Below are 115,343 nucleotides of genomic sequence, written 5' to 3'. Positions count from 1 at the left end.
CTGGTTTATCCCACAACCATAGTAAGTGTCGCCATATTAAAAAGAGGTGCAACTAAATGAATTGCACCTCTTTTTTGTGTTCTTATATAATGCTTATTCAATATTAAGCATTCTTTCCTAAGCAGTTTCATTATGATAGAAGGAATAATTACATAGTGATGACTTTGCAGATTCATTATGGAAAGGGATTCGCACAGATCAATTCATATCTTTGTAAAATCTAATAAGAATAGATTTGAGGGAAGTTCCTCTTAATGCATTGCATTAACGGATCAAGCCTCTCAATTTAAGACGCAAGTAACAAGCTGAGGATAAGCGAGGAATCTATGGTTTGTAAAGGCTCGAATGGCTCAACCAACATCCAGTGGGGATGAAGAAACCCCCACTGGATGAAGTTTCACTTTCTCTAAATCTATGTTGCATTATTTTTCAATATCAATTAAGTAATGATTAATAATACTTAAAAAAGTAGCTCCAATATTAAGTAATGCTTTTTCATCAAAATCAAAATTAGGGTGGTGATGTGGAAATTGAGTAGCTGGATCGTCATTATGTGCGCCAACATGGAAATAAGCACCTGGACGCTTTTGTAAATAATAAGCAAAGTCTTCTGCACCGAGCACTGCTTGTTTATGGATAAAGGAATCTTGTCCAAATTGCTTTTTGATTAAGTTTTCGACAAGTCTCGTTTCTTTTTCAGGGTTGATCAGTACAGGGTAGCCGTGTAAATATTCTAAATCATAATCAACATGATTAGCTATTTTTAGTCCCTCTAAAATAGCGCGAATTTCCTCCTCGATTTGCACACGAACATCTTTATTCAACGCACGAACGGTACCCTCTAATTCTGCTGTATCTGCAATGACGTTAAATGCATTTCCTGCATGTATACTGCCAACAGTTACAACGGCCGCCTCTGTTGGGTTGATGCGACGACTGACAATTTGTTGTAGCTGTTGAACGAGTTGAGTAATAGCAACGATTGAATCTTTTGTTTCATGTGGTCTTGCACCATGTCCACCTTTGCCCAAAATCGTGACTTTAAATGCATCGACAGAAGCCATTGAGGCCCCAGCACGAGTTGCAAGTTTACCAATCGGAAATTCAGTCGCTAAATGTGCCCCAAAAACATAGTCAACGTCATTTAAAACGCCATCCTCAATCATAAATTTTGCTCCACCAGGTGGTTTCTCCTCAGCATGTTGGAAAATGACTTTGACCGTCCCATGTAAATATTCTTTATGTTTTTGTAGGACTTTACTGACTGCAAGTAGGGAAGCAGTATGCCCATCATGTCCACATGCATGCATAATACCAGATACTGTTGATTTATAAGGAACATCTTTTTGATCGTGGATAGGAAGTGCATCGAAATCAGCTCGTAATGCAATGGTTTTTCCGGGATGCTCACCATGGATAATACCAACTACTCCACGGCCTCCAATATTTTCTTGTACCTCAATATCATATTCTCGTAGATGCGTCGCGATAAACTGGGGTGTTTCCTTTTCTTCAAATGATAATTCAGGATGTTGATGTAGATAACGACGATTCTGAACGATTTCATCGAATTGGTTATGTAAATCATCAACTAAATCATTTAAATAAGTCATCAAAGTCACTTCTTTCTTAAAACATAGTAATTTTATAGGTTTTATTTAGATTCTACTTTATAATCCTGTTAAAATCAATGAAAATTTAAATAGATAAATTAGGGCGAAATTACTTAGATCTTTCCTAAATCATAGTGTAGTTTTTGTCAGAGCAAATAAAATTGAAAAAAGGAGTGAATAACGACGCCAAGAGAGCGAATAAAGTCTGCAAAATAGGCTGAGATATTTTTACTTGGAGGTGTCTAATAGTAGTTGGAATTTTCTGATTGTTAAATAATGTAAAATAATTATTATCAAGAAAAGGTCAATAATAAAAAATAATAAGGACAGGGTGTGCATGGAGTGGGAATTAGAAGAGCGAATATTGAGGATGCAGATGGTATTGCTAAAGCTCACGTTGATAGTTGGAAAACGACTTATAAGGGAATAATTCCAGATGATTTTTTAAATGGTTTATCTTATGAAGATAGAACAGAACTTTGGAAACAAAACATAATTAGAGAAGACAATTATGTAATTATAGTTGAAAATGTACAAGGAAAAATCGTTGGTTTTGCTGATGCGTGGAAAAGAGAAACAAACATTGAAGAAAACACATGTGATTTAACCTCAATCTATTTGTTAGAGGAATATCAAGGAATAGGTATTGGAAGAGCCTTAATGAAAGAATTATTCATTCATTTTAAAAAAATGGGTTATTCAAAGATTTTCGTCGACGTTTTAGAAGATAATAAAACAAAATATTCTTATGAATATTATGGTGCGAAATTTATAAAAAATGTTCAGATAAAAATTGGCGGAAAAGTATTAGATGAATCCAAATATGAATGGCATTCCGTCGATGATGTACTTGCGAAACTGTAAATATGACTGTAGATTGAGAAGAAGTTTAATAATTTGTAATTCAAATAAAGTGATATATTTGTGAAATATTACTATCGTTCAACTATTTAGCAATTCAATAGAAATGAAAGAAAATAAAAATGTACGCCACTAAATTGAATTTAGTCATGTACATTTTTATAATATCTGTAACATTATAAACAAGTTATCGTGTAATAAACGATCAAGTATTTTAGTAATCTATTTCATCCACTTGTAGAGACGGACCTCAACATTTTTAATGTGCTTCTCCAAGTGCTCGTTTTGCTAGCTTGGCAATCGTCATATCATCCATCGGTGGATTATGAAGACCAGCGCGAACATCTCGGTAATAACGACTTAATGGGTTGCTTGTTTGCAAGCTTTTAGCACCTACAATCCGCATAGCAAGGTCGACAATTTCAATGGCGCTGTTGACAACGATATATTTCGCTGCACCTAATTCATCTGTAATCGTTGCATGGGTAGCGGGATCCTCGAACTTACTTGCCACGCTATATAGAAAATGACGCGCATTCAGTAATTTTAATTCGATTAATCCAATTTTTTCTTGTACATGCGGTAGTTCAGCTATAGGGCCAGGCAAACTGTTTGGTGAATAAGTGTTTGCAAAATGCAGTGCGTAATCGCGAGCTGCCTGTGCAATACCTAAATAGACGGCAGGAATATGCAATACCCAGCCATTAACGTTGTTGCCTCGTGGACCATCATTTATTTCTACTAATGCATCTTTGGGCAAGACGATATGATCTAGCACTAGATCGTGGCTTGCCGTACCACGCATGGATAGTACATCCCAATTTTCTTCGATTGAAACTCCCTCTGTATGACTAGGAATTAAAAAGAAGCCAACTGTATTTTTTTCTTCGATCCAAGCAGCCGTTAAAAAGTGTGTTAGTGCATAAGAAAGTGTCGTAAAGCTTTTTCGCCCAGTAATATGCCATTTACCATCAATGAGTTCGGCATTTGTGCCGGGACGTCCACCTCGTGTAGGGCTTCCTGTAATCGCTTCACTAACGGCACGATTCACAAGTGCATGGTCATTGACAATTTCTTTTGCAAATTGCTTCAAATGTTCTTCAGACCATATTTTTTTTTCATAAATTTCTCCTACCACGCTAAGTTGCCAGCCGATAGCAAGAGCGGTCGCACCGTCAAAGCTTGCAAGAGTTTCCTGAAAAAGAATCATGTCGTAAATACCGAAGCCTTTACCGCCGTATTCTTTTGGTAGGGTTAATTGATTGTATTGGATGGATGATAAATCTTTGAAATTATCTAAAGGAAATGTGTTTTCACGATCGGCATATTCTCCACGTTGTTGGATGGCTTCTTTTAATGAATTTAATTGATCGATAACATGTTGCTGTTCACTGTTTTGAATAAAATTTTTTAGTACACTCATTCTACAGCCCCTCAATCCTTAGTTTTTATATAAGAATTATAATACAAGTAATTGTGTAAAAAATCTATAAATGTGACGAAAAAGGAAAACAAAACATACTTTACAGGTATGAATTGTTGCGTTAGATTATCGTTATATTTAAAAAAAATAAAACTTTTATATAAATGCTTTAGGGGGGTGGCTTGCATCATGATTAAACTGAATGGTATATATAAGAAATTTAAAGATCACGAAGTATTAAAGGGGATTGATTTAAAAGTTAAAAAGGGAGATGTTTTAACGATTATTGGTCCATCAGGTTCAGGAAAAACGACATTTTTACGTTGTATTAATTTTTTGGAGAAGCCTGATCATGGGACGATTCAAATTGGAGAAAAACTCGTTATTGATGCACATAAACCTTCAAAACGTGATATTCTCCAACTTCGCAGGCAAACAGCGATGGTTTTTCAAAATTACAATCTATTTCAAAATAAAACAGTGCTTGAAAATATAACGGAGGGTCTAATCGTTTCACAGAAGAAAAAGAAGAGTGAAGCGATTCAAATAGCGGAAAGCCTTCTAAAAAAGGTAGGTTTATCTGAAAAAAGAGATGAATTTCCATCTAGTTTATCTGGTGGACAACAGCAACGCGTTGGAATAGCGCGAGCCTTAGCATTAAATCCAGATGTCATTTTGTTTGATGAACCTACTTCCGCACTCGATCCGGAGATGGTTGGCGAGGTGCTAACTTTGATGAAGAAAATTGCACGCGAAGGGATTACGATGATTATCGTAACACATGAAATTGATTTTGCTCGTGAAGTGTCTAATCATGTGGTCTTCATGGAAGGTGGTCATATCGTAGAAGAGGGGACGCCGGAAGAAGTCATCCTTCATCCAACAAAAGAAAGAACGAAGCAGTTTTTGCGTCGATTAAATAAAGAACCGGAATTTGTAATATAACATTTAGTTAGGGAGATGAATAGCATGAAATTAAAAAAATTAGGTATATTGGTAGCGGCGTTTGGGTTGACAGCGAGTTTATTAGCAGCATGTGGCTCTTCAAGTTCTTCAGATGGCGCTGAGAAAGAGAAAAATGGTAAAGAGATTGTGAAAGTAGCATTGAGCGATGAAGTAAATCCTCCATTTTTATATACAGATGACAATAACAAAGCAGTTGGCTATGACATTGATTATTTAAACGAAATTGAGAAAAAATTAGGAGAAAAATATGAATTTAAATACCAATTTGGTGAAGAGGAAAGTAATTTAATAGGTGTTAGTACAAATAAATTCGACTTCGCGATCAACTGGTTCTTTAAAAATCCAGAACGTGAAGCAAAATTCTTATATGGTGATCCAGAGTATGGTTACTCACTTACAGCGCTTATTACACGTAAAGATACAAACGATATTAAAACCTTTGAAGATCTTAAAGGTAAAAAATTAGCACCAATGGCACCAAGCGGCGGTTTACGAACCATCTTAAATAATTATAATGAACAACATCCTGATAAAGCGGTAAAGATCGAAACAATCGAACAACCATCCAATGCGGATAATTTAAAAGGTCTTGCTGAAGGAAAATATGATGCCGTATTTCTAAACGTTTCAACATTTAATACAGTACAAAAAGAGTTGAATTTAGATATTAAAGTTGGTGGGATCATTTCAAAGGAACCTATTTATATCGTCTATAACAAAAAGAATGAAAAAATACAAAAAGATATCAACGAAGCAACAAAGGAACTTCAAGAAGACGGTACATTATCTAAATTAGCTACAAAATGGTTCGATGTCGACATCTTTAAAGATTTAGATTATATCAATCAAAAACAATATAAGTTTGGAAACTAGTTTCATCAATTATCAAGAAGGGAGCAGCATATGGATTCTTCTATACATGAGTGGGGAACGTTGTTTCAACAAGTGCTATCGCGACTACCATTAACATTATTAATGTTAGTCGCTTCACTAATGGTGGGATTATTCCTTGGTACCTTGATTGCCGTAATACGTATTCGCAAAATACCTGTATTGCATCAACTAATAGCGATCTTTATTTCATTTTCACGTTGTACACCTCTTCTCGTTCAGTTATTCCTAATCTATTTTGGTTTGCCACAATTATTATCAGCGTTTGGGATCTATATTAATGATGTTGCACCATTGATCTTTGCAATCGCTACATTTTCGCTACATATTTCCGCTTATTTAGCAGAGGTTATTCGTTCAGCATATATTGCGGTGGGAGAAGATCAGCTAGAGGCTTGCTATAGCGTTGGAATGACCTATTCGCAGGCTCTTCGTCGTGTGATTTTGCCGCAAGCGTTTGTTTTGGCTTTACCCAATATGGGCAATACGATCATTGAGTTGTTAAAAGATACAGTGCTTGCTTTTACTATTGGTGTGGTAGATATCATGGGGCAAGTCCGGATCATTATAGGGAATAACTATGGTTTAGGTATGTTCCAAGTGTATGTAGTCATTTCCATTGTGTATTGGGGAACATGCGCTTTCATTGAAGTGATTATTCATCAATTAGAGAAGCACTTTAAAAAAGGACGTATAAATGTAGCGAAATCTTAGGGGAGGAACGACATGACAGTTTTTAACATACAATTTGCGATCGAGCATTTTCCTGAGGTTTTGAAAGGCGTACCCATTACATTATCGATCGCGGCGGTATCCATCATCATTGGTTCTGTTATTGGGTTAGGACTAGCTTTAACGCGTGTTTATAAAGTCCCTTTTCTTCAGCAGCTAACAATTGTCTATGTATCTTTTATTCGGGGGACCCCGTTGCTCGTACAATTATATGTATTTTTCTATGGCGTACCAGAATTACTGGATTGGGTGAACAAAACATTCACAACAACGTGGAATGCGGACAATATTTCGCCCATGTGGTATGCGTTTATGGTTTATTCCATGAATGCAGCTGCTTATACAACGGAAATTTTTAGAGCAGCTATCAATTCAATTGCGGTTGGACAAATGGAAGCGTGCCATAGTGTAGGAATGACGACTTGGCAAGGTTTGAGAAGAGTCATCTTCCCACAAATGTTTGAAATGGCATTGCCGAATATGGGGAATATCTTTATCAACCTGATCAAATCAACTTCACTTGCTTTTGCGGTAAAAGTAGTTGAAATTATGGCAATTTCCAAAATGATTGCGAACCAAGGCTACAACTTCTTAGAAATGTATTCCGTTGCGGCGATTATCTATTGGATTATTTGTTTACTCCTAGAACTTCTATTCTACTATTTAGAAAAAAATGTAGGCAAACATAGAAGAAAAACAGCTGCTGTAGCCAATTAAAAATGTTGATGGTAGTTGAAGGATACTAACACTTAGTATTGAATCATCTAAATATATAAAAAGAAGAATGCATTTAATGGATTTCCATTTAACATGCATTCTTCTTTTCAAAGAGGTATAAAATTTATCCTATTCAATATCGTATGATATAACTAAATTTTCTTTAGAGATTATTAATTTTTTACAGGTGCATTGATTAGGAAGAAATTAGAGGATATATTTGACATAATCCTCAAAAAACATGTATTTTTAGCTCCACTATGTAGATTGGAGCGGAGGTTTGCTCGAGTCCTCGAAAATACATGCGCATTTCCTCCATGCGATGTCGATTCAATGAAGTCAATTCAATGTCCCACAGGAAAGCGAGCAATCCGTAGCGGAACTCAACGAATTCTTCCTGTTTTTTATGGACGAAATTGGATAATCAACACATTATTTTTCTATATATATTATACCATATTTGTAAATTGATTAATAGACTGTTCATTTCCCGCCACGGGCACTATGATGTAGAATACAAGCCAAAACTAAAGGGGTGCACATGGGATGGAATATATGAATAATCATTTCAGTGAAGAACATTATTTGGATCATTGTTTAGAAGTACTTCATCATGAGCTTGAACGATTGGAACGGAATTCTAGTCTCTACAGAACTCAAGTCATCGGTTTGAAAAAGAACTTTTGGGAAGATGTGAAAGTTAATGTAGATTCTGCAGAAGACGCCTTGGAAACATCTATCAGTATCAAGCAGCAGGCAGAGTTACTGTCTGAACGTGAAAGAAATGATGAACGCATAAAAAAACGAATCCATTTGTTAACACGCTTAACCGATTCCCCTTATTTTGCACGAATCGATTTTTTACAGCGTGGACAAAAAAACCCTTTGAAAGTCTATATAGGCATTTCTACATTAATGGATGAAAAAGAGGATCATATACTCATCTATGATTGGCGGGCTCCTATTTCAAGTATGTTTTATGATGCGCTACCTGGTGCTGCAAGCTACGATTCCATAGATGGAACGATTCATGGTGAAATGTTATTAAAACGGCAATTTATCATAAAGAACGGTAAATTGCACACTATGTTTGATACAGGAATAGCTATTGAAGATACGATTTTAAAAGAGATGCTTAGTCAAAATGCGAGTGAACATATGCGCACGATTGTTACAACGATTCAAAAGGAGCAAAATAAAATCGTTCGTCATATGAAAACCCCTTATGTAATCGTTGATGGTGTAGCGGGAAGCGGAAAAACTGCTGTTGCATTGCAGAGAGTCACTTATTTATTGTACCGATATCGAGATCAGCTAACAGCAGATCAAATTTTACTGATTTCTCCTAATCAATTGTTTAATCGTTATATCAATAATGTATTACCAGATTTAGGGGAAGAAAATATGCAACAGTTAACTTTCTGGGAATATATAGAAAAGAATATAGGGAGTCAATATGAATTAGAACACCCCTATCAGCAGTTAGAAACGATGTTATCTGAGCAAAATGAACAAATTTATAGAAATAGATTACAAATGATCACTTATAAAGCAAGTCTTCATTTTCAACATCTTTTAGATGCCTATGTCTCATTGCTTTCAGAACAAGGTATGCAATTTAAAAATATTATTTTTCGTGGTGAAAAACTAATCAGTGCGGAGCAGATCAAACATTATTTTTATTCACTTGATCGTACTATATCCATTCCAAATCGTTTACAGCTTGTGAAAGAATGGTTATTAAAGGAGATTGTGAAAAAAGAAAAAATAGAGAGAACAAAAGAATGGGTGGAAGAAAAAAGCGATTTATTAGACATAGAAGATTATACAAAGACGTACAGAGAATTGTTGCAGGAAGGGAAATTTACAGAAAACTCCTTTGATGATTTTGAACAAGAACGCGCAAAGTTAGCCATTCAAATTGTAAAAAAACATTTCAAACCCATAAAGCAAGCGATCCAACGTTTAAAATTTGTAAATGTCTTTCGATTGTACAGTCAATTATTTCAGCTCAATGAAAGCATGCAACAAAAGTTACCATGTGATTTTCCTGAAAATTGGGAGATGATTTGCAGGGAATCGAGCATTTCATTAAAAAAACGTAATATTTTGTATGAAGATGCTACACCATTTTTATATTTGCAGGATAAAATTGAAGGAAAACGTATAAATCCATATATCCGCCATGTTGTCATCGATGAAGCACAGGATTATTCACCTTTTCAATTATATGTTTTAAAACAGTTATTTCCCTATGCACGTATGACGATTTTAGGCGATCATCATCAAACGATTCATCCGCATACATTTCAAAACCCATCCCTATTGGCACCTGAATTATATGGCAGCGGTGTTGAAAAGATGACGCTAAATAAAAGTTATCGCTCAACAAAACAAATCACACATTTAACATCTAGTATTTTACGACATAAAAAGGAAATTCAGTCATTCAATCGAGACGGAAAACGCCCAACATTGAATATTGTGTCAGACGAACACCAACTGGTTCAGCAACTAGTGAAACGCATCCAAGATTTAAAGAAAAATTATGAAACAATCGCGGTGATTTGTAAAACAGCGGAGGAATGTAAAAAAGTATATCCAAAATTACAGTACTATATGGATATAAAATTAATCGACTATCAAACGACACAATATCAAAAAAGTATTGTGTTGCTACCCGTTTATATGGCGAAAGGAATTGAATTTGATGCGGTATTGATTTGGGATGCATCTGCCACAAATTATCAAAAAGAAATGGAGAGAAATTATTTCTATACAGCATGTTCAAGGGCCATGCATGAGCTTCATATTTATGCGTTAGGAGAAATGACGAAATTCCTTGAAAATGATATCGAATAGATCTCGTGATTTCAGATTTAGCATACAGCTCCAATCTTTACACGCTCTATTTTGTTTGAATCAAGAGGAATCAATGAACAGATCCCAAAAGATTAGAGCACCCTTTTCTTTGATGTGGAAAGGTATGAAAGATTTAAGTCTGCTTTCTGCTTTTTTAAGAAAAAATGATTAATGATCCCAGTATGTAAAATCTTGTATTGATAAGAATCGGCTGGAGCGTATAAAGATTTCAACGATTTATAGTAATGCTTTATACCAAAAAGCTTAATATTATATAGATAGAAAGAGTTTTTGTTAGAAAATATAACATAAAAGAATAGAAATACGATTTTTTATTCGTGTTTTTATATTAAATCTATAGATGTTATTATATATGTAAAATATATGTTAGAAAATATAACATAAAGTATTGCATTTTTTATTTATATTTTTTATACTTTAGATAAGCTTTAACAAAATACTTACTTCATAATGCTGTTATGCATGATAAGTAACAAGCTTTCTAGGGTTCCGTTTAAAGATTATTTTAAAGACTGGTCCAAGAGAGAGCGTACAGTATCTACTGTATACACGGAGGGATAAAAGCCCGGGAGAATCCGAAAAGATTCTCTCGGGCTTATTTTATTTTAATTAGGAGAAAGGATGATTATATGGAAGGGCAAACAAGCCTTATAAGGTCCCTTAAAACACCGCAAGTAGTCTTTTTGGGACTTGCATGGATGACACCGATGATTTATTTTACAGTTTATGGTGTGGCATTCAATGCCGCAGATGGACAAATGACTGCAGCCTATATGGCAGCTTTTATTGCTATTTTCTTTACAGCGTATAGCTATAGCCGAATGGTGAAAGCTTATCCTATTTCTGGATCTGCTTATATTTATACGGAGAAGGCGATTCATCCTAAAGTAGGATTTTTAGTAGGATGGGCATTGATTATCGATTATGTTTTTTCGCCTATTATTGCGATATTGACATTTGGTATTTTTATGAATACGGAATTTCCTTCTATCCCGATTTATATTTGGATTATTGTGATGAATATTATTTTAGCGATTGTAAACATACTGGGCATTAAGTCAGCGGCACGAGTTAGTAGTATTTCAGTTTTATGTCAAATCGCCTTTATAGCTCTTTTTTGCATACTGACGATGAAAGACATACTTGTGAATGATGGAGTGAGCTCACTCTTTTCACTGACACCCTTTTTTAATATTGAAAATGGTTCGATAAGTTCTATTTTTTCAGGTGCCTCATTAATATGTTTTTGCTTCTTAGGATTTGATGCTGTTACAACGATGGCAGAAGAAACAATTGATCCACAAAAAACAATTCCAAAAGCCATTTTCTATATTATTTTTATAGCGGCGCTTATGTATATGGCTATTTCGTATTTAACAGCAATTGCCTACCCAGATTTTACGTTCCAAAACCCGGACAATGCGGCTTATAGTCTAGTTCAATTAATTGGAGGTAACTTGCTCAGCTCGTTATTTATTTTAGTGCTGATCATTGCCACTTTTACGCAAGGATTATCCTCTATGACAAGTGTGAGCCGATTCTTCTATGCATTAGGGAAAGAATCGATTTTACCGAAAAAATTTTTTACGACATTGCATCCTAAGTTTAAGACTCCTGTTGCCAATATCATTTTTGTAGCAGTGATTTCCCTTTCAGCTGTTGCTATCAATTTAGATACGGCCGTTTTATTTGTTAGTTTTGGTGCTTTAACAGCATTCGTATTCGTGAATCTATGCGTTATTGCTCAGTTTTATATTAGAGAAAAAAGGCGTTCTGCAAAAGATACGCTATTGTATTTAATTTTTCCGTTGATCGGTGTTGCTTTTATCGGTTGGCTACTAACGCTACTTGACAAATACACATTAAAAGTTGGCATTACTTGGATCATTATAGGCTTTGTTTATCTATTTATAAGGAAGAAGTGGCTGCAAGCTAAAACACCGATTGCAGTATCTCAAAATATAGAAAAAAAGAAATATGTTAGATAAAGTAACATATGATAGTTGACTTTATTGGACAAGCATTGTATAGTATTAATATACTGAATATTGGGAATATTTTTTATATTTAGGTTGAATAAAGGTTTCTACAAATAAGTTAGAAACAAAAAGTTCTCTAGGGTTCCGTTTAAAGAAAGGAAATCTTTAAAGGCTGGTCCGAGAGAGAACGTACAACGATATGTTCAAAGTTGTATTCACGGAAGGATAAAAGCCTGGGAGATGATGTCTCCTGGGCTTTTACTATTTTTAAGGAGGAAAAAATATGCAAAAAACAACTTCAATTTTCAGCAAAACGATCCCGGCAGGTGGGAAATGGTCGAGCTACATTCAAAGAGGAAAGAATATTCGATTTACAGCATTAGCAGATGATGCCAATGTTTCTCTCCTCTTCTATAATGCAGATGATCTAGCAGAGCGTTACAATATGCCGGATTCCTTAAAGGCACAATATACGGCTTTTTTAACAAAGGGCAATGTATTAATGAGTGATAATGGCCGAGTATTAGCTAGCTTTGTGGAGGACTCTGTTGGTTGGCATGACACGATTTCGGGATATAGTACAAAACAGCATATCGAGGAAAAGTATGGTCGAACGACATACCAAGAAATGCGGAATGATTGGTATCGAAACGGTGAAGATAATTTGCTGATTGAATTAGTTCGTAATGGCTTGAAGGTAAATGATTTATCTCCCGTCGTCAATTTATTTTCCAAAGTATACTGCGACGATGAAGGAAACATGCATTTTGTTGAAGGGCATGCGAAGAAAGGAGATACTGTAACATTGCGAACAGAGATGGATGTTTTGCTTATATTGTCCAATACACCACATCCTTTTGATACCAAGAACACGTATCCATCCACTCCAATAGAAATAACGATAACAGATGCAGAGCCTATTCAATCAGATGATATTTGTTTGAATTATCGTGACGAGAATCGTCGTGCATTTGAAAATACATGGGAATATTTAATGCTTACTAAAGGGGGACATCAATAATGACTGTATTAAATTATGTAGAGAGCAATCGTAAAGCAGAAGATGCTATTTATAACCAAAAGCTATTAGCAGGAGAAGGTTGGTTGTATACAATCGAGCCTGGACAAGTTCTTCGAATTCTTGATTTAGAGGGAAATCAAGCAGTAGATACACTCTTTTTTGATGGCGATCATCCTTCTGATCATTATAGTGCTGTGAATACGATTCAACGTCAAAAGAATATTTACTTATCAACAGGTTCTGTGCTTGTTTCAGAATCAAGGAAAGAATTAGTCGAAATCATTGCTGATACATGTGGACGCCATGATACACTTGGTGGTTCTTGCTCGGCACAAAGTAATACAGTTCGTTATTCACATGATACATTGCCAATGCATAATTGTCGGGATACCTATATGTTGCAGTTAGCGAAATATGGAGAGAATCTTACAAAGAGAGATCTATCGCCCAATGTCAATTTTTTTATGAATGTTCCAGTGACACCAGATGGCGGCTTGAAATTTGATGACGGTGTTTCGTCACCGGGTAAATATGTGGAGATGAAGGCGATTCATCGTACAACTGTATTAATCAGTAATTGTCCCCAACTAAATAATCCATGTAATGCTTATAATCCAACTCCTATACAATTACTGATTTGGGACAGATAAAATGAAATTCCATCAGTGGGGGTTTTCTTCATCCTCCACTGAAGTAGAGGAACTCAGGCTAAAAGCGCCACGTCCTGTGGCAACACCTGAGGGACCAACATCTTGTTGGCCCGAACCAATCGGACTTTTACGGGCAGTTGATCTCCCATCTATCTTTTTCGTTTCTCTCTAAATCGGGGGTCTACTGCCCGTTAAAGCGGGATAAATTAAAGGGGTGTTTGATATGTTTAAAAAGGTTTTAATTGCAAATCGCGGAGCAATCGCCACAAGAATTGTAAGAACATTACGAAAAATGGATATTTACTCTATTGTCGTTTATACAAAAGCAGACCAAGATAGTCTATATGTTGATTTAGCTGATGAAGCAGTTTTGATTGGAGAAGGGACTGCAAAAGACAGTTATTTAAATGCGGATCTTATTTTGAAAACAGCGCTCGATACAGGTGCAGAAGCAATTCATCCAGGATATGGCTTTTTAAGCGAAAATGCCGATTTTGCTCGAGCTTGTCAAGAAAAGGGAATTGTTTTTATTGGCCCTACTCCAGAACAGATCGAGTTATTTGGTTTAAAACATTCGGCACGTAAGATCGCAACAAAGGCAAATGTCCCTCTTTTACCTGGTACGCCACTCATTCAAAATGTAGAGAGCGCGGTTACTGAGGCCAAACGAATTGGCTATCCTGTCATGCTAAAAAGTACAGCAGGCGGCGGTGGCATAGGGATGCGTATTTGTATGTATGAAACGGCCCTACGTGAAGCTTATGAATCGGTTTGTCATTTAGCAGAGAAGAATTTTAATAATGGTGGTGTTTTTCTCGAAAAATATATTGCCAATGCACGTCATATAGAAGTACAGATTTTCGGTACAGCAAATGGTGAGGTCGTGGCACTTGGAGAGCGAGATTGTTCTGTACAACGTCGCAATCAAAAAGTAGTGGAGGAGAGCCCTGCACCATTACTAAAACCATCTGTACGAGAAAATATGTTAGAGGCTGCTAAACGTTTAGCAAAAGAAGTGGGCTATCGTAGTGCTGGGACAATTGAATACTTATATGATCCAATGACTGAGCATTTCTATTTTCTGGAGGTCAACACACGTTTACAAGTAGAGCATGGAGTAACGGAGGAAGTGCTTGGTATCGATCTAGTAGAATGGATGCTAAAGGAAGCAGCTGATGAACTGCATGGATTAGAGACGTTATATTTCAAGCCAAAGGGTCATAGCATTCAAGCACGTGTTTATGCAGAGGATTGTTTGAATAATTTCCAACCAAGTGTAGGAATTATTGACCAAGTTCATTTACCAGAAAATGCACGAGTTGAAACGTGGGTTCGTGATGGCATTACAGTTACCTCTTTTTATGATCCAATGCTTGCGAAAATCATCGTTCACGCGGCAACAAGAGAAGAAGCGATTCAAAAACTAAGCAATGCTCTTAAAGATACTAGATTCTACGGTATTACGACAAACTTGCAGTATCTTGAGGCACTTTTGAAAGAAAAAAATTATAAATCAGGACATGTTTATACAAAAATGCTGAATGGTTTTGCGCCGGACGAAAGTGCAATAGAAGTAATAGATGGCGGTATTCAAACAACTGTACAAGACTTTCCCGGACGCATCGGACATTGGGACGTTGGGGTGCCACCGTGTGGACCTATGGATGCTTTTTCATTTCGTATGGGCAATCAGTTGCTAGGCAATAAAGAAAATGCAGCTGGCCTTGAGTTTACCCTTCGAGGAGGCGCCTATAAATTTCGAACGGATATGTCTATTTGCTTAACAGGTGCGGATATGGAAGCCAAAATAGATGAAGAGACTGCACCGATGTATCAGGTTATTCATGTTAAACGTGATCAAGTATTATCATTTGGAGAAGCAAAACAAGGAATGCGAACGTATTTGCTTGTTGCTGGTGGATTAGATGTACCACTGTATCTTGAAAGTGCCTCAACTTTTACGTTAGGCGGTTTTGGCGGACACGGTGGTCGAGCACTGCGAACAGGTGATATTTTACGCATCCATACAAATCATACAGCTGTATTTACAGAACTTCCTAAACCATATCAACCTGTTTTTACAAATGAATGGACGATTGGTGTTATGGCAGGGCCCCATTGTACGGAGGAATATTTACTACCTGAATATTTGAACCAGCTAACAGAAACGAGCTGGGAAGTTCACTTTAATAGCTCTCGAACAGGCGTCCGTTTGATCGGTCCTACGCCTCCTTGGACACGTGAGGATGGTGGGGAGGCAGGCTTGCATCCATCGAATATCCACGATAATGCCTATGCGATTGGAACGCTAGATTTAACAGGTGATATGCCTATTTTATTGGGGCCAGATGGTCCAAGTCTAGGAGGCTTTGTATGTCCAGTTACAACAGTTTCTGCTGAATTATGGAAAATTGGACAGCTGCATGCAGGAGATCATATTCAATTTCGTATTTTAACATTAGAAGAAGCTGATGATCTACGCCAATCGCAGGAAAAATTTTTAGAGGAGGTAGGTCAGCATAATGATGATTTCGTAAGGCTTCCTCAGTTTTCAAAGGAATCTAAACCTTTTTCAACGAATGCACCTATTCTTGTTCAATGTACGGCCGGCCGTTTTCCTATGTGTATTCGTGCAGATGGGGATGAGAATATTTTAATCGAATATGGTGATATGGAATTAGATTTGCTGCTACGATTCCAAGTGCATGCATTAATGGAAGCTATTCAATCACAGAAGGATCTTCCTATTATTGATATGACGCCAGGTATTCGTTCATTACAAATTCATATTGATGCAACAAAAATGTCTATTTCAGCATTATGTAAAATCATTCAGGAATTAAACAAACATTTACCTTCTCTTGAAGAGATGGAGGTGCCATCACGTATTGTTCGATTACCACTTTCATGGGATGATCCTGCAACACAATTAGCCATTGAACGTTATCAAAAAAATGTTCGACCAGATGCACCATGGTGTCCAAGTAATTTAGAGTTTATCCGCCGTGCTAATGGGTTGGATGGTATTGCAGATGTGAAAAAAATCGTTTTTGATGCAAATTATTTAGTCCTTGGACTTGGGGATGTTTATCTTGGAGCACCTGTTGCAACGCCTATCGATCCGCGTCACCGCCTTGTCACAACAAAGTATAATCCGGCACGTACATGGACGCCTGAAAACGCCGTCGGAATCGGCGGAGCATATATGTGTGTATATGGTATGGAGGGTCCTGGAGGCTATCAATTTGTTGGTCGAACGGTTCAAATGTGGAATCGTTTGCGTGAAACGATCAGTTTTCGATCAGGGAAACCGTGGCTTCTGCGATTCTTCGATCAAATTCAATTTTATCCAGTAGCAGCAGACGAGTTACTGGAACTGCGCGAAAAATTTTTACGAGGTCAATTTAATGTAGAAATTCAGGAAACGACTTTTAAAGTGAAAGATTATATCTTATTTTTAGAAACGATCAAAGAGAGTGCTACTGAATTTAAAACGACACAACAAAGTGCTTTTGAGGCTGAACGTGAAAGATGGCACACACTTGGTCTTGATGAATATGTTTCAGAACATGAAACGATAGAAATAGTGGAGGAACAATTGCCAGAGGGAGCGGAAGCAGTACGTAGCGCTTTGCCAGGGAGTGTATGGAAAGTATTAGTTTGTCCTGGGGATGAAGTGAAAAAAGGAGATCCACTTATTATTGAAGAAAGTATGAAAATGGAATTTCCGCAATATGCACCATTTGATGGTTGGGTAAATAGTGTATATGTATCCTCAGGTGAAGAAGTACAAGCAGGACAACTAATAGTTGCTTTATCAAAGGGAAAAAGGGGTGTGGACCATGCAAACGATGAATCTGCTGCAAAAATTGTCAATCACTGAATTGAAGGAAAAATATCGATCATTAGAAGTAACACCAGAATATATAATAGAGGAAATTCTTAAACGTACGGAACAGTATCAAGATTATCATATTTGGATTACGCCTCCTACAAAAGAAGCGATTCAGCCTTATTTGGAACATTTAAAGGATATGGATCCTCAACAAGCACCACTTTGGGGAATTCCATTTGCTATTAAAGACAATATTGATTTGCAAGGTGTTCCAACGACTGCCGGATGCCCGATGTTTGCGTACACACCCTCTGATCATGCAACTGTCGTGCAACGTTTAGTCGATGCTGGAGCCATTCCTATTGGTAAAACCAATTTAGACCAATTTGCAACGGGCCTTGTTGGAACGAGAAGTCCTTATGGCGAGACGAAAAATGCTCTAAATCCTGATTTAATTAGCGGAGGCTCTAGCTCGGGATCGGCTGTTGCGGTAGCATGCGGACTAGCTTCTTTTGCCCTCGGTACAGATACAGCGGGCTCTGGTCGTGTACCAGCGGCACTCAACCGTCTTGTGGGCTACAAGTCTAGTTTAGGCGCATGGCCAGTAAAAGGTGTCGTGCCAGCGTGTGCTAGTTTAGATTGCGTTTCTGTATTTACCCATGAGTTGTCAGATGCCATGCTTATAGATGAAGTCGTTCGGGGGTTTGAAGCATCCGATCCGTGGTCAAAACAAGTAACACGTCACAGAGATGCACTTCCTGAAAAAATCTATATCTTAGAGAAGCCACTGACTTTTTATGGTCCATTTGCTGATCAATATAAGGCAGCTTGGGCAGCTACCATTGAGCGAATCCAACAGTTCAATATTCCGATTGAATATATAGATGGCAGCTATTTATCAGAAGCGGCAGCTATTTTATACGATGGGCCATGGGTAGCAGAGCGTTGGGCTGATTTGGGTGAATTTGTTACAGCTAATAAGGCAGCGGTTTTTCCTGTCACGGAAACAGTACTAGAGTCAGCTACAAAGTCTGGGTACGATGCAGCTTCTGTGTTTAACGCTATACATCGACTGCAAGCATTGAAACAAAGAGCGCACCAGCAATTACAAAATGCAGTTTTAATCATGCCTACAGCTGGAGGAACATGGACTAGAGAAGAGGTGAGGAAAGACCCAATCGATACAAATAGTTTAATGGGTCTATACACAAACCACTGTAATCTTTTAGACTTATGTGCCATAGCACTCCCAGGAGAAGATATAGAACAAAATTTACCGTTTGGGATCACTTTATTTTCAAGTAGCATAAATGAGCATTTAATAAGTGGTTTAGCCAATGCCTTGGTGTATGGAAAATATCCCGAAAAACAAAGGAAAACCGTATTATTAGCAGTATGCGGTCTTCATATGCGAGGATTCGAACTTGAAAGTCAAATGCTTGAACATGGGGCAGTATTTGTACGTCAAACAAAAAGTGCACCTGTATACAGGATGATAAAATTGCCTTCAGACCCTCCGAAACCTGGATTAATACGATCTAACAATAAGCAGGGTACCGCTATTGAATTAGAACTTTGGAAAATGCCTATTGAAAAAGTAGGACATTTTATGACAAATATTCCTGCTCCATTAGGAATCGGAAAAGTGCTGTTGGAAGACGAATCGGAAGTATTAGGATTCATCTGTGAGGCCAATGCTTTAGAAATAGGAGAAGATATTTCCTATACTGGCGGCTGGCGTTATTTAAAATAATGAAATAGCTCGTGCTTAGTGAATGGAGTGTCATTCAGTATGGGAAGACTACTGAAAAAGTTAACTGTTGTGGTTATTAAAAATTAAAAAAGATGAACTTTCATTAATAAAAACGGAGTATAGTTTTTCAGTAGTCTTGCATTGTTCTAGAAGATGTTTTTATTAAAATACGTATGATTTTATGAGTAATATTATATTTTTGCTTATATCTATCCTCATATCTTGTCCATAATTCAGTAGATCACAGGTGAAATAAAAAAGATTCTAATATACTTTCTTTAATGTCAATTACGATTAGTTTCACTTAATTATGCTAAATGTGAATGGTTCTATTTTCGTTTGGCATTTTGAAATTAACCTCCGCTTTGATGTTCTCTCTAGCTTATATATAATTTAAGTAAATAAAAAATTTAATCATGTCTTATGATGCTCTAGCTTACTTTTGCATCTTACTTTATATTAAATCTAAGTCTAAATGACTATATATTTTTAAGAAACTTTTAATTAGACTTGCTGTGAAATTCTATAAAACTTAATGATTCCAAATAAGCTAAACGATTTGAGAAATTTGGTCCTTCTAATATTATTCATTTTGAAAAAATAAATATATAATAAGACTATTTAACTAATTTAATCCTTCTTAATTCATGTTTTTACATTTTTTATATTAATGTATATAAAATTAAGTATAATTAAATGTGAAATTAGGAAGGGAGTGAGATTATTTGAAATTAATTTATAAATATTTTATATGTATAATTTCTGTTTTGTGTTTAGGGCTTCTATTAGATGAGTTTATTCTAAAAAATGATAATAATAACAAAGAGGATAAAATAATTTCTTCCAAAACTATTTATACAAATTCAAGTAACAACACTAAAAAAGGAGATTTATTATCAATTGTAGAAGTTACTGAAACTAAAGTCGATAAAATAGATACTGTATTCAGCGATAATACAGTAAAAGCTAAAAGAAAGCCAGCGACATATAGATATTATACTTACGATGAAGGTATAGTAAAATCTTGGTCTTATTTATCAAAGCCATATTTTATAAAAAGTGTTGCACGAGGTGAAACAACTGAAGAAACTAAAAAAATTCATGCTAGTATTGGACAAAAATTTTCGGGCTTAAAAGGAAGTTTCCTGAAATCGGCTGAATCAACTTATGGAATTTCTCTTGAGATTACTACTAAGGTTTCCTTTACTGGGCCAGATAAAGGATATAAATCAAGGGATTTTTATTATAAAAAAGGAAGACATAAACATAAGATTCGTGTAGAGAAAGTATTAAAACGACCTTTTGGAAAAAAGAAATTAATTAAGAGAAAATATGGTTATGTTGAAAGAGGAGCTATAAAACATTATTCTATAGATAGGAAAAAATAAATATAAAGGAATAATAATAATGAAAAAAAATGAGTTTAATTTGATTAAATACACATTTTATATAATAGCTTTAGTCTCTTTTGTTTATGTGATTTATCATTTACTGTTTGCATCCTATCAAGCTGGATATATTTTATCAAGAGCATTGCCGGGGGCCATTGTGTTTCTTGCTTCTTCAATAGCAAGTTGTATCTTATTGGTTTATGAAAAGAAATCCTTAGAAAATAAATGATTGTAATGATAGTGAAAATGATCATGGAATCAGGTCGATTAATTTTACGAATAAAGCAGGACGTAGTATCGTAATATATTAATGGTAGTGTATAGCTCCGACTTGTACTTAAGAGAATTGGATGAATCCAGTTCTCTTTTGATTTTAGGAAAGTATTATAAATTAGCTAGTTTCTTGGTGGGCAAGGGTCATTTCTGTAATGATTGGCTTTCTCTAATTGGGTCTTTTTGTTCAGATAAAAATTTTTAATCATTAATATAACTATTTCTAGTTGACAACTTGGTATTATTTCATTTATTATTCACATTAACCTAATAATTACAATCTGCTATTGTAGATGAAGTCGTAGTGCTGTGAATCGTTACTTTTGAGGGGGAAATCAATGAGTCAGCTTGATTTAATCATTGAAGAACTTGCGCCATATGATAAAGAAAAAGCAGTAGACGTTTTAGTTTCGAGTTATGAACAATATCAAAATAGCTATAGTAATGTTCAAGATTACTATGATTATATGGAGTATATCCGAGCTTCACTTGACAATCCGTTAATTGCAAAGGTATTAATCGCTAAAATAGGACATGAAATCGTTGGTACGCTTCAAATCTTTTCAAATGGGACAGATGCTTACGAAGATTTAAATATGCCAATAAATGCCCCTGTCGTTCGCTTACTAGGCGTGCATCCGAAAATAAGAGGGAGAGGTATTGCAAGAAAGTTACTGGAGGCCAGCATCAATTATGCAAAAGTGCAAGGTGCGAATTCCTTATATTTGCATACATCAGAAAAAATGCCGGATGCCATTCGGCTGTATGAACGATTTGGCTTTGTGCGTAGTCTGGAATATGACTACGATATTCTCGATTTTACAGTTATGTGTTATAAATATGATCTTTAAAAAATATAGAATGTTTTGGGCCTTCCAATTGCTTAAATAAGCATATGTATGAATTTATTTGTGTTTAGAATGGTACGATCAACATATTTATCTTTTATATCAAGAAAAAATTTCGCTGTTGCCTCTGGTTTTTATTTTTAAATATCCGAATATTTCGTCTATTAAAATATAAGAAATGGGTGTAAATATGAACCAAGCGATTATTGAGAGAGACATTATTCATCAACCGAATGTACCTATTAAGATGCGAGATGGTACAAAATTATATGCAGATATTTATCGTCCAAATGATCAGACAGATTATCCGATTATAATATTGAGAACGCCTTATAACAAAGAAGATGCACAAACTATGAATTATGCACATCCAATTTGGTATGCCGAGCAAGGCTATGTTGTCATTGTCCAGGATACCCGTGGACGTTGGTCTTCTGAAGGCGAGTTTCATCCGTTAGTTCATGAGGGAGAGGATGGATACGATACGATCGAATGGGCAGTTACATTGCCTCATACCATTTCGAAAGTAGGGTTATATGGCTTTTCGTATATAGGTATTTCACAACTCTTAGCAGCAGCAGAACAACCTCCTCATCTTACATGTATAGCACCGTTTATGTGTGGTTCCAACTCATTACGAGTGTCAGAGAATGGCGCTTTTCCATTAGCTTTAAATTTATCTTGGGCAACTTTTATTAGCCAAAATGAAGCAGTACGAAAAAAGGATCTGCAGTGGCTCCAGCAACTGGCGACAACCAATATTCAAGAATGCTATCAATACTTACCTTTACAAAATGTACCGATCATCAAAAATGAGCTTGTTCCATTTTATCAAAAGTGGATTCGGCAAATGAATGAAAGACTTCCTGAATCTCCAGCATTATATGAAAATATTTCAGTTCCAGCTTTACATCTAGGGGGATGGTATGACATTTATGTTGATAAAACGATTGAAAATTTCCAGGGGATTAAAGAGAAAAGTAAAAATAAACTTGCCAGAGAAAATCAATATTTATTTTTAACACCTTGGTATCATATGCCATGGTCTCGATATGTAGGGCAGATAGACTTTGGCAAAAATGCAGAAAATCATGTTGATGAAATACTTATTAAATGGTTTGATAGATGGTTGAAGGATTATCCAACGAGATGGAAGGAAGAATCTGTTCGTTATTTCGTTACAGGAGAAAATGAGTGGCATGTGTCCAAACAATGGCCACTTTCAAAAAGTGAAGAGAAAGTACTGTATTTATCAAGTGAAGATCGGGCGAATTCTATTAATGGTACAGGAAAACTAACTGAGGAGATTTTACAACAAAGCAGTGAGAAAGATATTTATGTTTATCATCCATCCATATATGTACCAGCAATAGGTGGTCGATCTGGCGCAGATCCTATCTTAACACCCATGGGCGCCCAAAATCAACAGCCTATTGAGATTCGTAATGATGTGCTTGTCTATACATCTGAAGCGCTACCAGCAGATTTGGTTGTAGTAGGTGAGGTGAAGGCAACACTCTATGTATCAACCAATGTAGATGATACGGACTTTGTCATTAAGTTAATCGATGTTTATCCGGATGGTCGATCGATTAATATTGCAGAAGGATTACTTCGCGCAAGCGCACGAAATGGTATTCATCAGCGTGAACCATTGATTCCCAATGAAATTTATCCATTAGAAATTTTGGCTGGTTCAATTGCACATCGTTTTAAGAAAGGGCATGCGATTCGAGTGAATATAACAAGTACATTATTTCCGACATTTGATCGACATGGCAATCGGTTTTTACCATTAGCAGAAGTTACCGAACTGACATTTAAAACAGCAACGCAAACGGTTTACCACAGTAAGCTTTACCCATCAAGCATTCAATTGACCATAAAAAAATAGAAGGAGATCAAATATTGATAAACAAATACATTTGGTTTGATATCGGTTATACCCTATTATATCAGCAGCGAGAAAAAATATATGCTCAATATTTAAAAGAGCATCACGTTGAAATACCCATACAAAAAATCGAAGAAGCCTATCATTATGCTGATAAATTGTTCATGAGAGAGTATCCAGGTGTTCTTGGAAAAAAGGCAAATCTTTTTTATCCATGGTATTTAGGAGTTGTTAATCATTATTTACAACTTGCATTCGATTTAGAAAGGCAAAACCGTTTTATTCAGGAAAGGATTCAAGAAACTGTTCCATATTGGGCGCCCTTTTCATTTACAAAAGACGTACTGCATACCCTAAAGCAGGACGGGTATCGACTAGGTATTATTAGTAATTGGGATAAAAGCGCACGCCGATTATTAGATCACTATGAATTAAGCGATTATTTCGATCATATTATTATTTCGTCAGAAGTTGGTGCCGAAAAACCAAGTAAATATATATTTGAACTTGCATTTAAGCAAGGAGAAACTAAAAGTGAGGATAGTATTTATGTTGGGGACAATTACTATGATGATGTAGTGGGAAGCAAGAAAGTAGGACTTAAAACACTTTTGATCAATAGATTTGGCTATAAAGGTATTGAAGAGCTTCAGCATCCACACGTCGTAGAATCTATTAACAAACTACCATCATTATTAAAAACTATACATGTTTAAATTAAAAAATGGGAGGGGAAGCGAATGACGACTTTCAATGTAAAGAGAAAGCCATGGTTACTAGCAATTCTATTATTGACTGTCAGTTTACTATTATTATCGGCTTGTGGCAGCAGCAATAAGGCGGATGAAAGTGAGAAAGATCGTAAAGGTACTCAAACTGAAAAATCAAAGACAGGTGGAAGTGTTGTAGTCGCGATTCCTCAAGACTTAGATTACTTGGATCCAAATTTAGCGGAAGCTGCTGGGACAAGAGAAGTGATGTTCAATATTTTTGAAGGATTATTAAAAGCAAACACAGAGGGAGGGTTAGACCCAGCTATCGCCGAGTCTTATGATATTTCCGATGATGGCTTGACGTATACGTTCACGATTCGTGATGGTGTCAAATTTCATAATGGACAAACATTGACATCAAAAGATGTTGCCTATTCTTACGCTAAATTGGCCGGTTTAAAAACAGGCAAGCCTTTATCTTCTAGCTTTGCAAATGTCAAAAAAATAGAAACACCAGATGACAAAACAGTTGTCATTCAATTAAAAGAAAAGGAGGCAGCTTTTATTACGGCTGTTACAGCATCAATTATTCCAGCCAATTATAAAGATAGCAATAAAACGCCAATTGGGACTGGACCATTCAAATTTGTGGAATACAAGAAGGGTCAAAGTCTAATTGTTGAGAAAAATAAAGATTATTATGTGAAAGGCATTCCATATTTAGATAAAGTAGAATTTCGCATTTTACCCGATCAAGAAGCAGCATTTTTAGCATTACAATCTGGTGAAATCGATATTTATCCTCGTATAGCTACAGAAAAGGCAGAACAATTAGCAACTGGCTTTAAAACGATCAGTAACGAACAAAATTTAGTTCAATTATTAGCATTTAATAACAAAGTGAAGCCATTTAATCATATTAAAGTTCGGCAAGCGATCAATTATGCAGTCAACAAAGATGAAATTATTAAGGGTGTCGCACTAGGAAAAGGAACGAAAATCGGTTCTAACCTAAGTCCTGTATTAAGTAAATACTACAATAATGAACTAGAAGATTTATATCCAACGGACACAGAAAAAGCGAAAAAATTTCTTAAAGAGGCTGGCTATCCAAATGGCTTTGAATTTACGATTACAGTTCCTTCTGTATATCCATTCCATGTTGATACAGCACAAGTGATTGTCAACCAACTAGAAAAAATCGGTGTGAAAGCGAAAATTGAAAGTGTTGAATGGGGAGTTTGGTTAGAACGAGTTTACAATGGCCGGGATTATGAAACAACCATTATCGGTTTAGATGGAAAACTTGATCCATTTGAAATTCTAAGTCGGTATATATCAACAGCTGATAACAATTTCTTAAACTTTAAAGATCCTAAACTAGACAAAGTGTTATCGAATGTAAAAGTTGAAATTGATGAAAACAAACGTATTACAGATATTAAAGAAGCGCAAAAAATCATTGCTGAGGATGCGGCAGGAGTCTTTATTATGGACCCTCATACAAATGTCACTTTTAAAGATACGATTAAGGGTTATAAAACATATCCAATTTATGTTCAAGATCTGTCATCTGTTTATATCGATCAATAATATCAATGAGATATCGAATAGTTTCCATATAACAGAATTTTATCCCGCTTTAACGGGCAGTAAGACCCCCCATCTCAAGATATAGAGAGAAACGAAAAAGATAGATGGGGGATGAACTGCCCGTTAAAGTCCGATTGGTTCGGGCCAACAAGATGTTGGTCCCTCAGGTGTTGCCACAGGACGTGGCGCTTTTAGCCTGAGTCCCTCTACTTCAGTGGGGGATGAAGAAAACCCCCACTAATGGAGTTTCACTTTATCCTGCGTTAATGAACAGTAGTCCCCCACCCATGTTTCAAAAAGTAAAGGAATAACTGGGAGATAGGTGGGGGCAATTGTCTATAAAAGCCTCATTGATTCAATGAATACACAGTGAGGATGAAAAAATTTCACTAGGTGAAGTTTCACTTGATATGGAAAAAATAGATTGGAGGATATGGAATGGATTATGTACTAAAAAAAACAGTCAGCTCACTATTTACACTATTTGTGGTTATTGTTCTCGTTTTTTTAGCTTTTCGCATCATTCCAGGTAATCCAGCGAATATCATCTTAGGAGTAGAGGCAACGCCTGCACAAGTTGAGGAATTGGAACAAAAACTTGGACTAGATCAAACATTATTTGAACAATTCATCCATTGGTTTAAAGGCGTCCTTGTCCTAGATTTTGGCGAATCTTTGCGTTTTTCCGAACCTGTTCTTTCGCTTATTCATGAAAGGATGGGCGTTACCTTTTCATTGGCTTTTATGGCCATTGTTATCACCATTTTTGTATCGATTCCATTAGGGATTATTGCTGCCAATTATAAAGGAAAATTTTTAGATGTGCTTATTTCAATAGGTACACAAATCGGACTTGCGATTCCGTCTTTTTGGATGGGTATTATTTTAATCATGATTTTTGGTTTAATGTTACACCTTAATTCAGTAGGTGGTTATGTTCCGTGGTCTGAAAATCCTTTGCGGGCTTTTAAGGCATTGTTATTTCCAGCAACTGCTATAGCCATTCCTCAAATAGCTATCCTCGTTAGATATTTAAGAACAACTATGATCGAACAGTTGAATTTTGATTATGTACGGACGGCTAAAAGTAAGGGACTAAAGGATTCTACCATCCTGTTGAAACATGTCTTAAAAAACGCACTCATTCCTGTAATTACTATTGCAGGCTTAAATTTTGGTGCAATTCTAGCAGGCAGCCTTGTAATTGAACAAGTATACGCTTTACCAGGATTTGGCAGGATGCTTATCACTGCAATTGGAGATCGTGATTTTCCACTTGTTCAAGGCATGGTAGTGATGATCGCGATCATTGCCATCGCTGTAAATTTACTAGTGGATCTTTCTTATCGCTATTTAGATCCCAAAATCAAATTGAAGTAAGGAGGTGCGGTGTATGTTAAAAAAATTTAACCTCGTCACAGGTGGAGCAATTGTACTTTTTTTAATCCTTGTCTTTATAGTGAGTTTCTTTTATGTACCACACAATGTCAATCAAATGAATATTGAAAATCGGCTTATCGCTCCAAACCATAATTACTTATTAGGCACGGATAATTTTGGACGTGATGTACTAAGTCGAATTATGAAAGGAACTCAAACTGCATTTATTGTTGGTGGCGGATCAGTAATTATTGGATTATTGTTTGGTATTTTAATAGGTACGACAGCTGGTTATTTTGGAGGTTGGATGGATGAATTGCTTATGAGGATGATTGATGCGTTATTAGCTTTTCCAGGTATTTTATTGGCACTCATTTTAGTGACGATTTTCCAGCCTAATATAGAAGTCACAGTTATTGCCATTGGTATTATGACAATTCCAAGCTTTTCTCGTGTTATAAGAAGCGGATTTATAAAATGTAGACAGATGGACTTTGTTAGGGCAGCACGGAATTTTGGATCAAGTCATCTACGTATTATTTTTCATCACATTTTACCGAATACGGTTTCTTCTATTATTGTAACTGCTTCTCTTAGTTTTTCCACTGCTATATTAGTAGAGGCTGCATTGAGTTATTTAGGTTTAGGCATACAACCTCCCGATCCGAGCTGGGGAAGAATGTTAAATGAAGCTCAAGGATTTGCGAAGCTTGCTCCCTGGTATACTTTGGCGCCTGGCTTTATGTTAACATTAACAATTCTTGGCTTTAATTTATTGGGGGATGGAATAAGAGATTTACATGATTTTTCAGAGTAAAGTTGATTGTTAGCAAAGGGGGTTGGAAAAATGTCAGAAATCTTGTCCATTCATCATGTGACAGTTCATCTTGAACAAAATCGCCGTAAGCTGACGGTTCTTTCGGACATATCTATAACAGTTCAAAAGGGTGAAATTTTCGGTATTGTTGGTGAATCAGGATGTGGAAAAAGCGTATTATCCAATTCTATCCTAGATTTACAACCTAAAAAAATGCGTATATCAAGCGGAGATATCCTATTTGAAGGACAATCCATGTTAAAAAAATCAAAACATCAACTACAAAAGATGAGAGGAAAAGAAATTTCTATGATTTTCCAAAATCCTATGTCATCTTTAAATCCTTCATTGACAGTTGGCTATCAAATCGTGGAAATCATCCGTGCCCATCAAAACATTTCCAAAAAAGAAGCTAAAGGAATAGCTATTGATGTGATGAAGAAAGTTGGTCTACCACGTGCTGAACAGTTGTTTTATGACTATCCACATCAATTATCGGGAGGAATGCAGCAACGTGTTATGATTGCTATCGCTATCGCTTGTCAGCCAAAGTTTCTTATAGCGGATGAACCTACAACTGCGTTAGATGTAACGATACAAGCACAAATTTTACATTTGCTAAAAGAAATACGGCGTGAGCAAAACACGACCATATTACTTATTTCTCATGATTTAGGAGTAATGGGCGATATGTGTGATCGTATAGCCGTTATGTATGCGGGAGAAATCGTAGAGATTGGTACGACAGCACAAATATTTGAAAATCCTAGCCATCCGTATACAAAGGGCTTGATGGAATCAATCCCAACTCCGGATAAAAAGGGAAACCCCCTCTATTCAATTCCCGGAAATGTGCCATCTTTGCAAGAGCGAATGGGAGGATGTCCTTTCGCTAGTCGTTGTCATCTGGCTATTGATATGTGCTTTACATCAAAACCACAGCTGAAAAAGGTAGCAAAAGCTCATGATGTTAGTTGCTTCTTTAGTGAAATGGAGGAGGTAAGCTTTGAGTATGCAAAATCTTTTAGTTGAAGTGGAAAACCTCAAAAAGAATTATACACATCGTAAGTTATATAAAATCCAAGAGCTACCAGCAGTTTCAGATGTCAGTCTTCTATTAAGAAAAGGGGAAACATTAGGATTAGTGGGAGAGAGCGGAAGTGGTAAATCCACTTTAGGCCAATTGATTGGTCAATTATTAGACCCTACTGAAGGAATAGTATTATTTGAAGGACAAGCAATTGAAGATATGACAAGCCAACAGAGAAAACGATTGAAAAAGGATATTCAATATGTTTTTCAAGATGCCTATTCATCTTTAAATCCTAGACACAAAGTTTCAAAACTGATAGAAGAACCACTTATCATTCAAAAAATAGGAACACCAGCAGAAAGAAAAGAATGGGTAAACGACATGCTGAATGAGATTGGATTAGATAAAAGTTATCGTGATGCCTATATTCATGAGCTAAGTGGTGGACAGAGACAACGCATCGGCATTGCGAGAGCCCTTATCTTAAAACCAAAATTGCTTGTTTTGGATGAGCCAGTGTCAGCATTGGATGTTTCTGTTCAATCACAAATCTTAAATTTATTGAAATCCTTACAACAAAAATATCAACTAACATATATGTTTATTTCTCATGATTTAAATGTGGTGCATTATATGAGTGATCGAATAGCAGTCATGTATTTAGGGGAAATTATTGAACTGGCAAATGTAAATGATCTATATGAGCATCCTCTCCACCCTTACACGAAAGCCCTTATTTCTGCCATCCCAACATACAAAAGACAGGGAGAACCGGTGTTATTAAAAGGCGAAATCGCAAGTGCAACGGATATTCCAAATGGGTGCTCGCTCCATCCTCGCTGCCCTTTTGCAACGGAAATATGCCAATTCGAAAAGCCAGTTCTGGAAGAAGTGAACCAGGGACAATACGTTTCATGCCATTTATCCCGCATTAACGGGCAGTAAGACCCCCATCTCAAGATATAGAGAGAAACGACAAAGATAGATGGGGGATCAACTGCCGCATGCGTCCGATTGGTTCGGGTGGGCGGGATGTTGGTCACTCAGGTGTTGCCACAGGACGTGGCGCTTTTAACCTGAGTTCTTCTATTTCAGTAGGGATGAAGAAAACCCCCACTGATGGAGTTTCACTTTATTGGGAAGAAGGATTTTGGCAATGGCTATCGTGGCGACTTTCATCTTTTTGGTGACATTAGTTTTGGTCATATGGCAACCAAAAGGTTTAAATATAGGTTTAACGGCTTGTTGTGGAGCGATTCTCGCACTAATCATCAGTGTTGTTGACTTTCGAGATGTTCAGCAAGTAGTGGATATTACTTGGAACGCGACCTTAACATTTGTGGCTATTATTCTAATTTCGCTTATATTAGATGAAATTGGATTATTTGAGTGGATCGCATTGCAAATGGCAAGGGTATCTAGGGGCAATGGTATCCGAATGTTTGTGTATGTCAGTATTTTAGGTGCTGTTGTTGCAGCGTTTTTTTCTAACGATGGAGCAGCTTTGATTTTAACGCCCATTGTGTTAGCGATGGTACGTAATTTGAACTTTAAAGAAACTATGATTATCCCCTTTATCATGGCGAGTGGCTTTATTGCGGATACGACATCCCTTCCTTTTGTCATTAGTAATTTAGTAAATATCGTATCCGCAGATTTCTTTGATACCGGGTTTGTAGAGTATGCTGCAAGAATGGTCCTCCCTAACATTTTTTCCTTAATAGCAACGATCATCGTCTTATCTATCTATTTCAGGAGAAATATTCCGAGTAGATATGATTTATCAAAGTTAAAAAAACCGAAAGAAGCGATTCGAGATGTAAAGATGTTTCGCCTTTCATGGATCGTGCTATTGATATTGTTAGTTGGATATTTTACCAGTGAATGGATAGAGATGCCCGTATCGATTATAGCAGGGATTATTGCTATATTTTTATTGATCATGGCTAGACAAAGTAATGCTGTTGATACAAAAGCTGTCTTAAAAGGCGCACCATGAACGATTGTATTTTTCTCAATTGGCATGTATGTGGTTGTTTATGGTGTTGGAAATGCATGGCTGACAAAATCATTAGCAAGCGTGATAGAAAGATTGGCTGCGCAAGGCTTATATGGGTCAACAGTGTCAATGGGTTTCATCGCGGCATTTTTGTCATCCATCATGAATAATTTGCCAACTGTTATGATCGATGCGCTGGCAATTGCAAAGACCCATACGACAGGTGTTGTGAGAGAAGGACTTATTTATGCTAATGTGATCGGGTCGGATTTAGGTCCAAAGATCACACCAATCGGTTCGCTTGCTACATTAGTTTGGCTCCATCTATTATCTGGAAAGGGTATCAAAATTTCCTGGGGCACTTACTTTAAAATGGGTATTATGTTAACGATCCCTATCTTATTGATCACTTTAACAGGACTCTATTTAACATTACTTCTTTTTTAAAACTTCACAATTATTAAAAGTAGCCATCATTATACGTTCGTGCTTTATACATAATTTTGGCATTATGAAATTGATTTGCTTGCATCATTTTTCAAGTAAATTAAAAAATCCCTTTGAAAATGGATCATCTGAAGTGACCCCACCCCAATTGTTAGATAGTGTCTAACAATTGGGATGCAGCTCACATTTCCGTTTTGCAAGGGATTTTTATTTAGAATAGCTTATTTTTCAACGGATTGATTCAAGAAAATTTTAGTTTGTAAAGTAGTAAGCGCTTTTCTGATTTCTTCTAGTTCTTCATTTGAAGAATTTTCTATTAGTTTTTGGAAGCGGGTTTCGATGCAAGCAAAAGCCTCATCCATCATATGTTTTCCTTTTTCGGTAAGGCGAATATAATGTTTTCTTCGATCCTTTGTGTCGTTTATTTTTTCAATCCAATTTTTTTCTCGTAATTTTCTTAATTCCCGGCTTGTATTCGGCATGGACAAATGCAGACAATCACTGACTTCGGTAGGCGTAATGAGCCGATTTATGGTTATATATTCAAGGATTTTATATTGAATCGGCGTAATATCGTCGATTTTTATATTTTTTGTTAAATCATGTGTCACTTGATGCACAGTTGCTGTAAACGCTACAAACTGATGGAATAATTCTTTTTTGTTCAACTTTGTTCACCTCTTACTGACAATAACAAATAACTTATCCAAAAACAATTATCATTTGACAATTAAATTTAACGAGGCTATCATTTAGTTATCAAATGATAAGTACGGAGGTGCAATATGAACACATTAATTGTCTATACATATCCAAATCATAAAAGTCTGAATTATGCTTTTTTGCAGGAAATTATTAAGGGCTGTAACGAAAATCCTCATATAACGGAAATACAGGTTTTAGATTTATATGAGGAGCGATTTAACCCGCTATTAGAATTTAATGAGCAGAAGCGTCGTCGAGATATGTACCGTGATCCAAAGTTAGAAAAATATAGAGAGCAAATTACATGGGCTGATAAAATCGTTTTTGTGTATCCAATTTGGTGGGGGAGACCGCCTGCGATGCTGTTAGGATATATTGATCAATTGTTTGCTACCAATTTTGCTTATCGATATAAAAAGGGCGTATTGTCAGAGGGGCTTCTCAAAGGTAAGTCGGTTGTGTGCGTATCAACTATGAAAGGACCAACAAACTATCCACTTATATGGTTGAATAACGCACATAAAGTATTGATGAAAAGAGCACTATTTCATTTTGTTGGAATTAAAAAAGTAAAGTTTTTCGAATTTGGGAATATGGAAAGTAAGAAGGGAAAACAAACACAAAAATTAAATAAAGTTTATCAATATTTTAGAAAAATAGATGATTAGAACGGGCGTGTTCGTTAGATGGCATAATGTGAAAGATTTTAGTTTTTTCGGCTTCTCACCGAAAGTCTATTTTAAAATGTAGTATAAATGAACTGGAGCCAGTGTAACTCCTAGGGGAATAGCATCCAGATGAGACCTCGCAGCGTAGCGAGCAAGCCTTCGCTGCAATTAACGAATCTCCCTATTTTTGTGGATTAAATTGGATAATCAACACGCCTGTCCATATATATTAATTGGAGAAGGTGAAAATCAGTTGATGATTCAAATTTCAATAGATAAAATGGGTTCATCAACATGCCTGATGTGAACGATTACTTAATTGGAATATAAAAATCGTTATCCTTTAAATAAGTAGGTGAAAATGAAAATGCAAGTATTGATCGTTGATGACGAAGAAAAGATTACCCATGTTTTAGCGTCTTATTGTAGAATTGAAAACCCCTTGCTATGCGAGGGGTTCTAAAAAGCTTTTAGCTATGGACAGAAAAAAAACCCCGGTCGTACAATGGAGTTAGGTCTAGCCAACCGACTCTGTACGAAAGGGGATCCAAATGGATAATAAAAGTTTAGCACATACAACATGGAATTGTAAGTATCACATTGTTTTTGCACCAAAATATAGAAGACAAATTATATACGGAAAGATAAGAGCAGATGTAGGAAAAATATTACGCCAATTATGTGAAAGAAAAGGCGTTGAAATAATAGAAGCAGAGGCTTGCCCTGATCATATTCATATGCTGGTAAGTATTCCACCGAAATTAAGTGTTTCATCCTTTATGGGCTATTTAAAAGGAAAAAGTAGTTTAATGATTTTCGACCGACATGCAAACTTAAAATATAAATATGGAAATCGGAAGTTTTGGTGTCGTGGATTCTATGTAGATACAGTAGGCCGGAACAGAAAAGTGATACAAGAGTATATAAAAAATCAATTGCAGGAAGATATTTTGGAGGATCAAATGACGATGAAAGAATTCATTGATCCTTTCACAGGTGAGGAAGTAAAACCTAAAAAGAGGAAATAAATAGAACCACTTTAGTGGTAGTGTGAGAACGGAGTGCGGTTGGCGGACCTTTCAGTATGTCTTTAGACATGGGCCAGTACCCCAGCGTTTCACGCGCAGAGCAAACCACCAGTTATACTGGTGGCTCTGATTTTGACCAAAACGGTGATACGACGTATGTTGCGCATACAGGAGAATCGGCCATTCAATTCGTGGATCAAGTACCTATTGATATGATCATTTTAGATTTAATGCTACCGGATATGGCTGGGGAGGATATATGCCAATACGTGAAAAGCAATTATGATATCCCCGTAATTATGCTAACAGCGAAAATCTCTATTGATGAAAAGGTAAAAGGATTTGAGATCGGAGCAGATGATTATGTAGTGAAGCCATTTCATCCTAAGGAAATATTAGTAAGAGCCGAAAGATTGCTGCCCGAATCACATAGAAAGCAGATCATTACGTTTCGACAATTGGAAATACACAAAAACGAAAGACAAGTGTTGTTAAACCGTCAAAGTGTACAGCTTACCCAACATGAATTCAATATTTTGCTATTACTAGTGGAAAACCCTAAAAAAATATTTAGCCGAGATGATGTGATTCAAAAAATATTCGGACCTAGTGCGGACATTAATCCTCGTATTATTGATCAGCATATAAAAAATATTCGTAAAAAATTGCACAGGGATTATATTCAAACAGTGTTTGGAGTAGGGTACAAAATGAATGAGAAGGTACAAGAAGATGAAGTTTAACGTGAAAATCGCCTCGATACTAGCGGCCTTTACATTCAGCATGCTTCTTATTATTACAGCAATTTTGCTTTTTAAAGGGCATGAACATTTAATGATGTTGCATATTACAGATTCAGAAGAAGTCATCCATCATTTTGATATGGCATTAAGGGAAACTGCTATTTGGACAATTGCGTTGCTATTGGTCGTCATCTTGATCTCTAGCTTATTGATCGCAAGAGTATTGACAAGGCCGATTCAGGAAATGAATCATTTTGCGCTAAGACTTGTGCGTGGAGATCGTCATTTAAATATTAGCTATAAAATCGATGATCCGATTGGTCAATTAGGACAATCGTTATTAAAATTGGACAATACTTTAAGCACTTATGAGTTACGTCGAAAAGAAATGACACAAGACCTTGCTCATGAAATCCGTAACCCATTAGCCTCTATCAAAAGCTATTTGAGTGCGTTTGAGGATGGAGTTTGGACAGCCACTCCTGAACGTTTACAAGCTTGCGTGGAAGAAATAGATCGTCTGATCATCCTTGTGGGTGAATTAGATACACTCAATGACATTAACAATCCTACTTTTAAAGTTATGACTAAAAAAGAGACCATTGCTAATTTGATAGAGAAATCGGTCATTTCATTGGCAAGTGAATTACTTGCAAAGGAAATAGAGGTAGAACTAGATTTAGATCGAACCATTTATGCACAAGTAGATGCGCTAAGAATCAATCAAATTTTGCACAACGTTATAAAAAATGCCATGCACCATGTTCAAAAAGAGGGTGTTATCGTCATCAGATTATACAAACAAGGCGACAACTATATCATCCTTGTACACGATAATGGAATAGGCATGGATGAAGAAACCAGCAAAAAAGTTTTTGAAAGAAACTATCGAGGCGAAAGTCGATATACTGGTAATGGTATTGGGATGACAATCACTAAAAAGCTAGTAGAGGCACATGGTGGTACGATTTCTGTAAGTAGTGAAAAGAATGTGGGGACAACATTTTCTATAGAAATGCCTTTCTCTACATAATTTCTACACAACTATTCTGTATGCTTAGCGCGAAAGGAATGGTTGATAGATGAAGAAAATAACATTAGCAAGTATGATTGTAAGTCTAGGGTTACTGGGAGCTTGCAGCCAAGAAGATCACTCCTCCTCTAATCATGATATGAAAGGTATGGATCACTCTTCCATGAATATGGAGGGAATGGATCATTCATCTATGGATATGGAGGATGGCAGTTCTACAATGGATATGAGCCATGAAACCATCACAAAATTAAAAAGTAGTCTAGGTAATCACGAATTATCTTTTCCAAAGGTTTTGAAACCCGACGACAAGGATAGCAATTCTATTTCATATACAGTACGGGCTCAACAAGGCATTACTGAAATTTTCGATGGTATAAAAACGAACACATATGGTTATAACGGAAATTTTTTAGGCCCTGTGATACGGGTAGAAAAAGGAATAAAGGTCACTATTCATTTAGTCAATGATTTAAACGAAGATACTACTTTCCATTGGCATGGGCTCGAAATTCCTGGCAATGAAGATGGTGGGCCACATAAAGTTTTAAAACCAGGTCAATCCGAAACGATTCAGTTTACTGTTAAACAAGATGCAGCTACTCTATGGTTTCACCCACATCCTATGCATGAAACAGGAAAACAAGTATTTAAAGGTCTAGCGGGGTTACTCTATATTGATGATAAAAATAGTGAAACATTGAATATCCCTAAAACATACGGCATCGATGATTTACCAATGATTTTACAAGATCGAACATTTACAGACGATCAACAACTCGATTATGATTATACGATGAATGAAGATGGTACTACAGGGGATACGCTACTGATCAATGGAGTGGTTGACCCAAAACTAACAGTAGATCGCAAAAAAGTCCGTTTGCGTATTTTAAATGGTTCCAATATGAGAAGCTATACGCTACATTTTAATAATCATATGGCATTTCAACAAATAGCAGGCGATGGGGGTTTTCTAAACAAACCGGATACCACTCAATCGATTGAAGTCGCACCAGCAGAGCGAGCGGAAGTAATTGTAGATTTCACAAAAGTGAAAAGTAACGAAGTCAAATTAGTTACGGAAGATAATGTGACAGTCTTGCCTATTCATTTTAAAGAATCGAAAGCTGAACCCAATACAGCCAAAGCAACGGAGACTTTTAATCACCTTAAAGTCTTAGATGAAGTAAAAAATAAAAAAGTAACAAAAACCGTCAAGTTAGCTGGTATGGGCAAAAATGTGACGATCAATGATAAGAGGTTCGATAAAAACCGAATTGACTTTACGCAAAAGCAAAATGAAACCGAAGTATGGGAAATTGAAAATGTAAAAGATTCAATGGGCGGTATGAATCATCCTTTTCATATCCATGGAACACAATTCCAGGTCATTTCGATCGATGGAAAAGAACCACCGAAAAGTTTATCAGGGTTAAAAGATACAATATCTTTAAAACCTGGTCAAAAAGCAAAGATTGCTGTGAAATTCCAACATAAAGGAATATACATGTACCACTGCCATATCCTTGAACATGAAGATAATGGGATGATGGGACAAATTAAAGTGTATTAAAATGGACGATTCATCACCCGTTCATACCGATAAATAGAGAAGACAGGAATGTTGACTCAGTCATATTTCTGTCTTTTATTTTTTACTTTTTTAGCTGGTAGCTCTTTTGAAGCAATTTTTATATTTGGAGGTTAAACATTTATGTAGATCTTCACTGCGGCTTGTTCGAGTCCTCCGAAAGGGCAAATAAAGTCCATGAGAGAGCGAATAATCACTTCAAGAGAGCAAATAACCTTAAGAAAAGAGCGAATAAATCCACGGTAAAAGCAAGTAAATCGTAGCGGAAGTCAGTGAATACTCTATATTTTGATGGATATAGTTAGATAATCAACACGCTTTGTTTTTTTCAAAAATTCATTCCTAAAATTTCTTTCAAACAATCAAATAATCGTTTGAATATCTAATCATATTGTTCTATAATTTTATTAATCAAATAATCGTTTGAATATTAGAGTGTTTGGGGGAAATCAAATAAATGAGAGAAGTTTGTGAAGTAACTTGTATTCATGAAGATAAGGTAAATGATGTGCAAGAACGATTAAATAAACAAAACCCCTCTGATGTAGCCAAAGTTTTTAAAGCACTTTCTGATGATACACGTGTAAAAATTGCTTATGCGCTCACGTTAGAAGCTGAATTATGTGTTTGTGACATAGCAAAAATTATTGGGGCGACAACAGCAACAGCATCACATCATTTACGCTTGTTGAGGAACTTAGGATTAGCAGAATACCGTAAAGAAGGCAAGTTCGTATACTATTCGATCCAAAATGATTACTTTAAAAACTTAATCAGCGCGGCCTTCTCACAACATAAAGGAGTGGAAAGCATTGGTTGAATCACCACAACAGCAAAAAAGTTATCGTGTTGAAGGTTTTTCTTGTGCAAATTGTGCAGGGAAGTTTGAGATGAATGTGAAGAATCTACCTGGTGTTGAAGATGCCAAAGTGAATTTTGGCGCATCGAAGATCTCTGTTTCTGGGGAAGCAACAATCGATGAATTGGAAAAAGCCGGAGCATTTGAAAATCTGAAAATTATACCTGAAAGACCAGTTGTATCAACAACATCAGATGCCTTAACAAAAGAGAAAAAGATTCCCTTTTATAAAAAGCATAGCGTGTTGCTATATTCTGCCCTTTTAATCGTATTAGGATATGTATCAAATTTTGTAAATGGTGAAGAAAATCTTGTTACTTCACTACTATTCATTGCAGCAATCGTGATTGGTGGTTATTCCTTATTTAAAGTCGGCTTTCAAAACTTATATCATCTTGATTTCGATATGGAAACGTTAATGACAGTAGCTATCATTGGAGCGGCGATTATTGGTGAATGGGAAGAAGCATCGATTGTAGTAATCCTATTTGCTATTAGTGAAGCATTAGAGCGCTATTCCATGGATAAGGCTCGACAATCGATTCGTACATTAATGGATATTGCCCCTAAGGAAGCTCTTGTTCGACGTAACGGTCAAGAGATGATGGTCCGGGTTGATGATATTGCGGTCGGCGATGTTATGATTGTAAAACCCGGACAAAAAATAGCAATGGATGGTGTGATTATTAGTGGTCAATCCACTGTTAATCAGGCAGCCATTACAGGTGAATCTGTGCCCGTTTTGAAAGCAACTAATGATGAAATTTTTGCAGGTACATTGAACGGCGAAGGCTTATTGGAAGTCGAAATCACCAAGCTTGCTGAAGATACGACTATTGCAAAAATCATTCAGTTAGTAGAAGAGGCACAGGGTGAACGTGCACCAGCACAAGCCTTTGTCGATAAGTTTGCGAAATACTATACGCCGATCATAATGATTGTGGCAGTACTTGTCGCTATTGTGCCTCCGTTGTTTTTCGGAGCTAGTTGGGTAACTTGGATCTATCAAGGACTATCTGTTTTAGTAGTTGGATGTCCGTGCGCTCTAGTGATTTCAACACCGATTGCCATCGTCTCAGCGATTGGTCATGCGGCGAAAAAAGGTGTTCTAATCAAGGGTGGTATTTATCTAGAGGAAATAGGCCTATTAAAAGCTATCGCTTTTGATAAAACAGGTACTTTAACAAAAGGTATCCCATCTGTTACAAACTTTAGCGTAACCAATAGCCAGTACGATGAAAAAGAATTACTTGCTCTGACGGCGGCTTTAGAAAATCGATCTCAACACCCAATTGCAGCGGCTATTATCGCTGAGGCCGATAAACTAGATGCGGATTATAGATCTGTGGTCGTTAAAGATTTTACGTCCATTACTAGTAAAGGTATTAAAGGGACGATTAAAAACACAGAGTATTTTGTAGGGAGTCCAAGATTATTTAAAGAAATGTCTGCAACAACTTTTACTAAAAAGTTGGATGATATGGTGTACAGCCTTCAAGCTGAAGGGAAAACTGTGATGGTAATAGGTACGGCGAGTGAGATCTTGGGAATAATGGCTGTTGCTGATGCAGTACGTGCATCAAGTAAAGAAGTCGTTGAAAAGCTCCATAAGATGGGCATTACGAAAACCATTATGCTAACAGGAGATAATAAAGGAACAGCTAAGACAATTGGTGAATATGTTGGTGTATCCGAAATACGAGCAGAGTTAATGCCTGAAGATAAACTTACACTTATCAAGCAATTGCGTGCAGATTATGGAAAAGTCGCCATGGTTGGTGATGGGATCAATGATGCTCCAGCACTAGCAGCTGCTACAGTTGGTATTGCAATGGGAGGTGCTGGTACAGATATAGCACTTGAAACTGCTGATGTTGCCTTAATGGGTGATGATTTATCTAAACTTCCATTTACGGTTAAGCTAAGTCGTAAATCATTAAACATCATTAAAGCAAACATTGCCTTTGCCTTAATGATTAAATTGGCCGCCTTACTATTAGTCATTCCTGGATGGCTGACACTATGGATCGCCATTGCTTCAGATATGGGCGCAACATTAGTGGTTGCTTTAAATAGCTTGCGGTTAATGCATGTCAAAGAGTAAATGTTGGTTTTAAAAAATTTAGATAAAAGTTTCGAATGGTAGGTAGCTATTCGAAAGGAAAAAGCAGACGCTGGGACAAAAGTATTTCAACTAATAAAAAATCCGAACTATGAACCGAAGTTCTAATTAGAATTTCACATTAGTTCGGATTTTCTTTTTATTATAATTTTATAAAGTTCAATTATTCGGCTTTAGGAGAGGTTCATTTAGTTCTGTCCCAGTTTTTCGTGATTTCATTTTACTATAAAAACGTAATCGTTACGATTTATTGATTGATTTGATAAAAAATAGGTGGTAAATTGATTTTATCTATGAATGCAAAATGATTTGATAGCAATGTATTTTATCCTGCGTTAACGGGCAGTAAGACCCCCACCTCAAGGTTTAGAGAGAAAAGAGAAAGGGGTGGGTGGGGAACAACTGCCCGTAAAATCATGATTGGTTTAGCTAACCATCAGTGGGGGATGAAGAAAACCCCTACTGATGGAAGCTTCGCTTTATCTTACTAAACCTTTTAAACAATCAGGTAAGAGGGATATTTATAAAAAGCTTTAAAGGAGGGCTTCACACATGATTTTATCTTGTAAAACGATTGACAAGAAGATAAGAGAAAAAGAACTTATGATAGAACCTATAACGCCAGAGCAGTTGCAGCCTGCTTCGGTAGATTTGCGTTTGGGCGGTCATTTTCTACAGCTGGACGAATATGCGTCACCATTGATTTCACTTGAAAAGCCTGCGGTGTATAAAGATATTTATAAGGACAGAATCCTCATACCGCCAAGTGCATTTGTATTGGCGACAACAATGGAATCGATCAAGCTGCCGAATGATATTACTGCTTTTGTAGAAGGAAGAAGTTCCATTGGTCGATTAGGATTGTTCATTCAAAACGCGGGTTGGGTAGATCCCGGGTTTGAGGGGCATATAACATTAGAACTTTACAATGCGAACAGGGTGCCTATTGAGCTTGTTGCGGGAAGAAGAATTTGTCAATTAGTTTTAGCCTCTTTGGATCAAGAAGCTGTCCCTTACACAGGAAAGTACAATGGACAGCAGGAAGCGATGGGAAGCAGAATCTATCAAGATACAGAAATACAAAATTTGTACGGCAAAACTAAATCTGATCCACTTCATGAAACGTAAAGGATTCGTAAATAACGACAATAATGAGTTTACTCTCAAAAATTTAATGTCAATTAACTTGACCAGAAGATTAGCTAAACGTGTGAAGGAGAAGAGAGAGTCGATTTTCAGAACTAGAAAAATATTGACAAATTCGATTTATAGGTATAACATTCTAAAACGTAATCATTACTATTTTGAAGGAGGCTAAAATGATGCGTGTTCAAGTTACGTTAGCCTGTACGGAAACAGGAGATAGAAATTACATTACAACAAAAAATAAACGCAATACACCAGAACGTTTAGAATTAAAAAAGTATTCTCCACGCTTAAAAAGAGTGACATTACATCGAGAAACTAAATAACAATTCGAGACTGAAGATACTTAGGAAAGAATATTTTCATGGTAGTTTAATATGAACATTTTCAACTCTATATTTTTTTACGCTTTTTTAAATCGTAATAATTACTGTTAAGGAGGACGGATAATGACAAATAAGATCCCGGTTACTGTACTCAGTGGCTATCTTGGTGCTGGTAAAACCACGTTGTTAAACCATGTATTGCAAAACGAGCAAAATTTACGTGTAGCGGTTATTGTCAATGATATGAGCGAAATCAATATCGATGCCTCTCTTGTAGAGCAAGGAAGTGGTATTTCAAGAACGGAAGAGAAGTTTGTCGAACTATCCAATGGCTGTATTTGCTGTACACTACGGGAGGATTTGTTGATCGAAGTGCAAAAACTTGCCGAACGAGGAAATATCGACTACATCGTGATCGAATCAACAGGCATTAGCGAACCGATTCCTGTTGCACAAACATTTTCTTATATCGATGAAGAACTAGGGATCGACTTAACGACAAGTTGTACATTGGATACGATGGTAACGGTCGTAGATGCGAACCGATTCTGGACAGATTTTCAATCAGGTGATAGCTTGCTTGATCGAAAAGAAGCAGTGGGTGAATTAGATGAACGAGATGTTGCTGACTTGTTGATGGATCAAATCGAATTCTGTGACGTTCTTGTTTTGAATAAATGCGATTTGGTTACGGAAGAGCAACTGGAACGCCTTGAAAGAGTTTTACACACGCTACAACCAGAGGCAAAGTTCATTCGTACAACTCATGGTCAAATCGATCCAAAAGAAATTTTAAATACAAAACGATTTGATTTTGAACGTGTGTCAAATTCTGCAGGTTGGCTAAAAGAACTTCAAATCGGTCATGCAAACCATACGCCTGAAACAGAAGAATATGGTATCAGTTCTTTCGTCTATACACGCTCTATGCCATTCCATCCAAAACGTTTCAAAGATTGGGCTGAGGATATGCCTATCGAAATTGTTCGTTCAAAAGGAATCGTTTGGAGTGCCTGTCATTCTGATATTGCGATTCTTTTTTCACAAGCTGGCTCATCTGTCAATATTTCACCACTATCTTATTGGGTCGCAGCATTATCCAAAGCACAGCAGCAACAGATTTTCGCGCAAAATCCAGAAGTATTGAAAGAATGGGATCCTGAATTTGGAGATCGTAAGACACAGTTAGTCGTTATTGGTATGGATTTACCGAAGGACAAGATCACTAAACAATTGGATGCCTGCCTTTTAACAGATGAAGAATTTAATAGCGATTGGCATACATTAGAAAACCCATTTGATTGGAAGTTGAGATAACGTGCAACAGAAAATAGAAATTGTTATTTTGAGTGGGTTTTTAGGTAGCGGTAAGACGACTTTACTACAAAATCTATTAGTGCAAGAGCAAAAAAATGGTCGGCATGCAGCTGTTTTAATGAATGAGATTGGAGAAGTTTCGATCGATGGCAATTTACTCCCTCCTAATTTATCAATCGAAGAAATTACGAACGGGTGTATTTGCTGTACAGGAAAAGATCAGTTAGAAAGAGGACTATTAGCTCTTTATACAACCAAAAGGCCAGATGTCATCTATATTGAGAACTCTGGACTGGCCCATCCTCTCGATGTTGTTGATGCTTGTTTGTCTCCCATTATAGCAAAAGATATTGACATCAAAAGTGTCATAACAGTATTAGACAGTGTTAGATGGTGTCACCGAAATGAGTATAGCAAACCGGTCCAACGCTTAATGGAAGAGCAAGTGAAGTATGCGGATCAGTTGCTTATTAATAAGGTCGATTTGATTCAGCAGCAAACATTTGCTGAGATTATAGAAGATATTCAAAACATTCAGCCTCATATCGATTTTCAGATGACAACATTTGCAAGAATGGAATTGAATACGATTCAACCTTCTACGCATGAAAGTCCAGAAGAACATCAGCATTTACATGTCCATCATCACTTGCATACCAGTCATTTAGTCTATACATTCACTAAATCTATTGAAAAAAACGATTTCGAGGCATGGGTGCGGCAATTACCTTTGAGCGTTTTTAGAATAAAAGGATTTGTCCGGTTTAAAGATACACCAACAAAAACGACTTTGTTTCAATATGCTTATGGGGTCCCTATGCATATTGACCAAGAAATTGCTTTTCCTACAAATCTAGTGATTATTGGGGAACATTTAGATATTGAAAATTTAACAAAACAGTTAAGACAGTTGGAAAGTCAAAACTTTTAAAGGAGAGGAATAAAATGAAAAAGCACGTATTTGCAGCAGCTTTACTTGTAACATCTGTTCTATTTGCAGGTTGTCAGTCTACAAGTAAATCTGGCGATACATCAAAAGAAAGCAAAATCGACATTGTAACAAGTTTTTATCCTATGTATGAATTTACAAAAGAGGTCGCAGGGGATAAAGCGAATGTTTCTATGCTTATCCCTTCCTCCGTTGAACCACATGATTGGGAACCAGCAGCAAAAGATCTAGAACAAATCCAGAAATCAGATGCGCTCGTTTATAATAATGAAAATATGGAAACTTGGATTGACGATGTGAAAGATACAGTAGATTCGAAGGATTTATCGATCATTGATGCATCTAAAGGGATCGATCTTCTTCCTTTCACAGCCGAAGAGCATGAGGAAGAGGCTGAAGAACATGAAGAGCATGCACATGAAGAACATGAACATGAATTCGATCCGCATTTATGGTTAAGTCCTAAGATGGCTATAAAAGAAGTTGAAAACATTGCAGATGGGTTAATCAAACTAAACCCAAAAAACAAAGCGGTGTACGAAGAAAATAAAAACAATTACATTCAAAAATTAGAAAAAATAGACCAACAATATACAGAAACATTAAGCCATGTCAAAAATAAAGAAATCATCACACAGCATGCGGCTTTTGGCTATTTAGCAGATTCTTACGGATTAAAACAAGTGCCGATTGCGGGGTTATCACCTGACAATGAACCAAGTGCTAAAGAATTAAAAGAGCTAAAAGAATTTGCGAAAGAACATAACATCAATACGATTTTCTTTGAAGAAAACGCATCTTCTAAGGTAGCGGAAACATTAGCGAACGAATTACATGCAAAGACAGCTGTGTTAGATACACTAGAAGGTTTAAGTGAAAAGGATCAAAAGAATGGTGAAACCTATATCACTATTATGGAAAAGAACCTAAAAGTACTGCAAAAAGCTTTGAACTAAAGGATGAATAGAGAATGACAAAGTCGATAATTGGTTTAAAAAATGTTACATTTGGCTACTCGCAAAATGCTGTAATAGAGAATCTTTCTTTTTCAATTGAACAAGGTCAATTTGTAGCGATGACAGGTGAAAATGGTGCAGCCAAAACAACTGCTATGAAATTGTTAGTAGGACTGTTAAAACCATGGAAAGGACTACGACAATGGCCCAGCCATTTAAGAGTAAGTTATGTACCTCAACAAATTTCATCAATTGAACAAGATTTTCCTAGTACAGTTTTTGAATTCATCGTATCCGGTTTGTGGGAATCGAAAAAATGGTATCAACGGATATCAAAAGATGATAAAAAAAGAGCTAGAGAAATGATTGATAGATTTGAATTACAAAGTGTAGTAAATCAACCTATCGGAAAATTATCTGGTGGTCAAAAACAAAAGGCGTGTGTGGCAAGGGCATTCATGTCAAATCCAGATATTCTATTATTGGATGAGCCAACTACTGGGATGGATGAAAAAACGCGCCATATGTTTTATAAAATAGTAAAGAGCATGTGCCCTCAAGTGACAATTGTTATGATTACACACCATATTCATGAACTTAATCCATATATCGACCAAATCATTCATCTTGAAAGAAGGCATGAACCTTGTTTGAATTAGCTTTTATGCAACGAGCATTACTAGCAGGAATGCTTATAGCAGTGGTTGCACCGATTATCGGCGTATTTTTGATTATGCGGAAACAATCACTAATCGCCGATACATTAAGCCATATTGCTTTAGCAGGTGTGGCAGTAGGCTTAGTGCTAGGAAGATCTCCTGAATGGATGAGCGTGATGATCGTTGTTTTAGGTTCTTTGCTGATTGAATTTTTACGATTTCGTTTTAAAAGTTACTCCGATGTTTCGATTGCGATTATGATGGCGGCTGGCTTATCCATTGCCCTTTGTTTAATGTCTATTAGTCCAAGCGGTACAAAAACGATGAATCAATATTTGTTTGGCTCGATCGTAACAGTTACTCAACACCAGATTAATGTGTTTTTCCTAGTAACAATTGGTATTTTCATCTATTTTGCGGTGACAAAACGTTCACTGTATACGATGATTTTCAATGAAGATGTTGCAAGGGTGGCAGGTATCTCAACAAAGATTCTCTCTTTCTCATTTAGCGCAGTAATTGGGCTGTTGATTTCAATGATGATCCCAATGATCGGCATGCTTCTTGTTTCAGCCATTATTATCTTACCGGCTGCTATAGCCATCCAATTAACGTCAAGATTTCGTTTTGTATTTATAATTGCAACGCTTGTTTCTATCGTTTGTACGTTTTTAGGCCTAGTAAGCTCTTATAAAATAGGAACACCACCCGGGGCAAGTATTGCTCTTTGGATGGTCTTTGGTGTCTTACTAACATTACTCTATAAAAAAGCAAAAGAATTACTTTTTAAAAGAATGGGAGAATAGTATGGATAAAATACCTGTTACGGTACTTAGTGGTTATCTAGGAGCAGGAAAAACAACGATTTTGAATCACTTATTGGATAATCGTGAAGGAAAAAAACTAGCTGTTATTGTGAATGATATGAGTGAAGTCAATATCGATATGCAATTGGTGGAAAACCAAGGCTTTTCAAGAACAACAGAAAAACTAGTAGAACTATCAAATGGTTGTATTTGTTGTACATTACGGGAAGATTTAATGATTGAAGTTGAAAAATTAGTTCAGCAAGGGGACATTGATGGCATCGTTATTGAATCAACAGGAATTAGTGAGCCAATCCCCGTGGCGCAAACCTTTACGTATATCGACGAAGAAACAGGGATCGATTTAACACCACATTGTTATCTAGATACAATGATTACGGTCGTTGATGCCAACCGATTTTGGCACGATTATGAAAGCGGTGAAACGTTATTAGAACGTCGGCAAACCGATGATCCTGATGATCAACGGGATGTCTCGGATTTGTTGATTGACCAGCTCGAGTTTGCCAATATTTTATGTATTACAAAATCAGATTTAGTGACACCAGAATATTTGGAAAGATTTCAGGCCTTTTTAGCAAAAGTGAATCCTATAGCTGAGCAGCATATCGTTCGTAATGGATCCATTTCACCCAATCTATTATTAAATCGCCATTTATTTGATTTTGACCAAGTAAGTGAAGGTGCTGGCTGGATCAAAGAGCTAAATGAAGAGCATACGCCTGAAACAGAGGAATATGGTATATCGTCATTTGTCTATCGTAGAAAGCGGCCATTTCATCCGCAAAGATGGTTTGAATGGTTCGAAAATTTATCTTTTGAAATTGTACGAGCAAAAGGTTTCTTTTGGTTGGCAACGCGTGATATACCTGGAATGATTTCGCAGGCAGGTGCATCTATTCAGCTTCAGGGTGCTGGCGAATGGATAGCAAACTTATCTCCTGAAGAACAAGAAGCGGAATTTTATGAAGACCCTACCCTAAAAGAAAGATGGGATCCGGTTTATGGAGATCGTCAAACCGAGATTGTGTTGATAGGAATAGGGATAAATCAAGATCAAATTGAGCAACAATTAGATCGATGTTTATTAACCGATCTTGAAATGAACGAGGACTGGTCCAAATTAGATGATCCCCTCCCAAAGTTTAACGCACATTAACGGGCACAAGATCTTTGTATGAAGATTTGTTCGTTAACACGATTGAATAACGTAAATCTAAGTTTTTCAACTGAGTACAAAATGGAGCTGTACTCAGTTTTTTTATCCCGCTTTAACGGGAGTAAGACACCATCTCAAGATTTAGAGAGAAACGAAAAAGATAGATGGGGGATCAACTGCCCGTAAAAATCCGATTGGTTCAACTAACCATCAGTGGGGGATGGAGTTTCACTTTTTGCATGTCCATATTGACGGCAACAAGAAGCGAAAGTTTAATTGCAGATTGGATAGTAGAACTCAAAGTGAAGAGGATGATTACCATTGAAAAAAGTATAAGGTTTGAACAAAATTATTTAAAAGTAAAAAAGAGGATATTTTACAATTATATATAAAATTATGTGTATTATTTAATATAAATTTACAATATTTATGATATTATATATGCAGGAGGTGTTACTATTTTAGAAATAGACAATGTGAGCTTTTTTTATAAAAAGGACAATCCTGTATTAAAGAATATTAATCTGAAGATCAATAAAGGAGAATTTACCGCAATTGCTGGACCTAACGGTTGTGGCAAGACTACTTTGATCAAACTGATTTGTAATTTATTAAAGCTAAAAGAAGGGAAGATTCAATTTAATGGATTATCGATGCAGGATATAAGAGTTAAATGTGGAATATTTTACTTACCCAGTGATGATTATCTCCCTGAATTTTTAAATGGTATGGAATATATCCATTTACTGGGACGTCTTTATCATAAGAAGATCGCTCAGGAGGAAATTGATTTCTTCCTTCGTTATCTAAAATTAGATGATGCTTGTTATGAAATAATTGAAACCTATTCATTTGGGATGAAAAAAAAGTTACAAATCATTTGTGCTCTTTTAGTCAATCCTGAATTGTTAATCATCGATGAAACCCTAAATGGTATTGATGTGGAATCCAAAATGATCATAAAGTTACTCCTAAACAATTATGTAAAAGAAGGTGGTACGATACTCTTTTGTTCACACGACTTAGACTTAGTAGAGGAGTTATGTGAAAGGGTGGTTATTTTGTATGATGGTAAAATATACTTAGATCAGCTTACACAAGACATAAAAAATACGACGTTAGAAAAAATATTCATGGACTTAATAAATATGGATGTGATTAAAAGTGAGATCGAGTCAGGTCTTCAATCTTTTTCAAATTATTAAGTTATATTTTATAAGAAAAGTTTTAAATTTAGGACCTTTAAAAAATCCCTTGTTTCGATTTTCTATTATTTTTGTTTTTTTGCTGATACTAAGTGGTTTGACATTTATCATTTATACTTTTTTTGAAGGAATAGAAAATCAGACTGCTGGAATCAGATTAATCCTGACAGTATATACGGTTACTATATTATTATGGACCCTCATCATTTTTATTTTTGTTAAAATGTTGTTCATGAAATCAACTGATTTTTTAAAATTGACTTTTACATTTCCTGTGACGATGCAAGAACGTAATACCGCACTTTTAATTTTTGAAATGGCTATATCCATTTTGCTGATATCGATATTGTCATCGTCGGTCATTATTTCTTTAGTGATTAAATATCATTTTCAATTTCTTCCACAATTGATAACTTGTATTTTTTTTACAAGCATCACTGCATATCTATTATTACAGGTAGTTACAAAAATACTCTTATATATCATCAATATTTTTAAATTAGTAAAATTAAAAGATGTTTTCATTATTATATTCTTTTCTTTGATTTTTTTTGAACTATATGCTAATTCAAGATTCATAGTAGAGGATATAATCCTTTCCTATCTAGATCACAAAGATCCATCTTTTCATATCGCCATTATATGGCCATGGATTATGTGGAATTCTAATCTTTTCATTACATCTTTAATCTTTTTAACGGTTAGCATTTGTTTCGTTATTTTGGTGATTATAATACCTGACAACTCTTATATGTCCTCACAGAAATATGTATATGTATCCATACGAAAAACACAAATCAATTTGTTTACAAGTTATCTTTATAGCATTATGAGAAAAGAAGATACCTTGAATTATGTGGCGATTTCTTACTTAGTTTTTTTTATCCTCTTTGCTAATGGTTACCATGAATATTTATTATATTCGCTATTACCTATCGCTTTTAATGGTATCTATCATTTTGTGAATACAAATCCATTAAGAAAATTAACTCAGCAAATAGACTATAGCGTTTTAAGAGATTATATTTATTTGATAGGCAGCCAATTGATCAATATCGTATTTTATTCGATTCCGATGCTTATATGCATGGTGGTTTTAGGGTTATTCGATAGGCATAGTATAGAGGCGCTAGCAGTGATTGTCGTATCTGTATTGATGTTTTCATTAGTTGGAATATTGTTCCCTCCCTATGAGGATAATCCATTCTCGATTATGATCAGCTTTTTCATCATTTTCTCTTTAGGTATTTTTTTAGCTTTTATGATTTTTATCTTGCAGTTATCTGTTTTATACAACATCATCCTATTTATGATGCTAGTGTGTATGGTCGTTTATTTGAGCATGTTAGGACTTGTAAAATTGAAGGAGGAGAGTTTTTGAAGAATTTAATAGTGATTATTAATTCAATCATTGCCGCATTTGTGGCTACATTAATAACATTGACCGGAGCGTTTCTCTATATGTTATTCAATGGAGGGGGAGAGGTAGGAAAAAGAACGATATTCTTCAAGGCACTATTTTTTGATAATGTTGAAAAAAAGGATGGGACAGTAAAGTTAAATTTTGGTGTTGAGAATTTTACGCCTATTATTATCGTATTTGCTGTATATGTCGTCATTTTTATTGTGTTTTTCCAAATATATAACATGCTAAAAAATAAACAGGATCAATTAAGAAAAGAGATTAATCATCTATAATGCTAAAAAAGACAAGTATTGATAGGATCAACTTGCCAAATTTCCTTATGATTTTTTTAAAATTTTATAAATTTGAACTGTTGTTCCTGACGATTTTCTTTATAGGTATTTATATATTTTTAGCATATTTCGGGGTAGCTGAACTTGCTATTTACTATGCAGTGCTTAGTGTAGGATTAGTAATTTCTTATTTATTGCATGAATATAGTCATATTATCGTTTTTAAAATAATAAATAAGACTGGTGAAATGACAATAGAAAAAAATTGGCATAGGATTTCTATTGTTCCTTCCTATAAAATTAGCGGAAAAAATCTAATTTTCGTAGCAATCTCTGGTCCTTTGATATGTGGATTCATAGGGTTTCTTCTTTTGTTTAGTCCCTACTTGATCATTCAAATTGTAGGAGGGTTTTTTCTAATCCACTTGCTTTTTGTTCTTCCTCCGTTTGGAGATGGAATGATGATGATAAAAGGGATACTTGAAATGACATCGAAAGGAGGTGAGAAAAATGGTAGCGACAACCGTTAATAGCATTTTTGTTTACATTATGTCTTTTTTCAATACGCTAAAAGCAAGAGCCACTAACTCTTTTGAAAACAAATTAGTTAAATGTGATGCTTGGTATCTTGTATTATTGGCAGTACTAATGACACTAGCATTCACAATCTATGCAGGCTTAATGATTTGGTGTGTTGTTTACAAAGGCAAAAGTTTTACCGGCAATTGGCAGTGGAGCACATCAGGCGTATCAATAAGTGCTGAGTGTAAATAACCGAAAGACTAATTGTTACGTAGAAAGAGTGGTCTAGACTCTTTCTATGTAACATCCCTATGTAAACAACAGATGAACTTAAATTTAATGTATACTCTTCTATTTGTCAACTTATATGCACCTTTTATCCCGCATTAACAAACTAGTAAGACCTTCATTTTAAGATTCCAGTATCTTTCATAAGCGATGGCTCATCCCTTACATAAAAAGCAGAGAACCAAGTAGGAATCAACTGCTTGTAAAAATCTGATTGGTTTAACAGTAGGAAAAATTCCTGTGTTCGTTTCACTTTATGTCATCATGTGGTTTTGTATGTTCAATTGATGAAAAAAGCAGGAAACCGTTCGAATATCAGGCGTGTTGATTAGGAAAAATAGGTGATGAATTGGACAAAATTCTAAAAAAACATGTATTTTTAGCTCCATTTATGTAGATCTTCGCTGCGGCTTGCTCGACTCCTCGAAAATGCAGCTTGTTCGAACATTGTAAAAAATATTCCTTAACACCAAAGCCAGTAAAAGAACGTGAACATCCCTTAAAGCAAGATTTTTCAACCACTCGCATCCATGAAAAGTGGGTGCTGGTGTAATCGTAAACGATGAGGCATTGACCACCCGATGACTACGAAAAAATCTGTCGGTGATCTGCGTAAAACAGAGGGGTACTCATTGCCTCCATCCATATTTAAGTGGCAGTGCTGGTCTATATAAGCAATACATTAAAGACGATTATAAAATTGATATTACCAAAATTCATACTGGTTGGGCAGGACCATGGGCTGAGACCCAAAATATAAAACATGTTAATATCCATATCTATAAAAAAATACTAAAGGTAAGTATAAACAAAAGTCGAATTATCATATTTCAGCTAAAACCAAAGGAACTTCGGTTTGCTATTATATTTATGAATCCGAAAAAAAGAAAAAATGGACGAATTGTCAATCTGGATTAGGAAAAGCTAAAGCTCAGTCTGAAATGGAAAGTGTTTTATTAAAAGATATGAAGACAGTAACAGCAGGTGAAATGGCTTCCACAATTGCTATTGTTACCGGAATAGTAATCATCGTTTGGGTTTTTTGACCAGCGAGTGCTATAGGTTTAGCGGCTGTATAGAAGGAGAGGATAAAAATGCAAAAATTGTTCAACTATAGATTAGATACTAGCAATCTCGAAGAAGAGGAAGAAAAGTCCGAAACTCAACTGCAAAAGATAATTAGAATTTGGAATCAACTTACAGCATACTTTTTAAATAAAGGAACAAAAATAACGATTCTATATTATGAGAAGGATATTATATATCCAGTTGAAGGTTATCCTTCAACTGGATATGGAATAAAAAATATTATTTCATCCAAAGTTCAATGTAAAAAAGAAAAAAATGATGACAATATATTTGAATTAACTGCAAATTTAAATGAAAGTGTAAAAAATGTTTTTTTAAAAAGTATGGTGGAAGAAATTGAATTAGACTATGAAAAGATTACCCCATTCTTCCATTTTGATATTTTGAATGAAAATGGATTTTCAATATTTACCTCACAAGATTATGGCGACAACACACTAATGTATTTAACTGAGGCAGATTTTAAAGAATTAGCTTTCAATAAAAAGCAAAAAGATTTTTTAATAAGTCTTCCAGAAATAATAGAATAAATGATAGTAAAAGAATAGATAGGAGAATTTTTATAATGACATATTCTATGCAAGCGACTAATCAGAAGGAAAAGAAAATCATCGAACGAAAAATTCGATATGATTCAACGATTGTAGAAACAGACTGTGTTCTATTAGAAGTAAAAGATCAAAAAATCACGCTTTTTCACAAAATCGAAGAATCTTTTACGATGAAAGGGAATTCGTATGAATTGACCATTCCAAAAGGAAGTTACACGCTTGCTTATTATTGGAAGGATCGTCCTTATAATTTGTATATTTGGAGAGACAAAAATGGTGCTTATTTAGGCTCTTATTTTAATATTGTCAAGAATACTCATTTTACAGATGCGATGTTATCCTTTGAAGATTTGATCATTGATCTTTTAGTTTTTCCTAATGGAGACTATTTTATATTAGATGAGGATGAGCTACCTGTGCCTTTCCATCAATTTGAGAACGGATCTGTGCAGCAATCACTACAGGATTTGATCCATTCGCTTCCTATTTTTACAGCTCAGACTTTACCGCTAAACAGAGAAAAATATAGCCACGAAGAACTTCTCCATTTATACCAAGCCAACTAGTAGTAGATCTCCTCATAAGATATGAAAATAGTAAGCTAGTAAAGTCTGGTTGATTCAGAAATATGGGGATGTACAAGAGATAACAGTCCCATCTAAGTGAAAACAAAGCTATTAAAACTGGTGTGTTGATTAGGAAAAAATAGGTGATAATTTGGCATAACCCTAAAAAACATGTATTTTTAACTCCATTATGTAGATTGGAGAGGAGGCTTGCTTAAGTCCTCGAAAATGCATGCATTTCCTTCGTGCGGTGTGGATTCAGGAAGTCAATTCAATGTCCCACGGGAAAAGCGAACAGTTAAGACCTCGCAGCGAAGCGAGCAAGCCGTAGCGGAAATCAGCCCATATTCTATATTTTAATGGATGAAATTAGATAATCAGCGTCTGATCGATTATCTAATAATTGAGAGTCGGGTATTTCATAAAATCCTTTAGAAGCTTTTAGAGTGAATTATATTACACAAGCAGCTGTCTTATGCGGATAGTTGCTTTTTTTACTCTTGTACGCTTGTTGTTTCGTAAGAATATTGGTAATATACTAAAATTACTATATAAAATAAAAAATTTAAGTAATAAGGAGATTTCGTTATGCCATCAAAAATACCTTTCTCAACATATGCAGTCATCGGAACAATGCTTTTCGGCATGTTCTTTGGAGCAGGTAATTTAATATTTCCGATTCAGCTTGGACAGCTATCAGGTACACATTTCTGGCCTGCACTCATTGGATTTTTAGTAACCGCGATTGGTCTACCATTTATGGGTATTTTAGCAATTGGTTTATCCAATAGTAATGGTTTACGTGATTTAGGAAATCGTGTTCATCCAGTATTCGGACTTGTTTTTTCATTAGCTCTTTATTTGACGATAGGACCATTCTTCGCCATTCCACGTACAGCTACAGTACCGTTTGCAGTAGGATTTGAGCCTTATGTATCGTCCAATCATGTTGCACTAGCACTCGGGTTATTTAGCTTGGTGTTCTTTGCAATTGTCTATTACTTTTCACTAAATCCAGCGAAAATTATGGATTATATCGGTAAATATTTAACACCTGCATTTTTAGTGTTTTTATTTATTTTGATTATTACAAGTTTTATTTTTCCAATGGGGAGTTTTAAAAACCCGGTAGGAGATTATGTCAACCAAGCCTTCATGACAGGTTTCAAGGAAGGATACAATACGATGGATGCTCTTGCATCATTGGCTTTTGGTATTGTTGTGATCAATGCGATCAAGGGGCAAGGTATTACAAGTACAAAGGAAATTGCAAAGGCGACCTGGAAATCAGGGATTTTTGCTATGGCACTTATGATGCTTATTTATGGTTTTATCACATTTATGGGGGCAACAAGTGTTAAAGTGGTTGGATCACTTGAAAATGGTGGTCTTATTTTTGCGGCTGTTGCGAAACATTACTTTGGTTCATTCGGTGGTATCCTGCTAGCAATCATTATTGTTTTAGCATGTTTGAAAACAAGTATTGGCTTGATCACCTCATGTAGTGAATTTTTCCATGAGGTGTTCCCACAAATAAGTTATAAGTGGTTTGTGTTCATCTTATGTTTCGTGTCATTTGTTATTGCAAACTTTGGTTTAAATAATATTATTCGATTTGCCATTCCTGTATTAATGTTTTTATATCCATTAGCGATTGTACTTATTTTATTAACATTGATGGCACCTCTCTTTAAAGCACGTCGAAGTGTATATGCAACATCTATGTTTTTAACGTTTTTTGTAAGCTTGATTGACGGATATAAGTCGTTGGCTGCAAAGTTACCAGAAGCACAAGTAGGTTTTTTAGATTCAATTGAAAAGTTCTATGCCAATGTGTTGCCATTTTACGAAATGGGCTTAGGATGGGCAATCCCAGCGATTGCCGGAGCATTGATTGGCTATGTCTACGCATTCATCAAAAAGGCATGACTTCTATTCATGGTCTGTAAAAATATAAAATCTAATCAGATGTGTTTCTTATCCAGTTTTTTTCATTAAATAGGGTGTATTCGCTGATTTCCATTATGGCTTGCTCGCTTTTCTGGGGGAGTCGAGCAAGCCGTAGCGCCAATCTACATGAATGAAGCGAAAAATACATGTTTTTTTAGAATTACGCCAAATTTCCCCTAATGAATACACCTGAATCACGAATTTCTTTGCATAGCTGTCAACCATTCATATTAGGCATCATGATATCGATGATAGCTAAGTCGATTTTTATCTTATCTAATAGTGTCATTGCTTCTACATCATCGGAGGCTTCGTAAAGATCGAAACCTTCTTTTTTGAGAAAGAGTTGTAAAAGCTCTCGAATATGACAGTCATCATCAACAATCAATAGTTTTGTCATCTTTTTCATCCACTTCGATGGAACTATTCTATTTCGATTTTGTGTAACTGTTGATCTGCGAATTCACGGTATAAATCATGTGATTGATATAATTCCTGATGTGTTCCGCTACCTGTGATTCTTCCTTTTTCAAGGAAAATAATTTGGTCAGAATCGATAACCGTTGATAAACGATGGGCAATAACAATTGTTGTGCGACCTTTCATCAAGTCATTTAATGCCTGCTGAACGACTTTTTCAGATTTGCTATCAAGACTAGAAGTCGCTTCATCAAGCATTAGAATTTTGGGATTTCTCAAAAATGCTCGAGCGATCGCTATTCTTTGACGCTGTCCGCCAGATAGCTTCATCCCCCTTTCGCCCACTTCTGTGTCGTATCCATTTGGAAGGTCAGCGATAAATTGATCTGCATACGCCATTTTTGCAACGGTAGCGATCTCTTCATCCGTTACTTCGCGATTCATGCCGTAGCAGATATTATCGCGGATTGTTCCAGATACGATAGGGTTCTCTTGTGATACATAGCCAATTTGACTTCTCCAAGAGGAGAGAGAGAAATCGTTGATAGATTTACCACCGATTGAGATTCTTCCGCTATTTGGACTATAGAAGCGTTCAAATAGTGACAATAGAGTCGTTTTACCACTACCGCTTGGTCCAACAATAGCTGTGACATTACCCGCTTCTATGTTAAAGTTGATGTCTTTTAATATTTGATCTTTCATGTTATAGCTATAGTTTACATGTTCCACTTTGATGGATTCATGTATATTTTGTACTTCTTCAGCTGCATCAAGTTCTTTTTCAGATTCCAAAATAGCAATGATACGTTCAGTTGCACCTGTTGCTTTTTGGAATTGAGTGAAGAAATTAGCCATTTCTGCCATTGGCATAATGATTTGAAATAAATACATGATAAAAGCTACTAAAGAACCTGCAGTTAAAGCTCCAGATGATACGCGCATGCCACCGTAGCCTAATAATAAAACAAGAAGAATCATCATGACTAGAGTGATGATGGGGCTGATCAATGATTGCACTTTTGCTTCTTTTAAGCCAAAGTGCAATAGATTGGTAATGCCGCGTTTCCCATTGCCATATTCCTTTTCTTCGGCATTGGAAGATTTAACAAGGCGAATTTCCGATAATACCTGTTGAAGTATAGCGGTAAATTTTGCTGTTTCATCTTGGGTGTCTTTTGAGATTTTGTACATTGATTTTCCTAATGGCACTAGGATTAATGCCGCTAAAGGTATGGAGATGAACATCATTAATGTCATTTTCCAGTCAAGGATGAACAATACAATAATTGAACCTATTATTGAAATAATCCCTGCGACAAAATTGGCTAAATGATCGGATATTAATTCTTTTACGACAGATGTATCATTTGTCATGCGACTAACCGTTTCTCCTGAAGGATGTTCGTCAAAATAACTAACTGGTAGTACCAGTAGCTTTTTCCATAGTCTATCGCGAATACTTGCTACAACTGATTGACCGATTCGATTCAATAAATAAATAGAAAATCCGCTGGCTAATGCTTGTGCAAGAATAGCGATAACGAGAAACGAGACATTTTTAGCGTTTAACGCACTCATAGAAAAATCATTTACGAGATTTTTAGTGAAAAGCGGTACTAATAATCCGACACCTGTGGTAGTTAAGCTCAATATGAGAGCGATTCCTATCATTAATTTGGAAGGTTTCGTTTGCTGGACTAATTGCAAGAATTGGCGCCATCCCTTTTTTTCTTTGGTTTGTTTCATATAAATATGCTTCCTTTCTAGCTTTGTTATAAAGAGTATATAAAAAAGTTATGAACTGAATATGAATTACTAGATCGTTTAATCTTATTCTGCATGAACAGCGAGTAACCACTCATTTCAAAATTTAAGTACACTTTCATAATTGGTTTTTTCTGCCCCGTACATGAGTTTTTATATAGAAAATCTACATGACCGTCAATAGACGACATCATTAGCATGAAAAAGGTATGTGGGGGCGAGGCATATTCCTAAAAATCCCGATTGTCTTCACTTTCGCTGCGCCCATTGTTGTACTTCCTGTATTATTTAATGGGGAATAAAAAAACTTCACTAGTCGAAGTCCACTTTATCACGAAAATGATAGAAAGAGAAAGATTATGTATAATTGGTAAAGTAAATCAAATGAAATAGGAAATGGTGAATTATTAATGATCAAAAGATGTGCATGGGCAAAGGAAAAAAAACCTTTATCCCGCATTAACGGGCAGTAATACCCCCCTACCTCAAAATTCAGCGAAAGTAAAACAGTTAGGTGGGAGATCAACTGCCCGTAAAAGCCCGATTGGTTCAACTAATAATCAGTGGGGGATGAAGAAAACCCCCCACTGATTAAAGTTTCACTTTATATGTGGGGTATCATGATAAAGAATGGGGGGTTCCTGTTTATGATGATCGGCTATTGTTTGAAATGTTATGTCTAGAAGGGGCGCAAGCCGGACTTAGTTGGTGGACGATCTTGCAAAAAAGAGAAAATTATCGAGATGCTTTTGACCAATTTGAAGCTGAAAAAATTGTTATGTGTACCGATGAGAAATTACAATCACTGCTAGAAGATAAGGGGATCGTTCGCAATAGGATGAAAATCCAAAGTGTCGTAACAAATGCAAAGACATTTTTGAAAATTCAAAGGGAGTATGGTTCATTTTCTAGTTATATATGGAGCTTTGTCGATAACAAGCCCATTATAAACAATTGGGAGACAGAAAAAGAAGTCCCTACCTCCAATGAAATAAGTGATCGAATGAGCAAAAAGTTAAAAAAGGATGGATTTAAGTTTGTTGGCAGTACAATTTGTTACTCCTTTATGCAAGCTGTAGGAATGGTGAATGATCACACAATCGAATGTTTCTGCCATCCTGCTTTTCATAAAGATGTAAGATAGGTTAGTGATTCGGGAAAGTAAAGAGGTACAATTCAACAAGATGCTGAATTGTACCTCTTTAGCTTTTTTCTATATAAACAATATTAAATAAGTATTTAGATGGAATTTATAATGATAGTGCCTTTATCTTTATTGTATACAAATTGTGTTCCGTAACGCTGACTTATCCGATTTAGATCATGAGCGATCTCATATCCGACTTCAGGGGAAGCAATTTGAGGAAGTCCTCGATCGAGAGGATGTTCACGGTTAAGCCCCAAGTCAAGTGGTAATAATTCGAAAGAAAGATTGTCTTTATCTTTATGAAACACAACTAACACATTTTTGGAAAAACGACGATCTGCACTAAAACCAATGAAATTCCCATCTTTGTCTTGAGATCTAGCTCTGTGTAAATCTGAAGGATAGGATGTCTTATCTAACCCATAGACCTCGTACATTTCTGGTGGTATTTTAGACTCACCTGCTTCAAATTCCATTAACAAGCTTCCAATATTATAGAAAATAGGTTTTCCTTTATAAATTTCTACTCCACGTAATAAGTGAGCCCCATGTCCAATAACAGCTGTGGCCCCTGCATCAATTGCCTTTCTTGCGAATTCTTCAACAAAAGCAGGGGGATAAGGAGAATACCAATTTTCATTTATACCTTCATGTGTATGCAAACTTAAAATGGTTAGATCTGAACGTTTAGAAGCATCCTTTATACTATTTAAAGTAGCCTTAGCATCTTTTTCCTTTATAAAAGTACGAACGTGTGCATATTCACCTTTTTCGATTTGTAAGTTTCCTTCAAAAAGAGAACCAAATTTAAATTCGTCTGGTCCAGGTATAGGCCAAGTTTCTACTTTTAATCCTTCTAACCGGCTTTGTGCTGTCCCTAATAGCTGATCAATTTTTTTGAGTTCTTCAAATTCCTTTTCAGGTAATACATATGCTTGACCCCATCTAAGTGGATTTAATCCAGGCCTGGCAGCTATTCCTGCTCCGGCAGAACTTGCTGCGAAAACTTCTGAACGAGTCGTACTAGTAGCAATAATTCCAATACGACCAAGGGGTGTATCTAAAAATCGAGGTTGTCGAGCTTCTTCAATGCTACGCCCTATACCACAATGTATTAAATTCCTTTTTTCTGCTGCATCAATTGTATCTAATACGCCCTTCCAACCAAAGTCCCCAATGTGATTATTAGCAAATGAAAGCAATTTAATGTTTAAATCGACAAATTCATCTAAGGTTTGTGGGTTTACTGAGGTCATATAACCACGACCAGAGGCAGGTGGTGTAGTTTGTTGAGGTGTGCAAAACTCTGCATTAGCAAAAACTGCATCTGCATGTAATAAATAATCGATTAATTTTTGGTCTAATCGATTTACTAAATTTCGACTAGAAAATAAAGCGTCTCCGCAAGCTATAAACTTCATTATAAAACCTCCTTAAGCTCAACGTACCAATATATTAATGAACGTATACTCTTTCTAAGAATTTCTTTGTTCGTTCTTCTTTTGTATTTTCAAAAATCTCTTTAGGAGTGCCTTCTTCAATGATAGTGCCTTCACTCATAAAAATAATTCTATCTGAAACTTCTTTTACAAAATTCATTTCGTGAGAAACGATAATCATTGTTTGACCATCCTCCGCAAATTGACGAATGACATCTAAAACCATACCAACCATTTCAGGATCTAAGGCTGATGTTGGTTCATCAAACAATATAATCTGAGGATTAAGTGCTACAGCTCTAGCAATTGCCACACGCTGTTGTTGTCCACCAGATAGCTGTGAGGGATAATAATTTTTTCGATGCTCGAGTCCAACTTTTTTAAGTAAGTTCTCAGATATAGTTCTAGCTTCTTCTTTCGTTTTCTTGTGTACTTTTATTAGACCTAATTCAATATTCTCTCTTGCTGTCTTTTCTTTAAAAAGATTAAATTGTTGAAATACCATAGCTGTATTCTTACGCATATATGAAATATTTTCCTTTTTTACAGTTTCTGCGTCAAATGAAACATCTCCAATGGTGAAATGACCTTTATTGGGTTTTTCTAAATAATTTATGCATCTTAAGAAGGTTGATTTTCCAGAACCGGAAGGACCAATAAGCGATATCACTTCACCCTTGGATATGGTTAGATTCATATTTTTTAATATTTGTTGTTTACCAAAACATTTTTGCAGATCTCGGATTTCTAGCAATTTTTTCACCTCTTCATAGCTTTTTTAATCCTACTGAAAATCAATAGATTCCTTTTCATTTGTCTCAGCAATGCCACGTTCGCTTTTTTTTAGACGTTTTTCCATATAAATAAAAATTCTTGAGAAGATTATCGTTAATCCCCAATAAATAATAGATAGAGCTATATACATTTCAAAATGCCTTAAGTTTCTCGATGCAATCAGTTGACTGGCAGCTGTCATTTCCATTACTGCACATACAAATGCTAAAGAAGTACCTTTTAACAATCCAATAAATATATTTCCTAACGATGGAATAGCTACAATCAATGATTCTGGCAAAATAATATTAAAAAAGGTTTGAGGGTAGCTCATTCCTATAGAAAGGGCTGCTTCTACTTGTCCTTTATCGACAGATTGGATGGCTGCTCGAATTGTTTCTGAAGCATAAGCTGCTTCGTTGAATGAAAAAGCTACAATAACAAAAATAATACTTGGTATATGGTTAATAGAATAGTCTTTATCAAAATAGTAATTAGTATATTGTAGTAGTATAGGGATGCCATAATACGCGATATATAATTGAACTAACTGTGGTGTTCCTCTCATATAGGATATATATATATTGACAAGTGGTTTTAATATAGGAATGTTATTGATTTTGATCAAAGCCAAGATGAATCCTAAGATTAAAGCAAAGAAAGCAGAAATAATAACTATTTCGAGTGTAATAGGCAAATATTTAATGATTTCCGGTATCCCTTTTAAGACATAATGATAATCAAATAAATTTGGCATATTTTTTTCTCCTACTGTATTTTATAAAGTTACCCTTAAAGGAAAAGTATTGAAACCTCTAGAGGTAAGAGAATGTGTCACTTTATTTTGATTCGTAGTTTTCTTTGCTTGAATAATCTTTTCCTAAAAAATGAATAGATAATTTTGTCAATGTACCATTGTCTCTTAATTTTTTGATCACTTTATCAAAACTATCTGCTGTTTTTTGCCCTTCCGAAGTTTTAGGAAAGACAAACCAGTGGTCTGGACTACCGAGTTCCTCAATATCTTTTTGAGGCAAAGTAACATAATCGAATTTATAGTTATACTCGTCTTCATACATTTTTAGTCGAGACTCAACCCCTTTTAAAATATCGATTGTACCATTGTATACTTGTAAGTATGAAGTTCCCCAATCTTGATCTGAATATTTCACTTTAATGGGATTATTTTTATACTTTTTATTGTAGTTCTCTACAAATAGTTGCCAAGAGTCGCCTTTAGAATTACTAACAGTTTTTAAACCACCTAAGTCTTCAACAGAATTAATAGGATGTTCCTTCAAAAATCCCTTTCTTACAAAAAATCCAGCAGGTTCATAATAGTGAGTTTCTTTAGGGAAAATATATTTTTCTTCCCTTTCTGGCGTTTTCGAAATATTGTTAAACCCTAATTGATATCTACCACTATCTATTCCTGTGAAAATACTAGCAAACTCCGTTGTTTGAATGTCGATTTTATAATCTTTTAATTCGCTATCAATGGCCTTTAATACTTCTACTTCATAACCGGTCAATTTTCCTTTATCGTCCATATATTCCAAAGGACGTGTTGTACCTTCTGTGGCGGCAACAAGCGTTTTTACTCTTGAATTAGTGTCGCTATTGCTATTTTTATTTCCGCAACCTACTAGTGCTATAAGTAATGATGAGGTTATAATGCCAATTTTTAATAAATTTGATTTTTTCATGATTTTTCCTCCAAATTTGTCTGAATAATTTCTTCCAAAGCCTTAATAAATTGCTGATTTACTTCATTTGTTCCTATTGATATACGAATACATTGATTTAAACCAAATTCTTTACCACTTTTTACTAAAATGTGTTTTTGTTTTAATTTTTCTTCAATATTGTTTGTATCGACTTTCATATCGATCAAAATGAAATTTGTCTGCGTTTTAATATACTTAAGACCCAATCTGTCTAATTCTTTATATAAATAGGAGCGTTCCTCTATAATTGATTCTAGCGTTTGAATCTGAAATTGCTTATCCTCAATACTTGCTTTTGCTGCCACAGCTCCTAAACGATTATGGTTAGGAGGAATACGGAATGGATATAAGTCATGGATAATGTTAACATTGGATATTCCGTATCCAATTCTTAGAGAAGCTAGACCATAAAATTTAGAGAAAGTTCTAAGTAAAATAATATTGTCAAATTTTTTCATCAACGATATAGAATCCATTAGATCATATTGCTCGGCAAATTCAATATAAGCTTCATCAATGACAACTAGAATAGATGAAGGAACAAATTGTAAAAAAGAACAGATTTCATGGTATGATAATAATGTTCCTGTTGGATTATTAGGATTACATAGCCATATAATTTTTGTTTTTTCAGTTATTTTATCTAACATTTCTTCTAAGAAGATGGCATCCTTTTTTAAAGGAACTTCTATAACGTTTCCATTAGTTATTAGACTAAATTTTTTATACCAATTAAATGATATGGTTGGTACTATACATTCGTTTCCTTCATCGATGTATACTTTTGCGATTAGAGAGAGAAGTTCATATGAACCGTTTCCGATGATGATCTGATCGGGATGTATATTTAAATGGTTTGCAATACTCTGTCGTAAAATCATCGCAGAATTTTCAGGATAGCTAGCTAAGGATGATAATTCATTTGTAATGGCTTCAAACACTTTGTTGGACTGTCCAAACATACTTTCATTTCGATTCATTTTTACATACGTAGTATCGATTAAATCTAATGTTGATTGTTGATAATCTGTGCAATATTTTTCCAAATTAGATTTCACTTTTAGCATTTCATAAATTCGCCTCTTTTTTTGCTTTTTTATGAATAACAATATCATTTACTTTAAGAATTGCTTTCTGGATTTCTTTTGAAGTTTTTATGTGCTGTAAAAATCTAATTTTGTCTTTGTTTTTCCAAAGGTTATTAGCAAGGTGCTCCAATTGGTACACTTCGGTTATTCCCATATCTTCTAATGTATAATTGAAATTAAATTTTTCGAAGAAGTTCAACGCATCTTTAAACTCTTTAGAAGAGTTTTGTTCCAGCATGATCTGAGTTAAGATACCAAATCCAATAATTTCTCCGTGTAATAAATTTTTGGTAGATTGGATCTTTGTCACTTCGTTATAAAAAGGGTGTGCGAATCCTGGAAATTTCAATTCAGATGAATAGCATCCTGCAATTCCGGTTAAGGCAATCACATTAATTATCGTTTGAATGACTAAATTAGAGCTTTTTCCCTGTTTGAAATCTGTTGTAATGTTAGGAGTATTTGATTCCAAAAACTCAAATGCTTGTTTGGCAACATTCAAGGAGAAAAGCAAATTCAAATCATTAGTATACATTTCGCGATAGGGTCTACTTTCATACCATTTTGCTACTGCATCCATGATTCCTGCATAGATGTATCGAATTGGTGCCTGCACAATGATGGATGAGTCTGCAATAACGTATTCAGGACTAAATTGATTGACCACACTTCGATCATAGGAACCATTTTCTAAATAAAGTATAGAATTACACCTCCAAGCTGCACTTGTAGCCGCAATAGTAGGAACGGTTATGATTTTGATATTTGCTAAGGTAGCAGCGTATTTCATCACATCAATGACTCTACCGCCACCAATAGCAATGACTAAGTCTGCTTTTTCTTTCTTAATATCTTCAGAGTATTTTACAGCTTGTTCAATAGTAGGGTAGTTTTCGAATAATCTTGTTGAATATTTCATATTTTCTTTTTTTAAAGCGGAAATTATCTTATTTTTAACAGCTGCATAACTTTTTTTTGTACCAACAATGTATGCGTTTGTTCCAATTTTTTTGGAATAATAACTTATGTCGTTGAGAACACCTTCCCCGCATAAAAAATTTTGTGGATTTTTAATAACTTGAACGTTTTCCATTGTATTCATCCTTTTTTATCCCGTATGAACGAGCAGTAGTAAGATTCCCACTTCAAGATTCAAGTGAACTTTCGTAAGCGGCCACTTTCCTTTGTCCATGGAACCATGAAAAAATTTTTTTACTCAGAAAGAGCAGAATGATAAGTGGTCGGTTCAGTTCATACACAAGTAGGAAACAAGAAAATCCACACTGTGTGAAGATTCCTTTTTAGAAAGCTTAAAAAAATGGTACTAGTCTGCATAATATACAAGAAATAATTGTGATGTTTAAGATCACAAATCTTAATTGTATGTGAATATATTAATTACTATAATTCCTACTTGTAAACATTGATTTTAATAAAGGGCAATATCTTTATATTAAAACGCAATATTTTTATAAATATAAGTTCATATGCTAGTACTAGATTTTGAAATAAAGTATTTATAAGGAAAACGATATTCTATCAAATTTGTCAAAGGAATATAAGTATAAACGAAGTGAAAATTTCATGTCATAGTCATGTATATAGAAAAAGTTTAAAGTTGGATATGTGATTATTAAATCGATTAAAATGATATAATTGAGATGAGTCAGTATAAATTTTTTATTTTTAATCCTACATGCAGTAAGACACCTAATTTCAAAACTAGAGTAAAAAGCAGAGGATAAGCGGAGAGATCAAAAAGCTTCTACTGAGTAAAAGCTCAATTTACCAGCCTTGGGAAAAGTTTTGAAGATCTCATTTTGTTACTCTATATATTAATGGCCTTTCTTTTGTTGCAAATAACCATTACTATCGAGAAAAAGAAACTATTATGATTTTAAAATATGTTTGAATTTGATTATTAATGGAGGAAGACTGTACGTCTACACTTTAAAAATGGATAAACGAATTAAACCACGTCAACAACTTGTAGAAAATGTCTTTGAATTTAAGTTGAAAAATAAGACCAATAATGGTGATTGGAATCTTTATCATTCACATCCAGGGGTTGAATTTTTATATATACATCAAGGAGAGGGAAATGTAATTATTAATAATAAAATTCAAAAGGTAATACCTGGAACGTTAGTTATTTCACAACCTTATCAATTGCATCATATGATTGTCAAAAGTACACCACAGAAGCCTTATATTCGAACGCCACTTATTATTGATCCTTATTGGGCTAAAAAATATTTTGAACTTTTTTTTACGCTTAAACCCTTTTTTTATACGATATGGAAACAGCATCTTCCGCAATATGTTTTATACCTAGAGAAAAAACAACAAGAACAAATTCAATATTATTTTCAAAGTTTTGAAGAAAGAACTGAAGGGTTACCGATAGAAGAGAAACAAGAAGAGGTAATCATATTACTTATCTCGATTTTACGTATGTTAAAGAAAATATTTACGGAATATGAAGAAAGCGGGTTGCCTAATCCTTCTAGGTCAAACAAACGTTTAGTAGAATCCCTTATAGAATGGATTGATGAAAACTACAATAGGCAATTTTCTCTGCAAGAATTAGCTGATACGTTACATGTATCACCTTATTATGCATCTCATTTATTTACTCAAGAAACTGGTGGAACTATTAGTCAATATGTTGCTTCACGTAGAGTTTATGAAGCGAGTGTTCTTTTATCTACTACATCACAGTCTGTAACACAAATAGCAAAAAATATAGGATTTAATAGCAGCTCATATTTTTGTAAAATTTTTAAAAAGAAAACGGGTTTATCTCCTCAAGCATATAGACAAAAAAATAGCTGATTTATATAAATTATTGTCTTTTAAAAGTAACATTAGGGTACCGATAAATTATGATATCATTTATGAAAAACTTCTATTTATTTAATATGCTTTAGCTTAATCTCTACTAGTCCAAGTAAGATAAATCCAAGGATGCAGCAAATAATCATGATTCCAACAACACCATTCCATCCGCTTGTATCGTAAAAGTTCCCACCAATTGTTCCAATAACACTTGAGCCAATGTAGTAAAACAATAGGTAAAGAGAAGATGCATAAGCTTTTGCGGCTGGAATAGCGGAGCTACTTACCCAACCGCTTACTAGGTTGTGCCATGCGAAAAAGCCACATGATAAGATAAATAATCCCATTAATACAATAGGTAAGAAATGTACAGCTGTTAGACTAATACCGATTAGGGCACTAACTAAGCTTGCACAGAGCATTTGTGCACGAGAAAAGCGATCACTTAATTTACCGACTGTCATGGAACCTATAGAACCCATTAACTGGAAGATAAAGATAAAACCAACTAGTGTTTGACTTAAGCCGAAATCCTTTATTAAGGGGAAACCGATATAGTTGAACATAGCCACATATACACCGAGTGCTAGAAAACCAAGTCCGTAGAAATACCAAAGCTTTGTATCCTTACATGCAGCAATGATACCACCGATCCAGTTTTTTATCGAAAATTCCTGCGGTACAAAATGTTTGGATGGCTCCACTAAGAATATAAAAATAATAGATAAAATCATCGTCAAAGTACCAAGCACAAATACAGCTATATGCCAATTTGATAGATCAAGAACAGAGCTAGAAACGATTCGACCAAAGAAGCCCCCAAAACCACTACCTGTGATATAGACAGCGAGAGATTTAGGAAATTGGTTGCCAGATAGCTCTTCTGCTAAATATGTAACAGCAATTGCTGGGAACCCGGCTAACGCAAATCCTTCAAGAGCGCGAATGGTTAGTAGGATTTCGAAGTTTGGTGCAAATCCGACGAGTATATATAGAATGGACGAACCAATTAGTGAAAATACCATTATATTTTTTCGTCCCCATGTATTTGAAATAGCCGCCATCACTAGCATGCCAAATGCGAGCGTGAATGTTGAAATCGATAATACTAAACTAGATTCAGATGCACTCATATAAAAATCATGGGTGAAATGTTGGATAAATGTTTGAGGACCATAAAGGTTGGCAAACGTAACAAGACTTCCGATTAGCATCCCCCAAGTAATTTTATTTGTTTTTGCTTCGTCTGTAACATCCATAAAAAAATTCCCTCCTACAGCTATTAATGTACGCCGATCTATTCATAACGTCTAATATTGAGTTATTATTGATTTAATAACCATTGTTTATCGAAGGAGAGTGTTATGATTGGAAATGCACCAGCTTCGTTATTTTCAAGCGATTGCACAGACGAAAAATTATAATCATGCCGCTAATCTGCTGCATGTATCACAACCTGCGTTAACGAAAGCTATTCATAAATTAGAGGAAGAACTTGGCGTTCCATTATTTAATCGTATAGGACGTTCCATTGAGATTAGTCTTTATGGAGAAAAATTTTTAGAATTTGTCGAGGAAGGACTGCAATCATTGGATCGTGGTGTACAACAATTGCAAAGTATGAAAGATCCTTTGCAAGGAACGATCCGCTTGGCATTTTTGCAATCGATTGGTACGACGATTTTGCCAAAGATTCTTAGAAAATTTAAGGAACGCTATCCAGATGTGCAATTCGATTTACAACAATGTAATTCACAAAGAGCGTTGGAGCTTGTGGAAAACAATGAAGTCGATTTATGCCTGGCTACTAATTTTAGTCGTTCTTTTAATCAATCTAATTGGGTACGTATCAAAAATGAACAGCTATATGGCTATTGTTCCATTACCCATCCATTCCATAAGGTCAAATCACTATCGATTCAAGATTTGCGCGATGAACCTTTTATCGGATATAAGGATTATTTATTGATGCAAAAGCAAGTGATGAAATGGTGTCACGATGCAGGGTTTACGCCGAATATTGTTTTCCAAGGAACAGATGTACCAACAATGGCAGGGCTCATTTCTGCCAATTTAGGTATCGGTATTTTGCCTTATTATTCAGGCTTAGAGGCATTACATATTCATCGATTTGAAATTGCAGACATCCATTGTGAGCGAGAAGTTGGCCTTGCGTGGAAGGCGGATGCGATATTGAGTGCTTCTACACAATTGTTTATAGAGTTCACAAGTTCAAATTATGAATAATGGTGAAATACGTTATATCTATAAAAATTCTATGACCTAGTTTTGAAGGGCTAGCTTGTTGAAATATTTTGAATGAAATAATCACGATTTCTATTGTATTGAGGCTGAAGTTTTTTAGCATGTATGCTTGAGGAAGCGCGAATTTTAAAATAGGGTTCAATGTAAAATATGGAAAGAGGTGATCACATGATAAATGCTGTTGTATTATTTATTCTAGCTGGTATTGCAGAAATTGGTGGAGGATATTTAATATGGTTATGGCTAAGAGAGGGTAAGCCTTTATATTGGGGAATTGTAGGAGGAATCGTATTAGCGATCTATGGTGTAATTGCTACATTTCAGAATTTTCCTTCCTTTGGTAGAGTTTACGCAGCTTATGGAGGAGTATTTATTGTTCTTTCAATTTTATGGGGATGGGGAATCGATAAAAAAACACCAGATTTATATGATTGGGTCGGAGCAGCTATCTGTATAGTAGGCGCTTCCATTATCCTTTTTGCACCACGACACTAAAAACGAAACACAAAGGCTGGGTTGTTGTAAATGAATGAAAGTAAAACACAAAAAAAGAAAGAAACAAAGGAAGAAGCTAATAATATCAAAGATTTGTTTGGAGAGATTACTGGTTCAGTCATAGGTGATATCATTTTAAATATATTAATATTTATCCCGCGTTAACGGGCAGTAAGACTCCCATCTCAAGATATAGAGAGAAACGAGAAAGATAGATGGGGGATCAACTTCCGCATGCGTCCGATTGGTTCAACTAACCATCAGTGGGGATGAAGAGAACCCCCACTGATGGAGTTTCACTTTATTCCTCGAATGTTTTGGCGATTGTTAAAGATAATTTTTTCAAATTAATGTCTCATACATATTTAGATTTAGCCGCTCATATTCATGACTTTATTTATGTAATGTTCAAAGTTGTACAAGAAAGAAGGCATGAATTATTATAGTAGAGCACTTAGTCAGTTAGAAAGGTTCAATGCTCTTTTTTTCATGTGAGGATAACACGATGTTAGTAGATGGTGTACCGTATGGCATTGAGGCATCGATGAATTGTTCTAAGGTTTCCACAGAATTTGTTGCTAATTTAACGATATAACTGATTTCTCCTGCTACGCGGTAACATGTTAAGACATCTGGATGGTTATGGCAAAATGTTGCTAACGCTTTACAATCTTTAGATTCAAATAAAATAATGGCCTGAATGGGGCGGTCTATTTTTTTAAAATTTAGATGAGCATGATAGCCTTCGATCACTTGTTGTTCTTCTAGTTTTCGAACACGTTCAATAACTGCCGGAGAAGACAGGTGGATATTTTCGGCTAACTCTTTCATGGATATTTTTGCGTTTAACTGCAATTCTTTTATAATTTGTTGGTCAATTTGATCCAAATCGTTCATCTCCTTTTTTTATCCCGCTTTAACGGGCAGTAAGACCCCATCTCAAGATATATAGAGAGACGAGAAAGATGGATGGGGGATCAACTTCCGCATGCGTCCGATTGGTTCAACTAACCATCAGTGGGGATGAAGAGAACCCCCACTGATGGAGTTTCACTTTATAAGGATGCATACCATGAATCATTTTTAAATGTTATTAGACATTTTGATAAACAGCAAAAGCCGATAGCTAGTATTTGTGTGGCATCGCTTGCATTGGGGAAAAGTGGAATTCTAAAAGGAAGGAAAGGAACGACCTATCATCATCCAACGAGCATTAGAACGCAGCAATTAGAGAATTTTGGAGCAGATGTACAAAACAAGCGAATCGTTCAAGACCAGCACATTATCACATCATCCAATCCTAGTACAGCATTCGATGTAGCCTTTTTGTTGCTTGAAAAATTAACATCAAAAGAAAATACCGCACATGTAAAAGACTTGATGGGTTTTACTTAAACATTGGGTACTGGTTATATGATATTGTCTGCAACTTCAAAACTCGGATAGAAAATAGATTATATTCTATCCGAGTTTTTATTGTGAAAATTTTGGTGTCTTGTTTAGAATTTATGGCGATAAGCGTTTGCTTTTAATGGTTTTCTTTGTATTTTATCAAACCATATTTTATCTTTTTCTTCTTGCTTAAGGGTATGGGTAATTGATTGAGAGCATTCTCTACAGATTTTTGAATGATTCGTTAAATTCCAAATGTGCGAACCATTGATTTATGATAGGCATATCCGCAATGAGGGCAGACTGCAACTTCATATAACATTGGATTTAGCCCGTCGTATTTAGGCATAAAGTCTGTATCTTGATCAACTACTTTATAACGGTTTGGACGTACTTTATATGTAGTGAATTTCTTTTGACAGCATTGACATTCAATTTTGCTCTCATAATAATAGATATTAACACCCGTTTAATACCTCTCCTTTTTAGTACAGAAGTATAAATTTATTTTACAATATTTTATTTATTAATAGGTAAAAAGAACTTATAAATGAATATTTTTTAAGTTATCTTCCATAGAAGATTCATTATTGTTGTGAATAGAAAAATATGAAATAGCAGTACTCTTTACAAATTCTCATCCGTGTTATATATTCAAATAACAGTATATTCAAATAATCAGATATTCAATTATTGAAAGATACAGAAGGAAGGATGATTATGCTGAAAAGGTTAGAGTTCTCAGGGAGATATGCGGATTACTCCTTGCAGAAATTTCAAAAGGATTTATTATCAGGTGTAATCGTAGCTGTTATTGCTATTCCATTAGGGATGGGGTTCGCCATTGCTTCGGGAGTAAAACCTGAATATGGAATATATACAACCATTATTGCTGGAATTTTGATCTCACTATTAGGAGGCTCAAAATTTCAAATAGGGGGTCCTACAGGAGCATTTATACCAATCCTATTTGGTATTGTCCTATCATATGGTTATGAGGATCTATTAGTAGCTGGATTTTTAGCAGGAATTTTGCTTATTTTGATGGGTGTTTTTAAACTTGGATCGCTGATAAAATTTATTCCAAGACCTGTGACAATAGGATTTACAACAGGGATCGCCGTCACCATTTTTGTTGGGCAAATCGCTAATTTTTTAGGACTTCAAAATGTTGAAAGTAAGGAATTATTTATAGATAATTTGAAAGAAATTGCCGCTCACTTATATACAGTGAATATTTATAGCATTTTCACCGCCGCCATTTGTTTGTTATTGATTCTATTTATCCCAAAATGGATTCCCAAAATACCTGGACCTCTGATCGGTATTGTCGTTTCTACAATTATTGCGACCATTTTTTATCCAACAGAGGTTGCAACGATCGGTTCTAAGTATGGGGAAATTCCAAGCTCTTTACCCCAGTTCCAATTTCCTGATATAACATGGGAAAAAATTGTTCATCTATTAAGACCTGCTTTTGTCATTGCTATTCTTGGGGGAATTGAATCATTATTATCTGCGGTTGTAGCTGATGGCATGACCAATAGCAAACATCATAGTAATCGAGAACTGATTGGCCAGGGAGTAGCAAATGTGGTAACACCACTTTTTGGAGGTATACCTGCAACTGGTGCTATTGCGAGAACGGCTACGAATATTAAAACCGGCGCTGTATCACCAATCTCTGGTATTGTTCATGGCTTAGTTGTATTGCTCGTATTAATATTGTTTGCGCCATATGCAACGAATATTCCGCTTTCCAGTATGGCACCGGTTTTAATGATTGTCGCATGGAATATGAGTGAAAGAAAGGTATTTTATCAAGTACTAAAAACGAAAACGGGTGATTCTTTAGTTATAGCGGCTACATTTTTGTTAACGGTTTTTATTAATTTAACAGTAGCAGTAGAATTTGGTCTTCTCCTAGCCGTTATTTTGTTTATAAAGAATATGAGTTATCATATGGTTACGAAAAAAGCTTTACCAAATCACACTAGAAAAAATGCGAAAGTTGAAGTGCAAGCGACAACTTCTCAGTATGGCTGCCCACAAATTAGTATTTTCAATATTGAGGGGCCATTGTTTTTTGGAGCTGCACAATCATTTGCGGACAATATTATGAATTCGATTCACTACAAACCAAAAGTATTGCTCCTAAGGATGAATAAAGTACCTTTTATCGATACAACTGGAAATTATTATTTAACCAGTATTGTCAAGAATTTTTCAAAACATGGAATTGTTTTAATCTCTGGGTTAAAAGACCAACCGATAGCGTTTATAAAACAAACTGGATTATATCGTATAGTTGGGGAGGAGCATTTTTTTGATCATACAGGTGAAGCAATCGATTATGCTCTGTTACAATTAGACAAAAATAGATGTATTGGCTGTAAGAGATTTGTTTTTAATGAATGTACAGCATTATCTTGTGCTGGGGATCTTCAAAAAGTAAAAAAGAAAAATGATCAGGTTCGTAAAAAGTCATTGATGACTCATGAATAATATTTTTTGTCAGGATTCAGTAAGAGATAAAAAAGCTCTATGTATGAAAAGTTTGATTATGTTCGATGACGTCTAGAGAATACATTTTATATCTAGAAAGTGAGGAATTAAATTGAATGCAGGATTACAACAGTTTAAGGCAGATTTTTTTAAAGCGCTTGCTCATCCATTAAGAATTCAAATTCTCGAGGTTTTAGCAGAAGGTGATCGAAGTGTCAATGAAATCCAAAGTCAGTTAGGCAGTGAAGGTTCCGCTGTTTCCCAGCAATTAACAGTACTTAGAGCGAAAAATATTGTTTATGGCACGAAAGATGGAAATCGCGTGATTTACTCATTAAGAGACCCAATGATTATTGAATTATTAGAAGTGGCCAAGCAAATTTTCAACAATCATCTTGTAAATGCGATTACATTGCTCGACCAAATGAAAGAGGAATAGTAAATAAAGAAGATTCAAATCACAAGACTCGTTGAATTGGCGACATTTTTGTTATCTGAAAATTAGCGTCAAAAGAAAATGCCGGTTATGTATAAAAGCTAATGAAGTCTGTAGAAATGAAACAATAAAATAACCTAATTCCCTTTACGTTCGTCTTTACATTCGTATATAATAAATTTGTATATTTGGTAAATATTAATTGTAATACCACATTAGAATAACAGTAAATATGGAATGTCGTATAGAGATTAGGGGGGAGTTGATGAATATTAAATTAGATGATTTGTCTAGTGAAAAAGTGGTGCAATTAATAGGTGGACACCTTCAAAATATGACTTTGCATTCCCCTCCAGAGAGTATTCATGCTCTGGGTGTTGAACAGTTGAAGAAACCTGATATGACATTTTGGAGTGCTTGGGAACGAGATGAATTAGTCGGATGTGGTGCATTGAAAGAGCTAGATACTAGACATGGAGAAGTAAAATCTATGAAAACATCTCCTAATCATCTAAGAAAAGGTGTCGCAAGGAAAATATTGCAACATATTATAAAAGAAGCAAAAATTCGTGGTTACAAGCAATTAAGTTTGGAAACTGGTTCAATGGATGCTTTTATTCCTGCTAGAAACCTGTATGAAGAGTCAGGTTTTCGATATTGTGAACCTTTTGCGGACTATAGAGATGATCCAAATAGTGTGTTTATGACCAAAAAGCTTTAATAGTATGGTTTCAATTTTAAGGACTAGATGATGAATACTATTGTCCCAATACCACTTACAAATATTCATAAAAGTAAAAGCAGCTTGCTAAAAGGCAAACTGCTTTTGGTGTTAGTTGCTCATTATATGGTTGATAGAGAGTGACTAGAATGCCCAATCTCCATTACGGAAAATCGGAACAACTGTGCCATCGAGTTTAATGCCATCGATATCCATCTTGTTGGAACCAATCATAAAATCAACGTGTACAGTGGAGGTATTCATTCCGTTTGCTTGTAATTCTTCTTGGCTCATTTTTGTCCCACCTTGAATGGTAGTAGGGTAAGCTGCACCGATTGCTAAGTGGTTAGATGCATTTTCGTCGAAAAGAGTTGAAAAGAATGTGATACCAGATTGTGAAATCGGTGAAGGATCTGGAACTAGAGCAAGTTCTCCTAAGCCTGTGGCTCCTTCATTGTCATGCACTAATTTTTTGATCGTTTCATCACCTTTTTCGGCTGAAATATCCGCGATTTTGCCATCTTTAAAGTGTACTTCAATCCCTTCGATCAGTGTACCCGCATAGCTCAATGGTTTTGTGCTACGTACGACACCTTCCATATGACGTGTGTCGGGTGCAGTGAAGACTTCTTCCGTAGGCATATTGGCGATAAATTCTTCGCCTTTAGGATTGTGACTGCCTGCACAAGCCCAAATATGATTTTTGGGCAATCCTAATGTTAAGTCCGTGCCAGGCGCTGTGTAGTGTAATGCGTCAAATTGGATTTCGTTTAGTTTTGCTGCTTTTTCATTTAATGTTTTTTTATGTTCATCCCATGCAGCGATTGGATCATCTGCGTAGACACGGCAGGTTTTGAAAATTTGATCCCATAAAGCATCTACCTGTTCTTCAGAAGTAGGTAAATCAGGAAATACGTGTGCAGCCCATCCTGCGCCAGCTGCTGCTGCCACTGTCCATTTTAAATCATCATTTTGAGTCGCTTTGCGTTGCGCGTTGAACGCCTTACTAGCAATATTTTGATAAGCAGCAACTTTGGCAGGATCAATATCATTTAAAAGTCCTGGGTCACTTGAAAGAATAGAAAGTCGGCTGACATGGTGATTCAAAACATGGTCTTCAGATTCTTGAATTTCGTAATCTGGGATGTTCGTCAATACTTCCTCAGGTTGATGTAAATAATGTAGCTTGCTGATTTCATCATCAGACCATTTCACAATTACTTTTTCAGCACCTAATGCATAAGCTTCTTGAGTGATGAGACGAGCTAAAGGCGCTTGGTCAACAGCGATCGTCATTTTTACCCAATCGCCTGGTTGTACATTAATTCCTTTTGCAACTAAAAGTTTCGCATATTTCAATAAATTTTCCTCAAAATTAGCTAACATTTCCTTTACCCCCAACGATTATTTTCACTGATTATATTATCACACCAAAATCAAAATACCTAAATATTTAGTCTATCTTATTATTCGGTTAATGAAGTAATAAGATAGATAGTACTGAAATTTTTATGAAAAGAGTCTATTTTGAATGATTCACTAAGCGATTATATTCTTCTTGGATACTGTTTATATCTAGTTTTTCAAACAATGGAAGAACTTCACGAAGATAAGAGGGAATATTAGTTTGTTCTTTCCACTCGGTTATATCGATACCGAGCATCTTTTTAATCTTCTCCGTTGAAAAGGGTAAGAATGGCTGCAATAACTCCATGAGTGGATGCTAGATGAACCAATCTAGTTATACAGGCAGCAATTTCTCCCTTATCCTCTGCCCGCTGCCAGAGTCTTGAGGTGAACTTTTACTGTCCTTTTTCTTGTGGAATAAAAAAACGTCCTAATCTGTAAAAGATTAGGACGAGTGTATTCCCGTGTTACCACCTATGTTTACAAATAGCTTACACTATTTGCCTCCATCAGTACGTCTTTTAGAAGAGATACTGCTACTGTTATAACGAGTGTCATCTCGTCTATTCTACTCGAGTTTTCTTTCGATACGCAGCTCAAAGGCCATTTTCAATCAGGTTCAAATACCTCATTTCCACCGTCAGAGACTCTCTATGATTATTCACTCATCTACTTTTCCTTATCATCTCTATTTTGTATAAATGACAATAGTATAACGGATAAAATTGTAAATCACAAGTAAAAAAATTATACAAATAGTATGGCTTGAAATTCCTTTTTTATTGCTTATTTTGGATTTTTTCAAAAGCTTTTTTTAGAGCATAATTTATCAAGTTCAGCAGATATTAAAGTCACAGTGTTTTTGAATTCCAAAAATTTTTGATGGGGGTGATATTTTGAAACGAAACAATATAATAATTTTGACTGTTTGCGTTTTGGTCATCTCTATTTGTTATGCGACTTTTAGTTATGCAGCGGATAAGGGAAGAAAATATTATGAGCAAACCGGACAAGTTTTGTGGGATGTTCAAACGACAGAAAAAGTCATTGCCTTAACATTTGATGATGGACCAGATCCAAGATATACATCACAAATTTTAGAAGTATTAGCTAAATACGATGCAAAGGCAACTTTTTTTATGTTAGGGAAAAGTGCTGAAAAGTATCCTGAGATTGTGAAGCGTCAATTTAATGAGGGACATGAATTAGCCAATCACACGTATTCTCATCCGTTTAAAATAGGCGGATCAAAATTGAAGGAAGAGCTAAAAAAGACGAACGATATTATTTATAATATTACAGGATATGCTCCTACATTATTCCGTCCTGTGGGTGGTATTTATACGGATGATATTATCAATACTGCTAAAAAAAGTGGATATAAGGTGGTTATTTGGTCGTGGCATCTTGATACTCAAGATTGGAAAAGTCCTGGTGTTCGGAAAATTTCTAAAAAAGTATTAGATGGCGCATCACCAGGAGATGTCGTTTTATTTCATGATGGGGGAGGAAATCGTACACAAACGATAAAGGCCCTCGAACAAATTTTACCTGTGCTGAAGAAGAGAGGCTATAAGTTCGTAACCGTTTCAGAATTGATGGCTGCTAAAAATCAGGAAATCAGTAAATGATGCTATACAGAGTAAGGATAACCGAAAAGGTCATTCTTACTCTTTTTTGAAATATCTCGAATTCTAAGCATTTTTCTTGAGCCTCTTTTTATTCAATAGTAAAGTGGTAATTGAAATTGGTTTAACATTAATATTTAGGAGGAATCCATGTGAAAGTAGTAGCAATAGTAGGAAGTATTCGTAAAGAATCTTATAACATGATGTTAGCAAAATTCATTCAAAAACGTTATGCTGATAAATTTGAGTTAGAAATTTTAAAATTGAATGATATTCCTATGTATAACCAAGATATTGAAAATGATGCTCCGCAAGTCGTACTTGATTTTAAAGCAAAAGTAAAAGCGGCTGATGCGGTACTTTGGGTCACACCAGAATACAATGCATCCATACCGGGTGTTCTTGGGAATGCTATCGATTGGTTATCACGTGTGGATAAAGTCATGATTGGCAAACCTTCCTTCATCATGGGTGCATCAATGGGTCATCTTGGTACAGTTAAAGCACAAGCACATTTACGTGATATTTTGTTTGCGATTGGTCTCGGCTCACCTGTGCTACAAGGCAACGAAGTATATGTTGGCGCTGCCCATACAAAATTCGATGCAGAAGGTAACCTAACAGACGAAGGTACAGTGAAATTCTTAGATTCAGTAATTGATAACTTCATGGAATGGATGAAATTGTATATTTAATGTGAAAAATTGATTTATAAAGATGGCGAATAAGTGGGTGAAAAGAGCGAATAAACAGTTCCAGAGAGCGAATAAATCAAGCGATTGAAAGAGATGCCACAAGATATTCAGAGAGAATAGATTTCAAAACCTATTTCCAAACAGCTGCTAGTTGAATAAATTTGATACAATGACATGGAATATTTTGAAAAATTCTAATTCAGGAGGTGTGTCTGCATGAAAATAGCATCACTTCAAGCGCTTCCAAAAGATAAAATCATCCATTTTTTTGTTCAGCATTGGGGAAGTACAGAGATGGTGATTTCAACTGGTATTTATAATTGCAGTCAGCTAGAAGGCTATGCCTGTTTCAACGATCAACAAGAGGTGATGGGGCTGATTACATATATCATTCGACATCAAGAATGCGAGATCATTTCATTAGATAGTGTAGAAGAAGGAAAAGGAATCGGCACAAGGCTTGTTCAGGAAGTTGAGCATTTGGCACTTACAAAAGATTGTAGGATCATGACATTAATCACAACCAATGATCATCTACATGCTTTAAAATTTTACCAAAAGCGTGGCTATTATTTAACCGAGCTATATCCAAACGCAGTAGAAAAAGCTAGACAGTACAAGCCGGAAATTCCTTACTTTAGTGAAGATGGCATCCCGATCAGAGATGAGATAAAGCTTCAGAAAATTTTGATAGGAGAAATATAAATGGAAACAGAATGGCTTAGAACCTTTTTGATTGCAGCGAAAACAGAGAACTTTGGAGAAACAGCATAAAAGCGTTTTTTAACACAATCAACAGTGACCAAACATATTCATCATTTAGAAAAAGAACTAAAGACATCATTATTTGAAAGAAGTGGAAAGAAAGTTCGATTAAATATAGCAGGAGCATATTTCTTCGATAAAGCAGAAAAAATCATCGAAGCACTTGATGTTGCATTCCATTCACTCATCTAATCATCTCCTTTTGTTGAGCATAACAAAAAAATAGATCAAACAGATATGATGGTTGATAGGCTTATTGATTCCAAAGTGGAATATAGAAGGGAAAATCTATCCTTGAGCACTTGGATAAGAAATGCTACGATAGAGATAACTTAAATGTTTGCGGGGGGACGCATATGCGTTGAGAAGGTTAAAACCTGACCCTTAGAACCTGACAGTTAACACTGGCGTAGGGAGCAACGAATCATTTTCAGTCTCTATGTCTTCATGAGCATAGAGACTTTTTTGCGTCTGCGTCCACTATAAGGAGGACTTAGAATGACATTTTGTGAAGAGGTAAGAAAAGAGACCGATTTATATTGGAAAGGAAGTTTTGAGCATCCATTTGTAAAAGGCCTGGTTGAAGGGACATTGCCTATTGAGAAATTCAGATTTTATATTATGCAAGATGCTTATTATTTGAGAAATTACACGAAAGTATTAGCTATTGCTGCATCAAAAGCAACGACAAATGAAGATATCAACCATTTTCTAGAAACAGCTCATCATATCAACGAAGCAGAACTAGCATTACATCGAACTGTTTTTAAGGAGCTTAATGTTAGTGAGCAGGAATTGGAGGAATTTGAACCTGCACCAGCTGCCTATAATTATGTGAGTCATATGTACAATGCAGCTTATAATGGCGATGTTGCTGAAGCGTTTGCAGCTATGCTGCCCTGCCCTTGGCTATATCAAGAAATTGGTGAAAAATACAAAGATAAAAAACCAAGCGTTAAATTCTATGAGGAGTGGATCGCTATGTATAGTGATCCTGCGTATAAAGAAAAAATCGAGGTCCAAAAAACATTGCTGAATCGTTTGGCAGAAGGACAACCAGAAAAAGTTTCCGTATTAAAGTCTCATTTCAAAAAAAGTTGTTTCTATGAATGGAAGTTCTGGGAAATGCCTTGGAATTTAGAAGATTGGAAAGGTGAAGTGGCCAATTATGAGTTTATCTAAAATTCAAAAAACAAGCCCTCTTGTTCATTGTATAACCAATTATGTCGTTGCCAATTTCACAGCTAATGGACTTCTTGCGATCGGGGCTTCCCCTGTCATGGCAGATGAAGCATCAGAAGTCGAAGAAATGGTATCGAATGCCTCTGCATTATTGTTGAATATCGGAACAATCAATAGTCGTACGAAGGAAGCGATGATATTGGCAGGTCGTAAGGCAAATGAAAAAGAAATACCTGTTGTACTGGATCCCGTGGGTGTAGGTGCTACATCATTTCGAAAACAAGCCGTTCAAGAATTGCTGGAAGCAGTGAAATTTGATTTGATTCGTTGTAATGCAGGAGAACTAGCAACGATTGCAGGTGTTAAATGGCAAGTGAAAGGTGTTGATAGTGGGGAAGGAGAGATCGATGTAGAGCAAGTGGCAAAACAAGTAGCACAGCAATATCATTGTTTAGTTATTGTAACAGGACCTTCAGATCTACTAACGAATGGCGAGAACACTGTCAGCGTTGCAGGAGGACATGAGTTGATGACTCAAGTGACAGGAACAGGCTGTTTACTTAGTGCAGTTTGTAGTGCGGCGTTAGCGGTGGAAGGAGATTCACTATCCACTCTACGGGATGTTCTACAGGATTATAAGACTGTTGCAGAACGTGCAGCCGCAGCAACAAATTCATTGGGATCTTTCCAAGTGGAAGTACTAGATGCATTGCATGAAATTTCAAGAGGTGAATCATGATGAATATTGTGATGACGATAGCTGGTTCAGATAGTGGCGGTGGAGCTGGCATTCAAGCTGACTTGAAAACGTTTCAAGAGTTAGGCGTTTTCGGCACATCTGCCATTACGGCATTAACTGCTCAAAATACTTTGGGCGTAGAAGGTATTTTCCCTGCAACGGCTGCATTCGTACAACAGCAAATCGAAGTGGTGATGCAAGATTTACCTGTAAAAGCAGCCAAGACAGGAATGCTTTTTTCTGCTGAAATCATTGAAGCTGTTGCACAAAGCTTAAAGGATCGACATATTCAGCTCGTTGTTGATCCAGTGATGATTGCAAAAGGGGGTGCATCTCTTCTTCAGCCAGAAGCGGTCACAGCTTTAAAGACCTCCTTATTGCCCCTTGCTACTGTAGTAACACCCAATATTCCAGAGGCGGAAGTAATCAGTGGGGTTACGATCCAAACAGCTACAGACATTGAAAAAGCGGCAGGAATTATTGTAGATATGGGTGTTGACTGCGTGGTGATAAAAGGTGGACATTTAAAAGATGAGAATGCTATGGATACAATATTTTTCCGTGAAGGTTCATCATTTTCTGTACAAACAAAACGCATCAACACCCAACAAACACATGGGACGGGTTGCACATTTTCATCTGCTATCACAGCATTCCTAGGACAAGGCTATCCATTGCGTGAAGCGATTATCGAAGCGAAGAAATATGTCCAGTTGGCCATTCAAAATCCCTTGAATATTGGCCATGGTCACGGTCCTACAAATCACTTTGCATATAAAAAAGAAAATGGGATTTGCGAGGTGAACATCATTGAAACGAACTGACTTAGCTGTTTACTTTATAATGGGAACCGCTAATTGTACGAGCGATCCGCTTATAGTACTGGAGGAATCATTAAAGGCAGGTATCACCATTTTTCAATTGCGAGAAAAGGGAGAACATGCATTAAAAGGGCAGGAGTTAGAGCATTTTGCCATAGCTTGCCAAACTCTTTGTAAACAATATCATGTGCCCTTTATCGTGAATGATGATGTAGATCTTGCCTTGAAGATCGATGCAGATGGAGTTCATGTGGGACAAGATGACAGAGCACTTGAAGAAATCCGTACAAAATTCAAGGGAAAAATAGTTGGGGTATCCGTCCATACAAAAGAAGAAATGATGATGGCGGTGGAAGGAGGAGCTGATTATGTTGGTATCGGTCCGATCTATCAAACAAAATCAAAGCCAGATGCAAAGAAACCAGCAGGTGTCACCTTTTTGCACCAAGCAAGGATTATGTATCCTGAATTTCCCGTTGTTGCGATTGGTGGTATAACAGAGCAAAATGCTCTAGAAGTTATCCAAGCTGGGGCAGATGGGGTTGCTGTTATTTCTGCGATTTGTGAAAGCCCTAATATACCAGCCACTGTCCAATCATTCCATTCATTATCGTAGAATTTTAAATAGAGGAGTCGATTCACAAGAATGTGGGTGGGGCAAAACCCTGTTAAAATAAATAAACCGCATGAAATCAAATGTAAAAGCCTTGATTTCATACGGTTTTATTTTCATGATTAGCCTCATTATTAATATATCTGCATAGCTGCTTGCCAGAAAAAGGAGTAGAAAGTCAGGTTGATATGATTCATACCCTTGTCCTTGTCCGTGTAAAGCGCAGCAGATTCACTTTTTCAATCCAATGATCAATGCTTTACCAAAATATCTTCATCGATTTTTTCAACATATGAATATTTTCCAAAGGCAGGCTTTTCAGTCAAAGTTTCAAGCGGGATGATATCCTGTGATTCTATTGAAACGTGAATGCCAAGTAGGTCAGATAGTTCTTTTTGGATAGAATCAATATCAACCTCAGCCACAAATTGCAAAATGAAAACAATAGCCTCATTTTTAACTTGAAGCTTCCACATAAATGGAACGTGACTCAGAGAATATACAGCCTCTTGAATTTCATGAAGACTGATTACTTGGTCATTTACAACGATTGCATCATCTTGACGCCCATAGTGGACAACGATAGGGTTTTTATCACCACAACTACAGTCATGCGCTTCAAGGATTTCGATTCGATCGTTGTTATAATATCGGAGAAGAGGCATTCCCTCTCTAGCAGAAGATAGGACACAATTACCTATCGTATTGGACTGAACGGGATTTCCTTGATCATCCACCACTTCTACTTTTATTTGAGGATGGTTGGCATGGTAGTGTCCAGCCTCGCAAGTCACAAATAATCCCCCCGTTTCCGTGCTACCAAATAGTAAATAAGCAGGAACGCCCCACAAATCTTCAATATATTTTTTCCTAGCTGGGGAAACTAATTCTCCAGCTAGGATCAGTGCTCTTAATCCTTGAACTGGAAATTGTTGACCCATTTGTTTCCCAGCCTGATACAGTTTCACTGCTTCTGTAGGACCTAAAGCTAAAATGGTAGGAGAAGTCCTGCTTATGATTTCTACTACTCTTTTAAGAGGTGTTGCTTTACTCCATTGATCAACGCCTATGTGACCTGCTTGTACTTTATTTGCTGCCCAATATAAGATAAAGGCAGGTAAAGCCACCGCAAATGGGAATCGGTTTAAAATGAGATCTTTTTCATTTAGATTAAGATCAGAACGTAATAAAACATCAGCTTCTTGTTGGATATCGTTATAGCTAAACCAACTTGGGGTTGGTGTTCCAGTAGTTCCACTTGTTTCATGATATGTTGCGACGTCTTGCAGATCGACACCCAGCACGTCATATGTATCTACATTTCTAAGATCATCCTTGGTGGTAAAAGGAATGTTGTACCAGTCTTCTAAATCTACATGCGCTAATTTTTCTTGATAAAATTTAGATTTCAACGCTTTCTCTATAAAGAATCTATTACTCATAATGAATCCTCCTAAGAATTTTGTTGATATAATTGAAATTTCCTGGTTGTTATGAACAAGGATATTCGAAAATCTTTTTATGGATTATGGATTATGGAACAAAAGTTGATTTTTACCTCATTTTTGGAGGCAAACTTCCTATTAGCTTTCAATCAACTAATCGGCTTTTTCGATATTGGCAACATGTTCATGAATAATTGAATGAAGTTCCTCAATCATATTAGTTCCGCTGTCTTGAACCTTTTTGGTGAATTCTACAGTTTTAGTGATTTCTTCTGAACCGGCAGCTAATTGTTGGATTGCTGCTGAAACATCCGTAATTTGGTTGGATACTTCCATGATTTCGTTTTGAATCGTACTGAAGGTTTGTTTGATATCGTTGGCACCTTGTACACCATAATTCACTTTTTGTTTACCTTCTTCGATCAAGTCCACAGATTTATCAACATTGCTTTGAATAGATGAAACCATTTCTATAATTTGATTGGATGAGTTTTTTACCTCTTCTGATAATTTTCTTACTTCGTCTGCTACGATAGCAAAACCTCGTCCATGTTCACCTGCTCGTGCGGCTTCAATCGCAGCATTCAGTGCTAATAGATTGGTTTGATTTGAGATTTCTGTTATTGTATTAACGATTTGCCCAATTTCTTTAGAGAATCCCGACAAATCCGTAATAACGGTTGAGAGGTGTTCAACAGAGGTATTGATAGCATCCATTTGTCCTAATACAACGTCAAGTGATTCAAATCCTTTGACCGTTGTTTCACTGGTCGCTTGTGAAGAGTTCGCAGCGGCTTCTGTACTTGTCGCAATTTGCTCTATATTCCCCGAAATATCAATCATTAGACCTGTACTTTTTTCTAGATTCTGAGATTGAATATTAGCACCATTTAAGATATTTTCTGATATTTTATTCAATTTTTTGAAATCTATTTCGAAATTTTGAACCGTTGCAGCTGCCTCGTTCAATGCATGGAGGGAGTCTACCTCGTCCGTGTTTCCTTCTTCTTTCTCCGATGGCAATTCAATGATTTCCTCAACAGTTTCTTTTTCCGTTTTGAAAATGGATGGGATAGTAGCGAAAAGAAGTAAAGAAAACACAACAGAAGAGATGATAGAAAGTACAATTAGTAAATTAAACTCATGAGTGATTGCACTAGCTAGTAACAAGGCATTTGGAATGATAAAAAGTAGCAGCCCAATCACATAGAGCCTCTTTTTTTGAGTCATATATAAACCGCGCCTACCTTTCTTAATATATTGGTTAAATAGGAGGATAATTCCTTTTTACATTATCTATCTTTTGGTCTATTTTGTCTACAGAAAAAGAAACTTAATTATGAATTAATGCTTTGTATTTAATTTATAAAATTTAGGTATTTATAACTATTAAAATGTAACTGAGAGATTTTCGATATACAGATAAAATCCGCGTAGATAAAAAGAAGAAAAGCAATAAGATGTTGAAAAGACCAAATTACTTCTCAAAAACATAATAAAAATTTGATTTTTTGTTTCATGAAGTGAAATAAAAACTGATAGATATGAATATTTTTTGAAATTTTTATAGTGTCATATTCCTCTAAGGTATGGATTAGGCATGTGGAAATTTTAAGTAAATGGGTTCAATAAGTAAATAAATCAAAAGGTTTTTAGAGGAAATTATGTAAAATAGTATTATCTAAAAGTTATTAGTTTAAGAAATGGCTTTAGATAAAACATAAAATGGATGATAAACTTATTGCTTTTAACCAAAAAGGAGCCAAAAAATATGAAAATAGAGAAACTACATCTAGAAAAGGACAGAAGAGTAATCTTTATTTCGGATGTACATGCAAGTTTAAACCTCCTTTTGAACAACTAGATGAATAAGGATATCGAAAACAGAGTAACCAAACGAAATATTCCATTTGTATCTCGTTTGGTTTTGAAAATTTCTTTTTCCCCTATCAATTTGATTAAAAATAATACAGATAATATAACAATGCTATTTTTGATTGGATACTACAAATATTTTAAGATGTTTCTATGCCCTATACTAAATAATGTGAAATACGAATCGTTTCATTGATAATTATGATATTTTTTTGATTATTTTAAAATAAATAATCAAATATAATACTTTTTATTATCCGATAAGCATACTATATAAAAGTGTTATCTAACGAAAAACATGTTTATTAAGTTATTAATGATAAAAATGCATTAACATTCTTTTTGATCTGTTATATAATAGTTACAATCTAAATATTCTTTGTTTTCTAATAGTTAAAATTAGGAAACAGATGTATTTTTATTTTTATATATGTCAAAGGAGATGAGAAAAATGAATGCGGTTTCAGTAGTGATTGGTTCTATTTGTATTTTAGTTATTGCTTATCGTCTTTATGGATATTTCTTTACGAATAAGGTCTTAAAAATCAATGAATCGGAACCAACACCAGCACATGAATTAGAAGATGGTAAGGACTATGTTCCAACAAACAAATGGGTGACGTTTGGACATCATTTTGCAGCAATTGCAGCGGCAGGTCCACTAGTTGGCCCTATTTTGGCTGCCCAATTCGGATACTTACCTGGATTGCTTTGGCTATTAATCGGAGCCGTAATTGGTGGGGCTGTTCATGATGCAGTTGTATTATTTGCCTCGATGAAGAAAAAGGGGAAATCTTTATCGGAGGTAGCAAAAGAAGAACTTGGCCCTGTAGCGGGTTTTTGTACAGGTTTAGCCATGTTATTTATCATCACGATTACAATGGCGGGGTTATCAATGGTCGTATTAAATGCGCTTGTGCATAATCCTTGGGGAACGTTTGCAGTAGGCATTACGATTCCCATCGCAATGCTTGTAGGGATTGCTTATAAAAAGACTGGAAACCTAGTAGCCACGTCTACACTAGGATTTATCTTATTAATGCTGGGTGTATTTATGGGACCATATATTAAAGATACAGCATTAGGTGAATTTTTGAATTTTGATCTAAAAACGCTAGCCATTATTTTGCCTGTCTATGCATTCTTTGCGGCAGCATTACCAGTGTGGTTATTATTAGCGCCTCGTGATTATTTAAGTAGCTTCATGAAAATTGGTGTGTTTGTCGCATTGATCATCGGTGTATTCTTTGTTAATCCGGTGATTCAATTTCCAGCAGTTACTGACTTCATCCATGGTGGCGGTCCTGTTATTGCAGGTCCTGTATGGCCGTTCGTTTCCATTACAATTGCTTGTGGTGCGATTTCTGGGTTCCATGCCTTCGTCGGATCCGGTACAACACCAAAGATGATCGATAAATGGGAAGATATCAGAGCAGTAGGCTTTGGCGCAATGCTTGTAGAATGTTTAGTAGGGATCATGGCGTTGATTGCAGCAACTGCCCTTATGCCAGGAGACTACTTTGCGATTAATTCTTCACCAGAAGTATTTAAAACATTAGGTATGCAAACGGTTCATCTACCTGAGCTTTCACAAGAAATTGGGATGGATTTAGAGGGAAGAACAGGTGGAGCTGTTACTTTAGCTGTAGGCATGAGCTATATATTTGCGAAGATTCCTTGGTTCTATGATTTAGCCTCTTATTTCTATCAATTTGTCATTATGTTTGAAGCCGTATTTATCTTAACAGCCATCGATGCGGGTACTCGTGTTGCGCGTTACTTAATCCAAGATTTCTTTGGAGATGTTTACAAGCCATTAAAGCGAGTGGACTGGTTACCGGGGTCTATCTTTGCTAGTGCTCTTGCTTGTTTCATCTGGGGATATCTACTATATTCCGGAGATATCAGTTCGATTTGGGCATTGTTTGGCGTATCCAATCAGCTTATGGCATCTATCGGCTTAGTCATCGGAACAACGGTCGTTTTGAAAATTGCAGATAAGCGTTGGTATGCGCTTACTTGTATCGTGCCGTTAGTGTACTTATATGTGACTGTGAATTATGCAGGCTATTGGATGATCAAAAATGTTTATTGGAATAGTGCATCTGCCGGCTATAAACCGTTAAATGGAATTTTATCCGTGATCATGTTGGCACTCGGCCTTGTAGTAGTCATTTTAGCCATTAAAAAATGGGTGGAATTGTGGAAGAGTCCTAGATTTGAAAAAGTAACAGAATCGCAAACAAAAACTGCCTAATTTTCTATCATAGATTTGGAAGATAAAAAGAAGCATTCTAACCGATGATTGATTGAGTTAGAGTGCTTTTATCGTTTTTCTTTAAAATCTATGTTTTTTAATATATATACTTCTAAATGCTATTCTTCGAGACTATAAATATAGTATAGAAAATAATGATAGAGGAGGAGCTGCTATTTTAAAGAAATCCCTTATGATATTGATCCAACTTCTACTGTCACTTGCTTTTATGTACTTCGGTTATCTGAAACTAACCTCCCACCCTATGCCTGTAGCAAATTTTACTGAAGTGTATGGCTATGGAAAGACGATTATGTACGGTATAGGTGCCATTGAAGTCACATCAGCGATCGGACTGCTTATAGGCTTTTTTAAAAAAGGTTTTCTTCCCATTTCAAGCGGTGCATTAGCGGTTGTCATGGTTGGTGCGATAACAACCCATTTGAAAATAGGAGAAGGGTTTGAAGTGGCTTTAAAACCCTTTATATTTTTTGTATTAAGCGTCATTATATTTTTAGTATCAACTAGTGATAGTGTAGAAGACTAATAGTACTATTAAATGTATAATAGAAAGTTTGACCAGGATTGGTACTTTCTCTACTATAAAGGGCTATCTTGAAAATTTATGAGATGTCCTTTTTTATGCTGGAAAATGTATGTATAATTAAAAAATCTTAAACTATTAGATTTTAGTAAAAGGAGGAGAGTGTGAAATGGTAAATGAACGATATCCTATTGGGCAATTTGTATGTGATGAGGTTATTTCAAGTGAACAAGTTGCAGAATGGATAGAGGAAATACGATTACTACCGGCTCAATTACGTGAAGCTGTCACAGGATTAAATGAGGAAGATCTCAACAAAACATATCGCCCGAATAGTTGGACAATCCGTCAACTTGTGCATCATATTGCGGACAGTCATATGAATGGATATATTCGGATCAAACTTGCACTAACAGAAGATGAGCCGACGATTAAACCATTTGAAGAGTCGGAATGGGCAAAACTACCGGATTATGACCTACCTATATCTGTCTCCTTGCAGCTGATCGAAAGTCTTCATGAAAGATGGAGTTATTTGCTTCAAAGTCTCACGAATGATCAGTCGAAAAGATTTTTTGATCATCCTGATTCAGGCACGTTATCAATAGAAAAGTCCATAGGCATTTATGCATGGCATGGTAAACACCATTTGGCACATATTCGTCATGCATTAAAACAGAGAGGTGAATAAGATGAAAATATATATCATTCAACATGTACCATTTGAATCACCAGGAATTTTAGAGCAGCTTCCCAATTATGAATTGATCAAGATGTATGAATCATTTACTTTTCCGCGAATAGAAGATGTGGGGTTGTTAATCGTGATGGGCGGACCAATGGGGGTTCATGATTCTATAGATTGGCTACGCCAAGAAAAAGATTTTATCCGACATGTGATCGAGCAGGATAAACCTGTACTGGGAATTTGCCTGGGGGCACAATTGATTGCTGAAGCCATTGGCGGAGAAGTTATGCCAAATGCTGAAGGGAAGGAAGTAGGCTGGTGGCCGATTCATAAATCATCAGATGATGCAATGTTTGATTTTCTGCCAGATACTTTAGAAGTTTTACATTGGCATGGGGATACATTCACGTTACCAGAAGCAGCGACAACATTTTATAGTTCAGCTATTTGTAAAAACCAAGCGTTTTTGTATAAGCATAATGTCATTGGTTTGCAGTTCCATTTTGAAACCACCAGTGAAAGTTTACGCTCATTGGTAGCAGCCGATGAGGATTACTTAGATGGTGGGGCGTATGTACAAAAGAAAGAAGAAATATTAGCGAAAAGCCCATCTGAACAAAATGCAGCAGTATTATCTAGATTAGTCGATTATTTAATAAAGTATGCATAAAAGCTTTTAAGCTTGCATGTATTTGTGCCTCAATATGATGAAAATGATAAGGGTGACTGTAAGGGCACAAAGCCATTTGCTCTAGTTAGACCTTATGGAAATGTTTTAAGTGGCTTTTGTCTTAAATTTTATTGGACTTAAGCCATTTAATTTTGCTACTATCGTGTATAATTGCAGGATTAAATATTCGCATTTTCAAGAAGAAAATAATTTATGAAATTGATTATATAACTAGCCAAATTGATTTAAATAAGTATTCGGTAAAGTTTATATTTGAATTTAGTAGATCAGTTTCAAGCTTCTTCGTTATGGAAATTTAAGGTTTAAAAGTTGCTCGATATATAGTGAAGAAAATAAACAATTTTAGTCCAACGATTGTTGATAAATACATTTGTTACTTCCAACTTTTTTGTTGTTGCTATTTTACATTAACATCAAAAATAAAAGTTTCTTTTCCTTTATCCCATGTTGTTTTTAGTTCATAAATATAATATCCAGCTTCCGATGGCATAATTATCTTATTATCTTTTATTTTAACGTTATCACTTGTTCCATCTTCATTCAATCTTGTAACCGTTGTGGAAGAAGGATTTTTTTCGATTTCGAGTTTTAGTATATCTCCCTGTTTAACTTCTAAAGTTTTAAATTTATCTGCTAATTCATTTATATCAGGAGAACTTTTTGTGTTAACTTCAATATTTTTTCCTTCCCATTGGTAACCACTTGCCACCATTGTATACTTTTTATTATCTACAATAACTTTTCCTTCCGGTTGACTATCTATAGAATGTTTATTGCATGCAGTCAAAACAATAGCAACTAGTATGGGTATAACTATTTTTTTCTTCATTTAATAATATCCCCTTTTTTATAAAAATGTTTATTTATTTCTCGTATTATATCATATTTTGATATTATGTATAATTCAGGGATAAGTGTTACTATATAAATATAGGAGGTTTGGAGAATGAAAAAAGGTCTATTATTCAGTTTTTTATTAGCAGGTAGTTTTCTGTTATATGATAATGATGCTTTTGCGGCAGAATCAGGTAATTCTACTGATCAGACATTAAGGCCCACAGAAAATATCATTTATTTTAATAGTGACAAACAAGATATTTTAGCCACCAATGATATTATTATTAGAACTATTTCACCAATTATTTCAAATTTTTATACTGTTACTAACAAATATAAGGAGGGTAGTAATTCCTCAATTCTAGGCGCGGGAACATGGGATACTTTGGGAGGCCAATATGTTTATGCTAAATCAAAAGTCTGGGCTTCTCATGGTGGAGATTACCTAGTAGAAGTTGGTCAAGAAGATTACGGTCCTGTTTTTTATCAATTAAAGGAGCAAGATCCTTCTTTTGATGACAATGTAGGAGATACTATTCATATTACGAGTTCTAAAATTGTTAGTATAACTTATAGAAATATTTCAAATTGGTGTGATGGGGATAATAATCTTGCTGAATTTTACATGGAAAAATTGACTCATACTGGAACTCCATACTATATGGCGTTTTATGATTAATTTCTAAAATCAGTATATAGTATGCATAGTAGAAGTAATTCTTAGGATAAGAAGACTAAGATGCAGTTGGACGAGTGTGCTAAACTATAAAAACCCTTCTGTCAATGGGATTTTAGTAAATTAAAGTATGTTTTCCTAGAAAAGTCTAATCATAATCTAAGTATTTTTGTGATCCAGTGCTAATGGGTTAAACAGTTTAGACTCAGTGGACGTTATAATATCAATTAAATAGAGATAAATTAGCAATTAAGAGGTAATATCCTTTTAAATTCAGTTTGATCCAATCACTTTACGATTATTTCGAATACAGTACTCGAGGTTTAATATACATGGTAAGGTAAGGTTAGCTAGCCCATAACGATTGTCTCTGTTCTAGATGCTGTATGTTACTTTTTATACAGGGCGTTATATGGGCTTTTTTTATTGGATTCTTGGGTGTTTGACTTAATATTACGATTAAAAAGAAAAATTTTTATTTGAAACAAGTCGTAATCTTTTATTTACTATTTTGATAATGAAAGTAAACAAAAATTTACACATGTGTTGATTTTACAAAAATCAGGATACACATTTGGCGTAATTTTTGAAAAACCCTGTATTTTCAGGACCATTTATATAGATCTTCGCTGCGGCTTGCTCGAGTCCTCGAAAATGCCTGCGCATTTCCTTCGTGCGATATGGATTCAGGAAGCCAATTCAATGTCCCGCGGGAAAAGCGAATAGATGAGACCTCGCAGCGTAGTGATTAAGGAACGGAGTTGTAGTGCGCCACGTCCTGTGGCAACGATTCCGTGACCAACATCCTGTTGCCCTCAGCATTCGCCCGCAGGAAAGCGAGCAAGTCGGAGCGGAAATCAATGACTCTCCCTATTTTTATGGATTAAATGGGATAATCAACACGCCTGCAAAATTTATAATTAAATAAATATTCCCTCTATTTCTATGCCAGCAGTCATAAATAAATTTTTATGTCATTCAATAAAATTGAATAACCTTTAAAGTCTGACATGACTACTACAGTAGAATCAGCATATTTTGGTCATTAGATTAGAAAATCATTTTGATATTTTCAATGGTTTTTTGTCCTTGAAACATAAGAAAACCTTTCCTATCTTTCATCAAATATTTCCATCCTTTTTACTTTGAATTTTTTTGTGCTTGACGGAAAAGTTCTTTTGTTTTAAAGCCTTGACTTAAAATATCCTTCATTTCATCCAAGCGTTTCTGTTGAGTATTTTTTCTTTTAGCACTATAAACATAGCGTGCCCAATTTTTTTGGTAGCCTGGTGTGAGCGTTTCATAAAAGGAAAGTAATTTTGGGATTGTCGATAAATATTCCTTCAGTTGAGGGATCATTTCAATATAGTCATCTACACATTGACTTTTCACTGTTTTCTTCTTTCCTTTTTGTTGACGATCAACTTTTATAGAAAGAATAGAAAATGTTTCATTTAAAGAAGTTAGAGCAGCAAATTTATAATAACTATCTGCGATATATTTTTGTTCGTCGAACGTAATGGCAGGGAAAATAGCGTCACGATGAATATAGCTCTCATATACTTTCTTTCCTTTTTTAGGATATACTAAAAAAAGATAGCCTTGTTCTGTGACTAGCTGTTCATCAATACAATATTGTAAATAAGAAGTTAGTTCTTCAATAGAAAATACAAATGCAATAACACGCTCAAAAGGTTTGGTTGAAGCTGAAGTAATATCTTTAAGTGAAAATGTATCGGGTGCATTGTGAATATGAACCTTTGAGTTTTCTGTTAATTTGAATTTGGAATTCATCTTGATCTCTCCTTTTTATCCGCTTTAACTGGTAGTAAGATGTTTACTTTATGATATTATGCCATAATATTTGTCATTTTCCTGTCATTCTCTTTTAATTCTTTCGTCGTCTACGTTACTTATGTTTATATATAATAAAAAGGGGAACTGTAAGTATATAAATCAAAAGATGGATAAAAGAGGTGCAACATATGAAATATTCAAAATCATTATTAAGTTGTATGCTAGTTGTAGGGTTACTAAGTGCTTGCTCTACGAATAAGGATAATGATGATTCAGCTACAAAGACAGAACAAACAGATCAAGGTGAAACAGGCACACAAACAACAGAAGAAACAACTCAAACAGATGATGAAAATGTTACTGAGCAGGATCCAACTAACGAAGATGAGCAAACAACCAATTCAAATGACGATCATTCATCTGAAACCATCAATAATGAACAAGTCGACATCATTAATACGATCAAAAAACAACTAAAAACAGATTTACCCGTAAAACTTCCAACATTTTTACCATTAAAAGATGGAAAATATTTAACTGCAACAACAAAGGTTGAGCAAAATAAATATACGGTTACATTTTATGAAACGAATCAAAAAGTAAAAATAAATGACCCATCTTTGAAAAAGCTTTCCCAAAAATCGAGGATAGCTTCCTATAAAGTTGTAAAATACGATAGCGTCCAAAAGGCAAATGAAGTGATTTCCTTTGAAAATTTCAGCAAAGCTGGTGGCCAAAAGGTGAATCTTGGTCATAACATTATAGGTTATCAAGATGCAGGGGCAGGAGCACTTTGGACGGGGTGGAATGAAGGACGCTGGGCACTCGCTACTCACACTAGAACAACGAAACCAGAGCAAGGGCTTGAACTTGCCAAACAAGCTGTAGATTTTTTAGAAGATAATATGCTACCTATCCCGAAACCAAACGGCTCTATCCATTTAGATGCCAGATCACCATCCACAGAAAATAATGTGAAATGGCAAAATAATAATACCGTGTTCACTGTAGAAAAAGTAAAAGAACCGATAGATGCGCTAAAGATTGCTACATCTATTAAATAAAAATAATGATGGCAAAATGGGGCTCCTTCCTAGAGCCTCAATTTTGTTTTATCTTGATTCAGCAATGTTTTTATGCAACGAAAGCAATAGCGACAAGAGTAACTGTTTTTGTACTGAAAGCGCAGCGATAGAAATGTGATTTTAATCTCTATTCAGCAGGTGTATAGACTCTAAGCATTGTTATAAAACGCGGTTACAGGAAAACTTAACATCGTTCTTTTTATGAATAAAAATCCATCTTTTCTTTTGTTTTACGAACAAAAAACTGATTTTTATCATATTTTTGAAGATGATTGGGTTTTTCAGCACTTAGGATAAAACAATCATCACTTTTTCTATTTTGAAATGACCTATGTCTTTTCCTCCTGATTTCTGTTATAAATAAGGAGTATTGGAGGAATTGCTTTGAGTAAATATCAAACATTATTATTTGATGCGGATGCTACATTAATCGATTTTTCTGCGGCAGAAAACAGGGCATTACATCTTTTATTTGCGGAAAAAGGTTTAACGTTGACAAAGGATGTAGCCAATTGCTACAGAGAGATTAATGGGGGCTTATGGTCTGCGTTTGAACGTGGTGAAGTTTCTCGGGATGACATTGTGAATACCCGTTTTGAGCTTCTTTTTGAAGCATATGGGAAGAAAGCTAATGGCAAACAGTTAGGCGACCGTTATCAGCAATTACTATCAGAAAATCATGATTTAATAGATGGGGCAGCAGAGCTTGTTAAAAGTTTAGCACCACACTATGAACTGTATATTGTGACCAATGGAGTTTCTAAAACTCAATATAAACGTTTAAAAGAATCAGGTCTTTATACGTTTTTCAAAGATGTCTTTGTTTCTGAGGATGCTGGTTACCAAAAGCCTATGAAGGAATACTTTGACTATGTCTTTTCGCGTATCCCTTCATTTGGCCAGGATGCTACATTAATCGTTGGCGATTCATTGTCATCGGATATAAAGGGGGGATTAAATGCCGGGATTGATACATGCTGGTTTAATCCGCAGCGTAAAGTGAACAATACCCCTGTTTTACCAATGTATGAAATCCAACATTTGAAAGAATTACATAGGGTTTTGAGCAAATAATCTAGACTTAATAAAACTGCATTATCCTTGTCAAGGTAGAAAAGGTGGTGCAGTTTTGTATTGACAAGGGTGATCTAAAACATTTAGTCGTGAAAAACAGCTGGATTCTTGAATATAACTTTTTTCTGTATATAAAAACTTATTGAAAATAAAATGATTTCTGTCAGTATTTTGCTTATAAAAAGTGATAAGTGAACCCCTGATGTAAAGGCTTTGAGTAAAAGATAGTTTATACAAAGGATAAGGACCACTAAAACATAATAGTTCAACATTGATTTTGAAAGAACAGGGCGCCTTTCGTGAAAAACGAGATATTTGTTAAAAATATAATTACATAATGAGCTAATGATACGAGCGCCGATAACCGAAAAAAGTAGATTGCTAGTGAACCAATTTAAAACAAATAGCATGACAAAATCTATGATTCCACAAGAGAACGAGGATAACGCAAATTTTAAAAGAGGTAAATATATTCTGATCGAATCAAGAATTGGACGAAAATGGCTATCATTATTGTTATTTTCATAGATTGTTTTAATAGGTACACTATAAATTTCAAAACCTGCAGATTTTGCTTCTAATAATTGATTCATCTCGTATTCATAATGATCGCCTTTCACTTGGACGAGCCATTTAAGCAGAGTGTTTGAAAAACCTCTGAGTCCGGTTTGAGTATCCTCTAATTGATGACCAGATACAACAGAAAAAATGGCTTTTGTCATTTTGTTGCCAATTAAACTTTTTAGCGGAATAGTACCTACAAACTCTCTGCATCCCAGTACAATTGTTTGTTGATGAGTTGAAACAGCTTTTGCGACTTTTTGTATGTCTTGCCAAGAATGCTGTCCATCGCAGTCTGCACAAACAATATTTTCCAATGGATAGTTCGTTAATATATATGAAAAGGCTGTTTTTAGCGCAGCGCCTTTGCCTTTATTGATCGCATGTGCGAGTACTGTACATCCTTTCTGCTGGGCTCTCTCAAAAATATTACGACAGCTTTTCGAACTCCCATCATCTACAATAACTATTTTGTAGAAACTATTTTGATGGATTAGTTCAACTAATTGTAGCAATCGTTCATTGGGCTGATATGCAGGAATGACGATAATCAGCTGAATCACCTCTTCTAATTGATATAGATAATATCACTAACACCGCGTTCTTCGTGTTTTCCGAGAGGGTTATTGACCACTCTACCCATGAAATACATTGTTGAAGAACCACCTCCGTCAAGATTATAGGCATCCGTACAACCTAGGTCCTCAAATATTTTTGCGAATTCATCTAGTGTGAAACCATCACTATAATTGTGATTTCTGCCATCAACAACTATAAAAACAAAATGGTTAGGAGAAATAATTCCAATACCTGTTCGTGGATTTGAATCTTCAATAGAACGATTTCCAAAATTCTTATCAATACTTAATTTTCCAAAATCCTTAGTCGTTTTAGAGTTTTTCACGAGTATTGGTCCGAATGAGAAGGTTTGTGTTACACCACTAGAAAGTAGTTCTGATGCGGATGTATCAGTTTCTTCATATGTTTTCATCGAGCCATTTTGATACAATGCGAGCCCAGTTCTTGCTGGCTGATTTCGAAATATTTTGCTGTTGCGAATGGTGATTCCATCATCTCGGAATCCGTAATAGTCCCCATTTATAGCGAATATAGCGTTATTTTCTTTAGCGATATCTGAAGTGAATTCAATAATATTGTTGCCAAATTGATTTTTAACAAATGCAGATTTTAAACTACTCGCGTCTTTTAGTTGAACATCAGCTACAAAATAGGTCGTTTTGTGCCTTGATGCGCTGGTAGTTCTTTTTTTAATGGTAATTTTCTTGGAGTCACTTGCATAACTCCAATTATCTGCTGTAAAGTCTTCTGCGTATTGATTTGATTTGGTAGAAGTGTTATTGGTGATGGCATTCTTTACTTCTACATGCTCAATGAAATAGCGATCTGCTAATTTATATAGAATCATGCTTATTACCACTAAAAAGATGGTGAAGTAAAGAAGAATTTTCCGATGGCTAATCCGTTTCTTTCGTACTTTCAACTTGGACATCCTCTCGATTATATGTTGGAAAAGTAAATGTGTTCCTAAGTCCTGATGCGGTATGTACTTTAACATTAATGCTAGAATATGTCTGATATATGTCGAGAGGAGAGTTTTATGGATTTAGACTAAAAAACAGAGTATGATTGCATTTTAAATAAGTGATTTTGAAATTTACCATGTATTTAGTAGTGTTACAGAATAAGCTATGTGGTTTCAGAGGAAGAAGGTTAAATGGTGTTAGAAGAACGGAAAAATCAGAAAGCAACTCGAAATCTCTATACTTTTTTGGTTAGTAAAATGATATCCTCTGTAGGGTTTGGAGTTTTTAATTTTGGTATTAGTTTATATATTTTATCTGTAACTGGTTCTGCTCTAAGTTTTGCAACGAATATTGTGTTCAATGTACTGCCAAGGGCACTAGCGGCACCTTTAGCTGGTTATGTAGCGGACCGGTTCTCAAAAAAGCGTGTTGTTGTGGCGAGTATGGCGGGCATCACTGTATCTGTGGCTGCCCTTATTGTCTATACATTTATGTTTGGGTTTTCAGTATCAGCCATTTATACGATTACAGCCATTTTCTCAACCATTGGTGCATTTAATGGTGTGGCCTTTTCTAGTGCACTTCCTAACCTTGTTGGGAAACAGCGTTTACAGAAAGCGATGTCTTATAACCAAGTGTCTTACTCAATAGGTTCTATTGGTGGTCCAGCGATCGGCGGTATGATGTTTGGCTTTGTTTCGATGAAAGTATTTTTATTTGCAATGATGATCGCTTATCTTATTGCATTGTGTTTAGAAGCTACGATGGATTTTGCTTTATATGAAACAAAGGTGAAAGTAAAAAAAGAATCCGTACTCACAAGTATGAAAGAGGGCTTACACTATTTAAGTGGCAAACCTCTTGTGAAAACATTGCTAATGGTGACTCTATGTATGAATTTTTTCTTTTCAGCCGTTAGTGTAGGACTTGTCTTTGTGCTAGTTCAAAAGTTAGGAGTCCCTTCAAATCAGGTTGGCTTGATCGAAGGCTCTGGAGCAGTTGGCATGTTGGTCATGTCCCTCTACCTATCGTCTAGAAGCGATTTACGATCACCATTATATTTTGCTAAAAAATCAGCATTTACCATGTGTATCATAGTAGCCTGTATTACGCTTCCCTTATTTTTTTCATTAAGTAGTCTACATACATTTATCTTTTATATGCTTTTAATGGTTTTGTTCTCTGCGCTTGGCGTCTTAGCCAACACTCCAATAGGGATTGTCATCCAAAATGTTATTGATGATGAATATCGTGGGCGTGTTTTTGGTATTATTGAAACGTTGTCTGTAGGAATGGGTCCCATTGGTTCAGTTATATTTGGTGCATTATTTGATAAGATGGATGCAAAAGTCATTTTCATCTGTACGAGTTTGTTTCTTTTGTTATGTATAGCATGGCTGATGAGACCATCTAGAATCGGGTATGATTATGATGAATTCATTTCGTAAAAAAGTCGTAAATACTCTTTCTTAAGTATTTACTTTTTCAAAAAATGGGAGTAGTATGGTTTCACAATTAAGTTTCATATTTCTAAATCGCTGAAGTAAATACACGGGGGAACCAATTCTGGATGTATAATTTATATCCTTGGGGTGAATCCTTTTGAAGAGGGTAGGGCTACTCATGGTCCGAATCCGACAGCTAACCTCGTAAGCGTTATAGGAGAAGAAAAATGGAGCTTGCTGGGCAAACCTAATATGTCTACAAGTCGTTTTTGTGATGGCTTGTAGATTTTTTCTTTTTCTCTCAGCTAGAAGTACGAAACACATTTTTTTCGGAGAAGGTGTTTTAGTTGAAATTTTCATTCAAAAGAATGTTAATAGGTAGACCATTAAAGTCTACAGAGTTAGGAGATCAAAAGCTAAGCAAAACAAAGGCACTCGCCATTTTATCTTCTGATGCATTGTCTTCTGTTGCTTATGGACCTGAACAAATATTAATCGTCCTAATGGCGTTAGGTGCTGCGGCTTTCTGGTATTCTATTCCGATTGCGGCTTTTGTTATCGTGCTCTTAGTAGCCTTAATCCTCTCTTATAGGCAAGTGATTTTCGCATATCCACATGGTGGTGGAGCCTATGTAGTGTCAAGGAAAAATTTAGGAGTGAATGCGGGTCTAGTATCAGGTGCCTCACTATTAGTCGATTACATTTTAACAGTAGCGGTTAGTGTGTCAGCAGGGACAGACGCAATTACATCAGCATTTCCTGCATTGCATGCCTATAGTGTAGAGGTGTCAATTCTATTTATCCTGATTCTAACCATTATTAACTTACGAGGAATAACCGAATCGGCATCTGTATTAGCTTATCCTGTTTACCTCTTTGTTGCCTCTTTACTTGTGTTAATTATCGTTGGCGTCTATCGGATTATGACAGGTCAAATATCGCCAGATCTTCATACAGCAATTGGTACACCTGTTGCAGGGATTAGTTTATTTATCTTGTTAAAAGCTTTTGCCTCAGGCTGTTCTGCTCTAACAGGGGTAGAAGCGATTTCCAATGCTATTCCGAATTTTAAAGAACCAGCACCGCGTAATGCTTCTAAAACTTTAATCGCAATGGGGATATTATTGGCTATTTTATTTTCAGGAATTGTTTTTCTTGCATATTATTTAGGAATTGGCCCAAGTCCAACTGAAACCGTCGTATCACAAATTGCCAAGGAAAGCTTTGGCCATTCTATACTTTATTTTGTTATTCAAGGGATGACGGCACTTATTTTAGTGCTTGCAGCTAATACCGGGTATTCTGCTTTTCCGTTACTTGCCGTCAATCTATCGAAGGATAAGTATATTCCAAGGATGTTTCAAGTTCGAGGGGATCGTTTAGGTTATTCAAATGGCATTATTTTCTTAGGGGCATTTGCGATCCTCCTTATAATAGTGACACAAGGTTCAACAGAAAAATTAATCCCCTTGTATGCAGTTGGGGTATTTATCCCATTTACATTAGCGCAAACAGGTATGATGGTGAAGTGGTGGAGAGAAAAGCCAGAAGGCTGGATTGGTAAATTTGCTGTTAATACAGTTGGGGCCTTTATTTCTTTTGTGGTAGCTATGATTTTCTTTATCACCAAATTTGATCATGTTTGGCCAGTTCTTATCTTTTTACCAGCACTCATTTTTATTTTTCATCGTATTCAAAATCATTATAATTTAGTCGGTGAACAGCTGCGAGTGGATAAATTGAATAATGTGCTGCCAACTATCGATGGTAATGTTGTATTAGTACCTGTAGGAGGTATTAGTAAGGTAGTGGAACATTCGTTAAGCTATGCAAAGCTACTAAATCCAGAACATTTAATCGCCATTTATATAGCATTTGATAAAGAAGAGATGCATGCATTTGAAGAAAAATGGAAGAACAGATTTCCAGATGTAAAACTATTGACGTTATACTCACCATATAGAAGTTTAATATCGCCACTAACAAAAATAATCGATAAAGTCGAACATAAGGCAAAGCAGGAGAATCGTCAAGTTTCTGTTGTTATTCCACAATTTATCCCTAAAAAAGGGTGGCATAATATATTGCATAACCAATCTAGCTTGTTGATCCGTACGGCTTTGTTATATAAAAGGAATGTAGTTTTAATCACAGTTCCGTATCATCTTACGAAATAATACCGATATTAATATAAATGATTTGCTCAGGCAGTTCATTCCCCACTTATCCTCTCTGCTTGTATCTAGAATCTTGAAGAGAGGATTTCATTAATACATGATATTTAAAAGAGTGTCATCTTAAGATTATTGTTGGAATGAGGTGATGAGATGTTTGCGCGATTCGAAGAGATTGATGGCTTTATCGTAAAAGGATACGCAATAAACAATGGGCAGCATGCAGATGTTCCGATGATAAGGAATAAACTGAAGCAGGAACTAGACAATATGCATGTATGTCCTAAAACTACGTATGGTGTATATACATCAATGGGTGACGAAGGTTTACATTATGTAGCAGGAATCGTATCCCATATGGTTAAAGAGTTAAATGCTACTGATCAGGTACTGGTTGCAGCTGGTCGTTATCTAGTTGGAATCGTGGAGCATGGTATTGAAGATATTCCAGCGAGCATTGAAGCATTACTAAATGTTAAAGGGATTACTTTTCGACACGCGCCATGTTTTGAAAAATATCTTTTTGGTGAAGAAGTAGAGCAAAATGAGATTGAAATTTGGGTACCTATTCAATAGTTTTTGAACTGTCCCAAAAGTGGTATGTAGGCATTTTGATTCCAGATTGTTCTGCTCAATCAATAGAAGCAGCAATACGCCTTTTTAATACGAAATTACCAAAAGATGCTATAAAAACAGTCATAACAGATTGTGACAAAGAGTTTAGCTGTTACAATCTGTTAGAAAAGGATTTGAACATCCAAGTGTATTTCGTAGATCAGATACCTATTTTTTCTAGCAACGTGGCAGTAGCGAAAATGGAAATGGCTTACTACGGAGTTCTTTCCAAAGAAAACGGATTTTGATACCTTACGGATATAATCCCAGATCGCCTAATCAACCACCTTTTTTATTTAAATGATAATGTCACACAATAATCAATTAATCACCGCCATAAAGTTGCAAGATAGTACTCTTTAAAGGCCCTCAATTAAAAAAAGATTAACTCTTATGGACAAGTTGCTGCACTTTGTAATCTTCGGTAAACCCTTCAGGTGTTATATTACAATATCTAGAAATTATTTTAGTGTCCTAATATCCTCGACCGTTAGATGCTCTTGATCAAAGCATCTTTGTTTGTTCTCGTTTATTTACATAAGTATTACTAAACAAATCATATACCGATTATTACACATTAACTCTAAACGTAATCGCGTTTTATTGTCCTTTGAGTTATAAAGCTTATTCGCAGATGCTTGACGACTGTCCTCTTAATGGTTATCTTCTTCTGATAATGTTGTTGCCATATAACGCCCTTATAAACAAATAATTCTACTATCAGAGTCCTATCTACCTCCTTCTTTTTTGGACATAAAAGGTACCCTCTTTTTGTTCGAAATGTACTTGAAATTGCTATTCTAAATATTCCAATATGTGTAAAAATATAATTGAAGGATATTCAATGCTCCCAATTATCTTTACCGGTTTTCAAGCAATCTAGTAATTCTTTTTAGCTATGTTCAGAAGAAATTACTAGTTAAATAATAGAAATCTATACATATTTTTAAATCCTAAATTTTTTCAAGATATATCCACCTGCTACAAACGTTTGAACTGTTCTAGGTGTTAACTTTAAAATCCAAAATATTGCTGAAATAGTGGCAATGGTTAAATAATAGACTTTTTCACTATGTCCATTTTCATCCGTATCTTTTAATTTATCTAGGTTTAATAGCACTATTACATAACCTAATACAGGTATAACAATACAGAAAAAATAAATCCAAAATGTTTTCAAATACCATGGTTTTTTCATATTTTGTAAAATTCCCCTTGATTTTATTTGAATATAAAGTATAATTAATTTTGTAAAAAATAAATTATTTTTCAAATTATGGAGGTAAAGTAATGAAAAAGGTTTTAGTAGTAACATTAGCAACTACGTTAGCAAGCCCCTATAGTATCTCAAGCTGATACTGATATTAATGAATACAAACAACAAGAAGAACAACAAACATTAGAAAAAGAATTGGAAAAAGCAAATATTACACAAGATGATATAATTCTAGGTCTACAAACAGAATTGAATAAAAATTACATAGAGCAAGAACCTCAATTCGCAACTTTTGGTGTAAAATCACAGGCAGCAAAAGTTGCAGGAAAAGCAATGTTGAAAAAGATAAAATCTATAGGCTCAACTGCTTGGAACAAAACAATTAGTGAATATGTTGATAAATTTCAATACCTCAATTCTTAAAGAATCTACATTTTGTAGATTCTTTTTTATCAATAAAAATAAAATAGAAGTAAATAAATGTTTGCTCTTTTGTCTCTATATTTTTCAAAATACGGTTATAGAGTTTGCGATTAATTTATAGAAAAATATATTACATACTAGAATATATCACTTGTTTTGTAATAAGTAAAACAGTATTTTCCTTATATGGAAATAAAATAGTGGGTTGGTGTGTAGGTATTTTTATTCCAGATCCTTCTACTAGATCAATGGAAGCACAGTCCCCCCTCTTCATATGAAATTACCAAAACACTATGAAACAGACATAATAGACCATGATAAAGAGTTTAGTTGTTACAATGTGCTGAAAAAGAATAGAATATCCAAGTACATTTCACAAAGCCTGTGTTTCTGATAACATGGTAGTAATGGAAATGCCTTGGATGGAAAACAGCACACGGGGCTTTCGTGAGCAAATTGTTGCATTTAATTTGATAAATCATTATATGAAAAAGCCTAGTATAGCTAGTATAGATGCTATTTCATCAGCATCTGTACTTTTTGTGTTTATCTTGATTCAGCAATGTTTTTTGTACAGAAAGCGTAGCGGCAGGTACAGAAGACCCCCCCTCAATAGGTGGTGAGATGAATGCTTGTTTCTCCTCATTCAGCGGGTGTCACGAATTTTGAAGAGGATTTCCCTCGCAAGCTCGAAAAAATCTGGATCCGTAATTGATCCAGAATAAAATAATATGTGGAGCAGTAAAAAAGTAACCGGTTTTGTATAAGCTGAATGGGTTATTCTATAGATCAATGATAACAAGATATTTCCTAAAAATCTTCACTTATGAGTTTTGCACTTTTTTAGAGGTTGGTAGAAAAATGTTATCATCTAGAAATCAAGAAATAAGGTGTTATTAGAGAGGAATTTGAGATTGAATGTATCAGCGATGTTGAAAATGACACTCGCGATGGCCATTTTTGGATCTATTGGATTTTTTACAGTGAATACAGGGATTCCTTCAGAAGAGTTGGTTTTCGTGCGTTGTATTTGTGCAACACTATTTCTTGGGGGGATGTGGTTTTTCACTGGTAATTATAAAGTAGAAAAATGGTCTCGTAGAGAAGTTTTCCAAACCATGATTTGTGGTGTTTTTCTTGTTTTGAATTGGGTGTTTTTATTTAAAGCCTTTGAAGAAATGTCCATTTCAGTGGCTATTTCTATTTATAATCTAGCCCCCATTTTTGTACTGATTTTAGGAAGCCTTTTTTTAAAAGAAAAAATGTCGATTGGTGCGATTATTGCGGTAGTTATTTGTTTTGTGGGGAGCGTTTTTATAATTGGCATGAAGCAGTTTGCGTCACTGACTGTTTTGTTTAATTCGGGTTTTATATGGGCGATATTTTCAGCGATTTGTTATGCGATGACGATGTTTGTTGGAAAAGGTATCACGCAGTTAAGTGCATATGCTATGACTTTTATACAGACAATTGTTGGGATTGTGATGTTGTTCCCGATTATGAATTTTGGTGTGTTCCATGGATTGACTGGATGGAATTGGTTTTATATTCTTGGAACAGGATTGGTACATACCGGTTTTGTGTATTATTTATTTTTTGATAGTTTGCGTCATTTACCGACGATTGTTGTTTCGGCATTAGTGTTTGTAGATCCGGTCGTTGCCATTTTACTTGATATTGTTGTTTTAGATTTTAGGCCAACTGTATGGCAAACACTTGGGATTTTCCTTATATTTGGAGGGATTATTTATACTTTAGTGAAGCCAAATAAATCTTTAAGAGAATAAGTATGATATATGCAAAAGTTTTGGACTCTATAGATCATTCGATAAAAACAGCTGGGGAAAATGATTTTTTTCATCCAACTGTTTTTAATCTTTATCCCGCTTTAACGGGCAGTAAGACCCCCATCTCAAGATTTAGAGAGAAACGAAAAAGATAGATGGGGGAACAACTGCCCGTAAAAGTCCGATTGGTTCGGGCCAACAGGATGTTGGTCACTCAGGTGTTGCCACAGGACGTGGCGCTTTTAACCTGAGTTCCTTTGCTTCAGTGGGGGATGAAGAAAACCCCCACTGATGGAGTTTCACTTTATTATTTAAATGATTTTACCATTAATACATGTTCGATACCTGCATCTAGGAAGACACCAGATTTGACTTCATAGCCCAATTTTTCATAAAAACCTTGTGCTTGTATTTGACCATCTAGTTTTACTTTGGAAGCACCAAGTTCTTTCGCTTTATCTTCTAAGGCTTGTATGATGATGCGGCCAATGCCGTGTGAACGATATTCTTCTAGTACAGCTACACGTTGTAGTTTGCCGATACCATCTACTAATCGGACTCGACCTGTCCCAATTGCTTGATCTTCGTCTGTTGTGACTAGGAAGTGATAGCATTCTCCACCAAGATGATCGTAGGAATCAATTTCCTCTTCTTTGGGAACTTTTTGTTCTTCTACGAAAACTCTTATACGAATGTCGAATTCTCTTTGTAAATCTTCCTGTGTTGTAATTTCGAATACGTTCATGAATTTCTTCCTCTCTTATTAATTTGGATGCTTAGGTTATCTTTTGAAAAAAGCACTTGTTGCATATTATATATGAAAAATTTTAAAAGTAGAATAATAGAGGCTTTCAGCTATCATATTTGTATAAAATGAAATATTCTTATCAAGGTATTGATTATCCAATTTTATTTGAATTTTGTATTATGAAGTAATTTTTAAACCTATAGTAGCGATCAAGATCATGGTGATAAATACAATCCGTTTCCAATCCTTCGATTCACCAAAAAAGAACATACCAATGAGTGCGCCGCCAGAGGCACCGATGCCTGTCCAGACGGCATATGCAGTTCCCATAGGAATGGTATTCATTGCATAAGACAATAGGATGAGACTGAAACCAAAGCTGATGACTAAAAAAACAATAGTAGAGATAGATCTCTTCTCTTGCCAACGGTTCATCATAGCCACACCAAATACTTCACAAAAACCAGCGAGAATAATTGCTAGCCAAGCCATTATGCCTCACCTTCTTTTTGTTTTTTTGAAGTGACCGTTTTTAATCCCATAACACCCACTAGTAAAAGTATCAGTAGCAAGACTTTAACAATACTTATAGATTCATTGAAAAAGAAAATCCCCACGATAACAGTCCCAGCAGTACCAAGTCCAGTGAAAACAGTATAAACAGTACCAACAGGTAAAAAACGATTTGCTAGCAATAAGAGATAGAAGGTTAAGCATAAAGCTAGAATCGTTGCACTCCAAGCCAAAAGATTGTGAGAATGCTTTAACCCTATAACCCATAAAATCTCAAATACTACCGCCAATAAAACAATCGACCAGTGTTTTTTCATATTACATCACCCTTTCGACATAAAAAAACTAGGAGATTACTGATAGACAGTGATCTCCTAGGCTTTTATCCTTCCGTGGCATAGCATGTAGCTATGTGATTTCTCTTGGACCTGACCAAGCTATACTTGCGGAACCCTAGAAATCATAGTTGCTATTAAGTTGACTTTATCTTAACAAAATGAATAACAGGTTTCAACTATTGGAGTATGCTTCATCCTTTATGAACAAGCAGTAAGCCCGCACATCAAGTCCTTCATAACAAGCACAGCGAATAAAGAAGAGAACAATGTCTTGTAAAGCCCAATTCCATTCAACGAATATTCAAATGGAAGATGGAGAAAATTTCCCAGTAAGTAAGTTCATTTTATCAATGGACCACATTGATATTGTATTTTTCAAACCATATATGAGTTTGGATTAAATAGGCAAGCAGCTGCGGACCGGTCATTAATTGACCAAACCATGGTGCTGTAAAGGATGAACCACCTGATTCAATAAGCGCCTGTAGTTGTTTTTTGTCAAAAAGCTCAAGAAGTATGGAGTTCTTATTTTCCAAAATCGAAGAGAGCCATTTTCCGACCCCTTCTGCATAGGCAGGGTTATGCGTTTTAGGATATGGATTCTTCTTGCGGTATAGTACTTCTTTCGGCAATACATCTTCCATTGCTTTGCGTAGAACACCTTTCTCCATATTTCCGCAATTTTTGATTTCCCAGGGAATATTCCACACATATTCGACAAGATGATGATCGGCAAAAGGCACTCGTACTTCAAGACCAGCCCTCATTGTAGTGCGATCTTTACGGTCGAGCAATGTCGGCATGAACCAAGTCATATTGAGGTAAAATAATTCTCTTCTCTTTGCATCAGCAGGTGACTCATCTTCTAAAGTAGGCGTTTCTTTTATGGCTACTTCATAAGCCTGTTGCACATAATCTTCAATCTCCAATTTTTGTCGCCATTCAGGTCTTAATAGATGGATCCTTTCTTTTGTAGAGCGCATCCACGGGAATCCTTCTGTTTCTTTCGCAAAAAACCAAGGATAGCCACCAAAAATTTCATCCGCACATTCACCAGATAAGCCGACTTTGAAATTCTTTTTAATCTGTTTACTAAACCATAATAGAGAAGAATCAATATCGGCCATACCAGGCATATCTTTGGCATAAACAGCTTCTGTCAACTCGTTTATAAGAGTTTCTTGTGGGATGATTTCTGAATGGTGTATAGTCTGGAAGGTTTCAGACATTTTCTGGATCCAGAAAGTATCATCTGATCGTTGGAAATCATTTGCCTTGAAGAATTGAGCATTGCCCTCGTAGTTAATCGAAAACGTGTGAAGAGGAGATTTGTCAGTTCCTTTGAATTTATTTGCAGCAATAGCTGTAATAATACTTGAATCAAGTCCACCAGACAAAAATGTGCAAACAGGTACATCCGATACGAGTTGTCGTTCTACGGCGTCAATAACGTAATTTCGAACTTTTTGGACTGTATCATTGAAAGAATCTTCATGTGCTTTACTGGTCACATTCCAGTAGCGACGTATTTTTAGACCGTTTACGTCGTATTTTAGAAAATGTCCTGGGCGAAGTTCTTGGATATGTTTGTAGATCGTTTTGCCAGGTGTATGGGAAGGACCTAAACCGAATAGTTCAGCTAATCCTTCATAGCCAACAGTTGCGGGGATATCAGGATGGGCAAGCAATGCTTTTATTTCTGAAGCAAACAATAACTGGTTTTGCACCTCACAATAATATAAAGGTTTTACGCCAAGTCGATCACGTACTAGGATTAGACTGTTTTCTGTAGAATCCCAAATGCCAAAGGCGAAAATACCATTGATTTTGTCGACACATTGTTCGCGCCATTCGATATAGGAAACGAGCAAAACTTCGGTATCAGAAGTTGTATGAAAGTGATACCCTTTTTGTTGTAATTCTTTTCGTAAGTCATCTGTATTGTACAGCTCTCCGTTATACGTAATCGTATAATGATGGCCTTCTTTTTCATAAGTCATCGGTTGTTTGCCGCCCTCAAGGTCGATGATGGCTAAACGTTGATGCCCAAAAGCGATAGGACCATCACACCAAATTCCATCTGCATCCGGTCCTCTTTTTTGTAGTGTATTTGTCATTGTATGTAATAATGATAATTGCGTTGTTAGGTCTTCTTTCAAATTACACCAACCTGTAATTCCACACATATGTTCACATCCTTATTCATTTTCATTCTGCATTATATGTAAAGACGATGAAAAAGGAGCATAAATCAAATCAGGTTTCAAAAAATTTATGAAAATATAGTAGTGGTTCGATGCCAGTGTAAAATTTCAATCAGCGGAGTTCGTCGTTAAAGAAGCATTTTTGGCATGGATGAAAAAAATCAGTTAAGATAGAATAGTCGTTGTATATAAAGATTGAAAGGAAGTAAATGATGAGTAACGATCGTAATCAGCAAATAGAGGAGATTAGTAAAGCAAAGCTTATGTGGCAATTGACACGACCACATACATTGACAGCAACATTTTCACCAGTCATTTTGGGAACAGTTTTGGCTATGTTCGATGTCGAGATCAATTGGTTATTATTTACCGCGATGCTTGTATGCTGTCTATGCCTCCAAATTGCTACAAACTTATTTAACGAATACTACGATTTTAAACGTGGTTTAGATACAGCTGAATCTGTGGGGATCGGCGGTGCATTAGTACGTCATGGCACAAAACCTCAAACGATATTAAATTTTGCTATATTATTATATGCAATTGCTGTTGCCTTAGGCGTTTATATTTGTATGAGTAGTAGCTGGTGGCTCGTGGCAATTGGTGTTGCAGGTATGGCAATTGGCTATTTATATACAGGCGGGCCATATCCAATTGCATATACACCATTTGGTGAACTATTTGCAGGACTTAGCATGGGTGTTGCCTTTATATTAATATCTTATTTTATACAAACAGGGAATATAAATATGACCAGTTTCCTTGTCTCCATTCCTGTAGGGATTTTGGTTGGCGGCATTAATATGTCTAACAATATTCGAGATATTCAAGAAGATACAATTGGTGGTAGAAAAACATTGGCAATCCTTCTAGGAAGGGACAAAGCCATTCATGTTTTAGGGCTTTCTTTTATCATCGCATATGCATGGATGATCGTTTTGATTGCTACAGACGTTGTAAGTCCATGGTTATTGGTAGTGTTTGTTAGCATTCCAAAACCGATAACAGCCATCAAAAGTTTTAAAGAGGGAGAAAAGGAACCTATAAAACTTGGACTAGCCATGAAATCCACAGCCATGACGAACACATTTTATGGTTTACTTTCTTCAGTAGGGTTGATTTTAAGTTACTTTTTTGCATAAAAGCTTAAAAGTTGTTGAGAAGTTTTGTTTCGTATTAACGGGCAGTAAGACCTCATTTCAAGATGCAAGCCAGGAGTAGAGAATAAGTGAGGGATGAACTGCCTGTGCCTGTAAAAGCCTGATGGATTCTACTAACACACAATGAGGAGGAAGAAAAAACCCCATTGTGTGAAAGATTTACTTTATATTTGCATCTATTTAAATTCGTCGGAAAATCGGCGGATTTTTTTCATATTCGATAGCATCGTAGAGCATGATGTGATACGATACATTTTGTTTCAAAATATGAAAAAGAAAGATGGGCGATGATATGGGACAAGTAACGAAGGAATACCATGCTAAAGAAAAATTAAGCTTATTCCATTTAACATGGCCAATTTTTTTAGAAGTATTTCTATTTATGTTGATGGGTCTAGCTGATACTTTTATGTTGAGTGCTTTGGCAGATGATGCAGTAGCGGGTGTAGGTGCGGCCAATCAATTTATTCAAATCACGATATTAATATTAGAAGTAATCGGTAATGGTGCTTCGATTGTTGTGGCACAATATTTAGGCTCTAGAAGATATGAAGAAGTTCCTAAAATTACGGCTGTTGCTATTACGATGAATCTTGTTATTGGATTTGTTTTAAGTATGCTTTTTGTATTTTTCTCAAAGCAAATGATGATGGCAATGAATTTGCATGGGGATGTATTGAATTATGCAGATAAGTATTTAGTCATTATTGGTGGAGGGATCTTCTTACAAGCATTGATCAATGCAGCAGCGGCTATTGTGCGTGTACATGGCTGGACGAGACAAACCATGTATGTATCTGTTGCGATGAATGTATTACATATTACAGGTAACTATATTTTGATCTTTGGTAAATGGGGTTTTCCAGAGTTGGGTGTGCAGGGGGCTGCCATTTCTTCCGTTATTAGCCGCGCCATTGCCCTTGTGATATTTTTCTGGCTTCTGTATCAAGCATTGGAATTTCGTATCTATTTTAAATATTATTTAGCCTTGCCAAAGGAATATATAAAAAAGATATTGGCAATCGGCATACCTTCAGCCTTTGAGCAAGTCATGTATCAAGGATGCCAAATCGTATTTATGTTTTATGTTACTTTTTTAGGTTCTGAAGCTTTAGCAGCAAGACAATATGCTTTCAATATTTCCATGTTTACCTATTTATTTGCTGTAGCGATTGGTTCTGGAACAGCGATTATTGTGGGGCGATATGTTGGTGCTAATCGCAAAGATGATGCTTATCAGCAACTATGGAGTAGTGTCAAATGGGCCATTACGTTTACGCTTGTGATGGTTGCATTCGTGATGATTTTCCGCTACCCATTAATGCGGCTATTTACCGATAATCCAGAAGTCATTCAAATAGGGGCCTCTGTATTGCTGCTAAGTATTTTATTGGAAACAGGTAGAACTTTTAATATCACGATTATCAATACTTTGCGTGCAACAGGTGATGCGAGATATCCTTTGATTATTGGTTTCTTTTCAATGATTTGCATGAGCCTACCACTTGGTTATTTCTTAGTTTTCCACTTACATCTAGGACTTGTCGGAGTTTGGCTTGCGATTGCCGCGGATGAGTGGTGTCGCGCGATTTTGGTATTTTTTAGATGGAAGAGTCGTAAATGGGAACGCTATGCACTTGTATCACCCAATAAAAACTAAAGAATTTGTATGAGGTATAGAATGATTAACTCTTTTGGTAAACGCTATGTTAAGTATATTTACCAGGATATGTGAAGCTCAGTGTATACTAATGAAAGATGAGTCTAAATGAGGTGTTTTGATGGGACTATCAAGAAAAATAGCAAGTGCTCATTATATGACAGAACAGCAATCCATCTTTGCCTGTCCTGTTTGCGGTGAGAAAATGAAAATAACTGATCAATGTGTAGTAACCTGTGAAAATCATCATACATTCGATATTGCCAAACAAGGGTATGTCAATTTCATGACGCATCCAACAACATCAATGTATGGAAAAGATTTGTTCGAAGCTCGTAAACAAATTATTGAAAGTGGACTTTATGCACAGCTGCATCATACAGTAGTAGAATTGTTACAATCATTTGGACGGGATATGACAGTTTTAGATACGGGCTGTGGGGAAGGATCACATTTAGCAAAAATTAAACAACAATTTGAAAAAACAATGGATCAAAAAATGGTCGCCGTAGGAATTGACATTGCAAAAGAAGGGGTTGTTGCGGCAAGTCGAAATTATGAAGGGATGATTTGGTGTGTAGGAGATTTAGCCAAGTGTCCATTTCAAAAATCCAGTTTTGATGCCATTTTAAATATTTTATCACCAGCAAATTATACGGAATTTAAGCGGCTTTTGAAGCCAAATGGATGGGTTGTAAAGGTAGTTCCACAAAGTGGTTATTTATATCAATTGCGAGAATTATTTTTTGCAGATTCCGATAAAGAGTCTTATTCCAATGCCCGTACAGTAGACCGATTTAAAGAAAACTTTAGCGATGTAACGATAAAGCGTATTACGCAAAAAGTTGTGATCCCCCAGAATCTTGTACCAATGCTAATGCATATGACTCCGATGGGATGGCATCAAACAACCGATATTGACCAGACTAAAGTGAAAGAAATAACGATTGATCTGGATATATTAGTGGGAAAATTGTCATAAAAACACTGTCTGGATCGGAACATAAAGACTGTAGATGAAACATGAATATTCATTCAATATTCGTATCTTTTCTATAACTGCATGATGAATTATGAAAAAAGCCACAGAAGATTCAATTGAATTTCTGGGGCCTTTTTTGTATGAGCAATCTAATACATTGAAAGATTACTAAAAAAGTAGTAGCGCCTGAAGTATCTAGCAAGACATCTTGAAGGGAAGCTGAACGACCTAGCGTAAAATATTGGTGAGTTTCATCGATCGTTGCTAAAAAGAATGTCAGTAATATAGAAGTAACTATTCGATATTTCAATTTAGGAAATGCCACATAAAGTGCCACTCCTATTGCACCAAATGTAACGAAATGGGTTGCTTTTCGTATTAAAAATTCCAAAAAATAATAGTAGCCTCTAGAATCTACAGACATATTTATCCCATAATATTGAAAATGTAATTTAGATAAAAGCGGTTTATATGGTTCATTTGGAAAATAGTGTTGCAATGTTGGAACGATTGATTGTTGCTCATACGTTTGACCGGACGAGATAAAAATAGCCAACAATAAGAGTAGAAGTGGTATATATTTTTTCATGAATCAAACATATCATACTTGATAAAAATTTTCATGAGTTTTGTGATGAGAGAGGTCTTTGATTGCTTTATGTAAAGGGATTTCATCTAGTTCCTTTCAACATCACTTACTCTAACAGTAGCCATAATTTGATAAAATGAATATTTAGAATTTTTAGAACAATTTATGTTATAATAAAAAAATCTAGAATTTCCAAATATGAAGGAGTAATTTAGATGGCTGGATATACCCTGCATGGAAAGTATTTTCCCCTGTATGAATATTTATCAAAGCAAAAAGAAAGACATATCGTACTCACATTTGAAGAGATCGAAGAAATTTTACATGCAAAATTGCCGAAATCTGCTTATAAGTATCAGGCATGGTGGGGAAACACAAGAAGTGGCACTTATGTACAGGCAGCTGCGTGGATTGAAGCAGGTTTTCGTGTTGATCTTGTTCAATTTGGGCGCTGTGTTGAGTTTGTAAAAGTATCCAAGGAAATTTTGACGAAAAAAAAGAATAAGGTTATGAGAGAAGCACTTACTCCAAAAACAACACCAGTAGAAGATACAACGTTCACAGAAATGGAATCCTTCCATAGAATCACGCAGAAGATGGATGCGGCTCAACAATTTTTTAAGAATAATAGTTGTCGCCATTTTTCGGAGGAATCTTTAGTGTCTCAATTTGAAGTATTTTGCCAATGGAGACGAATTTTTGGGAAAATCGAACAAGATGTTAACTATTTAGCAACACAATTAATGCAGGCATTTTTACTAGAAAAATATCATTTAGAATCCATTCATTGTCATATTAAACAACAAGATGAATATACTTTTATATTTGAAGAGCAGGCATCAACAGGAGAGAAAATTGCAGCGATTTTAAAAACTACTCCATTAGCTTTATCTTCGGACTTTGCCCCTAGTCAACGAAGTATCTTTTTGCAGGATTGCCGTTTGTTGAGCAGAATGGATGCAACTATACAATATTATTTTGTATCAGATGAATGTACCTTTAATATTATAGAAAAAAAGTATAAACAGTATCTTGGAGCGATCCAACTTATTCTATTACCAAAAGCGATTGCTGATCAGCATTCACTGCATGCATAATGATTTCTTTAGGAAATTCATCTAACTAAAGGAAAGAGGTGTGGCGATTGTTCAAAGCTAAAGGGCTACCATTTTTTATGGTTTTAATTGCTATAGGTTCTCTTAGTATCACATTTGCAGTAACAAAGGATATACCGCTCAGTATGCAATGGATCTTGCTAATTATCGGCACTTTACTAAATATTCTTAGTTTAATCGCACTCATGATCTTTCTTACAAAGGAGGCTAATGATAGTTAACAGTAACTGATAAAATGAAATTTCATCCCCCTTTAATGGGCAGTAAGATACCCATCTCAAGATTTAGAGAGAAAAGGGGAAGAGAGATGGGGGATTAACCGCCCGGAAAAATCTGATTGGTTTACTAACCATCTGTGGGGGATGAAGAAAACCCCCACTAATGGGAGCTTCACTTTACCCCTTCATCCAGTGAGAGTCTTGCTGCTCGTTAATATGAGATCAAGGCAAGGCTATCAATCATTGTTAGAAAGAAGGGATATTGATGATCAAGTCCATTCAAATCTTAAATTGTTTGGGTGGACGGCACCTGAACTTAACTGATATTGATGATCAAGTCCATTCAAATCAGTTGAAGCCCAACTATCAAGTTGATTAGCTGCATAAATTAATTTCATAATTCATTTTCTTCTTGGAAAATATGAAACTTTAATAATGACTAATTTTAATAGCTGTGGAGCGGAAGACGGCGACTCCTACGGGAAAAGCTTGAGCTGAAAGCCCCGCAGGAACGTAGTGACGAGGAGATTGAAGCCAAGCCCGTGG

General features: G+C 35.6%; 105 protein-coding genes, 4 pseudogenes, 5 riboswitches and 1 other annotated feature (1 of these 115 running past the window's edge). Of the genes and pseudogenes, 81 read left to right on the top strand and 28 right to left on the bottom strand.

Annotation, left to right across the window (positions count from 1 at the left end; genetic code table 11):
* On the top strand, positions 1 to 22 hold the end of the coding sequence (locus FEZ13_RS13915; protein ID WP_146553186.1) for a MetQ/NlpA family ABC transporter substrate-binding protein. Its footprint begins 806 nt before the window's first position; only the last 22 of its 828 coding nucleotides appear in the window; its start codon lies off the left edge, out of view; the stop codon is at positions 20 to 22.
* A gap of 400 nt (positions 23 to 422) precedes the next feature.
* Here the strand turns inward: FEZ13_RS13915 and FEZ13_RS13910 are convergent, their stop codons facing one another.
* Positions 423 to 1,613, bottom strand: coding sequence for a M20 metallopeptidase family protein (locus FEZ13_RS13910; RefSeq protein ID WP_146553185.1), 1,191 nt, complete (start codon positions 1,611 to 1,613; stop codon positions 423 to 425).
* A 342-nt stretch (positions 1,614 to 1,955) separates the two neighbouring features.
* Here FEZ13_RS13910 and FEZ13_RS13905 point away from each other — a divergent pair, with 342 nt between their 5' ends.
* Positions 1,956 to 2,477 carry a GNAT family N-acetyltransferase gene (locus FEZ13_RS13905; RefSeq protein WP_146553184.1) on the top strand — a complete coding sequence of 174 codons (522 nt, stop codon included), beginning with the start codon at positions 1,956 to 1,958 and terminating at the stop codon, positions 2,475 to 2,477.
* A 256-nt stretch (positions 2,478 to 2,733) separates the two neighbouring features.
* On the opposite strand, the gene FEZ13_RS13900 is transcribed toward FEZ13_RS13905, so the two are convergent.
* Positions 2,734 to 3,897 (bottom strand): acyl-CoA dehydrogenase family protein, encoded by a 1,164-nt coding sequence (locus tag FEZ13_RS13900; protein WP_146553183.1) that lies wholly within the window; start codon positions 3,895 to 3,897, stop codon positions 2,734 to 2,736.
* Positions 3,898 to 4,086: 189 nt separating this feature from the next.
* Between FEZ13_RS13900 and FEZ13_RS13895 the strand changes: the two genes are divergently transcribed.
* The 22 genes and pseudogenes from FEZ13_RS13895 (at position 4,087) to FEZ13_RS13790 (ending at position 31,712) form a co-directional block, all read left to right on the top strand.
* Entirely contained in the window at positions 4,087 to 4,842 is a 756-nt protein-coding gene (locus tag FEZ13_RS13895) for an amino acid ABC transporter ATP-binding protein (RefSeq protein WP_146553182.1), read from the top strand.
* Between the two features lie 24 nt (positions 4,843 to 4,866).
* Positions 4,867 to 5,736, top strand: a complete 870-nt coding sequence (locus tag FEZ13_RS13890; protein WP_146553181.1) for a transporter substrate-binding domain-containing protein — start codon at positions 4,867 to 4,869, stop codon at positions 5,734 to 5,736.
* A 30-nt stretch (positions 5,737 to 5,766) separates the two neighbouring features.
* Positions 5,767 to 6,468, top strand: a complete 702-nt coding sequence (locus FEZ13_RS13885; RefSeq protein WP_146553180.1) for an amino acid ABC transporter permease — start codon at positions 5,767 to 5,769, stop codon at positions 6,466 to 6,468.
* A gap of 12 nt (positions 6,469 to 6,480) precedes the next feature.
* The gene (locus FEZ13_RS13880) at positions 6,481 to 7,203 is read left to right on the top strand and encodes an amino acid ABC transporter permease (RefSeq protein WP_146553179.1); all 723 of its coding nucleotides are present in this window, start codon (positions 6,481 to 6,483) and stop codon (positions 7,201 to 7,203) included.
* Between the two features lie 546 nt (positions 7,204 to 7,749).
* A complete protein-coding gene (gene helD / locus FEZ13_RS13875) occupies positions 7,750 to 10,065 on the top strand; it encodes an RNA polymerase recycling motor HelD (protein WP_146553178.1) in 2,316 nt (771 codons plus the stop codon).
* A gap of 491 nt (positions 10,066 to 10,556) precedes the next feature.
* A riboswitch (guanidine-I (ykkC/yxkD leader) is annotated at positions 10,557 to 10,660 on the top strand.
* A 55-nt stretch (positions 10,661 to 10,715) separates the two neighbouring features.
* Positions 10,716 to 12,074, top strand: coding sequence for an APC family permease (locus FEZ13_RS13870; RefSeq protein WP_146553177.1), 1,359 nt, complete (start codon positions 10,716 to 10,718; stop codon positions 12,072 to 12,074).
* A 116-nt stretch (positions 12,075 to 12,190) separates the two neighbouring features.
* Positions 12,191 to 12,307, top strand: a riboswitch (guanidine-I (ykkC/yxkD leader).
* Positions 12,308 to 12,348: 41 nt separating this feature from the next.
* Positions 12,349 to 13,086, top strand: coding sequence for an urea amidolyase associated protein UAAP1 (locus FEZ13_RS13865; protein ID WP_146553176.1), 738 nt, complete (start codon positions 12,349 to 12,351; stop codon positions 13,084 to 13,086).
* A complete protein-coding gene (locus FEZ13_RS13860; RefSeq protein ID WP_146553175.1) occupies positions 13,086 to 13,736 on the top strand; it encodes an urea amidolyase associated protein UAAP2 in 651 nt (216 codons plus the stop codon). Before FEZ13_RS13865 ends, FEZ13_RS13860 begins: the two co-directional genes overlap by 1 nt.
* Before the next feature lie 223 nt (positions 13,737 to 13,959).
* Positions 13,960 to 17,619, top strand: coding sequence for an urea carboxylase (uca, locus tag FEZ13_RS13855; RefSeq protein ID WP_146553174.1), 3,660 nt, complete (start codon positions 13,960 to 13,962; stop codon positions 17,617 to 17,619).
* A complete protein-coding gene (atzF, locus tag FEZ13_RS13850; RefSeq protein WP_146553173.1) occupies positions 17,579 to 19,324 on the top strand; it encodes an allophanate hydrolase in 1,746 nt (581 codons plus the stop codon). The genes uca and atzF overlap by 41 nt, the downstream gene beginning before the upstream one ends.
* A gap of 725 nt (positions 19,325 to 20,049) precedes the next feature.
* Positions 20,050 to 20,712 carry a hypothetical protein gene (locus FEZ13_RS13845; protein ID WP_146553172.1) on the top strand — a complete coding sequence of 221 codons (663 nt, stop codon included), beginning with the start codon at positions 20,050 to 20,052 and terminating at the stop codon, positions 20,710 to 20,712.
* Positions 20,713 to 20,731: 19 nt separating this feature from the next.
* The gene (locus FEZ13_RS13840; RefSeq protein WP_146547731.1) at positions 20,732 to 20,944 is read left to right on the top strand and encodes a hypothetical protein; all 213 of its coding nucleotides are present in this window, start codon (positions 20,732 to 20,734) and stop codon (positions 20,942 to 20,944) included.
* Positions 20,945 to 21,326: 382 nt separating this feature from the next.
* Positions 21,327 to 21,839: a GNAT family N-acetyltransferase gene (locus tag FEZ13_RS13835; RefSeq protein ID WP_146553171.1), complete on the top strand. Its 513-nt coding sequence runs from the start codon at positions 21,327 to 21,329 to the stop codon at positions 21,837 to 21,839.
* A 187-nt stretch (positions 21,840 to 22,026) separates the two neighbouring features.
* On the top strand, positions 22,027 to 23,730 hold the full coding sequence (locus FEZ13_RS13830) for a CocE/NonD family hydrolase (protein WP_146547733.1): 1,704 nt from the start codon (positions 22,027 to 22,029) through the stop codon (positions 23,728 to 23,730).
* Positions 23,731 to 23,744: 14 nt separating this feature from the next.
* Positions 23,745 to 24,446, top strand: coding sequence for an HAD family hydrolase (locus FEZ13_RS13825; RefSeq protein ID WP_146547734.1), 702 nt, complete (start codon positions 23,745 to 23,747; stop codon positions 24,444 to 24,446).
* A gap of 24 nt (positions 24,447 to 24,470) precedes the next feature.
* Entirely contained in the window at positions 24,471 to 26,036 is a 1,566-nt protein-coding gene (locus FEZ13_RS13820; RefSeq protein ID WP_146553170.1) for an ABC transporter substrate-binding protein, read from the top strand.
* 438 nt (positions 26,037 to 26,474) lie between these two features.
* Positions 26,475 to 27,416, top strand: a complete 942-nt coding sequence (locus FEZ13_RS13815) for an ABC transporter permease (protein WP_146553169.1) — start codon at positions 26,475 to 26,477, stop codon at positions 27,414 to 27,416.
* Positions 27,417 to 27,429: 13 nt separating this feature from the next.
* Positions 27,430 to 28,233: an ABC transporter permease gene (locus FEZ13_RS13810; RefSeq protein WP_146553168.1), complete on the top strand. Its 804-nt coding sequence runs from the start codon at positions 27,430 to 27,432 to the stop codon at positions 28,231 to 28,233.
* 30 nt (positions 28,234 to 28,263) lie between these two features.
* A complete protein-coding gene (locus tag FEZ13_RS13805) occupies positions 28,264 to 29,265 on the top strand; it encodes an ABC transporter ATP-binding protein (protein WP_146553167.1) in 1,002 nt (333 codons plus the stop codon).
* Positions 29,246 to 30,211 (top strand): ABC transporter ATP-binding protein, encoded by a 966-nt coding sequence (locus FEZ13_RS13800; protein WP_146549860.1) that lies wholly within the window; start codon positions 29,246 to 29,248, stop codon positions 30,209 to 30,211. Before FEZ13_RS13805 ends, FEZ13_RS13800 begins: the two co-directional genes overlap by 20 nt.
* Before the next feature lie 59 nt (positions 30,212 to 30,270).
* The gene (locus FEZ13_RS13795) at positions 30,271 to 30,456 is read left to right on the top strand and encodes a hypothetical protein (RefSeq protein WP_146547739.1); all 186 of its coding nucleotides are present in this window, start codon (positions 30,271 to 30,273) and stop codon (positions 30,454 to 30,456) included.
* A pseudogene (locus FEZ13_RS13790) lies at positions 30,423 to 31,712 on the top strand (arsenic transporter). The gene FEZ13_RS13795 and the pseudogene FEZ13_RS13790 overlap by 34 nt, the downstream one beginning before the upstream one ends.
* A gap of 221 nt (positions 31,713 to 31,933) precedes the next feature.
* On the opposite strand, the gene FEZ13_RS13785 reads toward FEZ13_RS13790, so the two are convergent.
* Positions 31,934 to 32,380: a MarR family winged helix-turn-helix transcriptional regulator gene (locus FEZ13_RS13785; RefSeq protein ID WP_146553166.1), complete on the bottom strand. Its 447-nt coding sequence runs from the start codon at positions 32,378 to 32,380 to the stop codon at positions 31,934 to 31,936.
* Positions 32,381 to 32,497: 117 nt separating this feature from the next.
* Between FEZ13_RS13785 and FEZ13_RS13780 the strand changes: the two genes are divergently transcribed.
* From FEZ13_RS13780 to brnQ, 23 genes are all read left to right on the top strand, one after another.
* On the top strand, positions 32,498 to 33,085 hold the full coding sequence (locus FEZ13_RS13780) for an NAD(P)H-dependent oxidoreductase (RefSeq protein WP_146547742.1): 588 nt from the start codon (positions 32,498 to 32,500) through the stop codon (positions 33,083 to 33,085).
* Positions 33,086 to 33,636: 551 nt separating this feature from the next.
* Positions 33,637 to 34,113 (top strand): IS200/IS605 family transposase, encoded by a 477-nt coding sequence (gene tnpA / locus FEZ13_RS13775; RefSeq protein ID WP_146551549.1) that lies wholly within the window; start codon positions 33,637 to 33,639, stop codon positions 34,111 to 34,113.
* Positions 34,114 to 34,169: 56 nt separating this feature from the next.
* A complete protein-coding gene (locus FEZ13_RS13770) occupies positions 34,170 to 34,856 on the top strand; it encodes a response regulator transcription factor (RefSeq protein WP_146553165.1) in 687 nt (228 codons plus the stop codon).
* Entirely contained in the window at positions 34,846 to 35,889 is a 1,044-nt protein-coding gene (locus FEZ13_RS13765; protein WP_186725928.1) for a sensor histidine kinase, read from the top strand. The genes FEZ13_RS13770 and FEZ13_RS13765 overlap by 11 nt, the downstream gene beginning before the upstream one ends.
* 49 nt (positions 35,890 to 35,938) lie before the next feature.
* The gene (locus FEZ13_RS13760; protein ID WP_146553163.1) at positions 35,939 to 37,465 is read left to right on the top strand and encodes a multicopper oxidase family protein; all 1,527 of its coding nucleotides are present in this window, start codon (positions 35,939 to 35,941) and stop codon (positions 37,463 to 37,465) included.
* A gap of 475 nt (positions 37,466 to 37,940) precedes the next feature.
* Complete coding sequence (locus FEZ13_RS13755) at positions 37,941 to 38,303, top strand: ArsR/SmtB family transcription factor (RefSeq protein WP_146553162.1); 363 nt, start codon at positions 37,941 to 37,943, stop codon at positions 38,301 to 38,303.
* The gene (locus tag FEZ13_RS13750) at positions 38,278 to 40,446 is read left to right on the top strand and encodes a heavy metal translocating P-type ATPase (RefSeq protein ID WP_146553161.1); all 2,169 of its coding nucleotides are present in this window, start codon (positions 38,278 to 38,280) and stop codon (positions 40,444 to 40,446) included. Before FEZ13_RS13755 ends, FEZ13_RS13750 begins: the two co-directional genes overlap by 26 nt.
* A gap of 570 nt (positions 40,447 to 41,016) precedes the next feature.
* Positions 41,017 to 41,592, top strand: a complete 576-nt coding sequence (dcd, locus tag FEZ13_RS13745) for a dCTP deaminase (protein ID WP_146553160.1) — start codon at positions 41,017 to 41,019, stop codon at positions 41,590 to 41,592.
* Between the two features lie 194 nt (positions 41,593 to 41,786).
* Positions 41,787 to 41,936 carry a 50S ribosomal protein L33 gene (gene rpmG, locus FEZ13_RS13740; RefSeq protein WP_146547748.1) on the top strand — a complete coding sequence of 50 codons (150 nt, stop codon included), beginning with the start codon at positions 41,787 to 41,789 and terminating at the stop codon, positions 41,934 to 41,936.
* A 123-nt stretch (positions 41,937 to 42,059) separates the two neighbouring features.
* Positions 42,060 to 43,253 carry a GTP-binding protein gene (locus FEZ13_RS13735; protein ID WP_146553159.1) on the top strand — a complete coding sequence of 398 codons (1,194 nt, stop codon included), beginning with the start codon at positions 42,060 to 42,062 and terminating at the stop codon, positions 43,251 to 43,253.
* A 1-nt stretch (position 43,254) separates the two neighbouring features.
* Complete coding sequence (locus tag FEZ13_RS13730) at positions 43,255 to 44,184, top strand: CobW family GTP-binding protein (protein WP_146553158.1); 930 nt, start codon at positions 43,255 to 43,257, stop codon at positions 44,182 to 44,184.
* 14 nt (positions 44,185 to 44,198) lie between these two features.
* A complete protein-coding gene (locus FEZ13_RS13725; RefSeq protein ID WP_146547751.1) occupies positions 44,199 to 45,158 on the top strand; it encodes a metal ABC transporter substrate-binding protein in 960 nt (319 codons plus the stop codon).
* Between the two features lie 14 nt (positions 45,159 to 45,172).
* Positions 45,173 to 45,817 (top strand): metal ABC transporter ATP-binding protein, encoded by a 645-nt coding sequence (locus FEZ13_RS13720; RefSeq protein WP_146547752.1) that lies wholly within the window; start codon positions 45,173 to 45,175, stop codon positions 45,815 to 45,817.
* Positions 45,805 to 46,623 (top strand): metal ABC transporter permease, encoded by an 819-nt coding sequence (locus FEZ13_RS13715; RefSeq protein WP_255473179.1) that lies wholly within the window; start codon positions 45,805 to 45,807, stop codon positions 46,621 to 46,623. Before FEZ13_RS13720 ends, FEZ13_RS13715 begins: the two co-directional genes overlap by 13 nt.
* Position 46,624: 1 nt before the next feature.
* On the top strand, positions 46,625 to 47,803 hold the full coding sequence (locus FEZ13_RS13710; RefSeq protein ID WP_146553157.1) for a GTP-binding protein: 1,179 nt from the start codon (positions 46,625 to 46,627) through the stop codon (positions 47,801 to 47,803).
* 476 nt (positions 47,804 to 48,279) lie between these two features.
* The gene (locus FEZ13_RS13705; protein ID WP_255473178.1) at positions 48,280 to 49,008 is read left to right on the top strand and encodes an ABC transporter ATP-binding protein; all 729 of its coding nucleotides are present in this window, start codon (positions 48,280 to 48,282) and stop codon (positions 49,006 to 49,008) included.
* A gap of 847 nt (positions 49,009 to 49,855) precedes the next feature.
* A complete protein-coding gene (locus FEZ13_RS13700; protein ID WP_146547755.1) occupies positions 49,856 to 50,389 on the top strand; it encodes a hypothetical protein in 534 nt (177 codons plus the stop codon).
* Positions 50,386 to 50,706 carry a hypothetical protein gene (locus FEZ13_RS13695; RefSeq protein ID WP_146547756.1) on the top strand — a complete coding sequence of 107 codons (321 nt, stop codon included), beginning with the start codon at positions 50,386 to 50,388 and terminating at the stop codon, positions 50,704 to 50,706. The genes FEZ13_RS13700 and FEZ13_RS13695 overlap by 4 nt, the downstream gene beginning before the upstream one ends.
* Entirely contained in the window at positions 50,706 to 51,236 is a 531-nt protein-coding gene (locus tag FEZ13_RS13690; protein WP_146553155.1) for a hypothetical protein, read from the top strand. The genes FEZ13_RS13695 and FEZ13_RS13690 overlap by 1 nt, the downstream gene beginning before the upstream one ends.
* On the top strand, positions 51,217 to 51,480 hold the full coding sequence (locus FEZ13_RS13685) for a hypothetical protein (protein ID WP_208220457.1): 264 nt from the start codon (positions 51,217 to 51,219) through the stop codon (positions 51,478 to 51,480). Before FEZ13_RS13690 ends, FEZ13_RS13685 begins: the two co-directional genes overlap by 20 nt.
* A 1,130-nt stretch (positions 51,481 to 52,610) precedes the next feature.
* Positions 52,611 to 53,135: a hypothetical protein gene (locus FEZ13_RS13680; protein WP_146553154.1), complete on the top strand. Its 525-nt coding sequence runs from the start codon at positions 52,611 to 52,613 to the stop codon at positions 53,133 to 53,135.
* 47 nt (positions 53,136 to 53,182) lie between these two features.
* On the top strand, positions 53,183 to 53,722 hold the full coding sequence (locus tag FEZ13_RS13675) for a ribonuclease FAU-1 family protein (protein ID WP_146553388.1): 540 nt from the start codon (positions 53,183 to 53,185) through the stop codon (positions 53,720 to 53,722).
* 588 nt (positions 53,723 to 54,310) lie between these two features.
* Positions 54,311 to 55,651, top strand: coding sequence for a branched-chain amino acid transport system II carrier protein (gene brnQ, locus FEZ13_RS13670; protein WP_146553153.1), 1,341 nt, complete (start codon positions 54,311 to 54,313; stop codon positions 55,649 to 55,651).
* A gap of 241 nt (positions 55,652 to 55,892) precedes the next feature.
* Here the strand turns inward: brnQ and FEZ13_RS13665 are convergent.
* A pseudogene (locus tag FEZ13_RS13665) lies at positions 55,893 to 56,072 on the bottom strand (response regulator); the annotation flags it as partial.
* Positions 56,073 to 56,095: 23 nt separating this feature from the next.
* Positions 56,096 to 57,841 carry an ABC transporter ATP-binding protein gene (locus FEZ13_RS13660; protein ID WP_146553151.1) on the bottom strand — a complete coding sequence of 582 codons (1,746 nt, stop codon included), beginning with the start codon at positions 57,839 to 57,841 and terminating at the stop codon, positions 56,096 to 56,098.
* A gap of 628 nt (positions 57,842 to 58,469) precedes the next feature.
* Here FEZ13_RS13660 and FEZ13_RS13655 point away from each other — a divergent pair.
* On the top strand, positions 58,470 to 59,003 hold the full coding sequence (locus FEZ13_RS13655) for a DNA-3-methyladenine glycosylase I (protein WP_146553150.1): 534 nt from the start codon (positions 58,470 to 58,472) through the stop codon (positions 59,001 to 59,003).
* Positions 59,004 to 59,098: 95 nt separating this feature from the next.
* On the opposite strand, the gene FEZ13_RS13650 is transcribed toward FEZ13_RS13655, so the two are convergent.
* The 6 genes from FEZ13_RS13650 to FEZ13_RS13625 all read right to left on the bottom strand — a co-directional run bounded on the left by FEZ13_RS13650 (position 59,099) and on the right by FEZ13_RS13625 (position 65,127).
* Positions 59,099 to 60,427, bottom strand: a complete 1,329-nt coding sequence (locus FEZ13_RS13650; RefSeq protein WP_146553149.1) for a CapA family protein — start codon at positions 60,425 to 60,427, stop codon at positions 59,099 to 59,101.
* A gap of 34 nt (positions 60,428 to 60,461) precedes the next feature.
* Complete coding sequence (locus tag FEZ13_RS13645; RefSeq protein WP_186725927.1) at positions 60,462 to 61,199, bottom strand: amino acid ABC transporter ATP-binding protein; 738 nt, start codon at positions 61,197 to 61,199, stop codon at positions 60,462 to 60,464.
* 30 nt (positions 61,200 to 61,229) lie between these two features.
* The gene (locus FEZ13_RS13640) at positions 61,230 to 61,976 is read right to left on the bottom strand and encodes an amino acid ABC transporter permease (RefSeq protein ID WP_146553148.1); all 747 of its coding nucleotides are present in this window, start codon (positions 61,974 to 61,976) and stop codon (positions 61,230 to 61,232) included.
* A gap of 82 nt (positions 61,977 to 62,058) precedes the next feature.
* The gene (locus tag FEZ13_RS13635) at positions 62,059 to 62,925 is read right to left on the bottom strand and encodes a transporter substrate-binding domain-containing protein (RefSeq protein ID WP_146553147.1); all 867 of its coding nucleotides are present in this window, start codon (positions 62,923 to 62,925) and stop codon (positions 62,059 to 62,061) included.
* On the bottom strand, positions 62,922 to 64,013 hold the full coding sequence (gene hisC / locus FEZ13_RS13630; RefSeq protein ID WP_186725926.1) for a histidinol-phosphate transaminase: 1,092 nt from the start codon (positions 64,011 to 64,013) through the stop codon (positions 62,922 to 62,924). Before hisC ends, FEZ13_RS13635 begins: the two co-directional genes overlap by 4 nt.
* A 1-nt stretch (position 64,014) precedes the next feature.
* On the bottom strand, positions 64,015 to 65,127 hold the full coding sequence (locus FEZ13_RS13625) for an iron-containing alcohol dehydrogenase (RefSeq protein ID WP_186725925.1): 1,113 nt from the start codon (positions 65,125 to 65,127) through the stop codon (positions 64,015 to 64,017).
* Between the two features lie 863 nt (positions 65,128 to 65,990).
* Between FEZ13_RS13625 and FEZ13_RS13620 the strand changes: the two genes are divergently transcribed.
* Positions 65,991 to 66,869: an AraC family transcriptional regulator gene (locus FEZ13_RS13620; protein WP_146553144.1), complete on the top strand. Its 879-nt coding sequence runs from the start codon at positions 65,991 to 65,993 to the stop codon at positions 66,867 to 66,869.
* Positions 66,870 to 66,946: 77 nt separating this feature from the next.
* Here the strand turns inward: FEZ13_RS13620 and FEZ13_RS13615 are convergent, their stop codons facing one another.
* Positions 66,947 to 68,131 carry an MFS transporter gene (locus FEZ13_RS13615; RefSeq protein WP_146553143.1) on the bottom strand — a complete coding sequence of 395 codons (1,185 nt, stop codon included), beginning with the start codon at positions 68,129 to 68,131 and terminating at the stop codon, positions 66,947 to 66,949.
* Positions 68,132 to 68,246: 115 nt separating this feature from the next.
* Between FEZ13_RS13615 and FEZ13_RS13610 the strand changes: the two genes are divergently transcribed.
* The 3 genes from FEZ13_RS13610 to FEZ13_RS20165 all read left to right on the top strand — a co-directional run bounded on the left by FEZ13_RS13610 (position 68,247) and on the right by FEZ13_RS20165 (position 69,797).
* Complete coding sequence (locus FEZ13_RS13610) at positions 68,247 to 69,119, top strand: LysR family transcriptional regulator (protein WP_255473202.1); 873 nt, start codon at positions 68,247 to 68,249, stop codon at positions 69,117 to 69,119.
* Between the two features lie 186 nt (positions 69,120 to 69,305).
* Positions 69,306 to 69,632, top strand: coding sequence for a YnfA family protein (locus FEZ13_RS13605; protein WP_146547765.1), 327 nt, complete (start codon positions 69,306 to 69,308; stop codon positions 69,630 to 69,632).
* A 30-nt stretch (positions 69,633 to 69,662) separates the two neighbouring features.
* A complete protein-coding gene (locus FEZ13_RS20165) occupies positions 69,663 to 69,797 on the top strand; it encodes a hypothetical protein (RefSeq protein WP_255473177.1) in 135 nt (44 codons plus the stop codon).
* A gap of 297 nt (positions 69,798 to 70,094) precedes the next feature.
* Here FEZ13_RS20165 and FEZ13_RS13600 read toward each other — a convergent pair whose 3' ends face one another.
* On the bottom strand, positions 70,095 to 70,520 hold the full coding sequence (locus FEZ13_RS13600) for an Lrp/AsnC family transcriptional regulator (protein WP_146553141.1): 426 nt from the start codon (positions 70,518 to 70,520) through the stop codon (positions 70,095 to 70,097).
* A gap of 168 nt (positions 70,521 to 70,688) precedes the next feature.
* On the opposite strand from FEZ13_RS13600, the pseudogene FEZ13_RS13595 reads away from it, so the two are divergent.
* Positions 70,689 to 71,027: pseudogene (locus FEZ13_RS13595) on the top strand (DJ-1/PfpI family protein); the annotation flags it as partial.
* A gap of 241 nt (positions 71,028 to 71,268) precedes the next feature.
* On the opposite strand, the gene FEZ13_RS13590 reads toward FEZ13_RS13595, so the two are convergent.
* Positions 71,269 to 71,481 (bottom strand): DUF2225 domain-containing protein, encoded by a 213-nt coding sequence (locus FEZ13_RS13590; RefSeq protein ID WP_146553386.1) that lies wholly within the window; start codon positions 71,479 to 71,481, stop codon positions 71,269 to 71,271.
* A 263-nt stretch (positions 71,482 to 71,744) separates the two neighbouring features.
* Between FEZ13_RS13590 and FEZ13_RS13585 the strand changes: the two genes are divergently transcribed.
* The 3 genes from FEZ13_RS13585 to FEZ13_RS13575 all read left to right on the top strand — a co-directional run bounded on the left by FEZ13_RS13585 (position 71,745) and on the right by FEZ13_RS13575 (position 74,686).
* Positions 71,745 to 73,529 carry a SulP family inorganic anion transporter gene (locus FEZ13_RS13585; protein WP_146553139.1) on the top strand — a complete coding sequence of 595 codons (1,785 nt, stop codon included), beginning with the start codon at positions 71,745 to 71,747 and terminating at the stop codon, positions 73,527 to 73,529.
* Between the two features lie 112 nt (positions 73,530 to 73,641).
* Positions 73,642 to 73,968: an ArsR/SmtB family transcription factor gene (locus tag FEZ13_RS13580; protein WP_146553138.1), complete on the top strand. Its 327-nt coding sequence runs from the start codon at positions 73,642 to 73,644 to the stop codon at positions 73,966 to 73,968.
* A gap of 262 nt (positions 73,969 to 74,230) precedes the next feature.
* The gene (locus FEZ13_RS13575; RefSeq protein WP_146553137.1) at positions 74,231 to 74,686 is read left to right on the top strand and encodes a GNAT family N-acetyltransferase; all 456 of its coding nucleotides are present in this window, start codon (positions 74,231 to 74,233) and stop codon (positions 74,684 to 74,686) included.
* 144 nt (positions 74,687 to 74,830) lie between these two features.
* On the opposite strand, the gene FEZ13_RS13570 is transcribed toward FEZ13_RS13575, so the two are convergent.
* Complete coding sequence (locus FEZ13_RS13570) at positions 74,831 to 76,072, bottom strand: aminopeptidase (protein ID WP_146553136.1); 1,242 nt, start codon at positions 76,070 to 76,072, stop codon at positions 74,831 to 74,833.
* Between the two features lie 136 nt (positions 76,073 to 76,208).
* Positions 76,209 to 76,400, bottom strand: coding sequence for a hypothetical protein (locus FEZ13_RS19630; RefSeq protein ID WP_186725924.1), 192 nt, complete (start codon positions 76,398 to 76,400; stop codon positions 76,209 to 76,211).
* 136 nt (positions 76,401 to 76,536) lie between these two features.
* Positions 76,537 to 76,788 (bottom strand) — a binding site (T-box leader).
* A gap of 201 nt (positions 76,789 to 76,989) precedes the next feature.
* Here FEZ13_RS19630 and FEZ13_RS13565 point away from each other — a divergent pair.
* From FEZ13_RS13565 to thiE, 8 genes and pseudogenes are all read left to right on the top strand, one after another.
* Positions 76,990 to 77,724: a polysaccharide deacetylase family protein gene (locus tag FEZ13_RS13565; protein WP_146553135.1), complete on the top strand. Its 735-nt coding sequence runs from the start codon at positions 76,990 to 76,992 to the stop codon at positions 77,722 to 77,724.
* Positions 77,725 to 77,873: 149 nt separating this feature from the next.
* A complete protein-coding gene (locus FEZ13_RS13560; RefSeq protein WP_146553134.1) occupies positions 77,874 to 78,416 on the top strand; it encodes an NADPH-dependent FMN reductase in 543 nt (180 codons plus the stop codon).
* Between the two features lie 216 nt (positions 78,417 to 78,632).
* Positions 78,633 to 79,121, top strand: coding sequence for a GNAT family N-acetyltransferase (locus FEZ13_RS13555; RefSeq protein WP_146553133.1), 489 nt, complete (start codon positions 78,633 to 78,635; stop codon positions 79,119 to 79,121).
* An 87-nt stretch (positions 79,122 to 79,208) separates the two neighbouring features.
* A pseudogene (locus FEZ13_RS20160) lies at positions 79,209 to 79,373 on the top strand (LysR family transcriptional regulator); the annotation flags it as partial.
* A 142-nt stretch (positions 79,374 to 79,515) separates the two neighbouring features.
* Positions 79,516 to 79,614, top strand: a riboswitch (TPP riboswitch).
* Between the two features lie 65 nt (positions 79,615 to 79,679).
* Positions 79,680 to 80,363, top strand: a complete 684-nt coding sequence (tenA, locus tag FEZ13_RS13545) for a thiaminase II (RefSeq protein ID WP_146553132.1) — start codon at positions 79,680 to 79,682, stop codon at positions 80,361 to 80,363.
* Positions 80,350 to 81,102 carry a hydroxyethylthiazole kinase gene (gene thiM / locus FEZ13_RS13540; RefSeq protein ID WP_146553131.1) on the top strand — a complete coding sequence of 251 codons (753 nt, stop codon included), beginning with the start codon at positions 80,350 to 80,352 and terminating at the stop codon, positions 81,100 to 81,102. Before tenA ends, thiM begins: the two co-directional genes overlap by 14 nt.
* Positions 81,102 to 81,926, top strand: coding sequence for a bifunctional hydroxymethylpyrimidine kinase/phosphomethylpyrimidine kinase (gene thiD, locus FEZ13_RS13535; protein WP_146553385.1), 825 nt, complete (start codon positions 81,102 to 81,104; stop codon positions 81,924 to 81,926). The genes thiM and thiD overlap by 1 nt, the downstream gene beginning before the upstream one ends.
* A complete protein-coding gene (gene thiE / locus FEZ13_RS13530; RefSeq protein ID WP_146553130.1) occupies positions 81,913 to 82,539 on the top strand; it encodes a thiamine phosphate synthase in 627 nt (208 codons plus the stop codon). The genes thiD and thiE overlap by 14 nt, the downstream gene beginning before the upstream one ends.
* A 248-nt stretch (positions 82,540 to 82,787) precedes the next feature.
* Here the strand turns inward: thiE and FEZ13_RS13525 are convergent, their stop codons facing one another.
* Together FEZ13_RS13525 and FEZ13_RS13520 are read right to left on the bottom strand one after the other, a co-directional pair.
* Complete coding sequence (locus FEZ13_RS13525) at positions 82,788 to 83,978, bottom strand: phenylacetate--CoA ligase family protein (protein WP_146553129.1); 1,191 nt, start codon at positions 83,976 to 83,978, stop codon at positions 82,788 to 82,790.
* Between the two features lie 156 nt (positions 83,979 to 84,134).
* Positions 84,135 to 85,187 carry a methyl-accepting chemotaxis protein gene (locus FEZ13_RS13520; protein WP_186725923.1) on the bottom strand — a complete coding sequence of 351 codons (1,053 nt, stop codon included), beginning with the start codon at positions 85,185 to 85,187 and terminating at the stop codon, positions 84,135 to 84,137.
* Between the two features lie 1,120 nt (positions 85,188 to 86,307).
* Here FEZ13_RS13520 and cstA point away from each other — a divergent pair.
* The 4 genes from cstA to FEZ13_RS13500 all read left to right on the top strand — a co-directional run bounded on the left by cstA (position 86,308) and on the right by FEZ13_RS13500 (position 90,015).
* Complete coding sequence (cstA, locus tag FEZ13_RS13515; protein WP_146547786.1) at positions 86,308 to 88,113, top strand: carbon starvation protein CstA; 1,806 nt, start codon at positions 86,308 to 86,310, stop codon at positions 88,111 to 88,113.
* A 193-nt stretch (positions 88,114 to 88,306) separates the two neighbouring features.
* Positions 88,307 to 88,660 (top strand): DoxX family protein, encoded by a 354-nt coding sequence (locus tag FEZ13_RS13510; RefSeq protein ID WP_146547787.1) that lies wholly within the window; start codon positions 88,307 to 88,309, stop codon positions 88,658 to 88,660.
* Positions 88,661 to 88,826: 166 nt separating this feature from the next.
* A complete protein-coding gene (locus tag FEZ13_RS13505) occupies positions 88,827 to 89,348 on the top strand; it encodes a YfiT family bacillithiol transferase (RefSeq protein WP_146553127.1) in 522 nt (173 codons plus the stop codon).
* Position 89,349: 1 nt separating this feature from the next.
* The gene (locus tag FEZ13_RS13500) at positions 89,350 to 90,015 is read left to right on the top strand and encodes a type 1 glutamine amidotransferase (protein ID WP_146553126.1); all 666 of its coding nucleotides are present in this window, start codon (positions 89,350 to 89,352) and stop codon (positions 90,013 to 90,015) included.
* Between the two features lie 418 nt (positions 90,016 to 90,433).
* Here FEZ13_RS13500 and FEZ13_RS13495 read toward each other — a convergent pair whose 3' ends face one another.
* Positions 90,434 to 90,865, bottom strand: a complete 432-nt coding sequence (locus FEZ13_RS13495) for a hypothetical protein (RefSeq protein ID WP_146553125.1) — start codon at positions 90,863 to 90,865, stop codon at positions 90,434 to 90,436.
* Between the two features lie 117 nt (positions 90,866 to 90,982).
* Here FEZ13_RS13495 and FEZ13_RS13490 point away from each other — a divergent pair, with 117 nt between their 5' ends.
* Positions 90,983 to 91,552, top strand: coding sequence for a hypothetical protein (locus FEZ13_RS13490; protein ID WP_146553124.1), 570 nt, complete (start codon positions 90,983 to 90,985; stop codon positions 91,550 to 91,552).
* Between the two features lie 1,137 nt (positions 91,553 to 92,689).
* On the opposite strand, the gene FEZ13_RS13485 is transcribed toward FEZ13_RS13490, so the two are convergent.
* Positions 92,690 to 93,343: a YdeI/OmpD-associated family protein gene (locus FEZ13_RS13485; protein WP_146553123.1), complete on the bottom strand. Its 654-nt coding sequence runs from the start codon at positions 93,341 to 93,343 to the stop codon at positions 92,690 to 92,692.
* 191 nt (positions 93,344 to 93,534) lie between these two features.
* Between FEZ13_RS13485 and FEZ13_RS13480 the strand changes: the two genes are divergently transcribed.
* Both FEZ13_RS13480 and FEZ13_RS13475 read left to right on the top strand, forming a co-directional pair.
* Positions 93,535 to 94,410 carry a hypothetical protein gene (locus tag FEZ13_RS13480; RefSeq protein WP_146553122.1) on the top strand — a complete coding sequence of 292 codons (876 nt, stop codon included), beginning with the start codon at positions 93,535 to 93,537 and terminating at the stop codon, positions 94,408 to 94,410.
* A 405-nt stretch (positions 94,411 to 94,815) separates the two neighbouring features.
* Positions 94,816 to 95,505: a YjjG family noncanonical pyrimidine nucleotidase gene (locus FEZ13_RS13475; protein WP_146547793.1), complete on the top strand. Its 690-nt coding sequence runs from the start codon at positions 94,816 to 94,818 to the stop codon at positions 95,503 to 95,505.
* An 83-nt stretch (positions 95,506 to 95,588) separates the two neighbouring features.
* Here the strand turns inward: FEZ13_RS13475 and FEZ13_RS13470 are convergent, their stop codons facing one another.
* Both FEZ13_RS13470 and FEZ13_RS13465 read right to left on the bottom strand, forming a co-directional pair.
* Positions 95,589 to 96,629 (bottom strand): bifunctional glycosyltransferase family 2/GtrA family protein, encoded by a 1,041-nt coding sequence (locus FEZ13_RS13470; RefSeq protein ID WP_222434426.1) that lies wholly within the window; start codon positions 96,627 to 96,629, stop codon positions 95,589 to 95,591.
* A 5-nt stretch (positions 96,630 to 96,634) separates the two neighbouring features.
* Entirely contained in the window at positions 96,635 to 97,576 is a 942-nt protein-coding gene (locus tag FEZ13_RS13465) for a phosphodiester glycosidase family protein (RefSeq protein WP_146553121.1), read from the bottom strand.
* Between the two features lie 228 nt (positions 97,577 to 97,804).
* Between FEZ13_RS13465 and FEZ13_RS13460 the strand changes: the two genes are divergently transcribed.
* The 4 genes from FEZ13_RS13460 to FEZ13_RS13445 all read left to right on the top strand — a co-directional run bounded on the left by FEZ13_RS13460 (position 97,805) and on the right by FEZ13_RS13445 (position 102,092).
* A complete protein-coding gene (locus tag FEZ13_RS13460; protein ID WP_186725922.1) occupies positions 97,805 to 99,058 on the top strand; it encodes an MFS transporter in 1,254 nt (417 codons plus the stop codon).
* A gap of 78 nt (positions 99,059 to 99,136) precedes the next feature.
* Positions 99,137 to 99,282: riboswitch (cyclic di-AMP (ydaO/yuaA leader) on the top strand.
* A gap of 120 nt (positions 99,283 to 99,402) precedes the next feature.
* Positions 99,403 to 101,232, top strand: a complete 1,830-nt coding sequence (locus FEZ13_RS13455; RefSeq protein ID WP_146553119.1) for an APC family permease — start codon at positions 99,403 to 99,405, stop codon at positions 101,230 to 101,232.
* A 150-nt stretch (positions 101,233 to 101,382) separates the two neighbouring features.
* A complete protein-coding gene (locus FEZ13_RS13450; RefSeq protein ID WP_146547799.1) occupies positions 101,383 to 101,805 on the top strand; it encodes a GyrI-like domain-containing protein in 423 nt (140 codons plus the stop codon).
* A complete protein-coding gene (locus FEZ13_RS13445) occupies positions 101,787 to 102,092 on the top strand; it encodes a hypothetical protein (protein WP_146547800.1) in 306 nt (101 codons plus the stop codon). Before FEZ13_RS13450 ends, FEZ13_RS13445 begins: the two co-directional genes overlap by 19 nt.
* A 698-nt stretch (positions 102,093 to 102,790) precedes the next feature.
* Here FEZ13_RS13445 and FEZ13_RS13440 read toward each other — a convergent pair.
* Complete coding sequence (locus FEZ13_RS13440; RefSeq protein ID WP_146547801.1) at positions 102,791 to 103,042, bottom strand: hypothetical protein; 252 nt, start codon at positions 103,040 to 103,042, stop codon at positions 102,791 to 102,793.
* A 213-nt stretch (positions 103,043 to 103,255) separates the two neighbouring features.
* Here FEZ13_RS13440 and FEZ13_RS13435 point away from each other — a divergent pair, with 213 nt between their 5' ends.
* Positions 103,256 to 103,483 (top strand): hypothetical protein, encoded by a 228-nt coding sequence (locus FEZ13_RS13435; protein WP_146547802.1) that lies wholly within the window; start codon positions 103,256 to 103,258, stop codon positions 103,481 to 103,483.
* Positions 103,484 to 104,397: 914 nt separating this feature from the next.
* Positions 104,398 to 105,270 (top strand): DMT family transporter, encoded by an 873-nt coding sequence (locus FEZ13_RS13430; RefSeq protein WP_146547803.1) that lies wholly within the window; start codon positions 104,398 to 104,400, stop codon positions 105,268 to 105,270.
* Positions 105,271 to 105,577: 307 nt separating this feature from the next.
* Here FEZ13_RS13430 and FEZ13_RS13425 read toward each other — a convergent pair whose 3' ends face one another.
* The 4 genes from FEZ13_RS13425 to asnB form a co-directional block, all read right to left on the bottom strand.
* Positions 105,578 to 106,015 (bottom strand): GNAT family N-acetyltransferase, encoded by a 438-nt coding sequence (locus FEZ13_RS13425; protein ID WP_146553118.1) that lies wholly within the window; start codon positions 106,013 to 106,015, stop codon positions 105,578 to 105,580.
* Positions 106,016 to 106,195: 180 nt separating this feature from the next.
* Positions 106,196 to 106,510 (bottom strand): DMT family transporter, encoded by a 315-nt coding sequence (locus FEZ13_RS13420; protein WP_146547805.1) that lies wholly within the window; start codon positions 106,508 to 106,510, stop codon positions 106,196 to 106,198.
* The gene (locus FEZ13_RS13415; RefSeq protein ID WP_146547806.1) at positions 106,510 to 106,848 is read right to left on the bottom strand and encodes a DMT family transporter; all 339 of its coding nucleotides are present in this window, start codon (positions 106,846 to 106,848) and stop codon (positions 106,510 to 106,512) included. Before FEZ13_RS13415 ends, FEZ13_RS13420 begins: the two co-directional genes overlap by 1 nt.
* Before the next feature lie 52 nt (positions 106,849 to 106,900).
* A riboswitch (guanidine-I (ykkC/yxkD leader) is annotated at positions 106,901 to 106,999 on the bottom strand.
* Between the two features lie 217 nt (positions 107,000 to 107,216).
* On the bottom strand, positions 107,217 to 109,055 hold the full coding sequence (gene asnB, locus FEZ13_RS13410; RefSeq protein ID WP_146547807.1) for an asparagine synthase (glutamine-hydrolyzing): 1,839 nt from the start codon (positions 109,053 to 109,055) through the stop codon (positions 107,217 to 107,219).
* Between the two features lie 230 nt (positions 109,056 to 109,285).
* Here asnB and FEZ13_RS13405 point away from each other — a divergent pair, with 230 nt between their 5' ends.
* The 3 genes from FEZ13_RS13405 to FEZ13_RS13395 all read left to right on the top strand — a co-directional run bounded on the left by FEZ13_RS13405 (position 109,286) and on the right by FEZ13_RS13395 (position 112,875).
* Positions 109,286 to 110,215 (top strand): 1,4-dihydroxy-2-naphthoate polyprenyltransferase, encoded by a 930-nt coding sequence (locus tag FEZ13_RS13405; RefSeq protein ID WP_146553117.1) that lies wholly within the window; start codon positions 109,286 to 109,288, stop codon positions 110,213 to 110,215.
* A 310-nt stretch (positions 110,216 to 110,525) separates the two neighbouring features.
* Positions 110,526 to 111,893: an MATE family efflux transporter gene (locus FEZ13_RS13400; RefSeq protein ID WP_146547809.1), complete on the top strand. Its 1,368-nt coding sequence runs from the start codon at positions 110,526 to 110,528 to the stop codon at positions 111,891 to 111,893.
* A 121-nt stretch (positions 111,894 to 112,014) separates the two neighbouring features.
* Positions 112,015 to 112,875 carry a putative RNA methyltransferase gene (locus FEZ13_RS13395; RefSeq protein WP_146547810.1) on the top strand — a complete coding sequence of 287 codons (861 nt, stop codon included), beginning with the start codon at positions 112,015 to 112,017 and terminating at the stop codon, positions 112,873 to 112,875.
* 112 nt (positions 112,876 to 112,987) lie between these two features.
* Here the strand turns inward: FEZ13_RS13395 and FEZ13_RS13390 are convergent, their stop codons facing one another.
* Positions 112,988 to 113,464 (bottom strand): VanZ family protein, encoded by a 477-nt coding sequence (locus FEZ13_RS13390; RefSeq protein WP_146553116.1) that lies wholly within the window; start codon positions 113,462 to 113,464, stop codon positions 112,988 to 112,990.
* Positions 113,465 to 113,679: 215 nt separating this feature from the next.
* Here FEZ13_RS13390 and FEZ13_RS13385 point away from each other — a divergent pair, with 215 nt between their 5' ends.
* Complete coding sequence (locus FEZ13_RS13385; protein WP_146553115.1) at positions 113,680 to 114,561, top strand: DUF7662 domain-containing protein; 882 nt, start codon at positions 113,680 to 113,682, stop codon at positions 114,559 to 114,561.
* The last annotated feature ends 782 nt before the right edge of the window (positions 114,562 to 115,343 follow it).

Source organism: Rummeliibacillus sp. SL167, assembly GCF_007896505.1.
Taxonomy (GTDB): domain Bacteria; phylum Bacillota; class Bacilli; order Bacillales_A; family Planococcaceae; genus Rummeliibacillus; species Rummeliibacillus suwonensis.
This window is presented reverse-complemented; position numbering and strand designations above follow the sequence as displayed.

Excerpts from the sequence above, each read along its gene's own strand:
- atzF (WP_146553173.1), top strand. The coding sequence starts at position 17,579 with ATGCAAACGATGAATCTGCTGCAAAAATTGTCAATCACTGAATTGAAG.
- FEZ13_RS13675 (WP_146553388.1), top strand. The coding sequence starts at position 53,183 with ATGCAAGCGACTAATCAGAAGGAAAAGAAAATCATCGAACGAAAAATT.
- FEZ13_RS13405 (WP_146553117.1), top strand. The coding sequence starts at position 109,286 with ATGAGTAACGATCGTAATCAGCAAATAGAGGAGATTAGTAAAGCAAAG.
- FEZ13_RS13865 (WP_146553176.1), top strand. The coding sequence starts at position 12,349 with ATGCAAAAAACAACTTCAATTTTCAGCAAAACGATCCCGGCAGGTGGG.
- FEZ13_RS13725 (WP_146547751.1), top strand. The coding sequence starts at position 44,199 with ATGAAAAAGCACGTATTTGCAGCAGCTTTACTTGTAACATCTGTTCTA.
- FEZ13_RS13660 (WP_146553151.1), bottom strand. The coding sequence starts at position 57,841 with ATGAAACAAACCAAAGAAAAAAAGGGATGGCGCCAATTCTTGCAATTA.
- FEZ13_RS13830 (WP_146547733.1), top strand. The coding sequence starts at position 22,027 with ATGAACCAAGCGATTATTGAGAGAGACATTATTCATCAACCGAATGTA.
- FEZ13_RS13755 (WP_146553162.1), top strand. The coding sequence starts at position 37,941 with ATGAGAGAAGTTTGTGAAGTAACTTGTATTCATGAAGATAAGGTAAAT.
- FEZ13_RS19630 (WP_186725924.1), bottom strand. The coding sequence starts at position 76,400 with ATGGAGTTATTGCAGCCATTCTTACCCTTTTCAACGGAGAAGATTAAA.
- FEZ13_RS13795 (WP_146547739.1), top strand. The coding sequence starts at position 30,271 with ATGCGTCCGATTGGTTCGGGTGGGCGGGATGTTGGTCACTCAGGTGTT.
- FEZ13_RS13815 (WP_146553169.1), top strand. The coding sequence starts at position 26,475 with ATGGATTATGTACTAAAAAAAACAGTCAGCTCACTATTTACACTATTT.
- FEZ13_RS13500 (WP_146553126.1), top strand. The coding sequence starts at position 89,350 with ATGAAAATATATATCATTCAACATGTACCATTTGAATCACCAGGAATT.
- FEZ13_RS13890 (WP_146553181.1), top strand. The coding sequence starts at position 4,867 with ATGAAATTAAAAAAATTAGGTATATTGGTAGCGGCGTTTGGGTTGACA.
- FEZ13_RS13480 (WP_146553122.1), top strand. The coding sequence starts at position 93,535 with ATGAAATATTCAAAATCATTATTAAGTTGTATGCTAGTTGTAGGGTTA.
- FEZ13_RS13835 (WP_146553171.1), top strand. The coding sequence starts at position 21,327 with ATGAGTCAGCTTGATTTAATCATTGAAGAACTTGCGCCATATGATAAA.
- FEZ13_RS13650 (WP_146553149.1), bottom strand. The coding sequence starts at position 60,427 with ATGAAGTTTATAGCTTGCGGAGACGCTTTATTTTCTAGTCGAAATTTA.
- FEZ13_RS13820 (WP_146553170.1), top strand. The coding sequence starts at position 24,471 with ATGACGACTTTCAATGTAAAGAGAAAGCCATGGTTACTAGCAATTCTA.
- FEZ13_RS13680 (WP_146553154.1), top strand. The coding sequence starts at position 52,611 with ATGCAAAAATTGTTCAACTATAGATTAGATACTAGCAATCTCGAAGAA.
- FEZ13_RS13615 (WP_146553143.1), bottom strand. The coding sequence starts at position 68,131 with ATGGATGTTACAGACGAAGCAAAAACAAATAAAATTACTTGGGGGATG.
- FEZ13_RS13610 (WP_255473202.1), top strand. The coding sequence starts at position 68,247 with ATGCACCAGCTTCGTTATTTTCAAGCGATTGCACAGACGAAAAATTAT.
- FEZ13_RS13425 (WP_146553118.1), bottom strand. The coding sequence starts at position 106,015 with ATGAACGTATTCGAAATTACAACACAGGAAGATTTACAAAGAGAATTC.
- dcd (WP_146553160.1), top strand. The coding sequence starts at position 41,017 with ATGATTTTATCTTGTAAAACGATTGACAAGAAGATAAGAGAAAAAGAA.
- FEZ13_RS13395 (WP_146547810.1), top strand. The coding sequence starts at position 112,015 with ATGGGACTATCAAGAAAAATAGCAAGTGCTCATTATATGACAGAACAG.
- FEZ13_RS13575 (WP_146553137.1), top strand. The coding sequence starts at position 74,231 with ATGAATATTAAATTAGATGATTTGTCTAGTGAAAAAGTGGTGCAATTA.
- FEZ13_RS13780 (WP_146547742.1), top strand. The coding sequence starts at position 32,498 with ATGAACACATTAATTGTCTATACATATCCAAATCATAAAAGTCTGAAT.
- FEZ13_RS13390 (WP_146553116.1), bottom strand. The coding sequence starts at position 113,464 with ATGAAAAAATATATACCACTTCTACTCTTATTGTTGGCTATTTTTATC.
- FEZ13_RS13900 (WP_146553183.1), bottom strand. The coding sequence starts at position 3,897 with ATGAGTGTACTAAAAAATTTTATTCAAAACAGTGAACAGCAACATGTT.
- FEZ13_RS13765 (WP_186725928.1), top strand. The coding sequence starts at position 34,846 with ATGAAGTTTAACGTGAAAATCGCCTCGATACTAGCGGCCTTTACATTC.
- asnB (WP_146547807.1), bottom strand. The coding sequence starts at position 109,055 with ATGTGTGGAATTACAGGTTGGTGTAATTTGAAAGAAGACCTAACAACG.
- FEZ13_RS13400 (WP_146547809.1), top strand. The coding sequence starts at position 110,526 with ATGGGACAAGTAACGAAGGAATACCATGCTAAAGAAAAATTAAGCTTA.
- FEZ13_RS13635 (WP_146553147.1), bottom strand. The coding sequence starts at position 62,925 with ATGAAAAAATCAAATTTATTAAAAATTGGCATTATAACCTCATCATTA.
- FEZ13_RS13685 (WP_208220457.1), top strand. The coding sequence starts at position 51,217 with ATGGTAGCGACAACCGTTAATAGCATTTTTGTTTACATTATGTCTTTT.
- FEZ13_RS20165 (WP_255473177.1), top strand. The coding sequence starts at position 69,663 with ATGAATGAAAGTAAAACACAAAAAAAGAAAGAAACAAAGGAAGAAGCT.
- hisC (WP_186725926.1), bottom strand. The coding sequence starts at position 64,013 with ATGCTAAAAGTGAAATCTAATTTGGAAAAATATTGCACAGATTATCAA.
- FEZ13_RS13490 (WP_146553124.1), top strand. The coding sequence starts at position 90,983 with ATGAAAAAAGGTCTATTATTCAGTTTTTTATTAGCAGGTAGTTTTCTG.
- uca (WP_146553174.1), top strand. The coding sequence starts at position 13,960 with ATGTTTAAAAAGGTTTTAATTGCAAATCGCGGAGCAATCGCCACAAGA.
- FEZ13_RS13840 (WP_146547731.1), top strand. The coding sequence starts at position 20,732 with ATGAAAAAAAATGAGTTTAATTTGATTAAATACACATTTTATATAATA.
- FEZ13_RS13895 (WP_146553182.1), top strand. The coding sequence starts at position 4,087 with ATGATTAAACTGAATGGTATATATAAGAAATTTAAAGATCACGAAGTA.
- thiD (WP_146553385.1), top strand. The coding sequence starts at position 81,102 with ATGAATATTGTGATGACGATAGCTGGTTCAGATAGTGGCGGTGGAGCT.
- FEZ13_RS13910 (WP_146553185.1), bottom strand. The coding sequence starts at position 1,613 with ATGACTTATTTAAATGATTTAGTTGATGATTTACATAACCAATTCGAT.
- FEZ13_RS13625 (WP_186725925.1), bottom strand. The coding sequence starts at position 65,127 with ATGGAAAACGTTCAAGTTATTAAAAATCCACAAAATTTTTTATGCGGG.
- FEZ13_RS13440 (WP_146547801.1), bottom strand. The coding sequence starts at position 103,042 with ATGAAAAAACCATGGTATTTGAAAACATTTTGGATTTATTTTTTCTGT.
- helD (WP_146553178.1), top strand. The coding sequence starts at position 7,750 with ATGGAATATATGAATAATCATTTCAGTGAAGAACATTATTTGGATCAT.
- FEZ13_RS13720 (WP_146547752.1), top strand. The coding sequence starts at position 45,173 with ATGACAAAGTCGATAATTGGTTTAAAAAATGTTACATTTGGCTACTCG.
- thiM (WP_146553131.1), top strand. The coding sequence starts at position 80,350 with ATGAGTTTATCTAAAATTCAAAAAACAAGCCCTCTTGTTCATTGTATA.
- brnQ (WP_146553153.1), top strand. The coding sequence starts at position 54,311 with ATGCCATCAAAAATACCTTTCTCAACATATGCAGTCATCGGAACAATG.
- FEZ13_RS13415 (WP_146547806.1), bottom strand. The coding sequence starts at position 106,848 with ATGAAAAAACACTGGTCGATTGTTTTATTGGCGGTAGTATTTGAGATT.
- FEZ13_RS13860 (WP_146553175.1), top strand. The coding sequence starts at position 13,086 with ATGACTGTATTAAATTATGTAGAGAGCAATCGTAAAGCAGAAGATGCT.
- FEZ13_RS13525 (WP_146553129.1), bottom strand. The coding sequence starts at position 83,978 with ATGAGTAATAGATTCTTTATAGAGAAAGCGTTGAAATCTAAATTTTAT.
- FEZ13_RS13505 (WP_146553127.1), top strand. The coding sequence starts at position 88,827 with ATGGTAAATGAACGATATCCTATTGGGCAATTTGTATGTGATGAGGTT.
- FEZ13_RS13800 (WP_146549860.1), top strand. The coding sequence starts at position 29,246 with ATGCAAAATCTTTTAGTTGAAGTGGAAAACCTCAAAAAGAATTATACA.
- FEZ13_RS13690 (WP_146553155.1), top strand. The coding sequence starts at position 50,706 with ATGCTAAAAAAGACAAGTATTGATAGGATCAACTTGCCAAATTTCCTT.
- FEZ13_RS13735 (WP_146553159.1), top strand. The coding sequence starts at position 42,060 with ATGACAAATAAGATCCCGGTTACTGTACTCAGTGGCTATCTTGGTGCT.
- FEZ13_RS13555 (WP_146553133.1), top strand. The coding sequence starts at position 78,633 with ATGAAAATAGCATCACTTCAAGCGCTTCCAAAAGATAAAATCATCCAT.
- FEZ13_RS13760 (WP_146553163.1), top strand. The coding sequence starts at position 35,939 with ATGAAGAAAATAACATTAGCAAGTATGATTGTAAGTCTAGGGTTACTG.
- tenA (WP_146553132.1), top strand. The coding sequence starts at position 79,680 with ATGACATTTTGTGAAGAGGTAAGAAAAGAGACCGATTTATATTGGAAA.
- FEZ13_RS13870 (WP_146553177.1), top strand. The coding sequence starts at position 10,716 with ATGGAAGGGCAAACAAGCCTTATAAGGTCCCTTAAAACACCGCAAGTA.
- FEZ13_RS13485 (WP_146553123.1), bottom strand. The coding sequence starts at position 93,343 with ATGAATTCCAAATTCAAATTAACAGAAAACTCAAAGGTTCATATTCAC.
- FEZ13_RS13620 (WP_146553144.1), top strand. The coding sequence starts at position 65,991 with ATGGATAAACGAATTAAACCACGTCAACAACTTGTAGAAAATGTCTTT.
- FEZ13_RS13465 (WP_146553121.1), bottom strand. The coding sequence starts at position 97,576 with ATGTCCAAGTTGAAAGTACGAAAGAAACGGATTAGCCATCGGAAAATT.
- FEZ13_RS13710 (WP_146553157.1), top strand. The coding sequence starts at position 46,625 with ATGGATAAAATACCTGTTACGGTACTTAGTGGTTATCTAGGAGCAGGA.
- cstA (WP_146547786.1), top strand. The coding sequence starts at position 86,308 with ATGAATGCGGTTTCAGTAGTGATTGGTTCTATTTGTATTTTAGTTATT.
- FEZ13_RS13495 (WP_146553125.1), bottom strand. The coding sequence starts at position 90,865 with ATGAAGAAAAAAATAGTTATACCCATACTAGTTGCTATTGTTTTGACT.
- FEZ13_RS13450 (WP_146547799.1), top strand. The coding sequence starts at position 101,383 with ATGTTTGCGCGATTCGAAGAGATTGATGGCTTTATCGTAAAAGGATAC.
- FEZ13_RS13640 (WP_146553148.1), bottom strand. The coding sequence starts at position 61,976 with ATGCCAAATTTATTTGATTATCATTATGTCTTAAAAGGGATACCGGAA.
- FEZ13_RS13585 (WP_146553139.1), top strand. The coding sequence starts at position 71,745 with ATGCTGAAAAGGTTAGAGTTCTCAGGGAGATATGCGGATTACTCCTTG.
- rpmG (WP_146547748.1), top strand. The coding sequence starts at position 41,787 with ATGCGTGTTCAAGTTACGTTAGCCTGTACGGAAACAGGAGATAGAAAT.
- FEZ13_RS13570 (WP_146553136.1), bottom strand. The coding sequence starts at position 76,072 with ATGTTAGCTAATTTTGAGGAAAATTTATTGAAATATGCGAAACTTTTA.
- FEZ13_RS13885 (WP_146553180.1), top strand. The coding sequence starts at position 5,767 with ATGGATTCTTCTATACATGAGTGGGGAACGTTGTTTCAACAAGTGCTA.
- FEZ13_RS13385 (WP_146553115.1), top strand. The coding sequence starts at position 113,680 with ATGGCTGGATATACCCTGCATGGAAAGTATTTTCCCCTGTATGAATAT.
- tnpA (WP_146551549.1), top strand. The coding sequence starts at position 33,637 with ATGGATAATAAAAGTTTAGCACATACAACATGGAATTGTAAGTATCAC.
- FEZ13_RS13510 (WP_146547787.1), top strand. The coding sequence starts at position 88,307 with ATGATATTGATCCAACTTCTACTGTCACTTGCTTTTATGTACTTCGGT.
- FEZ13_RS13770 (WP_146553165.1), top strand. The coding sequence starts at position 34,170 with ATGTCTTTAGACATGGGCCAGTACCCCAGCGTTTCACGCGCAGAGCAA.
- FEZ13_RS13805 (WP_146553167.1), top strand. The coding sequence starts at position 28,264 with ATGTCAGAAATCTTGTCCATTCATCATGTGACAGTTCATCTTGAACAA.
- FEZ13_RS13605 (WP_146547765.1), top strand. The coding sequence starts at position 69,306 with ATGATAAATGCTGTTGTATTATTTATTCTAGCTGGTATTGCAGAAATT.
- FEZ13_RS13420 (WP_146547805.1), bottom strand. The coding sequence starts at position 106,510 with ATGGCTTGGCTAGCAATTATTCTCGCTGGTTTTTGTGAAGTATTTGGT.
- FEZ13_RS13880 (WP_146553179.1), top strand. The coding sequence starts at position 6,481 with ATGACAGTTTTTAACATACAATTTGCGATCGAGCATTTTCCTGAGGTT.
- FEZ13_RS13810 (WP_146553168.1), top strand. The coding sequence starts at position 27,430 with ATGTTAAAAAAATTTAACCTCGTCACAGGTGGAGCAATTGTACTTTTT.